The organism is Asanoa ferruginea (genome assembly GCF_003387075.1).
In the GTDB taxonomy this organism is placed as follows: domain Bacteria; phylum Actinomycetota; class Actinomycetes; order Mycobacteriales; family Micromonosporaceae; genus Asanoa; species Asanoa ferruginea.
This window is the reverse complement of record NZ_QUMQ01000001.1, coordinates 283,027-396,571: the sequence shown is the minus strand read 5'-3', so window position 1 is coordinate 396,571 and position 113,545 is coordinate 283,027. Positions and strand designations below refer to the sequence as shown.

Here is a 113,545-nt window from a genome sequence, read left to right as displayed (position 1 = left end):
AGGTGGCCTGGCCGAGCCGCGCGCCGGCGCGCTGGAGCACACCGTCGAGCGCGACACTGAATCTCGGCATGCCCCGGTCTTCGACGCCTTCCAGCGCCTGCCGGGCGACATCGAGGGTGGTCGGCAGGAACGTGACGGCGACGCTGTCGAGGTAGGTGCCGCTGTGGTTCCACGGCTCCTCGACGCGGAAGGTGCAGAGCTGGGTCGCCGGGTCGCCGTCGAGACCGGCCGACTCGGTCAGCTTGCCCGGGCCGAGGCCGATGGCCTCGAGTTCGGCGTCGCGCAGGAACTCGCACGGGCTGGTGATGGCGGCCGGATCCGGCGGCGGAGCGCTCGCTTGCGAGCAGCCGGCGAGCGCGAGCAGCGCGCAAGACATCGACAACCATCGCCGCATACGGCAACTGTAGCGGGCGGTTTCGGCGGGTTATCCGGTGACGTAGCCGAACGGGGGACGGTCGTCCCGCACATCGGACCAGACACCGCTGCGGTCGATGCGGCGCTGCGCCTCGCCCAGCCCGATGTCGTAGATGTCGCACAACGCCCGGGCGGACGGCACCAACTGGAGGCCACCCTCGCGCAGGCGGCGCAGCACCGCGGTTTCGGTCGCGCCGTCGTGCGCTTCGGCGGAGACGCGCTGGACCAGGTCGGCATAGCCGGTAGGGAGCGGCATGCCCCGCAGTATCCCCCGATAGGGTGTCGCGCGGTGTGCACCGGGCGGCCGAAATTGATCTCTTGCTTTTTGATCCTTCGGATGGTGTAACTGGGCTGGCACTGCCGGTAAGGTGTGCGAGTTGACATGAGCAGCGCATGGGAGGTCCGGAAGTGCCGGTCACTGGTCAGCGAGTGGTGCGGCGCGCCCTCGGCCGTCGGTTGACCAAGCTGCGCGTGGCCAACGGCAAGTCCCGCCGTGAGGTGGCCGAAGCGAAGCTGGGCATCTCCGAGCCGACGCTGCACCGCATCGAGACCGGCAAGGTCCCGGTCACGGGAGCCAACGTGCGGGCGCTGTGCTGGCTCTACGGCGCCGACCAGAGCGTCACCGACGCGCTCGCCGAGATGGCCCTGGGCACGTCACGCGAAGAGTGGTGGGACGGCAGCCCGGTCATCCCCGACTGGTTCAAGCTCTACGTCGGCCTCGAGGCCAGCGCCTCGAAGATCTGCACCTACGACGGCGAGATCATCCCCGGCGAGTTCCAGACCGAGCAATACGCGCTGGCCGTCTTCGGCGCCGAGCAGCCCACCGACGACGAGTCCGTGCACCGGCACGTGAAGCTACGGATGCAGCGGCAGCGAGCGTTGCTGGCCCGCGGCCCCAAACTGGTCACCGTGCTCGGCGAAAACGCGCTGACCCGGGTGGTCGGCGGCAAGTCGGTGCTCGACGGCCAGATCGAGCACCTGCGGCGCACGGCCAAGCGCGACAACGTCGACATCCGGGTGCTGCCGTTCGCGATCGGCGCCCACGCCGCGATGGCCGGCGCGTTCCGCATCCTCGACTTCGACGACCCCGACGACCCCGACGTGGTCTACCTCGAGTCCCACGTCGGCGCGCTCTACCTCGAAGAGGAGCACGAGGTCGCCGAATACCGCCGGGTCTTCGACCTGGTCTCCCACGCGTCGGTCCCGTTGGAGCAGTTCACCTAGGCCTGGGTCCCCGACGAGACAATCTCGCGTCCGCTCGTGCATAGTGGACGGCGTCAGATGTCGACCTTGACGACGGGGGACTGATCGTGGCTGGTGTCGCAAACGAAGGCAGTGCCAAGCCCGCGACCGCGGCACGGATCTACGACTACCACCTCGGCGGAACCCACAACTTCCCGGCCGACCGCGAAGCTGCGCAGGCGATCACCAAGATGTTCCCGTTCGTTCCGCTGCTGGCCCGGGCCAACCGCGCCTTCCTGCGGCGGGCCGTGCGGCACGTGGCCGAGCAGGGCGTCACGCAGTTCCTCGACGTCGGCTCCGGCATCCCGACCGAGGGCAACGTCCACGAGGTGGTGCACGAGATCAACCCGGACGCGCGGGTGGTCTACGTCGACATGGACCCGGTCGCCGTGTCGGAGAGCCTCGACATCCTGGCCGGCAAGCCCAACGCGACCGCGATCCGCGCCGACCTGCGCGACCCGCAGTCGATCCTCGGCCACCCACAGGTCCGGAAGATCATCGACTTCGGCCAGCCGGTCGCGCTGCTGACGGTGGCGGTGCTGCACTTCGTCGCCGACGACGAGCTCGCGACGAAGGCGCTGGAGGAGCTGCTGGGTGCGCTGCCGTCGGGCAGCTACCTGGTGCTGTCACACGGTTCGGCCGAGGGCATGGCGATCGACCTCGACCAGCTCGACACCGCGCAGAGTGTCTACAAGCGCGACACCACGACGCCGTTCGTGCTGCGCTCGCGCGCGGAGGTGACCGCCTACTTCGACGGGCTCGACCTGGTCGAGCCCGGAGTGGTGTGGTTGCCGCAGTGGCGCCCGGCACCCGGCGACCCGACCGACTTCGTCGCCGACCCGGCCCAGAGCGGCGGGCTGTGCGGGGTGGCCAAGCTCCCCTGAGCTGACCGCAGACGCAAAAAAGCCGGGCCGTCGCTGTGACGGCCCGGCTTTTTGCGCGATCAGTCCTGCAGGAGCTGGTCGAACTCGCCGCGCTTGGCTCCGAAGAGGAACGAGTCCCACTCTTCGGTGGTGAACGCAACCAGGCCACCGGCGCGGTTCTTGCTGTTGCGGACCTCGATCCAACCGTCGTGGCGGCGCGCTTCCACGCAGCTGCCACCGTTGCCCGTTGATCTGCTGGACATGATCCATTCCGTGCTGTCCGGCATGGGGTTAGTCCCTTCTGGTCGTGTGACGTGGAAACTGGCGCCCGCCACGGTTTCCGGCGATCCGGACACCTGGTCGGCCAAAACCCAGAAGTTGCTCTCGGTAGTCGAAGATCGGCACGCCGTGCCTGTCTTGGGCTTCCATCGCTGCACTTGCTCCTGGTAGTGACCGATATTGGGCATACGGCTCGCGGCGTGCTTCTTTCACCATGAAACCGTGACGCACATAGCGTAACTGAAAGTCCGTCCGATGCATGTCCTCAGGATGTTAAAGATCGCCGTGAAATCTTGCACGCTGATCAGCTGCCTGCGATGCTCATGTGCACGCCCCTCCAAGCGAGCCCCCCAAGCACCGACCGCGACGGAGATGATCCACATGGCCGCGCCGCTCCTCGATCCCCACCTCCGAACGGAACCCGCCGCTTCCCCCAGCGCGGGTTACCAGCCCGGCAGTTGGGTCTGGGTGCACACATTGGGCAGTTGGCGGCCCGGGATCGTGCTGCACTCGTCGCCGCACGCCGCGACCGTGCGCTATCGGCCGGCCCAGGGGCGGGGCACCAGCGTCGACACCGTGACGAGCCACTCGCTGGCCGCGCGCAAGGACGAGGACCCGCTGCTCGACAACGCACCGCTCGGCGCGCTCCGCTAGCCCCATCTCCGTCCACATTGGAATAGATGCTCCAGCGCGCCATCTGGTTGCCATGACGGGGAAGATTTTTCGTGTCGATCCTGCTGATGGGCGTCGTCGGATCGACGGCATACGGGCTGGCCGGGCCCGCATCTGACATCGACCGGCTCGGTATCTTCGCGGTGCCGACCATCGAGTTGCACGGCCTCGCGCGGCCCACCGAGACGCGGGTGACCCACGAGCCCGACCTGACCGTCCACGAGGCGGCGAAGTTCTGCCGGCTGGCGCTGGCCGGCAATCCGACAGTCACCGAGCTGATGTGGCTGCCCGACCGGCTCTACGAGACGCGTACCCCGCTCGGCGACGGTCTGATCGCGATCCGGGCCAGCTTCCTGTCGGCCCGCCGGGTGCGCGACGCCTATCTCGGCTACGCCACCAAGCAGTTCCGGCTGCTGTCCAACCGCGCCGGCGGCTACGACCAGCGGGTCTCCAAGCACGCCCGGCACCTGATGCGCCTGTGCCACCAGGGCCTGCACGCCTACCGGACCGGCGAGATCCAGGTGGAGCTCGACGACCCGCGGGCCTTCCTCGACTTCGGTGAGCGGGTCGCGGCCGGCGACCTCGACGTCGCCCGGGCGATGCTGGCCGCACACGAGGACGCCTTCGCCGCCGCGGCACCGGCGGTCCCGGACCAGCCCGACGTCGCGACAGTCGAGAACTGGCTGCTCGGCGTACGCGAAGAGTTCTATGTGTCGCCGGGTGTGACCAGTCCGGTCTCGTAGGCCAGCACGACGGCCTGCGCCCGGTCGCGCAGCGAGAGTTTCGCGAAGATCCGGGCGACGTGCGTCTTCACCGTCGCCTCGCTGAGGGTCAGCGACCGGGCCAGCTCGGTGTTGGACAGGCCGCGGCCGAGCAGCGTCAAAACCTCCAGCTCGCGCGGGGTCAGGGCATCGAGATCACGGTGTACGGCCGGCTTCTCGCGATCGTCGGCCGCGAAGCGCTGCACGAGCCGGCGGGTGATCGACGGTGCCAGCAGCGCGTCGCCCGTGTCGACCAGCCGAACAGCGGCGGCCAGGTGGTCGGCGGTCACGTCCTTGAGCAGGAAGCCGCTGGCACCGAGCGCCAGGGCGGCGTACACGTAACGGTCGAGGTCGAAGGTTGTCAGCATCAGCACCCGGCAGCGCGGATCGTTCTCCAGGATCAGCCGGGTCGCTTCGAGGCCGTTCATCGCCGGCATCCGGATGTCCATCAGCACGACGTCGGGTCGCAGCCGGCGCGCGACCGTCACCGCCTCCGCGCCGTCGGTGGCCTCGCCGACCACCTCGACGCCGCGCGCGGTCAGGATCATCCGGAAGCCGGTGCGGATCAGTTCCTGATCGTCGACGATCAGCACCCGGGGGCCCGCCGTCACGGTGCCTCCAATGGGATCCGCGCCCGCACCCGGTAGCCGCCGCCGAGCCGCCGCCTTGCGTCGAGGTCGCCCCCGTAGACCGCGACCCGTTGCCGCAACCCCAGCAACCCCCGGCCGGCGCCGTCGCCGCGGGTGGCTCTTGGGGCGTCGCCGGTCAGCACGCTCGGGCCGCTGGTCAGCACCTCGACCCGCAGCGCGCGCTCGGCGTAGCGAACCGTCACCTCCGCCTTCCCGCCGGCGCCGTGCTTGAGCGCGTTGGTCAGCGCCTCCTGCACGATCCGGTAGGCGGTCACGTCCACCCCGGACGGCAGCGGCCGCGGCTCGCCGGAGATCCGCACCTCGACCGGCAGGCCGGCGAACGCGATCCGGTCGATCAGCGGGCTGAGCCGGCTCAGGCTCGGCTGCGGCGCCAGCTCCTCCTCGGTGCCGTCCGCCGCCGGGGCCAGCAGGCCGAGCAGGTGCCGCAACTCGGTCATCGTGGTGCGGCCGGCGCCCTCCACCGCCGTCAGCGCCGCCGTCGCCTCGTCGGGCATCGTGGGGAGCACCTCGCGGGCCGCCGCGGCCTGCACGATCATCAGGCTCACGTTGTGGCTGACGATGTCGTGCAGTTCCCGGGCGATGCGGGCGCGCTCGGCGTCGACGGCGGTGCGGGCGGCGCTCTCCCGTTCGCGTTCGAGCAGCCAGCCGTGTTGCTGGGTGGCCCGCTGGTGCCGCCGGCGGGCCCGCGCGTAGGCCACGCCGAACACGGCCGCGCACGCGAAGCCCAACGCGCCCACCAGCCAGCCCACCGCATCACCTTCGCATCCCGGTGCCGTCGGCGCGTCATCCCCGGGGTCCAGCCGGCTACATCGCGCGGATGACGGCGGCACCTGGTTGCATCCCGCGACCGATTCGGCGGCGGCGCCGGCAGCGCTAACTTGCTGCCATGACCCTGGTTGTGAGACTGGAGAACGTCCGCAAGGAGTACGGCGACACCACCGCGCTGAACGACGTATCGCTGGAAATCCACACCGGTGAGGCGGTGGCCGTGATGGGCCCGTCGGGCTGCGGCAAGTCGACGATGCTCAACATGATCGCCGGCCTCGACCGGCCGACCTCCGGGACCGTGCTCGTGCACGACCAGGACCTCGGCCGGCTCAACGAGACCAAGCTGGCGCTGTTCCGCCGGCACAAGATCGGCATGATCTTCCAGTTCTTCAACCTCCTCGACGACCTGCCGGCGCTCGACAACGTGGCCCTCGCCGCCCAACTCACCGGTGCGCGGGTCGGCTCGGCCCGGGCCCGGGCGCTGGAACTGCTCGACGAGTTGGGGATCGCCGACCGGCGCAACGCCTACCCCGCGAGCCTGAGCGGCGGCGAACGGCAGCGGGTCGCGGTGGCGCGGGCGCTGATGAACCGCCCGGCGCTGCTGCTCGCCGACGAACCGACCGGCGCCCTCGACAGCCGCGCCGGCGAGCAGGTGATGGACCTGCTGCTGGATCTGAACCAGATCGGCCAGACGCTGCTCATCGTCACCCACGACGAGCGGCTCGCGACCCGCTGCGCCAGCCGGGTCGTCGAACTCGCCGACGGCCGCATCACCGGCGAGCGCGCCCCGGAACGCGCATGAGCGAGCGAAGCGAGCGTGGTCAGCTCAGTTGCGTGCGGTCGTGCTCCGCCGACCGAAGGGAGGCGGCGGCATGACTGCGGTGTGGCGGGCGGCTAGGGCGGCTGTTCGGCGGCGGCGGATGCAGACGTTTGTCATCGGGTTGGTCGTGTTGCTGTCCACCACGACCGTGGTGGTCGCGCTGGCCCTGTTGCAGGCGTCGTCGGCGCCGTTCGATCGCAGTTTCGCGCACCAGCAGGGCCCGCACGCGGTCGCCGTCTTCGACCGCGCCCTGGTCACCGACGAGGTGCTGTCGGCCCAGCGCACCGGGGTGGCGGCGGCGGCCGGGCCGTTCGGGGTGGTCACGCTCGAGTCCGACGGTGCGGGCCGGTTCGGCCCGGCCGGACCGCTGACCGTCGTCGGCCGGGCCGACCCGGGCGGTCCGGTCGACCGGCTCAACCTGTGGCAGGGTCGCTGGCCCACCGCGGCCGGCGAGATCGTCCTCAACCTGCCGCCGATGGGCCGCGACGGACCGGGCTTCCTGCCGGGCGGCAACGAGGTGAACCTCGGCGGCAGACCGTTCACGGTCGTGGGCCGGGCCTACAGCCTCAGCCAGACCGCCGACGCCTGGGTCACGCCGGAGCAGCTGACGGCGCTGCGCCCAACCGAGGTGCAGATGCTCTACCGGTTCAGCGGGGACGTGTCGACGAAGGCCGCCGTCGAGGCCGACCTGGCCGCCACCACCGCCGGCCTGCCGACCGGCGCGCTGGTCGCCCAGCGGCCCTACACCGCCGTCAAGGAAGAGGTCTCCGCCGACGTCGGCGTCTACGTGCCGTTCCTGGCCACGTTCGGGGTGCTCGGCCTGATCGTCGCGATCGTCATCGTCGGCAACGTGGTCAGCGGCGCGGTCGTCTCCGGCTTCCGGCACATCGGCATCCTCAAGGCCCTCGGCTTCACGCCCCGCCAGGTGGTCGCCGTCTACCTCGCGATGGTGTCGGTACCCGCCATCGTCGGCAGCGTCCTCGGCACCGCCGCCGGCGCGTTGGCCGCCCAACCGCTGCTGACCTCCGGCTTCGAGGGGCTGGGCCTCGACGTCGGCATCGGCGTCGGGCCGTGGATCTGGGCCGCCGGGCTGGTCGGGGTGCCGGCGATCGTCGCGCTGGCCGCCTTCGTACCCGCCGTCCGGGCACACAGCCTGTCGGCCGCGGCGGCGATCAGCGCCGGCAGTGCACCGCGGATCGGTCGGGCCACCCGGATCCAGCACCGGCTCGCCGGGGTCCGCCTGGCGCGGTCGGTGACGCTCGGGCTCGGCCTGCCGTTCGCCCGACCGGGCCGCACGGCGTTCACGGTCGCCGCCGTGCTGCTCGGCGTGACCACGGTGACGTTCGCGACCGGTCTCGCCGCCTCACTCGGCCGGATCTCGACGATCGAGGACCGGGCTTCGGGCCAGGTCGGGGTGCACCCGTCCGACGGCCAGGGCCGGATCATCCCGGACGGCCAGGGCCCACCGGTCGCGGCGCCGTCCCGGACCACACGCACCGACGCGCAGGTCGAAGAGCTCCTGCGCGGGACGCCTTCCGCGGCGCGGGTGGCCGCGATCCTCAAGCTTCAGGTCTCCGCCGTCGGCCAGACCCAGCCGCTGATGGTCAACTTCATGCGCGGGGACTACTCGACGATGGGGTACGCGGACGAGCTCACCGCCGGCCGCTGGATGGCCGCGCCTTCCGAAACGGTGGTGCCGTCGGAGGTGATGCGCCTGCGGGCGTTGCCCATCGGGTCCAAGATCACGCTGCGCCTCGGCGACTCCGCCGACCGCACGCTGACCGTGGTCGGCGAGACGATGGACGGTCCCGAGGGGCCGCCGGGCATCATCGCCGACTGGTCGGTGTTCACCGCGCTCGCACCCTCCCGGGTCGTCGCGCCCGACGAGGTCTACTACCAGGTGCAGCTCACACCCGGTGCCGACGTCGACGGCTACGCGGCGGCGGTGCGGGCGGCCGATCCGGCGCTGGACGCGTACAACAATGCCCAGGCCTCTGATTTCGCCGTGACCGTGATCGGCTTCTCGTCGGTGCTCTCGCTGCTGCTGTCCACCGTCGCGGCGCTCGGCGTCTTCAACACGGTCGTGCTCAACGTCCGGGAACGCCGGCGCGACCTGGGGATGCTCAAGTCGATCGGGATGACGCCCCGGCAGGTGGTCGCGATGGTGCTCACCTCGATGGCGCTGGTCGGCGTGGTCGGCGGCGTGCTCGGCATCCCGCTGGGCGTGCTGGCGCACCACTACATCGTGCCGGCGGCCGCGGATGCCGCGCGGGTGGCCATCCCGTTGTCCGTCATGAAGGTGTGGCAGGCGCCGACGCTCGCGCTGATGGCGTTGGCCGGCGTGGTGATCGCGCTGCTCGGCGCACTGGTTCCGGCCCGCGGCGCGGCGCGGCTGACGATCGCGGAGGTGCTGCACAACGAGTGAGAAATTAATAGTGTTGCCTTCGGTACGCGACGCGCCTTACCTTTGATCCAGAGCGATTCACCCGAGAAGGAGATCCCGACATGTTGTGGCAGCCCAGTTTCGAACCGACGCGGCACCTGTCGCGCGGCGTCGAGGGTATGCCCGATGCCGGGCGATACGCCTCGGGCAAGCCGATCAACGCGGGCCGACGGGCAACGTAGCGCAGCATTTTTCGCAGCGCTCACGCCGCCCGCCCCGAAAGGGACCGGGCGGCGTTTCTTTTAGCCACTGGGGTGTGGCGCAACTGGTAGCGCACCGGATTCCAAACCCGGTTGTTGCAGGTTCGAGTCCTGTCACCCCTGCTTGTCCTGTCGGCCTTTCCGGCCGACTCGGGATCGTGATTTGAGAACTCCACAGTGGATGGCATTGTTTGTCCCGGCCGCCTTTGGCGGGCGGGGCTTCGGGAACGACCGGCTCGGTGACCGGACCTGTTTTGGGTACAGGACGCGCGGGGTTCGACTCCCTGGTTCCCGACTTTTTCATGGGCCGTCGGAGCAGTTGGAAAGCTCGTCGCGTTCTCAGCGCGAAGATCAGGGGTTCGAGTCCCCTACGGCCTACGCGGTAGTAGCTCATCAGGTAGAGCGGCACACCTCCAATGTGCAGGCGCGCGGTTCGAGTCCGCGCTACCGCTCGCATGCGGATGTGGCGCAGTTGGTAGCGCGGCACCGTGCCAAGGTGCAGGTCACCGGTTCGAACCCGGTCATCCGCTCAAACAAGGAAAGGAGGATCCGGTGGACGTCCTGGTCATCAACGCCGATCTTGGCCCGCTCCACCGGGTCAGTGTCCGGCACGCGGTTCGCATGCTCGTCCGGCAGGTCGCGGAGATTCACGAGGCCCGGCCCGACAGAGTGATCGGCGTCTACCCGATCCCGACGGTCGTGCGGCTCGTGCGCTACGTGGTCACGAAATGGCGCTACAGCGCGGTTCCCGGTTGGTCGCGCCAGGGTGTCCTGGTCCGCGACGGCCGGGGTTGCGGTTACTGCGGCGGCCACGCGACCACGGTCGACCACGTCCTGCCCCGCTCCCGCGGCGGCCGGAACACCTGGACCAACACCATCGCGGCCTGCGAAGGCTGCAACCAGCGCAAGGGCGACCGCACCCCGGCCGAGGCCGGGATGAAACTGCGGTTCGAGCCGACCACCCCGTCGTGGGTGACGCTCACCCGGCGCTGACCGCGTGGCCGGCGGGTTCTCTCTCGCCCGCCGGCCACGCCGTTCCCGGATCGTCCAATGGAAGGACAGCTGGTTCTGGCCCAGCAGATCGAGGTTCGAGTCCTTGTCCGGGAGCAGCGCCTAACGCGTCACCGTCACACCCCGTTGCGACGATGAACGAATGGCACAGATCAGATATGTAACGGGTGACGCGACCCGGCCATTGGGCGCCGGTCCGAAGATCATTGCCCACGTCTGCAACGACACGGGCGGTTGGGGTCGCGGCTTCGTCGTCGCACTGTCCAGACGGTGGCCGGAGCCCGAGCGGGCCTACCGAGCCTGGCATCGTGACGGAGCGGCCCTGCTCGGTGAGGCACAGCTCGTCGCGGTCGAGCCCGGGCTCTGGGTCGCCAACATGGTTGGTCAACACGGCCTCCGCCGTGCCGGCAACCGACCGCCGATCCGCTACGACGCGTTGCGCCGCTGCCTGGCCAGCGTGGCCGAGGAGGCCGCCGCGCTCGTCGCCTCGGTCCACATGCCGCGGATCGGCGCCGGACTCGCCGGCGGTCGGTGGGAAGAGATCGAACCGATCATCGTCGACGAGGTCGTCGCCAAGGGCATCCAGGTGACGGTCTACGACCTCGAATAGGTCAGTCGCCGCCATAGCTCAGCTGGCAGAGCGTCCGCCTCGTAAGCGGAAGGTCCCCGGTTCGAATCCGGGTGGTGGCTCGGGGTGAGTGCAGGTGCACAGCGTTGCCTTGCAAGCTTCGCGTGCGCGGTTCGATACCGCGTCACTCCACGCAGGCCCGCGTAGCCCAACTGGCAGAGGCGCGGGCAACACCCAAGATGACGTCGCCCAGTCTGGTCCAGGGCGCTTCCCTGTCACGGAAGAGGTCGCGGGTTCGAATCCCGTCGTCATCGCGCGCGGAAGGATGGCCGAGAGGTCTAAGGCGCTGTCTTGCTAAGGCAGACCGGCAAGCCCGGCGCGGGTTCGAATCCCGCTCCTTCCGCCACGTCGTCGTGGCCAAGCCCGGTAAAGGCGCCTCGCCGATAACGAGGAGACCGCTGGTTCAAATCCAGCCGACGACACGCATGCCCTCGTAGCTCATCTGGAAAGAGCGCTGGTCTACGAAGCCAGAGGCGGCAGGTTCGAGTCCTGCCGAGGGCACGATCATGGAGGAGCCAGCCGACAGATGGCGCCGGCCACCGTTTCGAAAACGGTTGAGGGTTAGACCTGTGGCGGTTCGACCCCGCCCTCCTCCGCAATGTCCCGTTAGCTCAGCCTGGTTAGAGCGGCAGCCTCTTAAGCTGCGCGTCGGCGGTTCGAATCCGTCACGGGACACATTGATCAGCCACTCATGGCGCGGTGGACGAATTGGGAGAGTCGCCCGGCTTTCACCCGGGACAGATTGCGGGTTCGAGTCCCGTCCGCGCTGCTCATTTCGGTGTCGGGTAATTGGTAGCCCAGCGGCCTGTTAAGCCGCCTGTCCTGGTTCGAGTCCAGGCACCGAAGCGGTGGAATGCCCGGGTAGCTCAGCAGGGAGAGCACCGCTTTCACACGGCGGGGGTCGGCGGTTCGAGCCCGTCCCCGGGCACGGTGTCCGTAGCTCAACGGCAGAGCGCCGGATTGTGGATCCGGCGATGGCGGTTCGATTCCGCTCGGTCACCCCAGGGGAGCGCGCCACCGATGGTGAGGTGGGGCTGGCTGTAACCCAGTTGCTTTCGGGCTCAGGGGGTTCGAGTCCCTCCGCTCCCACCACGCCCGTGTAGCTCAGCGGAAAGAGCGCCTGTTTCCGGAACAGGAGGGCCCGCGTTCGAATCGCGGCACGGGCACTTATGCCATCCATTGTGGAACAGCGCAGGCGGGCGTTGGCTGCCCAGTCGTGATTCATATCCACGGCCTGCCCGGTTCGACACCGGGGCCTGCGACGGTGGTAGGGCTGGCCCCCGTACACGTTGGCCTGCGCACTGGATCGTGGTCCACCGGGTTTGGCACCTAGCGTTTTGATCATGCAGATGTGGAAGAACGCGCTGGTCGCGGCCGCCGTGGTGGCCGGTTCGGTGGTGGTGGGCGCTGGCCCGGCCCGTGCCGAGCCGACGCCGGATTTCGCCGCCGTGGCCGACGAGGTGATCGGGCGCCAACTGAGCGAATACGGCATCCCCGGCGCGGCGGTCGTCGTGGTGCGGAACGGGAAACAGATCTTCGGCAAGGGGTACGGAGTTGCCGACACCGCCACCAAATCGCCCGTTTCCGTTGACGACACTGGGTTCTTCATGGCCTCGGTCGCCAAGCTGTTCACCGCCGAAGTGGTGCGGCAGCAGGTCGCGCTCGGGCGGCTCGACCTGCACGCCGACGTCAACCGTTACCTGACCGGCTTCCGGATCGCCGACACCTACCCGGGCCACCCGGTCACGCTGCACGATCTGCTCACGCACAGTTCGGGCTTCGCCGACACGCCGCTCGGTGTGGCGGTCGACGACCCCAGCCGGGTCGAGCCGCTCGGTGCCTGGCTTGCCGCGCACCAGCCGCCGCGGGTGCGGGCGCCGGGAACGCTTGTCTCCTACGACAACTACGGGATGGCGTTGGCCGGGTATCTCGTCGAGGTGGCGTCGGGGGAGCCGTTCGCGGACTACGTACAACAGCAGATTGTGGATCCGCTCGGTATGACCGGCACCAGTTTCGCGCAGCCGCGCCCGGCCACGGCGGTGGGGAAGCTCGCCACCGGCTATCGCAGTGACGGTGTCGCGGCGCGCGGGCAGTGTGGCGCGATGTCGCCGACCGGTGCCGGCCCGACGACCACGGCCGCGGACATGGGGCGCTTTATGGTGGCGCAACTCAAGCCCGGAAACCCCAACATCCAACCGCAGTTCACCCCCGAACCACGACTGCCGGGAATGGGGTACGCGTATGAAGAGCACGAGCGGGCCGGCCATCGGTGGGTGAGCAAGGACGGCGACGTGCCCGGGTTCCACGACAACCTGGCGCTGCTGCCCGACGAAGGGCTCGGGATCTATGTCGTCTACAACGGCGACGGCCACGACGGATCGGCGGCGTTCGCCGGGCGTGAGTTGGTCGACCGGATGGTCGAGCTGCGCTATCCGGTTGCGGCGGCCCCTGCCATGGCGGCCGGTGGGCAGGATCTGGGTGCCTTCGCGGGGACCTATCGGACGACCCGCTTCAGCCACACGGACTTCACGAAGTTCGCGACGCTGACCACGGCGGTGACGGTGACCGGTGACGGCGACGGGCTCACCACGACCGGGTTGTCGCCGGATCCGGCTCATGCCACCCAGCACTGGACGCCGGTCGCGGTCGGGGTGTTCACCGACGGGCGGGAGCGGATCGCGTTCCGGGACGACGGCGTCTTGTTCAGCACGATCAACCCAGCTGCGGCGTACGAGCGGCTGCCCTGGTATGAATCGCCAACCCTGCAGATGGCCGCCGCGGGCGTGGCGCTGCTGGTCCTGCTGCTCGCATTGCTCTGGTGGCCGATCGCGGCGCTGGTCCGTCGGCGGCGCCGGCCGGGCCTGGCCCGTGCGGCGACGGTTGTCGGCTGGGTCAGCGCGGGGCTTGTCGTCGCGTTCGCGGGGCTGCTGGCTTTGTTTCTCAGCGACAGTGCGGCCCTCGATCAACACGTCTTCCTCGACGATTCGGGTCTCGTGAAGGCCGCGCTGGTCCTGCTGACCGTTGCCGCCGGTGGGGCAGTCGTGATGCTGGCCGGCACCGTGCTCGGGTGGGCGCGGGGCTGGTGGGATCGGGCGGGTCGGCTCGGTTACACCGTCGCCACGGCGGCCGTGCTGGTCGTGGTCGCGGTGGGCGCGAGCTACAACTTGGTCGGCTGAGCATGGCATGCACCGTCACCCGAATGGGGTCGTTGGCGCGCGTCCATCCGGGTGTCGGTGCATCGGCCAAGCTGGTATACCGGACGGCGCAGGGGTCGTAGCCCAATTGGCATGAGGCAAACGGCTTAGGACCGTTCCAGTGCGGGTTCGAGTCCCGTCGACCCCACAAATCCCTGCCCAGATCCGGTCCGCTGCGCGGCCAGGGTCTGGGTGGGGATTTGTCATTCCGATTCCGGGGGCGACCCCCGGAGACCCCACGGTGCGGTGGTTGCGGTTCGCGGTATGCGAGGTCGGACCCGACGTGGCCGTTGGGTCCGACCTCGCCGGCTCGGCGTCGTGGTGCCGTCTCAGGTCCTGAGGGCGGCGCGCCGGAACTAGTGGAGCAGACGCCACGACGCTGCCACTGCGATCCGGCCCGGATCGGTGGGTCGGAGGTCGGTCGCGGGTGCGCAGGTTCGAACCCCGCCATCGAGAGAGACCTGCGCGTGGATCGCGTTTTCCCAGCTCAATGGGTGCGTCTCGACACGCGCGGGGGCGCGTTTCGGCCCGTCGGGGTGGGGCTCGAACCTGCGCACGAGCTTTGCCCGCTCTACGACCGGGCTCGCCAACGGTCACGACCGGTAGCCTCGGCCCTTGTGAGTTGGCTGCCGAAGGACTTCGTCCATCCCGTCTACGTGCCCGTGCCCAACACCGCCCTTCACCTGAGGCCGATCCGGGAGGCTGACACCGCACTCGACTACCCCGCCGTGATGGGCTCCCAGAAGCGCTTGTGGGAGATCTTCGGGCCGGCCTGGGCTTGGCCCAAGGAGACGATGACCTATGACGAGGACCGCATCGACCTACTCCGGCACGAGAACGAGATAGCCGCCCACCAGTCGTTCAACTACGCGCTGTTGAACAAGGAGGAGACGGCGATCCTCGGCTGTGTCTACATCGACCCGCCCGAGCGCACCGGCTCTGACGGCGAAGTCTCCTGGTGGGTGGTGGACGAGCTGGTCGGCAGCGAGATGGAGCGCGCGCTCGACGCACTGGTGCCGCAATGGATCGCCGCCGACTGGCCGTTCCAGCAGCCTCGTTATCTGGGCCGCACCATCACCTGGCAGGAATGGCTCACGCTGCCGCGCGCGTCGTGACAAGCCCGCGGCCGCGCCCAGAGCCCTTAGACAGGCTCGCGTGCGGCCCGAGCGCACTCGGCGCCGACGAGGTCCGAACAGCACCGGCCCTGCCGTGACAGGCAAGCGGATCGCGGCAGATGAGTGCGGCCGGGCGTTGGCTGGAGAGTCAGCGTTGTCGGCAGACGACCGACGGTGAAACCCTCGAAAACGTCACCGGGTACCGGGGCACCTCCGTGCACGCCCGCGCCGGTGCGACGCCGTCATCCGGGCTGCATGTCCGCAGGATTTTCCAGGGTCAGGACCGTCATATCCAGCAGACGCTGGTAGTAGGACGACTCGTAGCCGTCCAGGGCTGGAATCGCGCGGTTGAGCTTCTGCTCGCAATCCGCGAGTACGTCCCCACCGCCAGTCGTCGATGCGGCCCCCGTTCCCCAGCAACGTGCTGACACAACCCGAGACTTTGGAATCGAGGCTCACCATCTCGACGCCATTTGGCTCGACGACGTACAGCCGGCGCGGAAAGGCGGCCTGCTGGTGTTCCTCGTAGAGTGCCCCCACGGCACGCAAGAGGTCGTCCGGCAAGGATTGACCCTCCGATCATCGACCCCGATGAGCGTCCAACCTAGTGCACGCTCATCGGCAGAAGCGGATGCCGTCGTCTGACGGCACCGACCCGCCAAAGGCTGCCGGCCATGATCGACACCTCACCCCGCCCATGTGCGCAGGTGCCGCAACCACTTGCCCAGCCGACGAACCCCTCCGCCGCAGTCATTCCCCCACGTACACGTCCGCGACCAGGAACAACCGTCCGGACGGTGCGCAGTTGTGGCCTGTATCCTTGAGCTGCTGGATGCGGCTGATGAACGACGACAAGGGCTGATCGCGCCCGCGGCGCGCTCGGTTCAGGTGGTGCCGATTGGTTTCGAACACAGCACGTCCGGAAGCGGCAGGTATCCCAGCCTCTGCCAGAACCGCAGCGCCTCCACGTTGTCTGGCATGACCAGCAGGTTCACTCTCGGACAACCCAGGGCCGCGAACCGGGTTTCCAGTTCAGCGACCAAGCGACTGGCGATACCGCCTCGACGATGCGCTGGGTCGACAGCCAGCCGCAGGATCCATCCTCGCCGACCGTCGAAGGTGCCCAGTACCACTCCGGCCACGATGTCATCGCGTTCGGCGACCAGGAACAGCTGGGGATCACGCGTCAGCTTGGCCGCGAGCTCCGCACGTGGCAGCACGTCGCGGCCTGCGGACCGCCACACCTCGGTGACCCCGTCGTAGTCTGCCCAGCCGAACTGTCGTATCTGAATCACGGCGTTCATCCTTGCCGCACCGGGCACGGAAGCGGTCTGCCAGTGACGTGGTTCGCATGCGTTCCGATGTGGCGGCATCCGAACCGCGGACACCGCCGCTCACGGTCCATGTTGATCCAGGACTGGCGCCTGGTGCGCCGGCTCTCGAAGGTTCTATAGCTGTTCGGTGGCCTCGGCACGGAGCCGCACGATCGTCTGCGGGCTGAGCCAGTGTCCCAGCGTTTCCAGCGCTGCCAGCACCTGTGCCAGGTCTGCTGGGTCGTGCTCGCCGAGCGCTGCCGCGACCGCATCCGTGATGCCGGCGGCGGCGACCGTCCGGCGCCGCGGTGTCACGTCGGGATCGCGGCGCAGCAGCTGGCGGCGGCGGTCGGCCGGGTCGGGTTCGGCCAGCACCGAGCCCACCTCGCGTAGCCGGGCGATCGCGCCGGAGACCGCGCTCTGTGGCAGGCCGGTGCGCTGCGCGACCTCGGTGACCGTGGTGCCCGGGTTTTCGTAGACGTCGTTCATCACGATGACCACCGTCCGTTCGCCGCCCGAGTGCCGGCCGCTGGCCGGTGTGGGCAGGGCCTGCTCGCCGATCTTCATCAGGGTGCGGCCGAGCAGGATCAGTTCGACGGGGTTCATGTCACCGAGATTACATCATTCTTGATGCATCAGAAATGATGCTTTAGGCTTCGGATCATGGATCACTACCTGCACGTCGACGGTGCCCGGCTCTACTACCAGGTCACCGGGTCCGGACCGGTCCTGCTGATCTCCCAGAGCGGCGAAGGAGACGCGGACCGCACCGTCGACCTCGTCGGCAACCTTGCCGACCGGTTCACCGTCGTTACCTACGACCGGCGGGGGCTGTCGCGCAGCGGGCCGGCCGGGGCTGCCTCCATCCGGCGGCACGCCGAGGACGCGGCCGCCATTCTCAACGAGGTCACGGACGCGCCGGCTCACCTGCTCGGGCTCAGCCTCGGCGCGGTCATCGGGTTGCACATCATGAGCGTCCAACCCGGACTGATCGCTCGGCTGATCGCACACGAACCGATCGCGTTGCCGTTTCTGACCACCGCCGACGCGGACGCGGCCCGCAGTTCATTGCTCGGTGTGCGCCGGGTGCATCAGCAGGCCGGCTGGCGTGCGGCCGCCGCGGAGGTGGCGACGGTGCTCGGCATCGACCCCACCCGCCAGGAGACCGAGCCGGGCATCACGCGCTTTCCGTTCACCGACCAGCGCGCGGCCAATTTCGAGTATTTCCTGGCCAACGATCTCGACGCCGCGCTCAATGACACGCTGCGGCTCGCCGACATCCCCCGCGACGGGCGAATCGTCCCCGCCGTCGGCACGACCAGCCCGACCGACGGGTTCGACTATCTGGCGGGGCTGGCGCTGGCCGATCACCTCGGTGTGCCGGTGCAGCGGTTTCCGGGTGGGCACAACGGCAATCTCACCCATCCGCGGGCGTTTGCTCATCGCGTACGCGAGCTGCTGTGTTGATTTTGCCTCAGAGCAGGCTGGTCAGGGCGTTCTCGTATTTCGGGCGGTCGTCGGGCGGCGTGTTCGCGGGGGCGTAGTCGAGGACGACGACGCCGGTGCGGTGGGTGTCGGGGGCGGTCGCGTACTCCTGGGCGGTTGTTTCGTCGGGGAAGACGTACACCGTGACGGCTTTGGTTGTCATGATCTCGGAACAGTGCGTGACGCCCGTCGCGCAGTAGCCGGAGTTGTCGCGGGGGTCCGGAACCGGCAGGCCGGCGGCCGCGAAGGTGTCGACCACCTCTTTGGCGCTGGGTGCGCCGTCGGCGCGGGCACGAATTTCCACGGCCGCGGTGGACGTGCTCGGCGCCGGCTGGGGCGCGGTGGCGGCGGGCGCGGCGGGCTCGGCGGAGCAGCCGGCGGCAGCCAAGACGAAGGCGAATGCGGCGATGGCGGGGAGGAAGCGTCGACTCACCGCGGCGATTCTTCCTGGTCAAGCCGCATCTGCCGGGTTGGCGCGCCCGGCGTGACGGTTCGTGGTGGTGCGCTCGGCAGGATTCGAACCTGCGACCATGGGCTTAGAAGACCCCTGCTCTATCCACTGAGCTACGAGCGCCTGGCGGGTGTCGCGCCGGTCGCCGCCGAAATTGACGGACAGCCAGGGCGTGACGATCTCGCCTGCACATATTAGGTTTCCACGCGTGCAGGTGACGAGCACCCGCTTTCTTCCGCTGCTGGTGTCGACCGCCGACCGGACGGTCGACGAAAGCCACGTGCTCGACGAGTTCACGGAGGGTATCTCCGTGGCCTACTCGTTCGGTCCTCCGTTCGGGGAAAGATTGGTCAGCTGGTCGGATCTTGACCAGTTCGCGCTCAACCGCCGGACGCTGCGTCGCCTCGCCATCGACCACCTCTACGACAACCTGCGCCGAGCCAAGATCCACGGGCAGCCGCCGGCGGTGCTGCTGTCCTTCGAAGGGCTCGAATCCAGCGTGTTGCTGGCCGAGGAGTTCTGGGAAGAGCTCGGGCCGCGTATCCCGGGTGAGCTTGTCGTGGGCGTGCCGGCTCGGGATGTCGTGATCATCACGGGGACCGAGTCGCGGCCTGGGCTGGAGAAGGCCCGGCGGGCGGTGGAGCGGGTTTTCATGGCCGGCGACAAGCATCCGCTTAGTCGGGATCTGCTCGTCTGGCGGCAAGGGGAGTGGCGGCCGCTGCTTGGTGGTGGGCGGCAGCCTCCTGGGCCGCGGCCGCCTGAGCCTGGGCGACGTCTTCCGGCGCCTGGGTCTGGGGCGGGGCCGGGCTGGTCGGGTGGGCCTGGGCCTGGTCGGGATGCCGACTCCGGGGCTGGTTGGACGGGTCGGCCGGGGGCTGGGCGAGAGCCTGGTCCCGGGCCGGAGTGGTCGGGTGGGCCGGATGCGGGGCGGGAGTCTGGTTCCGGGCGGGGCTGGTCCGGTGGGTCCGGGCCTGGCCGGGAACCTGATCCGCGGCCGGAGTGGTCGGGCCGGTCGCGGCCTGGGCAGGATGCTGATTCCGGGCCGGAGTGGTCGGGTCGGCCGCGGCCCAGGCGGGAGCCTGAATCCGGGCCGGGCTGGTCGGGTCGGCGGGCGCCGATCCGGGATCCTGAAACGCCGCCGGGCCGGTCGGGTCGACGGGGTGCTGGCCGGGATGCCGATTCCGGGCCGGAGTGGTCTGGTAGGCCGCGGCCTGGCCGGGGACCTGATCCGCGGCCAGGCTGGTCGGATGGGCCAGAGCCCGGCCGGGATCCTGATTCCGAGCCGGACTGGCCGGGTCGACCGGGGCCCAGCCGGGAAGCCGATCCGCGGCAGGGCTGGTCGGGCCGGCCGCGGCCTAGCCGGGAACCTGATCCGGAGTCGCCCCAGTGGCAGCCGCCACGTCAGCGTCGGGAGCCGGAGAGCTATCCCGATCCGGACTATCCGCCTGAGCGGCGCCAACCGCCGGACCCCCGTCAGTGGGAGTCACGTAGGCGTCGATCCAGCGCCCCACCTCGGTGAACAGGCGCTCTCGGGGCTGCGGGCCGGAGAGCGTGAGGTCGTGGATGCCGCCGTCGATGCGGACCAGAGTGACGTGCTGGCCGAGCCGGGGCGCGTAGCGGACGATGTGCTCGACGTCGAGCACCGCGTCGGCCACGTTGATGCTTTCGTTCCATTTGGCGCCGCGGAACGTGCGCGTCGAGCAGGCGACCAGCACCGGCGCCGGGATGTCGAGGCCGGCCCAGAGTTGGCGGTGGGCGGTGCGGATCGCGCCGACCCAGCCGGCGAAGATCGGGAACGCCTCGATCGGCTTCCAGGCCAGGTTGTAGTCCCACTCGCCGCGGTAGTTGATGTGCAGGCTCTGCCCGTAGAGGCTTTCGAGGCCGCGGGGGACCGCCCGGCGGGGGTTGCGGCGGCCGAGGCGGGCGACGCCGGCGAGCACCGGGCGGCGCATCAGCCAGGGCATGTTGAAGTCGAAGAACGGACTGTTCAAGAACAGACCATCGATCATTTTTCGGTCACGTCGGGCGTGTGCCCATAGCGACGCCACCAGGCCGCCGGTCGAGTGGCCGTTGACGAGCAGGGTCTCGGCACCGATCAGCTCGGCGGCGATGTCGAGCTCGGTGAAGTATTCGGTCAGGTCGGTGGTGAAGTTGGGCGTCTGGTGCGGCAGCAGGCTGCGGCCGTAGCGGCGCAGGTCGATCGCGTGGAAATCCCAGCCGCGCTCGACGTAGAAGTCGGCCAGGTGGGTCTGGAAGAAGTAGTCGACGAAGCCGTGCACGTAGAGCACGGCGCGCCCGGTCGGGCGCTCGGCCCGGCGACTGACCAGCGTCGCGATCAGCGGACCCTCGTCGTCATGCCCGAGGTCGATGACCCGGCGCTCGTAGGGCTGGCCGAGGACGTCTATCTCCACGTCGTTCACGTTCCAGACGCTACCGCTCGGGTACGACATCCGGCCTTGATCGTTCGGTTTTCCACAGGTGCCCAGTTATCCACAGCCATCTGTCCGTCCGTGGCCTCCGCGCGCTCGGCTCGGGAGGCTGTTCCCCGAGTCGACTCGCGCCCCAATGACCGATCCATCTGTGGAGATGATCATGTTCGATACCCAGGTAACTCTGGTCGGCAACGTGCTGACCGCGCCCGAGTGGCGCCGCACCGCCAACACCAACACGCTCGTGGCCAGCTTCCGGGTCGCCTCGACGGCACGGCGCTTCGACCGCGACAACAACCGCTGGGTCGACGGCAACAGCCTGCGGGTTCGGGTGACCTGCTGGCGCCGGCTCGCGGAGGGCGTCGCCTCGTCGGTGATGACCGGCGACCCGGTCGTGGTCGTCGGCCGGCTCTACACGCGCGACTGGGAAGATGGCGAGGGCAACAGCCGCACGTCGTACGAGGTGGAAGCGGTCGCCGTCGGCCACGACCTGTCCCGGGGCAAGGCGCGCTTCGCCCGCGTCCGCGCCGGCGGAGCGACGAGCGAGATCGACGACGAAGAGGCCGGCCTGCAGGCCCGGGGAGAGCCGACCGAAGAGGTCGCCGAGGGCGACGTGCCAGCCCGCTACGGCGACAGCGATCACCTGTTCGACGACGATGCCTCGCTCGAGGGTCTGTCCGGCGTCGAGCCCGCAGCGGTGCCGGAGGTGGAGCCGGAGCCGGTGCCCGTCTGACCCGCCGCCGGTTGCTCCAGCAGGGCGGCCAACACCGTCCCGAGGTAGGCCTCGAGCGCCGGGCCCTGCGGCACCGCCTCGGGGATCCGCACCACGAGCTGGATGTGGCCGAGGTAGGTGGCATAGGCGAACAGGGCCCGGCGGTCAGCCTCGGCTTGATTGAAGCCGAGCGCGGTGAGCTGCGCGGCGATGTAGGCGGTCCGCCGGGCCACGGCCCGGCGCATCGCCGGCGCGACCGCGGGGTGGTCGGCGGCGGCGTGCAGGTGCACCTCGACCGGCGCCCGCGCCGAGGCGGTCACCGCGACGAACAGCGCGCGCAGCCGGGCCGCCGGGTCGGGTTCCGCGTCGACGGTGCGCAGGATCGCGTCGGTGTAGGTCTCGTCCCAGCTGCTCAGCGCGGCCTCGAGCAATGCGTCGCGGTTGGCGAAGTGCCAGTAGAAGCTGCCCTTCGTGGTGCCGAGCCGGGCGGCGAGCGGCTCGACGGCGACGCCGGCCAGGCCCTGCTCGCCGATCGCCGTCAGCGCGGCGGCGGTCCAGTCGTCCGGTCCGAGACGGGGTTTACGCACGGCCATACGCTACCGTATGGTCGCTCCATACGGCACCGTATGGAGAGGGGATCGCGATGGACCATGACGTGATCGTCGTCGGCACCCGGGCCGCGGGCGCCGCGACCGCGATGCTGCTGGCCCGGGCCGGGCTGCGGGTGCTGGCCGTCGACCGGGCGCGCTTCCCGAGCGACACGCTGTCCACCCACCAGGTGCAGGTGCCGGGCATCGCGCGGCTGCGGCGCTGGGGGCTGCTCGACCGCATCGCCGCGGTGACGCCAGCGGTCCCGACCGTGCGGGTCGACGCCGGGCGGGCGGTGCTGCACGGCCGCTACCCGGCGGTCGACGGCGTCGACGCGCTCTACGGGCCCCGGCGCACGCTGCTCGACGCGGCCCTGGTCGATGCCGCCCGGGCGGCGGGCGCCGAGGTCCGCGAAGGCGTCGCGGTCGAGGAACTGACCCGCGACGCCGAAGGCCGGATAACCGGCATCCGCGGCAGAGAACGCGGGGAGGGGAGGGGGAGGGGCCCCTCTGCCGCACCAGCCACCGAGACGGCCCGGCTGGTGATCGGCGCCGACGGCAAGCGGTCCACCGTTGCCGCCGCGGTCGGGGCCAAGGCCTACCACGTGCGGCCGGCCTCGACATTCGCCTGCTACACCTACTGGTCTGGGGTCGACCTGCCGGTCGGTTCGATCTACGTCCGGCCCGGGCTCACCGTCCCCGCGTTTCCGACCAACGACGGGCTCGTCATGGTGGCGCTGTTCGCGCCGCTGGCGGAGTTCGACCGGTTCCGGGCCGACCCGGCTGCCGGCTACCTCGCCGCGCTCGATCGGTGCGGCGACCTTGGCGAGCGGGTGCGGTCCGGGACGCGGGCCGAGCCGTTCCGGCTGGCGCCGGACGTTCCCAACGGCTTCCGGGCGGCGCACGGTCCAGGTTGGGCACTCGTCGGTGACGCCGGCGTCGTGATGGACCCGGTCGCTGGCCAGGGCATCAGCAACGCCTTCCGCGACGCCGAACTGCTCGCCGCCGCGATCGTGCGCGGCCTCGGATCCGACAGCCACGCGGCCAGCAGCCCACCCATCGGCGGCCACGCGGCCGGCGACCCTGTGCTGGCCGCCCTCGCGGGCGCCCGCCATCCGTCCGTCGGCTACCCGTCCGACCTCGGGTCTGAGGCTCGGGGATCGGACAGCATCGCGGCCGCCGACTCCGAATCGCGCGCCCTCCGGTCCGGCGGTGCCACGAACAGGAGCCTTGACGACGCGCTCGCGGGCTACCAGCAAGAACGCGACGCGGCCGCCTACCCGATCTATGCGATGACCCGGTCCCTCGCCACGCTGCGGGTCTGGCTCGCCCAGCGCCTACTGCTCGCCGCGATCGCCGACCGGCCGGCCGAGACCACCCGTTTCCTCGGCGTGCTGGCCGGCGCGGTCCGTTACGACGACTACCTCCGTCCCGCCAACGTGCTCGGTCTCGTCGGCGGCGGCCTCACCCGCAGGCTGCGGCGCTCGGTGGCTGCCGGAGACGCGGGCGGGTGACGCCAGGGTGTGTTGCCGCATCCGGTGTCCGCTTTGGGGTGCACCGCAGCGTCTAGGCTGCCGGAATGGAAATGACCGGTACGCGCCCCGAGGTCGTTGTGGTGGGGCTCGGCACGATGGGCGCGGCCGCCGCCTACCACCTGGCTAGCCGCGGCGTTCGGGTGCTGGGCATCGACCGGTTCACGCCGCCGCACGGGCGCGGTGAGCACGGTGGCGGTTCCAGGATCATCCGTCAGGCGTACGCCGAAGGTCGTGCCTATGTGCCCCTCGTGCAGCGTGCCTATGAGCTCTGGCGGCAGCTCGGTGAGATGGCCGGCGTCGACCTGATGACGCAGACCGGTGGACTGATGCTCGGCAGTCCCGATTCGGCTCAGGTGTCGGGGGCGCTCGCCTCCGCGCGGGCACATTTCCTTGACCACGAGGTGCTCGACGCCGGGCAGATCCGTAAGCGGTTTCCGGCCTTCACGCCGCACGACGACGAGGTCGGCATCTACGAGCGGGCCGCCGGTGTTGTCCGGCCCGAGGCCACCATCAGCGCCCACCTGCGGCTGGCCGAGCGCGCCGGTGCGGAGTTGCGCTACGGCGCCACCGTCGCCGACTGGGACGCGACCGCCGATGGGGTGACCGTGCGGGTCGATGGGCGCACGATCAGCGCCGACAAGTTGATTGTCTGCCCTGGGCCGTGGGCCGCTGACCTGCTGAAGATGCCGGGTAGCCCGGTGCGGCTGGAGAGCCGCCTGCAGCACTACTGGCAGCCGACCGACGAGTTCGCCATCGGGCGGTGCCCGGTGTGGATCTGGGAGCCGGCCGACGACCAGGTCGCCTACGGGATCCCGGCGTTCGCGCCGCCGGCCGACCTGCAGGGCACCCGCCCGGGTATCGGCGCCGTGGTCAAGGCCGCCTTCCACACCGGCGAGCGGCCGGCCGACGCCGAGCTCGGCGCGCCCTCCGCGACGCCCGACGACCTGACCACGATGGTGGCCTGGCTCGGCGAGCGGCTGCCGGCGCTGGCGGGTGCCCGCTATCTCGACAGCAAGCCCTGCCTCTACACGATGACGCCCGACGAGCACTTCATTCTCGGGCTGCACCCCGAGGTGCCGACGGTGTCGATCGCCGCGGGGTTCTCCGGGCACGGCTTCAAGTTCGCGCCGGTGGTCGGCGAGATCCTGGCCGACCTGGCGCAGACCGGCTACACCCTGCACACCATCGACCAGTTCGCACCGGACCGCTTCACCGCCAAGGCACAGGGCTGAAGCAACGCAGCCGGCAACCGCATCGGGACCCCGGCTAGGGTGATCATGTGGGATGGCTGGCGATGGACATGCGGGTGGCCGACGCCGCCGGGTTGCTGGCCGGCTACGGCTTGGACGCGCTGCTCGGTGACCCGCGACGGTTCCACCCGGTCGCCGGGTTCGGCACGCTCGCCCAGCGCCTCGAAAACCAGCTCTACCGCGATGACCGGCGCGCGGGGGCCGCGTACACCCTGATCGCGGTTGGCATCCCCGCCGCGCTCGGCATCGCAGCCAACAGGGCCACGAAGGATCGCCCCGCAGCGCACTTCCTGCTGACCGCCGCCGCGACCTGGACCGTGCTCGGCGGACGCACGCTGCGCGGCGAAGGGCGGCGGATGGCCGGCTACCTGAAGGCCGGTGACGTGCCGGCCGCGCGCAACCGGCTCGGCTACCTCTGCGGGCGCGACCCCGCCCAACTCGACGAGGCCGAACTCGCCCGGGCCACCGTCGAGTCCGTCGCGGAGAACACCTCCGACGCGGTCGTCGCGCCGCTCTGGTGGGGTGCGGTCGCCGGCGTGCCGGGGCTGCTCGCCTACCGCGCCGCCAACACCCTCGACGCGATGGTCGGGCACCGCTCGGACCGTTACGCCCGGTTCGGCACCGCCGCCGCCCGCCTCGACGATCTGCTCAACCTCGCGCCGGCCCGGCTGACCGCACTGCTGACCGTCGCGGCGGCGCCCCGGGTGCGCGGGCGGCGGGCCGAGACGATGCGGGTGTGGCGGCGCGACCGCAACGACCACCCGAGCCCCAATGCGGGCCAGTGCGAGTCGGCGATGGCCGGCGCGCTCGGGGTCCGGCTCGGTGGCCGCAATGTCTACTTCGGACGCACCGAGAGCCGGCCCTTCCTCGGCGACGGCCCGCGGCCCGATGCGCGACACATCAACCGCGCCGCCAAGCTGTCCGGAACCGTCGGCGTCGCGGCCGTGGCCCTCGCCGCAGCGGGCGCTTTGCTGCGACCCAGGCGCCGGCCATGAGCGGCGGGCTGCTCGTCGCCGGCACCACCTCCGACGCCGGCAAAAGCGTTGTCACCGCCGGGATCTGCCGCTGGCTGCGCCGGCAGGGCGTGCGGGTCGCGCCGTTCAAAGCGCAGAACATGTCCAACAACTCGGCCGTGGTGGTCGGCCCGGACGGGCGCGGCGGCGAGATCGGCCGTGCGCAGGCGATGCAGGCCGCCGCCTGCGGGATCCCGGCCGAGGTGCGCTTCAACCCGGTGCTGCTCAAGCCGGGCAGCGACCATTCCAGCCAGGTCGTGGTGCTCGGCGAGGCGGTCGACCGGGTCGACGCCGGCAATTTCCGGGCGCTCAAGTCGCGGCTGGCCGGGACCGTGTTCGAGACCTTCGACCAACTGCGCAGCGAGTACGACGTGGTCGTCTGCGAGGGCGCCGGCAGCCCGGCGGAGATCAACCTGCGGGACACCGACTTCGTCAACCTCGGGCTGGCCCGGCACGGACGGCTACCGACCGTGATCGTCGGCGACATCGACCGGGGCGGGGTGTTCGCCGCCTTCTTCGGCACCGTCGCCCTGCTCGACAAGGCCGACCAGGACCTCGTCGCCGGCTTCGTGGTCAACAAGTTCCGCGGCGACCGGGGACTGCTGCAGCCGGGCCTCGACATGCTGGAGCGGGTCACCGGGCGGCCGACGTACGGCGTACTCCCGTGGCATCTCGATCTTTGGTTGGACGCCGAGGATTCGCTCGCCTACGGCAGCGTGCTCGGCCGGCCGGCGGCGCCGCACGGCAGTGAGTGGCTCGACGTGGCGGTGGTGCGGCTGCCGCGGATCTCCAACGCGACCGACGCCGAGGCACTCGCGACCGAGCCCGGCGTGCGGGTGCGGCTCACCGTCGAGCCCGCCGACGTCGCCGCGGCCGATGTCGTCGTGCTGCCGGGCAGCAAGTCCACCGTGGACGATCTGAAGTGGTTGCGGGAGACGGGTCTGGCCGACGTGGTCGCCCGTCGCGCCGCGCAGGGCCGGCCGGTGCTCGGGATCTGCGGCGGCTACCAGATGCTGGCGCGCGCGATCCACGACGACGTCGAGAGCGGCCGGGGCACCGTCGACGGGCTCGGGTTGCTGCCGATCGAGGTCACCTTCGACGCGCGCAAGACCGTCACGCTCGCGTCGGGCACGGCCGAGGGCGGCATTCCGGTCAACGGCTACGAGATTCATCACGGGTACGTCTCCGCCGGTGCGCCCGCCACTCCACTGCTGACCTATGTGGACGGTCGACCGGAGGGTGCCCGCGACGGGGCGGTCTTCGGCACGCACTGGCACGGCGCGTTCGAGTCCGACGCGTTCCGCCGCTGGTTCCTCACCGAAAGCGCGCGGCTCGCGGGACGGTCCGGATTCACACCCGCATCGGGTACGCAGTTTGCCTCCGTCCGCGAACGCACCCTCGACCTGTTGGGCGACCTGGTCGAGGAGCACCTCGACACCGACGCGTTGTGGCGGTTGGTCTCCGACGGCGCACCGGCGGGCCTGCCGTTCGTGCCGCCCGGCGCGCCGTGACCGCGGAGACCTTCGACGGGCTGGCCCGGCGGATCCTGCGGCGCCGGCCGCGGCTCGGCAACACCCGGCTGGTCGCGGTCGACGGGCCCAGCGGCTCGGGTAAGACCAGGTTCGCCAACCGGCTCGCCGCCGCCGTGACCACCGTCGGTGGCGTGCCGGCGCCGGTCGTGCACACCGACGACTTCCTCGACGGGTGGGACGACCAGTTCACCTTCTGGGGCCGGCTCGACGAGTTGGTGTTGTGGCCGTTGCGGTCGGGGGAGCCGGGGCGGCACCTGCACTACGACTGGGAGCGGGCCGGGTTCGCCGGGCCGTGGGTCGAGGTGCCGGCGGCGCCGGTGGTGATCCTGGAAGGGTTCAGCGCGGCCCGGGCGGTGATCCGGCCGGAGCTGACGTTTTCCATCTTCGTGACCGCCTCGCCGCGGCTGCGGCTGAGCCGGGCGTTGCGTCGCGACGGCGTCGGGGTGCGGCCGCACCTGCTGCGCTGGCGGCGGGCGGAGAACCGGCACTTCGCCGTGGACCATACGGCGGAGCGCGCCGACCTCGTCGTACACGGTGTCTGGTCGCGTGATCCTGTGGTTCTCGACCGCCGCTGACCAGCGCTCCCGGGCCGCTCGTTGGGGTCGGGTGGTCCGACCGGTCAGTGGTTATCCACAGGCATAGACGCACGCCGTGCCGTGGTGCACGCTGAGCGATGACACACGGCGACGATCCGGGGGGCCACCATGAGCGCTGACGATCAGGGCGCGGCGGTTCCCGCACGCAGACGGGTGGCGCTCACCGGCATCAGTTCGCGCGCGTGGGAGCACCCCGCCGACCGCGGCGCGCTGACCGCGTTGCGCGAGCTACGTGGCTTCGACGACGTGGTCAAGGCGTTCTTCGGCATGTGGAACGAGCGCGGTTTCCGGCTGACCTACCTGGCCTCGTCGATCCGGGTCGACCACCGGCAATACCCGCGCGTCTACGGGCTCTACGCCGAGGCCGCGCAGTCGCTCGACCTGCCCGAGCTGCCCGACCTGTTCGTGCGCTACTCGCCGACGCTGGGTGGCCGGGCGATCGGCATCGACCGGCCGTTCATCGTGCTCGACTCGGGTTCGGTGCCACAGCTCGACGACGACGAGCTGCGCACGCTGCTCGGCCACGAGATCGGCCACCTGCGCAGCGGCCACGCGGTCTACAAGACGATCCTCATGATCCTGACCCGCTGGGCGGCCAACCTGAGCTGGCTGCCGGTCGGCGCGATCGCGCTGCGGGCGATCATCGCGGCGATGCTGGAGTGGTGGCGCAAGGCCGAGCTGTCCGCCGACCGCGCCGGCCTGCTCGCCAACCAGGACCAGGCCGCGGCGCTGCGACTGCTGATGAAGCTCGCCGGCGGCGGCGACCTCAGCCAGATCGACACGGCGGCGTTCCTCGAGCAGGCGGCCGACTACGAGGGCGGCGGCGACCTGCGGGACAGCTTCCACAAGGTGCGGATGACGGCCTGGAGCAGCCACCCGGTCCCGGTCGCGCGCGCCGCCGACCTGCGCCACTGGGTCGACTCGGGCGACTACGCCCGGATCCTCGGCGGCGATTACCCGCGCCGCGACGGCGACGGCGAGACCCGGGTCAGCGAGGAGATCAAGGCGGCCGCCGAGTCCTACCGCGAGGCGTTCGGCCGCTCCCAGGACCCGCTGGTCGGGCTGCTCCGCAAGCTCGGCGACGGCGCCAGTGACGTGGGCGAGTGGGCCGGTGGCGGCGCGGCCCGGGCCCGGTCCTGGGTCAACAGCGCCAGCGAGGCCGCCGGCCGCGCGGCCCGCGGCCGCAACGAGCGCCACGACGAGCCCACGCCCTAGGGCGTGTCTGGTGGATCAAGGCGGCACTCCGCCTTGACCCACGAGCCCACGCCCTAGTCAGCCGCGGTGGCGGGCGGCTTACGATCACGGAATGACGGCTGCCATCCTCTCCGAGTCCGAGCTGCGCGCTGCGATCGAGCGCGAGATGCCCGGCGTCCGTGCCGACCTCGAACGTCTGATCCGCATCCCGGGCATCGCGTTCGACGGCTTCGACTTCAGTCACGTCGAGCGCTCCGCCGAGGCGGTGGCCGAGTTGCTGCGCGGCTGCGGGCTCGAGGTCGACATCGTGCGCAACGGTGGGCAGCCCGCTGTGATCGGGCATCGCCCCGCGCCCGAGGGAGCGCCGACCGTGCTGTTGTACGCGCACCACGACGTACAACCGGTGGGTGATCTGTCGCTCTGGAAGTCCGAGCCGTTCGAGCCCGTCGTCCGCGATGGCCGGCTCTACGCGCGCGGCGCGGCCGACGACAAGGCCGGCGTGATGGCGCACGTGGCGGCGCTGCGGGCCTTCGGCGACGCGCTGCCCGTCGGGGTCGTCGTGTTCGTCGAGGGCGAGGAGGAGTTCGGCTCCGAGTCGCTCGAGGGGATGCTGCTGGAGCACCAGGAGCGGCTGCGCTCCGACGTGATCGTGATCGCCGACTCGGGCAACTGGGACGTCGGCGTGCCGTCGGTCACCACCTCGCTGCGCGGGCTGGTCAACTGCTTCGTCGAGGTGCGGGTGCTCGAATCGGCCGTGCACAGCGGCATGTTCGGCGGTGCGGTGCCCGACGCGCTGACCGTGCTCTCGCGGCTGATCGCCACATTCCACGACGCGGCCGGCGACGTCGCCATCGAGGGCCTGGCCCGGCGCGCCGACGCGGCCGTCGACTACCCGGAGGACCGGCTGCGCGAGGAGGCCGGGATGCTCGACGGCGTCTCGTTCATCGGCACCGGCCGGCTCACCGACCGGATCTGGAACCAGCCGACCGTCTCCATCCTCGGCATCGACGCCCCGCCCACCGCCGGCGCGCCCAACGCGCTGATCCCGTCGGGGAAGGCCAAGGTCAGCGTGCGGCTGGCGCCGGGAGACGACCCCAAGCGGGCGTACGAGGCGATCGTCGCGCACGTCGAGAAGCACACCCCGTGGGGCGCGCGGGTGTCGGTGGTCCTCGAGTCCGACGGGCTGCCCTGCGAGATCGACACGAGCGGCCCGATGTTCGCGGCCGGCCGGTCGGCCATCCGGGCGGCGTGGGACGGCGTCGAGCCGGTCGACATGGGTGTCGGCGGGTCGATCCCGTTCATCGCGACGTTCCAGGAGCTGTTCCCCGGCGCGGCGATCCTGGTCACCGGCGTCGAGGACCCCAACTCGAAGGCGCACGGACCCAACGAGAGCCTGCACCTGGCCGAGTTTCAGCGGGCCTGCCTCGCCGAGGCGCTGCTGTTCGCGAACGTCGCGGCGGCGGCCGGCTCGGTTGGGTGACTCTTCGATCTCCGGGTGATTTTTGTCGGTGGCGTGCCCTACGCTATCGAACATGAGTACGAACGAGGCCATCACGCGGCTCGGAGCCGCGGTCAGTGCACTGGGAGACCTCGACGTCTCCGCGTGGTCGGAGGAGGCCCTCCGTGAGCAGCTCGGTGATCTGTCCGTGAACCTGTGCGCCCTCGACGCCCTGCTCTCCAAGGTCGCCGACGGCGTTCGCGCCCGCGGCATGCGGATCGAGGAGCCGATCGCCGCATGACCAACCGGGTCGGCGCGGCGGGCCGCGCCGCGCCGACCCGAATTTGTCGGACCCGGCCGCTAGCTTCATTGCCATGGATTGGAAGATCGAGCTCGTAGCCATCCCGGTGACCGACGTCGACCGCGCCAAGGCGTTCTATGTCGACCAGTGCGGCTTCAACGCCGACCATGACCACCAGGTCAATTCCGACCTGCGCTTCGTGCAGCTCACCCCGCCCGGCTCGGCCTGCTCCATCGTGCTGGGCACCGGCATCACGGAGATGACACCCGGCTCCCAGAAGGGCCTCCAGGTGGTCGTCGCCGACGCGGCCCGGGCGCGGGAAGAGCTGGTGAGCAAGGGCGTCGAGGCGAGCCCGGTCGACGAGCAGCCGTGGGGTCTGTTCGTCTACTTCGCCGACCCCGACGGCAACACCTGGGCCCTCCAGCAGATCCCACCGCGCGACTGATGCTGTTCGCCGATCTCGCCGCGACGTCGGCCGCGGTGGCCGCCACCTCGAAGCGGCTCGCCAAGGTCGATCTGCTCGCGGCCGCGCTGCGGGGTCTCGACCCGTCCGAGGTCGAGGCCGGTTCCGCCTACCTGGCCGGTGAGCTGCGGCAGCGGCAGACCGGGGTCGGCTACGCCGGCCTGCGTGACCTGCCGCCGCCCGCTTCGGCCGCGACGCTCACGGTCGGTGCGGTCGACGCCGCCATCGCGGAGATCGCCGGGGTCAGCGGGAGCGGCTCGCAGGCGCGGCGCAAGGGGCTGCTCGGCGCGCTCTTCGCCGCCGCCACCGTCGACGAGCAGCGGATGCTGCGCGGGCTGTTCAGCGGCGAGCTGCGCCAGGGCGCCCAGGCGGGGCTGCTGGCCGACGCGATCGCCCGGGCCGCCGACGTGCCCGGCCCGGCCGTGCGGCGGGCGTTGCTGCTGGTCGGCGACTTCAAGACCGTGGCGGTGGCCGCGCTCGAGGGCGGGGTCGGTGCGCTGGCCGAGTTCGCGCTCCAGGTCGGGCGGCCGCTCGCGCCGATGCTGGCGTCCAGCGCGCCGAGCGTCGACGAGGCGCTGGTGGCCACCGGCGTGCCGGCGGCGGTCGACGTCAAGCTCGACGGGATCCGGGTGCAGGTGCACCGCAGCGGCGACGACGTGGCCGTGTTCACCCGCAGCCTCGACGAGATCACCGGGCGGCTGCCCGAGGTGGTCGCGGCGGTGCGCGCGTTGCCGGCCCGCGACATCGTGCTCGACGGGGAGGCGATCGGGCTCGACGCGGAGGGGCGGCCGCGGCCGTTCCAGGAGACGGCGAGCCGGGCGGCGACCCGCGGGGCCCGCCGCGGCGCCGCCCGCGGCGCCGCTTCGGATGGGGTGACCTTGACGCCCTATTTCTTCGACGTGCTGCACATCGACGGTGCCGACCTGCTCGACGCGCCGGGGGTCGAGCGGTGGGCCGCCCTCGAAGCGGCACTGCCGTCGGAGCTGCGGGTGCCGCGGGCCATGGTCGAGGGCCCCGAGCAGGCGGCCGACTTCTACGCGCGGGCCCTCGACGCCGGCCACGAGGGCGTGGTGGTGAAGGCGGCGACGGCGGCCTACGACGCCGGGCGGCGGGGCGCGGCCTGGGTCAAGGTCAAGCCGCGGCACACGCTCGACCTGGTCGTGCTGGCGGTCGAGTGGGGGAGCGGCCGGCGCACCGGCTGGCTGTCCAACCTCCACCTCGGCGCCCGCGATCCCGAGACCGGCGGGTTCGTCATGCTCGGCAAGACGTTCAAGGGCCTGACCGACGAGCTGCTGCGCTGGCAGACCGAGCGCTTCCAGGAGCTGGCGGTCGACAAGGGCGACTGGGTCGTCCACGTGCGGCCGGAGCAGGTCGTCGAGATCGCGTTCGACGGGGTGCAGACCAGCCCGCGCTACCCGGGCGGCATGGCGCTGCGGTTCGCCCGGGTGATCCGCTACCGCGACGACAAGACCGCCGCCGAGGCCGACACCATCGACACCGTGCGCGCCATCCACGCGGGCCGGCCGATCACGCCCTGATCGTCGTCAGTGCAGGTCGGCGGCGACGAACGACCAGACCTCCAGGTCGACCCGCCCGCTGTGCACGTGCCCGGCGTTGCGCAGCAGGCCCTCATAGGTGAAGCCGGCCTTCTCCGCCACCCGCCGCGACGCGGTGTTGCCGGGGGCGACCCGCAGCTCGATCCGTGCGAACCCGTGCTCGAGGATCAGCGCGATCGCGAGCGCGTCGACCGCTTCGGGCGCGACACCGAAACCGCGGGCCTCACCGGCGATCGCGTAGGAGATTTCAGTGACCTTGGCACCCCAGTCGGTGCGCTTGGTCCACAGGCAGCCGACCAGCCGGTCATCCTCCCGCCGGATGATGCCGTAGTGATCACCCGCCCCATGGTCGCGCCGCTCCTGGGCCATCTCGGTGCACCACGCGAGCCCGTCGATCTGCCCGAAGTCACGCGGAAAGGGCAGCCACCGCTGCGTCTGCTTGTCGGCGAAGATCTCCGCCACCGGCTTGGCGTCGTCTTCACCGAGCTGGCGTACGTGCACCCGCGGCGTCGACACCCGCAGAAGCGGAAACTGGCGCAGCGGTAGATGGCCCCTCACGTGATCCCCCCGTCGTCATCGTCGTCGTCGCGCTTCCGCCCGGCGGCGGGTTTCTCTAGCGCCCGCGCCGGGAGCTCCGCCGTGCCACCGGTCAACGCCCCACCGGCCTCGGCCCGCCCGGCGAACCTCTCGCCACCCTGACCCGGGGCGGGCTGCCCCGCAGGCCAGGCCGGGTTGACCCCGCCGCTCGGGGCGGGATGATCCGCCCGGTCGCCGCGGCCCACCGGGAAGCCGAACTCACCCGGGCGTGCCGGCTCGGCCGGCGGTTGCCGCTGGTCGGGCGGGCGATAAGCCTCGCCGGGCGGTGGCTGGGTGCCCATCGGCACCACGTAGACAAATCCGTCGCCGAGGGGCTCTCCCGCCCGCGCGCCCGGCATGGCGGCGAACCCGAACCCATCGGTCACATACTGGTCATCGTCGTCGTAGTAGCTGCCCGACCCAGCGGCAGGCGCGAACCCCTGCGCGTCGGCGGCGTAGCCGACGCCGTCTTGGCGGCCGGGGTGGGCGAACGGCGGCGTGAAGCCGCGTCCGTCTGTCGCGCGGCCGGCGGTGTCCTGGCGGCCAGGCGGGGTGACCGGCGGAGTGTGGCCGCGTCCGTCTGTCGCGCGGCCGGCGCCGTCGTGGGGGCCGGGCGGGGTGACCGGGGGAGTGTGGCCGCGTCCGTCTGTCGCGCGGCCGGCGGTGTCCTGGCGGCCGGGCGGGGCGATCGGCGGCGGGAAGCCGCGTCCATCGGTCCCGCGGCCGGCGGCGTCCCGGTTGCCGGGCGCGGTGGCCGGAGGAGCGAATCCGCGTCCGGTCGCCGGGCCGGCGCCGTCACGCGAACCGCCTGGGCCGCCTTGGGCTGCCGACTCGCGCCCGGCGGTGGTTTGGCCGGCGCCGTCGTGGTGGCCGGGTGGGGTGACCGGAGGCGCGAAGCCGCGGCCGTCGGCCGGGTAGCCCGCGCTTTCGTCCGCACGACCTTTTCTCGCGGGTGGCCCGAATCTGCGTCCGGCGGTGCCTTGGCCAGCGTCGTCGTGGTGGCCGGGCGCGGTGACCGGAGGCGCGAATGCGCGTCCGGTGGTCGACTGGCCGTTGCCGTCACGCGGGCCGCCCGGGCCGCCGCGGGCTGCGGACTCGCGCTCATCGCGCGGGCGATCAACGCCCCCGCGGCCGGCCGGCCCGCCGGGTGGCGCCACCTCCGGGGGTCCGGGCGGCACTTCGTCGGGCAACGGCGGCACGACCCGCAACCGGGGCGGCCCCGCCGGTGGGAATCCTTGCCCCCCGTCGGTGCCGGGCTCAGCGGGCTGTGGCACACCGCTTCCGGGCACGGCCCGCAACCGCGGCGCCGCCGGCGGCGGTTCGCCGACGTCGCCGTCGGCCGGGACCGGCACGGACCGCAGTTGCGGCGGCCCGGGCACGGCAAACCCGCGCCCATCAGTCGGACCGTCGGTTTCCGCAGCGAACCCGTCAGCGGGCCGAGCACCGGTGCCGTAGTCGAGCGCACCGCCACCCGAAGCAGGCATCGACTGCCCGTCACCGCCAGACCCTGGCACCGGGCGCCCGTCACTGCCGGACCCCGGCACCGGGCGCCCGTCACCGCCCGACCCCGGCATCGAGCGCCCGTCGGCGCCAGACGCCGGCATCGGGCGCCCGTCACCGCCGGACCCCCGCACCGGGCGCCCGTCGGCGCCAGATCCCGGCATCGGGCGCCCGTCGGCGCCGGACCCAGGCATCGGGCGCCCGTCGGCGCCGGACCCAGGCATCGCGCGCCCGTCGGCGCCAGACCCAGGCACCGGGCGCCCGTCGGCGCCAGACCCCGGCGCTCCCGACCATGCGCTGTTCTCTGAAGCCCCAGCGGCCGAACGCGCGTCGCGACCGGCAGCCGGCGCCGCCTCCGGCCGCCCATCCCGGGCGGGAGCCCGCGATCCGAACCACCCGCCATCGTCCGAGGCCGCACTCTCAGCCCGTGCCCCGTCGCCGGAGGTGGGCGCGCCGGGCCCCGACGCCGGGCGAGGACCACCCGGCACCGTCGGCACACCGACGACGGGAACGGGTTCGGTCGCGCCGGGCCACGTACCCTCGCCGGAATCTGTCGCTCCTGACCATGCGCCACCGCCGGAAGCCGGGGCCGCCGGGCGCCCCGGTGCGAGCACCGGCACCGTTCCGGTGGCCCGCGCCCAGGACCCGCCGCCGCCGCCCGGCCCGGGTGCCTCGCCCGGTCGGGCCGCCAGGATCAGCCGGCGGGCGATCTCGGGGAAGCCGGCCCAGTGCAGGGAGAGCTGTGACGCGTGCACCCGGCGCCAGACGAAACCCTCCGGCGTGCCGCCGTTCCACGTCCATGCGGGTGTCTGGCCGGCCCGTGGGCTGACCACCCCGCGGTGCTGCTTGTAGCCGACCACCCTCGTGCCCACCTCGGCCACGGCGGTGGTGGCCCGCGCGGTCGCGTCGCGGTAGCCGACGATCATCTGGTCGCCGGTGGTGCCGGTCGCGTCGAGGACGCCGCACATCGGCCGGCCGTCGAACGACTGGGCCAGCCAGAGCAGGCCGGCGCCCTCGGCGATCACCGGGCGGCCGGAGCGGGCCAGGTCGGCGATGTCGGCGCACAGGCGGCGGTTGGCGGACAGGTCCTCGGCGTAGGCCTCCGGCAGCGCGCCGCCGACGACCAGCGCGTCGGTGCTCTCCGGGAGCAGCTCGTCGCGGAGCGGGTCGAAGGTGACGACCGTCGCGCCGGCGGCTTCGAGCAGTTCGCGGGTTTCCGCGTAGGAGAACGAGAGACCGGGACCGCCGGCCAGGGCGACGATCGGGCGGCGGCCGAGGTGCACGGCGGCCGTGTCGTCGGGGTGCAGCGCCAGCTCGCTCGCCGGCGACCACGGGGTGACCGGCAGTTGCGGCGCCGAGTTGGCCAGCGCGAGCAGGCCGTCGAGGTCGACGGCGCCGGCGATCGACTCGCCGAGGCGGCGGATGCCGCGCAGCGCCTCGACCTCGCGGTGCACGACCGGGACGACGCCCTCCTGGCGGGGTGGCAGCGCTGACGGCAGGTCGCGGCGGCGCAGGGCACCGTAGACCGGCACGCCGATGTCGTCGAGGGCCTCGCGGAGCAGTTGCTCGTGGCGGTCGGAGGCGACCCGGTTGAGGATCACACCACCGAGCCAGGTCAATTCGTCGTACGCCCGGAAGCCGTGCACCAGCGCCGCCACCGACTGGCCCATCGCGCCCACGTCGACGACCATGACCACCGGCGCGCGCAGGGCGGCGGCGACGCCGGCGGTGGAGTCGGTCTCGACCCGGCCGGCGAGGCTGTCGAACAGGCCCATCGTGCCCTCGACGACGGCAATATCGTGACCTTCGGCGCCATGTGCGAACAGCGGCGCCACCCGGTGGGCGCCGACCAGGCGGGGGTCGAGGTTGCGGCCGTGCGAGCCGGCGGCGGCGCCCAGGTAGGCGGCGTCGGTGTGGTCGGGGCCGACTTTGAAGCCGACGGCGGAGAGGCCGCGGCCGGCGAACGCGGCGAGCAGGCCAACCGCCAGCGCGGTCTTGCCATGACCCGACGAGGGCGCGCTGACCACCACCCGGGGCACGGCGGACATCGGCGACTCCTCGGCGGAAAATGGTGAGCCGTCCGACGATACCTAATAGGCACGACAACATCAGGCTGACGACACATTGACGAACAGGTTCACGGCGGCGACCGCCAGAATTCCCGTCGTACCCCCGCAGTAGCCTCTTGTCGTGTACCGGTTCCTGCTGACCCCCCGCTGGCTGGGCTACCTCGCGCTCGCGCTGGTGGCGGCCGCGGTGATGGTGCTGCTCGGCAACTGGCAGCACGGCCGCTATGAGCTGCGCAAAGACGTCAACCACCGGATCGACCTGGCCGACACCGCCGCGCCGGTGCCGCTCGACACCGTCGTGCTGCCGGGCGGCAGCAAGGGCGTGCCGGGGCCGGGCCCGCAGCGCTCGTCCGAGTGGACCCGGGTGACCATGACGGGCCGCTACGACCCGTCAAACGTGGTCCTGGTCCGTGGGCGCACCGTCGACGACAAGGTCGGCTTCGAGATCGTCACCCCGCTGCTGCTCTCTGACGGCTCGGCCGTGCTGGTCGACCTGGGCTGGGTGCCGGCGCCGGCGGGTGGCGGTGCCTATGCGCAGCCGGCCATCCCACCGATCCCGACCGGCCAGGCCACCGTCACTGGCGCGGTCAAGCTCTCCGAGAGCGGCGGCAAGCCGGTCGACCGCGCCGACGGCAAGCTGGAGAGTCGCCGGGTCGCCGTCGAGCGCATCGCGCCCGAGCTGCCCTACCCGGTGCGCGGCGCGTTCGTGCAGCTCGACACCCAGGTGCCGGCCGCCGACAAGGGCTTCGCCGCGGTGCCGCCGAATTATGAGAACGACTGGCTCAACCTCGGCTACACGGTCCAGTGGTGGCTGTTCGGGCTGATGACGCTGTTCGCCTTCGTCTGGGTGGCCCGGCGCGAGGCCCGCGGCCCTGAGGAATCCGACAGCACGCCCGAGCCGCAACTCGCCGGCAGCGCTTGACGCGGCGCCGAGTGGTCGTGGTCACCGGGCAGTAAGGTGCCGGGAGGAGTCGCGGCGACTGGGGGTGCGTGATGGGCACAGAGCCGACTCTGCCGCTTCCGTCGGCGAGCGAACCGGGCCAGTTCCCGCCGGCGATCGACCCGTGGTCGACGCCCGATCTCGGCCCTGACCCGACCGCCGACCCGAGCCCGCTCTACCCGCCGCAGCCGACCACCAGCCCGCCCACCAGCGGCCCGCCCACCAGCGGCGCGGCGCTCGCCCAGCCGAGCCCGGCCGGGCCGAGCCCGGCTGGCCCGTTCCCGCCGGCCGCCGACGGGCCGATCGTGGCGCAGATCGGCGACATCCGGGTGACCTCGGCCATGGTCCACACGCCGGCCGGCAGCTTCCCGCTGGCCGGCTCGACCTGGCACGTCAACGACTTCTGGCAGACCGAGCAGAAGACACCGACCTGGGCGATCATCACGGCGATCCTCGGCTTCTGCGTGCTGCCGATCGCCAGCCTGCTCTTCCTGCTGGTCAAGGAGACCATCCACCGTGGAACGGTGCAGGTCACGGTGACCAGCGGCCGGCATCAATACGTCGCGCGTACCCCCGTGGTCGATCAACTCCAGGTGCAGCACCTGCACCAGCAGGTCAACTACGTGCGGGCGCTCGCCGCTTTGTGAGGCATGCCACAGCACCCGAGTGGGTAACGCGCCCGGCATGACCTCCGACACGAGCACGCCGACCCGGCCGGCCGACGAGGGTCTCCGCCGGGTCATCTCACGGCCGATGCTGACGTTCTTCATCCTCGGCGACATCCTCGGCGCGGGCATCTACTCACTGACCGGCGAAGTGGGCGCCGACGTCGGCGGCGCGATCTGGGCGTCGTTCCTGGCCGCGTTCGCGCTGGCGTTCCTGACCGCCTTCGCCTACATGGAACTGGTCACCAAATACCCGCAGGCCGCCGGCGGCGCGCTCTACTGCGACCGGGCGTTCGGGCTCAAGTTCCTGAGCTTCCTGGTCACCTTCGCGATCATGGCGTCCGGCGTCACCTCGGCGACGTTCGCGGCCAGCCGCGTCGGCGGCGCCTACTTCACCGGCCTGTTCGGTGTCGAAGACCCACCGATGGTCCTGATCGGAATCGTCGCCATCCTTCTAGTGGCCGCGGTCAACTTCTGGGGCGTCGCCGAGTCGGTCCGCATCAACGTCGTGATCACCTGCATCGAGCTGACCGGCCTCCTGTTCATCATCGGCGTCGGCATCGTCGTGCTGGGCAGCGGCGACGGCGACCCGGGCCAGGCGTTCACGTTCTCCGGCAGCGGCTTCGGCGTAGTCACCGGCCTCCTCTCCGGCGCCGCCACCGCGTTCTACGCGTTCCTGGGCTTCGAGGACTCGGTCAACCTGGCCGAGGAGACAGCCGAACCGAGCCGCGCCTTCCCACCGGCGATGATCACCGGCCTCGTCCTGGCCGGCGTGGTCTACCTGCTGGTCGCCTTCACGGCGGCGATGACGGTCCCCCTGGACGTACTCACCAAATCCACCGGCCCGCTCCTCGAGGTGGTCAAACTAGGCGCCCCCGACCTGCCGGTAGCCAGAATCTTCTCGGCCGTCTCCATCATCGCGGTCTCGAACACCATGCTGATCAACATGCTGATGGCCAGCCGCCTGCTCTACGGCATGGCCCAACGCGACGTCCTACCCGGCGTCTTCAGCCGCCTGAGCCCGCGCCGCACGCCATGGGTGGCGATCGCCTTCACGACGGCGATCTCGATCGGTTTGCTCTTCTTCGTCGGCGACCTGGGCGACCTCTCCGACACCACGGTCCTCCTCCTGACCGCGGTCTTCCTCCTGGTCAACATCTCGGCTCTGGTCCTCCGCCGCGACCCGGTCGACCACCCCCACTTCCGCGCACCTACGGCAGCCCTCGTGCTGGGCGCGGTGATCTCGCTGATCTTCCTGCTCCCGATCGTCCGCGAGGCGTCGATCTACGTCCTGGCCCTGTGGCTCCTGTTGGGCGGCGTGCTGCTGTGGGCGATCAACTGGGCGTTCCTCCGCAGGTCGGCAACGCAATAAGCGGACAAATCTATGGCTCGGGTTCGCGGTGGGCACGACCGTTGCTCCCGCCAGGGATCGCTGCGCTTCGCTCCGCTTGCCAGCTCCGCACCCGGTCACCGTCCACCCCAACCCGAGGCCGTTTCCGAGGCCCGAGGCCAGGTCTCGGGGCCTTGGGGCCTTGGGCCTTGGGCTTCGGGCCTTGGGCCTGGGCCCTGGGCTTCGGGCCTTGGGCCTGGGCCTTGGGCTTCGGGCCTTGGGCCTTGGGCCTTGGGCCTTGGGCCTTGGGCCTTGGGCCTTGGGCCTTGGGCCTTGGGCTTCGGGCCTTGGGCCTTGGGCTTCGGGCCTTGGGCTTCGGGCTTCGGGCCCCTGGGCCGCGGGCCTTGGGCCTTGGGCTTCGGGCCTTGGGCTTCGGGCCTTGGGCTTCGGGCTTCGGGCCTTGGGCGTTGGGCTTCGGGCGTTGGGCTTCGGGCCTTGGGCTTCGGGCTTCGGGCCTTGGGCGTTGGGCTTCGGGCGTTGGGCTTCGGGCCTTGGGCGTTGGGCTTCGGGCGTTGGGCTTCGGGCCTTGGGCCGCGGGCCTTGGGCCTTGGGCTTCGGGCTTCGGGCCTTGGGCCTTGGGCCTTGGGCCTTGCGCTTCGGGCATGGGGTTCGGGCCCCGGGCCGAGGAGACTCCCACCGAGCAGCTTGTTCGCCGGCTCCCCGGGCGGCTTCCGCCGAGATCTAGGTAAATGGATGTAGCTATAGCGACAAGCGTTTACCTAGATTCACCGCTGGACGGCAGGCGCACGGCGTGTCGCGCGGTGCTTGCGGCGTGTCGCGATGCGAGGGCGATGGGCGCGTGGGCGGAGACCGCCCGGAGCGGTGGCGATCCCGGTCGTGGTCGGCGTGCCTGCGGGCCGCCGGAGTCCAGGCCGAAGCGACCCCGGAACCCGAGATCAGCAGCCGGAATGTCGGCACAGGACACTTCCGCCGGGCACCGCGGCGCTTCGCTCTGCTGCCACGCCCGCACCCGGTCGCTCCGGACCCAGCACCAGGCAGCGGCCTGGTCGCGAGCCCGGCGATTGCCGGGATGGGCCATTGGCGCGTGTCCACTGCGACCGTGCCCGCGCGGCAACGCCGTGTTCCGAATGCTGGGGTCTGCGGAGATCGTTGATCTCGAGGGGCGGCGGGTGTTGGGCACGGGCCGTCCCGGCCGGTATGTCTTTGCTTGCGGTGGTGGTTGGGTGGGTGGGCGGCGTAAAACGGCTGAATCAGCCTCGAAGGGGCAGGCGGCGATTATGGTGGGCTCATGATCGACTCGTGGGATCCAGCCGGCCGTGGAGTGCTGCGGCTGCCCTCGGGCCGGATGGTTCGGGGGCGGGGGCTGTTGCGGGCCTATCCGATGGGGCCGCCGCCGACCTTTGGGGTCTATCTGCTCGGCAAGCCGGCCTCGCTGGTGGCCTGGGAGAGCCGCTGGGTCCGGTGGCCTGATCTCTGGCTGCCCAGCGATCCGATCGATGCGGGTGCCGCGCTGCAAGAGGCCTGGGAACGGGCCGCGACCGAGCGCGTCGAACTGGCCTGCCGCGGCGGCCGCGGCCGCACCGGGACGGCGCTGGCCTGCCTCGCGATCATCGACGGTGTTCCCGCCGCGGAGGCGGTGACCTACGTCCGCCAGCACTACGACCGCCGCGCGGTCGAGACCCCCTGGCAGAAACGGTTTGTTGCCCGCTTCGCCCCCGGGACCCCCGACCTCAACTGACGCCAGGGCTGCGGTCTCGGCCGGAAACCTGGGCCGCGGGCGCCGACCAACCACACACCCGAACCGCCCTTCGCGGTCAGGGGAGGAAGTCGGGGACAACCGCCGACAAGGTTTCGGTGAAGGCGTCGCTCGTGGTGCGGTCGCGGACCGCGACCCGGAGGAAGTCGGGACCCAGGCCGGGGAACGTATCGCCGCGCCGGACGGCGTAGCCGCGGTCGCGCAGCGCTAGGCGGATCTTGTCCGCGTTGGGCATCTTCAGCAGGACGAACGAACTCTCCGGCGCGGCCGCGACGGAAACCGAGGGGATCTCCGCCAGCCGGGACAGCAGGTGGGCGCGATCCGCAGCGAGGGAATGGGCGATCGCGTGTTCCGCCGCCACCGCCTCGGGGCTCGCGCACGCCACCGCCGCCGCCAGCGCCGGCGTCGAGACCGGCCAGAGCGGCTGCACCTCCGACAGGCGGCGGATCACGTCGGGCGCGGCGAGCGCGTACCCGATGCGCAGGCCTGCCAAAGCCCAGGTCTTCGTCAGGCTGCGCAGCACGATCAGGCCGGGGATATCCGCGAGCCGGGACAGCGACGACGGCTCAGCCGAGCCGGTCGGGCCCAGCGTCGTGTCCGCGAACGCCTCGTCGACCACCAGGATCCGGCCCGGCCGGGCCAGCGCGGACAGCGCCGATACCGGGTGCAGGACCGAGGTCGGGTTGGTCGGGTTGCCGACGAAGACCAGGTCAGCCGCCGCCGGGACCAACGACGGGTCCAACGCATAGGGCGGCGGGAGGCAGACCCGGTGGACCCGATGACCGGCGGCCAGCAGCGCGGCCTCCGGCTCGGTGAACTGCGGATGCACCACCACGGGCAGCGCGGCCGCGCGATAGGCCTGTGCGATCAGCACGAACGCCTGCGCCGCGCCCGCGGTCAACAGGATCGACGACGGATCGCGGCCGTGCCGCGCCGCAAGCGCCGCGCGGGCCGGCGCGGGGTCCGGGTAGGACGCCAGATCGGCCAGTGACGCCGCGACCGGGTCGAGGAGCCAGGGCGGGAGGGGCGCCTGGCGTACGTTCACCGCCAGGTCGATCAGCCCCGGCCCGACCTCCGCGTCACCGTGATGTCCCAACTCGACCACGCGGTCGACCGTACCCGGTAGGTTGATCTTGGGTTCAGGAACATGAGACGTAGACGTTGTTCACTTTCAACTACGGACATATACGCTTATGTCCTAGTTTTGTGTGGTGATTAAGCGCACCCTCTCCGCGACCAGTCGGTTCGCTCCGCTGCTGCGGGCCGGGCTCATCGCCGGCGTCGTCGTGGCGGCGGTGGCCTATCCCATCGTTGCGGTCGGCGGGATCGGCGCCAAGAAGGGTGCCGAAGCCTTCAACGACATGCCGCGCCAGCTCAACGTCAAACCCCCCGCGCAGACGAGCTACGTGTACGCGTCGGACGGCAAGACGCTGCTCACGATGTTCTACGAGGAGCATCGTAAGTATGTCCCGATCTCGGACATGTCGCCCTACATCCAGCAGGCCATCGTGGCCTCCGAGGATCAGCGCTTCTACGAGCACAACGGGGTCGACCCCAAGGGCATCGCGCGCGCGTTCGTCGCCAACCACGAGGGCGGCGGCGTCCAGCAGGGTGCGTCGACGCTGACGATGCAGTACGTCCGGATGGCACAGCGCGACGGCGCCGAGACGCCGGAAGAGGTGCAGGAGGCGACCGAGCAGACCAGCACCCGCAAGCTCCGCGAGATGCGGCTCGCGCTGGCCGTCGAGAAGCAGTACACGAAGCAGGAGATCCTCGAGCGCTACCTGAACTCGGCCTACTTCGGACACCGGGCCTACGGGATCTACGCCGCTTCCGAGGTGTTCTTCTCCAAGTCGCCCAAGGACCTCACGCTGGTCGAGGCGGCCACGCTCGCCGGTCTGGTCAAGGCGCCCACCGAGTACGACCCGGCGACGCAGGACAAGCTCGCGGCCACCGCCCGGCGCAACTATGTACTCGACAACATGCAGAAGATGGGATATCTGAGCCCACAGGACAACGCGGCCTCCAAGGCGCTGCCGATCCAGCTCAAGCTCAGCACCCCGGCCAACGACTGTGTTTCGGTGCCGAAGAATCTCAACAGCTGGGGCTTCTTCTGCGACTACTTGAAGACCTGGTGGGCCGAGCAGCCCGCGTTCGGTGACAACGCCTCGCAGCGCGAAGACAACCTGCGCCGCGGCGGCTACAAGATCGTCACCTCGCTCGACCCCAACATCCAGAACATCGCCGAGACCAACGTCATGGCGAAGGAGAAGTCGACCAGCAAGTTCGCGCACGGCCTGGTGGTGATCCAGCCGGGCACCGGCCTGGTCAAGGCGATGGCGGTCAACCGCGTCTACTCGCTCGACCAGAGCAAGAACGGCACGCACTCCGACCCGGCCAAGGCCGCGAAGATCAAGGGCAACTACCCGAACACGGTGGTGCCGCTGCTCGGTGGCGGTGACATGCCGGGCTACCAGGCCGGTTCGACGTTCAAGATGTTCACGATGCTGGCCGCGCTGGACGCCGGGATGCCGCTGTCGACCGCGTTCGACTCGCCGCAGCGACTGGTCTCGCAGTACCTGGGCGAAGGGCCCGGCTCGTGCGGCGGCCGCTGGTGCCCGTCGAACGCCTCCGGCGCGATGACCGGCCGGCACATGATGTGGTCGGGCTTCGGCAAGTCGGTCAACACGTACTTCGTCCAACTCGAGCAGAAGGTCGGCGCCGACAAGGCGGTCCGGATGGCCGAGCGGCTCGGCCTTACCTGGCGCACCGACGTCGACCAGATGATGGCCAAGCCGCCGCGGTCCAAGACCTGGGGCGCGTTCACCCTCGGCGTCTCGGACGTGACACCGCTGGAGATGGCCGGCGCCTACGCGACGGTCGCCGCCGACGGCCAGTACTGCGAGCCGCTGCCGGTCACCTCGATCCAGACCAACGACGGCAAGCAGGTGACCTGGACCAACAAGCAGGGCCAGACGGTCGACGTGGCCAAGCCGCGGTGCCGCCAGGAGGTCACCCCGGACGTGGCCCGCGCCGCAGCCGACGCGGCCCGCTGCCCGACCGGCGGCAAGGCACAGACCGGGTCCTGCCAGGAGTGGTCGACCGCACCGAGCGTGACCCCGACGGTGGGTCGCCCGGTCGGCGGCAAGACGGGTACGACGGACAGCACCCGGTCCGCCTGGTTCGTCGGCTTCACCAAGGAACTGGCGGCGGCGAGCTTCATCGCCGACCCGGACAACCCGTTCAACGCGGTGGGTGACGCCCAGTCGCAGAAACCGATCGACTCGGTGGCACAGACACTGCGGGATTCGCTGAAGGGTCAACCGGTCGTCGAGTGGACACCACCGTCACCAGCGATCGTCCGCTGACCTCGAAGGGGCCCCCTGTCCGGGGCCCCTTCGCGGCGGACGGGATCATGGGGGCATGAGCCTCCTCGCCGACACCGTCGCCGCGATCCGGCCGCTCGACGCGGCCGCGATGGCCGCCGCGCAGGCGCGCCACGCCACGCTGACCAAACCGCCGGGCTCGCTGGGGTCGCTCGAGGATTTAGGTGTACGCCTCGCCGGGCTCGCCGGCACCTGCCCGCCACCGCTGCCCCAACCGGCGACGGTCGCGGTGTTCGCCGGCGACCACGGCGTGCACGCCCAGGGCGTCACCCCGTGGCCCCAGGAGGTCACGGTGCAGATGGTCGCCAACTTCCTGGCCAGCGGCGCGGTCGTCAACGCCTTCGCCCGCCAGGCCGGCGCCGAGGTCGTGGTCGTCGACGTGGGCGTGGCCACGCCGCTGCTGGACAGCGACCCCGACGGTCTCGCCGGTGGCACCGCGGGGGCGGATGCCGGTTCGGCCGGTGAGGCCGTGTCGGCGCAGCCGGGCATGCAGCCGCGGCTAGTGCGGGCCAATGTTCGCCGTGGCACTGCGGACCTCAGCGTCCAGCCGGCGATGACCCGCGACGAGGCGGTCGCCGCGATCGAGGTTGGCATTCGGTTGGCCGGCGACCTGGTCGACGGCGGCGCCGGGTGCCTGATCACCGGCGACATGGGTATCGGCAACACCACGCCCGCGGCCGCGCTGATCGCGGCCTTCACTGGTGCCGCGGCGGCCGATGTGACCGGGCGGGGGACCGGGATCGACGACGAGACGCACGGTCACAAGGTTGCCGTTGTGCAGCGGGCGCTCGCCCTGCACCGGCCCGACCCGGCCGATCCGGTCGGGGTGCTCGCCGCGGTCGGTGGGCTGGAACACGCCGCCCTGGCCGGGTTCGTGCTCGGGGGCGCGGCGCGGCGCGTACCCGTGATTCTGGATGGGGTGATCGCCGACTCGGCCGCGCTCGCCGCGGCGGCGCTGGCGCCCGACGCGGTCGGCGCGATGGTCGCCGGCCACCGGTCCGCGGAGCCCGGCGCCTCGGTCGCGCTGCGGCACCTCGGGCTGGCGCCGTTGGTCGACCTCGGGCTGCGGCTCGGTGAGGGGACCGGCGCGGTGCTCGCCTGGCCGATCGTGGCCAGCGCGGTGCGGGTGCTGCACGACGTCGCCACCTTCGACTCCGCCGGGGTGGCCGAGAAGTGACCGAGCTCTACCCCTTGGCGCTGCGGCTCGACGGCCGGCCGGTGCTGGTTGTCGGCGGCGGTGCGGTCGCTAGCCGGCGGGTACCCGCGCTGCTCAGCGCCGGCGCCTCCGTCACCGTGGTGTCGCCCGAGCTGACGCCGACGCTGCACGGGCTGGCCGACGCCGGCCGGCTCCGGTGGGAGCGCCGGCTCTTCGAACCGTCTGACGTGGACGGTGTGTGGCTCGTGCACGTCGCGGTCGACGACCCGGCCGCCGCGCAGCGGGTGTCGGACGCCGCCGAGGCGCGTCAGGTGTTCTGTGTCCGCGCCGACGACCGGACCGCCGCGACGGCCTGGACGCCCGCGGTCACCCGGCGCGGGCCGGTCACCGTCGCGGTGCTCGGGGGCGGCGACCCACGGCGGGCCGTGGCGACCCGGGACGCGATCGCCGCGTTCCTGTCCGGCTGGACGGGTGCGGCGGCGAGTGGCACGGCCTTCGCCGCCGGCCCCGCGCACGCCGCAGCCGAGAAGGGCGGCCGGGTCGCGCTGGTCGGGGCCGGACCCGGCGACCCGGAGCTGATCACCGTGAAGGGGCGCCGGCTGCTCGCCGAGGCCGACGTGGTGGTCGCCGACCGGCTCGCGCCCGGGCTGCTGCTCGACGAGCTGCGGCCGGACGCGGAGTTGGTGGACGCGGCGAAGAACCCCTACGGGCCGGCACGCACCCAGGACGAGATCAACCAGATCCTGGTCGACCGGGCGCGGCAGGGTCTGCTGGTCGTCCGGCTCAAGGGCGGCGACCCGTTCGTCTTCGGGCGGGGCGGCGAAGAGGTGATCGCGTGCGCGGCCGCCGGCGTGCCGGTCACCGTCGTGCCGGGGGTGACCAGCGCTGTCTCCGTGCCCGCGTCGGCCGGCATCCCGGTCACCCACCGGGGGGTGGCGCACGAGTTCACCGTGGTCTCCGGGCACCTGTCGCCGGACGATCCCGAGTCGCTGGTCAACTGGCCTTCCGTGGCACAGCAGTCCGGCACGGTGGTGATCCTCATGGGGTTGCGCCATCTGCCGACCATCGCGGCGACGCTGGTCGCCAACGGGCGGCCGGGCAGCACGCCGGCGGCAGTGATCCAGGAAGGCACGACAGCGGAGGAGCGGACGGTGACCGGGACGCTGGAGACGATCGCCGCGGCCGTGGCCGAGGCGGGGTTGCGCGCCCCGGCCATCACGGTCGTCGGCGAGGTGGTCACGGCCCTGTCTTGACGGGGTGTCCCAGCGAAGCGAAGAAGTCCCGGATGTCTTCCGCCAGCAGGTCCGGCACCTCCATCGCGGGGAAGTGGCCGCCGCGGTCGAACTCCGACCAGTGCCTGATGTCGTACTGCCGCTCGGCCAAGGGTCGCACCGACTGGGTGATGTCATGTGCGAAGACGGCGACCCCGACCGGCACCGGGCACGGCTCGATCCGCCGCGGGGTCTCGCGGGTCAGCCGCGCCGAGGACGCCGCGGTGGCGGTCAGCCAGTAGAGCGAGATCTCGGTGAGGATCCGCTCGTCGCTGATCGGCGAGCGAGGGTCTGTCCACTGGGCGAAGCGTTCGGCGATCCAGGCGAGCTGGCCGACCGGCGAGTCGGTCAGCGCGTAGCCGATGGTCTGCGGCGTGGTCGCCTGGAGAGCCTGGTAGGGCGGGCGGTTCGCCATCAGCTGCCTGATCTTGTCCAGCCGGGCTTCGTCCGATTCGGACAGTTCGATGGTGGGGTCCGCGACCGGTCGGGTCGGCAGGTAGTTGATGTGCACGCCGACGACGTGCTCGGGTGCCGCCGCGCCGAGCGCCGTGGAGATGCCGGAGCCGAAGTCGCCGCCCTGCGCGCCGTAGCGCTCGTACCCTAAGCGGCTCATGAGTTCGGCCCAGGCCCGCGCGACCCGGACGATGTCCCAGCCGCGCTCGTGGGTCGGCCCGGAGAAGCCGAAGCCCGGGATGGACGGGATCACCAAGTGGAAGTCGCGCGACAGCGGCTCGATCACGTCGACGAAGTCCAGGAACGAGCTGGGCCAACCGTGGGTGAGGATCAACGGGAGCGCCGACGGGTTCGACGACCGGACGTGGACGAAGTGGATGTTCTGGCCGTCGATCTCGGTGGTGAAGTGCGGAAGCTCGTTGAGCCGTGCCTCGTGCTTCCGCCAGTCGTAGCCGGTGCGCCAGTGTTCGGCCAGCTCCTTCAGACGAGCCAGCGGGAAGCCGTAGTCCCAGCCGGCGTCGGCGAGCTCGTTGGGCCAGCGGGTGCGGGCGAGCCGGTCGGCCAGGTCGTCGAGGTCGGCCTGCGGGATGTCGATGCGGAACGGCGTGATCATGTCCTGACCTCCAGGGAGTCCGAACGTTCGGATGACTAACGTTCGCCTCCCTAACGATACCGAAATCGTTAGTCTCCCCAATGGTTCGTAACGGTTGTCACAGCAGCAAAGGGCCGCCGCGGCTACGCCGCGACGGCCCTTTCAGAAACGTGCTTACGGCTTGAGCAGCCCCGCGAGCAGCAGCGCGCACCGGATCAGCCCGAGGTGGCTGTAGGCCTGCGGGTGGTTGCCCAGCCCCCGCTCGGCCAGCGGGTCGTATTGCTCCGGCAGCAGCCCGGTCGGCCCCGACGTCGCCACCATCTGCTCGAACAGCTCCTCGGCATCCGCCCGCCGTCCGGTGCGCAGGTAGGCCTCCACCAGCCACGACGTGCAGATGTGGAAACCGCCCTCGCGACCCGGCAGGCCGTCGTCCCACCGGTAGCGGTAGACGACCGGGCCGCTGCGCAGGTCGGCCTCGACCTTCAGCACCGTCGAGAGGAAGCGCGGGTCGTCGTCGGGGAGCAGGCCGGAGAGCCCGATCCAGAGCGACGACGCGTCCATCTCCTCGTCGCCGTAGGCGACCGTGTAGGCACCGGCCTCCTCGTGCCACCCGTGTTCGAGCACGTTGTGCCCGATCCGGTCGCGCAGGCCCACCCAGTCCGGGCGGTCCTGGCCGGCGTGCTTGCGCACCACGTGCAGGGCCCGGTCGACGGTCATCCAGCACATGACCTTCGAGTAGACGTGGTGTCGCGGCTGGAGGCGGGCCTCCCACAGGCCGTGGTCGGGCTCGTGCCAGCGGCGTTCGACGGCCTGCACCATCGCCTCCAGGACCCGCCACTCCTCCTGGCGCACCGAGCCGCGGGCGTCGGCAACCGCCGCCAGCAGGTCGGCCACCGGGCCGAAGACGTCGAGTTGGAGTTGGTGGTTGGCGAGGTTGCCGACCCGGACCGGGCGGGATCCGGCATAGCCGGGCAGCGTGTCGATGACCGCCTCGGCGCCCAGCTCGTAGCCTTCGACCGTGTAGAGCGGGTGTAGCCGCTCCGGGTGGCCGCCGGTGCGCTCGACGCAGCCGTCGACCCAGCGCAGCAGGCCCTCGGCCTCGTCGAGTGAGCCCAGGTCGACCAGCGCCCGCGCGGTCATCGCCGCGTCGCGCAGCCAGCAGTAGCGGTAGTCCCAGTTGCGGACGCCGCCCAGCTCCTCGGGGAGCGAGGTGGTCGCGGCCGCCAGGATCGCGCCGGTCGGCTCGTGGCACAGGCCCTTCAGGGTCAGGGCGCTGCGGGCCACCAGCTCCCGGCTCTCCGGCGGCAGGCGCAGGCTGCGTACCCAGGCCTTCCAGGGCTCCTCGGCGGAGTCCTGGCGGTCGGCGGCCGGGGAGGGATGCGGTTGCAGGCTCTGTGTGCCGAAGCGCAGCTCCAGGAGCTGTTCCCCACCGACAGCGGTCAGGTCGACGGTGGCCCGCGCGGTGTCGTAGCCGCCGTCTTCGCTGATCTCCCAGGCCACGCCGGGGGAGTAGAGCGCGACCGGCTCGTTGGAGCCCAGCACCAGCAGGCCGTCGCCGACCGCTTGCAGCCGGACCTGGACCTGGCCGAACTCCGGACGCGGCGCGAACTCCAAGCGGACCGTCGCGCTGCCGGTCAGCCGCCGCACCAGGGCCGAGTCGCCGGAGATCACGAAGCCGTCGTCGTGATGAGCGGTTGGTGCGCGGTCGAGCCAGTCGGTCACGGTCAGGCCGGACCAGCGGGTCTCGACCGTCATCGTGCCGGGCCGGTAGCGCTGGCCCAGCGGGATGCCGCCCCGATCGGGGTGCACCGCGAAGTGGCCCGCCGGGCTGCCGCCGAGCAGGTCGGCGAAGATCGCCGACGAGTCGGGCCGCGGGTGGCACAGCCAGGTGACCTTGGCGTCGGGCGTCAGCAGCGCCACCGTCTCGCCGTTGGAGAGCAGGGAGTGCCGCTCGATGGGCACCGCGCGCTCGCCGAACAGCCAGTGCCGGCGGGTCTGGAGGAGCAGGCCCAGCACCCGGGCGGCCTCGATCGGCTCGCCGACCCGGTAGCCCGCCCTGGTCTCGCCCGGCCCGATCTTCACGCCCACGTCGGGGCCGTGCAGGTTGCCGAACGCGTTCTCGTCGGTGATGTCGTCGCCGATGAACAGCACGGCGCTCGCCGACATCGAGGTGCGGAGCTGGTCGACCGCGGTGCCCTTGTGGGTCGGCACGACGGAGAGCTCGATCACCTCTTTGCCGTGTGTGACGGTGACCTCGGGCCAGGTGCCCGGGCCGGTCGCCACGCGCTCCTTGACCTCGTCGGCCACCGGCCGCTCCGCCGCCCGGTAGTGCACGGCGACGCTGGCCGGCTTGTTCTCCAGGCGTACACCTGGCTTGCCCGCCACGATCTCGCGGAGCGCCACCTGGAGCCGGGTGCGGACCTCGACCAGCTCGGGGGTCAGCCGCTCGACGAAGCCGATGTCGAACTCCGAGCCGTGGCTGCCGACGAGGTGCACCTCGCTCGGCAGGCGCGACAGCGTGGCCAGGTCGCGCAGGGCGCGCCCGGACACGACCGCCACGGTGGTCTGCGGCAGTGCCGCGAGGGCACGGACCGCGGCCACACTTTCCGGCAGGGGTACGGCCAGCGTGGGGTCGGTCACGATCGGCGCCAGCGTGCCGTCGTAGTCGCACGCGATGAGCAGTTGCGGAACCCGCGCGATCCGGCCGATGGCCGCGCGCAGCTCCGGGTCGATCAGGCCGGCGGCCTTCTGATCGACCTCGATCACGTCGGTCACGCCGCCTCCACGTCGGGCACGCCCAGCTCCCGCAGGAACGTCCGGGCCCAGTGCCCGACGTCGTGGGTACGCAGGTATCGCTGCATGATGCGAATACGGCGTCGAGCCTCGGGATGCTCGATATGCACCGCGCGCAGCAGCGCCTCCTTGACTCCCTCTGGGTCGTGCGGGTTACACAGGAACGCTTGTCGCAGTTCCGTCGCGGCGCCGGCGAACTCGCTCAGCACCAGCGCTCCACCCGTGTCGGCACGCGCCGCCACGTATTCCTTTGCCACCAAATTCATCCCGTCTCGCAGCGGGGTCACCATCATGACGTCGGCCGCGCAATAGAGCGCGGCCAACTCGGTGCGACTGTACGACTGGTGAAGGTAGTGGACGGCGGGCACGCCGACGCGCCCGAACTCGCCGTTGATCCGGCCGACTTCGCGTTCGACCTTGACCCGCAACGTCTGGTAGTGCTCGACCCGCTCCCGGCTCGGCGTGGCGACCTGGATCATGACCGCTTCGGGCACGGTCAGCTTGCCGTCGGAGAGCAGCTCCCGGAACGCCTTGAGGCGCAGTTCGATGCCCTTGGTGTAGTCGAGCCGGTCGACGCCGAGAATGACCGTCTTCGGGTCACCCAGCTCGGCGCGGATCTGCTTGGCCCGGGCCTGCACGGCCGGGTCGGCCGCCATCCGCTCCATCTCGGCCACGTCGATCGAGATCGGGAACGCGCCCGCCTTGACCGGCCGCCCGTCGACGTCGATGACCTGGCCCTCGTAGCGCAGGCCGAGCAGGTGCCGGGCGAGCCGGACGAAGTTCTGCGCCGCGAGCCGCTGCTGGAAGCCGATCAGGTCGGCGCCGAGCAGCCCGCGCAGGATCTCGGCGCGGAACGGCATCTGCATGAACAGCTCGATCGGCGGGAACGGAATGTGCAGGAAGAAGCCGATCTTGAGATCGGGCCGCCGCTCGCGCAGCATCGCCGGCACGAGCTGGAGCTGGTAGTCCTGGATCCAGACCGTCGCGCCCTCGGCCGCCACCTCGGCCGCGGCCTCCGCGAACCGGGCGTTGACCTGGCGGTATGACTCACGCCAGCGGCGCTTGAACACCGGCGTCTCGACCGCGTCGTGGTAGAGCGGCCAGATCGTGGCATTCGACATGCCCTCGTAGTAGCGCTCGAGGTCGAGTGATGTCAGCGGCACCGGGTGGATATGGATGCCCTCGAGGTCGAACGGTTCCGGTGCCTCCTCGCTGGTGCCGCCGGCCCAACCGACCCAGGTCCCCTTGTGCTCCGCCAACACCGGGTGCAACGCGGTCACCAGCCCGCCCGGGCTACGCCGCCATTGCCGTCCCTCGTCGGTGGTGACCTCGTCAACCGGTAGCCGGTTCGCTACAACGACAAAAGAGCTACGAACCGTCACGCTCCGCACACCTCCGGTGATCACGGGTCCGCCATCGAGCCTACCTGCGTGGCCTTCGGCGCTTAGGGGCCCGGTGGCCCCGATGGACGGGATACCCGTACACCCGAGGTAATGATCCTTCCGTTCGGTTGCCGATGGATGACAGGCTCCTAGGCGTGTCGACACCGGGGCGGAAACCACGCGGACGTGCGCTGCTGTCGTTCCTGGTCGCGATGGTGCTGCTGGCGGTGATCGGCGCCACCGGCGGCTGGCTCTACGGGCAGCGGGTGGCCGACCGGCGCGCGGCCGACGGGGGAGGCGGTGGCGAGCCGACCCAGCCCGAGGTGACCAGTGAACCGCCCAGCGGCGAGCCCTGCCGGGAGGAGACCGAGGCGGCGGCGGAGAACGCCGGCTCGCCGGGCGGCCTGGTGGAGATCCTCTACATCCGCACGGAAGACAACAAGCAGGTCTGGATCTGCCGCGACACGGCAGGTTCGATCTTCTATCAGGGGTACGTCGGCCCGCTCGGCGGCGAGCTGCGGGAGGGCGAGAACGCCCTGTTCCTGACGACGGTCGCGGAGACCGCCGGCGGCTATCTGGCGACCAACGAGACCGACGACGGCACCACTATCTACTCCGTCACGCCCTATCGCCTGACCCAGTCGACCAACGGCAAAGAGTCGACGTTCCCGGTCGCGGAGCGCCGCCAGGGCTAGACCGGCCGGGGTGATGTGGGCGTTGGCGGGGGAACCTGTCAGGATTGACGACGGCGTTCTGCCGGTATCGACCATTACTCGGAGGTAGGCCGCACCGTGGCCCAATACATCTACGTCCTGGAAAAGGCGCGCAAGGCGCACGGCGACAAAGTCGTGCTCGACAACGTGACGCTCAGTTTCCTGCCGGGCGCCAAGATCGGGGTCGTCGGTCCCAACGGCGCCGGTAAGTCGAGCCTGCTCAAGATCATGGCTGGGCTCGACAAGACCAGCAACGGCGAGGCCCGGCTGATGCCCGGCTACACCGTCGGCATGCTGGCGCAGGAACCGCCGCTCAACGACGCGAAGACCGTGCTCGGCAACATCGAGGAAGCGGTCGCCGAGACCAAGAGCAAGCTGGAGCGGTTCAACAAGATCGCCGAGCAGATGGCGACCGACTACTCCGACGAGCTGATGGAGGAGATGGGCAAGCTCCAGGAGGAGCTCGACCACTCCGACGCGTGGGACATCGACTCCGCGCTCGAGTTGGCCATGGACGCGCTGCGCTGCCCGCCGCCGGACGCCGACGTGACCACCCTGTCCGGTGGTGAGCGCCGCCGGGTCGCGCTCTGCAAGCTGCTGCTCGAAGCGCCCGACCTGCTGCTGCTCGACGAGCCCACCAACCACCTCGACGCGGAGAGCGTCCAGTGGCTGGAGCAGCACCTGGCGAAATACGCCGGCACCGTCCTGGCGATCACGCACGACCGGTACTTCCTCGACAACGTGGCCGGCTGGATCCTCGAGCTCGACCGCGGCCGCGCGATCGGCTACGAGGGCAACTACTCGACCTACCTCGAGAAGAAGGCGGCCCGGCTCGCGGTCGAGGGCCGCAAGGACGCCAAGATGAAGCGGCGCCTCTCCGAGGAACTCGAGTGGGTGCGGTCCAACGCCAAGGCGCGGCAGACCAAGTCCCGGGCCCGGCTCGACCGCTACGAGGAGATGGCCACCGAAGCGGAGAAGACCCGCAAGCTCGACTTCGAGGAGATCCAGATCCCGCCGGGCCCGCGCCTGGGCAACACGGTGATCGAGTCGCACAGCCTGACCAAGGGCTTCGGCGACCGTACCCTCATCGAGAATTTGTCCTTCTCGCTCCCGCGCAACGGCATCGTCGGCATCATCGGCCCCAACGGCGTCGGCAAGACCACGCTCTTCAAGACCATCGTGGGGTACGAGGAGCCGACCAGCGGGTCGGTGAAGGTCGGCGACACGGTTTCGCTGTCCTACGTCGACCAGAACCGGTCCGGCCTCGACGGCGACAAGACGGTCTGGGAGGTCGTCTCCGACGGGCTCGACTTCCTGATGGTCGGCAAGGTCGAGATGCCGTCCCGGGCCTACGTCGCGGCGTTCGGCTTCAAGGGCCCCGACCAGCAGAAGCCGACCAAGGTGCTGTCGGGAGGCGAGCGCAACCGGCTCAACCTGGCGCTGACGCTGAAGATCGGCGGCAACGTGATCCTGCTCGACGAGCCGACCAACGACCTCGACGTCGAAACGCTCAGCTCGCTGGAGAACGCGCTGCTGGAGTTCCCCGGCTGCGCCGTGGTCATCTCCCACGACCGGATGTTCCTCGACCGGGTCGCCACGCACATCCTGGCCTGGGAGGGCGACGAGGAGAACCCGTCGAAGTGGTTCTGGTTCGAGGGCAACTTCGACGCGTACGAGAAGAACAAGATCGACCGCCTCGGCGCGGAAGCCGCCCGGCCACACCGGGTGACCTACCGCAAGCTGACCCGCGACTGACCTCGTGGACCGGTTCGTCTTCGAGTGCGTGCCGCGGTGGTCCGACATGGACGTCTACGGCCATGTCAACAACGCGCGCTTCCTCACCCTTTACGAGGAAGCGCGCGTCGCGCTGATGTTCGTCGCGGCCCGTAAGCACGGGGTGACCTCGCTGGAAGAGGGCGTGGTCATCTCCCGGCACGAGGTCGACTACCTGCGCCCGGTCGACTACGGCGAGACCGTGCGGATCGAGATGTGGGTCGAGGAGATCCGGGCGTCCCGGTTCGTGATCGCCTACGAGCTGTTCGACGAGGGCGCGCTGGCCAGCCGGGCCCGCTCGGTCTGCGTGCCGTTCGACCTGGTGGCGGGGCGGCCGCGCCGGCTGTCGCCTCAGGAGCGGGCTTTCCTCGAGCCTTACGTGCTGGCATGAGCCTCTCCGACGCCGGAGCGTTCCTGAGCCGGCTGGTCCGGCTGGACGCGGGCACGGTGGTCCGTCTGCGGCCGTTCGGTGGCCGGGTGCAGCTGTGGGCGCCGCTGCCGTGGGGTGTGCTGGTCGGCCGCACGGTCGACTTCGCGACCGCCGTCGACGCGACTGTGTCGGCGGCGGCGCTGTTCGAGGAGGTCGCCCGGGGCGGTGCCACGTTGCCGCCGCGGCGCGACGCGGACTGGCGCTGGCCCCTGCCGCCGGCGGGCGGTGGACGGGTCGTCGAGGTGGTCCCGGCCGCGGAGATCCGCCGCGTGGCGACGGCCGCGGCGGGCACGTTGCGGACCGCCACACGCGAGGGCGTCGGCGGCCGCGCGGTGGGCCAGCGGGCGCTGCGGGACGCGCTGCTCGACCATGTCCCGATCGTCGTCAGCGATGACCAGTCGTCGGTCGATGTCTCACAACGGCTGATCCAGGCAGTCATCCGGATGGGGTTCCTGGGTCGGCCGGACGTATCACCGCCCTCCAATATTGATGTACGTGTATCAGGGAGATGGATAGGCCTCTCTGCACCGTACGGCGTCGCCTGGCTACCGCCCGTTCAGCAATTCTCCCTAAAACCGACATCGACTCGTACTTTCGGACGATAGACGGCTATCCGTTCGGGTCCGGCCTGTCGTTGGGGGGATGCCCTCCGCCGACCTTCCGGGTACCGTCACCCCGGGTCCCACGCAACGTACGCGGACGGATTCGCTGGGGAGTGAGGTGCGCGAGCGATGCCTTGGTGGTCATGGCGTCCCGGCCACGCCGGAGGGGTTCAATCCGACACTCGTGCGGACGACGGCAACGTCCGATTGGGAGTGCCGCCGCAGCGCGATCCCAACGCGGTCGTTCTCGATCCGCTGGCCGCCCTAGCCGTGCCACGCGAGACCCCAGACCGCCCCGCCACCGTCGAACCGGTGTGCCTACGCCGCCTGGGCGACGCGCTGGACCTGCTCGACATCCGCTACCTGGCCGACGGCGACGGCAGCCTGCTGGCGATGTGGGAACGCCACGCGGTGCTGTTCACCCTCGAAGGCCCGGAAGACGAAATCCTGGTCATCCGCGCCCGCCCACACTCGACAGTCCCGCCCGACTGGGCCGACCGCGCCTACCGCGTCGTCAACGAGTGGAACCACACGAGGCGCTTCTGCAAGGCCTACGTGGGCGACCCGACCGAGCGCGGCCAACTCCCGATCTACGCGGAGATCCAGGTCCCCCTCGGCGCCGGCGCCCACGACGCACTGCTCGTCGAAATGCTCGACTGCGGCGCCGCCGTCTCCAGCACGTTCGTCGACTGGCTCCACGACGAAGGCGCCCTGCTCTAAGGGCAATTGCTTGCCCGGGTCCGTACATGTTTTGGCATGTGGCTACATGCCAAAACATGTAAGGCGCCCGACGTCCGGCGGCCCGACGTCCGCATCCCAGGGGGCGGGGCCGATGCCGACGGTAAGCGTCTGGACGCGGGCGCGAAACGTGTCCCATCTCGAGGCTCCGCGACCGCTGATGTCACACCGTCCACACGGGTCCTGACGCACCAGGGCGACCAAGCCCGGCCGCGGACGGCGCACGCCCCGATCTGGGGCGACGTATGTGGGAGATCGGAGATCATTTCCCCACGTGGGCCACCCCAGATCGACGCCGAGCCGGCCGTCGTGACGTCCGTCGGTCGATCCGGGGCGGCATATCAGTGGAATCGAAGATCAAATTCACAGATGTGCCGCCCCAGATCGACCGAACGCCACGACTCGCGGCCACCCACGGCACCGCCGCACGCCCTGTGTAGCGGCACGAACCGCCACCAGCCCCGGTTGGCCGACGTGCGCGGCCGACCGACGCCACCCGCCGACCCCCGCTGGCCGCCAGCGCAGCCGCAGGTGCGCCCGCGCGGCCCGCCAGCACGACTGCCATTCGTGGGGGTGCGGCCGCCTGCGTCGTGACGGCGCTCCGTGGGGGTGCGGCCCATGGCGTGACGGCACTTCGCTGGCAGTGCGACCTGCGAAGTGACGGCGCTTCGCGTGGCGCGGCCCGGGTGACGGCGCTTCGCGTGGCGCGGCCCGGGGTGTCGGCGCTTCGAGGGAGCCCGCGGGGTGACAAGTCCTTCGCGGACCTGCGACCTCGGGCGTGAGAGCGCTTCGGAGGACGCGCAGCGTGCGGCGTGACGGCGCTTCGCTGGCAGTGCGACCTGCGAAGTGACGGCGCTTCGCGTGGCGCGGCCCGGGGTGTCGGCGCTTCGAGGGAGCCCGCGGGGTGACAAGTCCTTCGCGGACCTGCGACCTCGGGCGTGAGAGCGCTTCGGAGGACGCGCAGCGTGCGGCGTGACGGCGCTTCGCTGGCAGTGCGACCTGCGAAGTGACGGCGCTTCGCGTGGCGCGGCCGGGTGACCGCGCTTCGCGGGGCGCGGCCCGGGGTGTCGGCGCTTCGAGGGAGCCCGCGGGGTGACAAGTCCTTCGCGGACCTGCGACCTCGGGCGTGAGAGCGCTTCGGAGGACGCGCAGCGTGCGGCGTGACGGCGCTTCGCGGGGCGTGAGGCCTGCGGGTGTGACAGTGCCTCATGGACCCCGCGAACGGCCCCGTGACGGCGCTTCGCGGGGCGTGCGTTCTGCGGGATGACAGTGCTTCACGGACCCTGCGACCTCGGGCGTGACGGCGGTTCGGGACCGCGTGACCTGCGGCGTGACGGCGCTTTAGGACCGTGTGACCTGCGGCGTCACAGCGCTCGGGACCCTGCGACCTGCGGAGTGACGACGCTTCGCGCGGGGTGCGCCGCGTGGCGTGACGGCGCTTCGCGGGGCGCGCGCTCCGCGGGGTGACAGCGTTTCGCGGACCCAGCGACGTTGAGCGTAACGGCGCTCGGAGGCCGCGCAGCCTGGGGCGTCACGGCGCTTCATCGGCCGCGCAGCCTGGGGCGTCACGGCGCTTCATCGGCCGCGCGACCTGCGGGGTGACCGCGCTGTGCGGTCCCAGCGACCCGCAGTGCGAGGGCGCCCCGTGGACGCCACGGAACTGCTGCCCGACGGGCCGGGGTGGGTGCCGGTCTCAAGACTTTGCTCTGCACCCCTGTGGGAAGCGCTTCCCGATCAGGGCGCTTCCTACAAGGGTGCAGAGCAAAGCGGGAAAAGAAGCCCGGCCAACCGCGGACGTGGCAGCTAAGCGGAGCGAGCGGTCCCCGGCGGGAGCGGCGGTCCGGACCACCGCGGGCCCGGGACCGCGCTCCGATGGGGTTGATCTACAGGGGGAACATGCCGATCCGGCCGTGGTACTCCTTGCCGAGTTTGTCGGTGTCGGAGCCTACGTAGAGCCCGTAGGGGGTGGCCACGATGGAGCGGGCGCCTACGCCGCGGGCGCGGGTGGGGTTCCAGGGCAGGGCCTTGCCTGTTTTCGGGTTGATGGCGCCGATGCCGGGGCGGTCGACGGCGCCGGGGCCCTTGCTCTTGTCGCCGCGGGGGTTGTCGAGCCACTGCTGGTGGCCGCCGACGTAGACCGCGCTGCCCGTTACCGAGACCGAGAACAACGTGTTGCCGCCCGTGTGGTTGACCCAGGTCGCGCGGTGCAGGCCGGCCCCGGCCGATTCGAAGCGGGCCGCCGTGTCGCACATCCGAGCAGGGCCGGGGAGGGCGCCTGTCGTGACGGTGACGAAGTAGGCGCCGTCCGGGGAGAAGTCGACGCCGCGCAGATACGTGTCCAGCGAGCGGTCGCAGGCGCCCGCGAACGCATCGGTGGTCCAGGTGGAGAGCACGGCCCGCGGGCCCGACACGTCGAACATGGCGAGCTGGTTGCGAACCTGGCCGAACGCGTGGGTCAGGGCGCCGACCGCGACCAGGCGGCGGCCGTCGGGTGACAGGGCCATGTCCTCGACCCGGACCCGGGCCAGGCTGGGCGCTGTCAGGCGGGTGTCGAAGCCCGTGTCGACCGCGCCGGTCAGGCCGTCCAGGCGGGCCAGGCCGGCCCGGTTGACGCCGTTGATCGCGGAGAACGGGCCGCCCGCGTAAAGGCGTTGACCATTGACCGCCAGGGTACGCACGTCGCCCCAGTTGATTTCGGCCTTGAACGCTGTGGCCCTTGCACCGCTGGCTACCGACAGGCGGGTCAGGCCGCGGGAGGCTACGCCGTTGACCGTGCGGAACGCGCCGCCTACGTAGACGCTGTTGTTCGGGCCGGCCGCCAACGCGTAGACGGCGCCGTCCAGCGCTGGGGCGAAGTTGGTGCGGATCACGCCCGTCTTCGCGTCGAACGCGAACAGATAGGGGCGGCGGATCGGGCGGAGGCCGTTTTCGTTGGCGACCGAGCTGAACGTGCCGCCGACCACCACCGTGGGGCCGACCACGGCGATCGCGCGGACGGTGCCGTCGAGTGCGTGCGGCGTGAAGTCGACGGGGTCCGCCGACACGATGGTCGGCTGGGCGACGTCAGCCTGCGCCGGCATCGCGCCGGCTACGGCGGCGAGTGCTAGCACGGCGGCGGCGATGAGTCGGCGACGCATCTGGGCGGGGCTCCTCGGGCGTGCGGCCCCCGCGATCCCTGTCCGCGGCGGCGGTCGTGCGGATCAACGACCGAGAAGTGCCCCGCGAAACGTTTATGTCGGGTTTGTCGCGTCCATCGTGTTGACCATGAAGTAGGCGGCGCGCTCCAGATACTCCCAGAGCGTGCGCTCCTGGTCTTCCGGGAGATCCAGCGAGTCGACCGCGTCGCGCATGTGGCGCAGCCAGGCGTCGCGCTCGTCGGGGCCGACCCGGAACGGGGCGTGCCGCATGCGCAGCCGGGGGTGGCCGCGCTCGGCGGAGTAGGTGTTGGGGCCGCCCCAATATTGCATCAGGAACAACGTCAGTCGCTCGGTCGCCGGCCCCAGGTCTTCCTCCGGGTAGAGCGGCCGCAGCAGCGTGTCGTCGGCCACGCCCTCGTAGAAGCGGGCCACCAGCTTGCGGAAGGTCGGCTCACCCCCGACGAGCTCGTAGAACGTCGGCTGGCCGTCTCGGGGTGCAGTCACGCTTCCATCCTGCCAGGCGGGATCGCGAGATCCATTCACGTGGGGCTGTGCCGTGCGGCACGAGAAAGGCCCGGCACCCCGATCAGGGTGCCGGGCCTCGAAGAAGATCAGGAGCGGCCGGCGCGGGTGGCGATCTGGTCGAGCCCGCTGATGATGCCGCCGGCCAGGTCGCCGCCGCCGAAGGCGGCCACCATCGAGAGCGCGGCCAGCTTGGCGTCGCGGTCGGGGACGCGGCGCCGGGCGTCGCCGCCGGTCACCACTTCCAGGACGCGCTGGTTGGGGCTCACCGCGATCAGCACCGCCGACGCCGCGTTGGGGAGCTGGAGGTGCATCCGCTCGGCGTGCCCGCGGACCGGCTCCTCCAACTCTCCGACGTAGACGGAGAAGGTGAGCCCGGTCGCCTTGTCGGCGGTGCGCAGCGCCTCGTCGAGGCGGAGCAGTTGGCGGGTGCCGAAGGGGCCCTCGAGCACCTCGGGCTGGCCGTAGCGGTGCTCCTCGATCGCGGCCTCGCGCGCTTCCACGGCGGTCTCGTCGCTCTCCGCGGGCACGACCGCGTCACCGGTCGTCAGCCGAGTTTCACCAGCGGTCACTTGCGCCTCCAACCTTGCCGGCCGAAGCCGCCACCGGCACCGGCTCGATCGCGCCGACCGGCCCGCCGTAGGGGGTGGCCGCCGTGGTCAGCGCCCGGGTCTCGCCGGCCTCGATCATGTGCGAGTCGGCCTCTTCGGGTGCGTGTGAGAGCAGCTCCGGTGAGGACAGGAACCAGACCGGCCGGAAGTCGTAGGGCCGCCCGGGCCGGTAACGCTTCGGACGGGGACCCCCGCCCGCGGCCGCCAGCCCAGCGATCACCAGTACGGAGGCCGCCGGAATGACGACGAAATAGAGCACCGTCTGTGTAACTGACAACGCCAACGCCCCTTCAAGCCCAGCCGGCTCAGACGCCGTTCACGGTAGCGGAGGGCGCGTCCGTCCAGATCGCCGGGTGGCGATCAACACGCCCGGCGAGCCGCTCCAGCTGTGCCGCCGCGGCCAGCAGCCGCGCGTCGTCGCCGTAACGCCCGCTCAACAGGACACCGACCGGTAGACCGTCGGTGGTCGCGCTGGTCGGCACGCTCACCGAGGGCTGTCCGGTCACATTGAAGATCGCACAGTACGGCGAGAAGCGCCGCTGGCGGTCGAAGTCGTCGGCGGGTTCGCTCGCCGACGTGAACCAGCCGATCTCGGCCTGTGGCACGGCCAACACCGGGCTGAGCAACAGGTCGTAACCGGCCAGCGGGGCCAGACCCTGCCGGACCCGGGTCTGCAACTCCGCGAGGGCGCCCATCAACTGGCCGGCACTGACCGTGTCACCCCGGGCGCGCAGATAACGCGTCAACGGCAACAGGGACGATTCCTTCTCCGGGGGTACGGGTGCCAGCGACAACACGTACCAGAGCGTCTCGAAGAGCGGCCACATGTCCGGCGTCAGTGGCGCCGCCACGTCTTCGACCTGGTGGCCCGCGCCGGTGAGCGCGCTCGCGGCCGCGTCGACGGCCGCCACGCAGGCCGGGTCGACGGGCGTGTCGACCAGCATCGGCGTGGTGAACCGGCCGATCCGCAGCCGGCCGGGCGCGGCGGTGCGCGCGGCGCCCAGGTAGCCGCCGCCCGGTGCCGGCGGCGCCAGGTAGGGCTCGCCGACCGTGGGCACCGCCATCGCGTCGAGGAACGCGGCCGCGTCGAGAACGGTGCGGGCGATCGCGCCGTGTGTGGGCAGGCCGAACCCGGCGAAGCCGAGCGGGCCGCCGGAGACCACGCCGCGGCTCGGCTTGTAGCCGACCAGGCCGCAGATCGCGGCGGGGATCCGCACCGAGCCGCCGCCGTCGGAGCCCTGCGCGACCGCCACCAGCCCGGCGGCGACCGCGGCCGCCGCGCCGCCGCTGGAGCCGCCGGCCGTGTTGCCCAGCGCCCACGGGTTGCGGGCCGGCGGTGCGACCAGGCTCTCGGCGTGGCAGGAGGTGCCCAGCTCCGAGGTGGTGGTCTTGCCGAGCGACACGGTGCCGGCCGCGCGCAGGTAGGTCACCACGTCGGCGTCGACCGGCGGCACGAAGTCGGCGAACGCGGCGGAGCCGAACGTCGTGCGTACCCCGGCGGTCATGGTCAGGTCTTTGATCGCGGTCGGCACGCCGTGCAGCGGGCCGCGCGCGTCCGGCGGTGCCGCGTCGAGGTCGGCCGCCTCCGCGCGGGCCTGGTCGGCGGTGACGGTGACGAAGGCGCCCACGGTGTCGCCGAACGCCGCGATCCGGGTGAGGTAGTGCGCGACCAGCTCGGCGCTGCTCAGCTCGCCGCGGGCGATCGCCGCACCCTGTTCGAGCGCGGTGAGGTCGTGGAGGTCCGCCATGCCTCCATCCTGCCCGGCTACGGTGTCGGCGTGTCAGTTGATCGCCGCACCCAGGCCCAGCGTCTCGACGCCGCCGACCCGCTCGCCGCCTTCCGTGACGAGTTCGTCATCGGCGAGCCCGACCTGGTCTACCTCGACGGCAACTCGCTCGGCCGGCTGCCGCGGGTCACCCGCGACCGGCTGCGGGCCGCCGTCGACGAGGAGTGGGGCGTCGACCTGGTGCGCGGCTGGGACCGCTGGATCGCTCTGGCCCGCGAGGCCGGCGAGGTGCTGGCCACCGGCGTGCTGGGCGCCGACCCGGGCGAGGTGCTGCTCGCCGACTCGACCAGCGTCAACCTCTACAAGCTCGCGGTGGCCGCCTGCGACGCAAGGCCCGGCCGGCGGGTGATCGTCACCGACGACGACAACTTCCCGACCGACCGCTACGTGCTGGAGGGCGTCGCCGCCGCACGCGACCTGACGCTGCGGGTGATCCGGTCCGACCTGGACACCGGGGTGTCGATCGCCGCGGTGCGGGAAGCCCTCGACGACGACGTCGCGCTGGTGTCGCTGTCGCATGTGGCCTACCGCTCGGGCGCGATCGCCGACGTCGACGCGATCACCCGCGCGGTGCACGATGCCGGCGCGCTGATGCTGTGGGACCTGTGCCACTCGGCGGGCGCCGTCCCGGTGCCGTTGCGCTCCGCCGGGGTCGACCTGGCCGTCGGGTGCACCTACAAGCACCTCAACGCCGGCCCCGGCGCACCGGCGTTCCTCTACGTGCGGTCGGATCTCCAGGCTGAACTGCGGCAGCCGATCTGGGGCTGGTTCGGGCAGCGCGACCAGTTCGCGATGGGCCCGGCCTACGACCCGGCGCCCTCGATGGACCGCTTCCTGGTCGGCACCCCGCCGGTCCTGGGCGGTTACGCGGCGCTGTGCGGCGCGACCCTCAGCGCGTCGGCGGGCATTGACCGGATCTTCGCGAAGAGTACGGCGCTGGGCGACTTCGCGATCGAGCTGTTCGACGAGTGGCTGGCGCCGCACGGCTTCGCGCTGGCCTCGCCGCGCTCCGGCCGGGGCGCCCACGTGACGCTGCACCACCACGGCGCCTGGCAGATCAGCCAGGCGCTGCGCGAGGCGTCGGTGATCCCCGACTACCGCACCCCGGATCGGCTGCGGCTGGGCCTGGCGCCGCTCTACACCCGGTTCGCCGACGTGTACGAGGGCCTGGACCGGCTCCGCACGATCATGGAGGCGGAGTCCTGGCGGCGGTTTTCCGCGAATCGCTCTCGGGTTACCTGACCGATTTCGGGTCTTTGCGCCCTTAGGCGGGGTTATGGTCTCCCCATCGAAGGGGGGCTTTCGTGTCTGTCGTTTCTTTTGCCGCGCTTAGCCGGATCGTGGTGGTTGGGGCTGCCGCGGCGGCCGGGACCGTGCTCATCGCCGGAGCGCCGGCCCGGGCCAGCGGCGCCTGGATCGAGCTGAGCCCGAGCACCGTCCAGGCGGGCGAAGGGGTCGCGATCAAAGCGAGCTGCGATGACAACCTCAAGCAGGACGAGGCCAAGCCCGGCGGCGGCTCCGCGCCCGACCAGGCTTCGGGTGGCGCTCCCGATCAGACGCAGGGTGGCAAGCCCGACGACCAGGCCGGCCACAAGCCGCCCGAGGCGAAGGTGACCTCGAAGGCGTTCGGCGAGGTGCCGCTGATCTCGCAGTGGGGTTTCCTGGTCGGCGACGCGATCGTGCCGAGCGACACCCGCGAGGGCGACTACGACGTCAAGCTGAGCTGCGCCAACGGCAAGAACGCGAGCACGAAGCTGCACGTGATCGGCAACGTCCGGCCGACGCACGGCCCGCACACCGGCGGCGGCGGTCTCGCCGGCGACAGTGGCTCGGGCATGGTGACGCTGGCCGGTGGGCTGGCGGCCGTCGGGGCCAGCGCCGGGCTCGCCGTGGCGCTGCGCCGGCGCCGGCGGCTGGTCTAGCCCGCCATGTCGGATGAGCCGGAGCAGATCCCGATCATCCGGGACCTGCTCCGCCTGCCGGGAGCGAGCGCACCCCCACCGGTCGCGCCCGCTCCCGCAGTGCCGCCCGCTCCCGCAGTGCCGCCCGGTCCCGCTGTGCCGCCTGTTCCAGCGCCCGGCCCCACCGCCGGGAGTGCCGACCCGGGTCCGAAGGCAGCCGCCTCGGCCCGGGTCGTCGGGCTGTCCGAGCGCGTCGACAAGAAGCGGCGGCGGCTCGGCGTACCCGGAGTGCTGGCTCTGCTCCTGCTCGGGGTTTTCCTGTCCGGGCTCGGGCTGGGCCAGGCGACCGGCGGGTTCTCGCTGCCGAGCTTCTCGTGGTTCGGGCCGGACGCGAAACCGCCGCCGCGGGAGTTCCCCGTGCTGGAGGCGAGCCGGCCGACCCGGATCGCGATTCCCGACATCGGCGTGAACGCGCCCGTGCACGACGTCGGGCTGGCCGACGACGGCACGATCGCGGTGCCGCCGGTCAACGAGCCCAACGAGACCGGTTGGTATGAGTCGGGACCGACGCCGGGGGAGTTCGGGCCGGCGGTGCTCGTCGGGCACGTCGACACCAAGACCGGCCCGGCCGTGTTCGCGAAGCTTTCCGCCCTGGACCCCGGCGACCGGGTCGAGGTGACCCGGCGGGACCGGTCGGTGGCCGTGTTCGAGGTCAACTCGGTGGAGCGGTTCGACAAGACGAGCGTGCCGGCCGACCGGGTCTACGGCGACTTCAGCCGGCCCGGGCTGCGGCTGATCACCTGTGGCGGGCGCTGGGTCGGTGGTGCGACCGGTTACGAGGACAACATCGTGGTGTTCGCGTCGCTGGTCTCAGCCCACGACGCCGCGTAGCCCTTTCGGCTTTCAGGCCGCGGCGACCTCGGGCGAGGGCAGGTCGAGCCAGCTCGCCCAGCGCGGGTCGGGCGCGCGGTGGCCGAGCACCCGCCAGGCCGTTCCTTTGGGTGCCGCCGGCTTGGTGAGCAGCCGCCAGCCGAGCTCGGCCGGGGTCTTGTCGCCTTTGCTGTGGTTGCACTTGGCGCAGGCGGCCACGACGTTTTCCCAGGCGTGCCGGCCACCGCGGCTGCGCGGAAACACGTGGTCGATGGTCTCGGCCGGCCCTTTGCAGTAGGCGCAGCGCCACCCGTCGCGGGCGAATATCGCGCGCCGGGACAGCCCGACGGTGGCCCGGAAGGGGACCCGGACGTAGCGGGTCAGCCGGACCACGGAAGGCACCGGAAGCTCGTGGCGGACGCTGTGCAGAAATCCCTCACCATCGGCGACACAGACAGCCTTGGCGGAAAGGACGAGGATCGCGGCTCTTCGCACTGACACGACGCAGAGGGGCTCGTAGGTGGCGTTCAGGACTAATACCCCGGAGCCCACAGTCGGTCGTATGTCAGGCATCCCGCTCACCCTCTCGGTCGTTCTGTCGGCCCGCTCCACAGGTCTGCGTGTGTGAGGTCGTGGTGGCATGGACCCACGACCGGCGCTGGCGGTCTGCCTTCGCCCGTGCAGCAATAGTCCCTGATGGGGGACCCGATTGCACGTACTAATCGGGGGTCGGGAAGTGAAGGTTCGGTTTCGTGTGGTGAGATGGTCGGTTCCGTCCGGTTGCGGCCGTGGTTGGGCCGCCGGATCAACCGAACGGCCCATGCGGTACGAACACACGTGTGACTGCCATCGACACGATCATGAACCTCGCCGAGGCATCTCCCGCCCCCACTGCGAGCTGTGCCGCTACTGATCCGCTTTGTGGCTGGGTGCTCGATGTGACCGGTTCGTCCTGGGCTGCCGTGGGCAGCTATTACTTCCTGGTCAAACCCCTGCGGATCATCGCGATCCTGCTGCTGGCCGTCGTCGCCCGGTATCTGCTGCACAAGCTGATCAGCCGGCTGGTCCGGACCGGCTCAGAGGGCTCCGTGCCGACGATTCTCAAGCCGCTGCGCAACCGCAAGCCCAGCGCGGCCTCGGTCGACCCGGCCGTCGTGGTGCCCGAACGGCGCCGCCAGCGGGCCGAGGCGATCGGCTCCGTGCTGCGCAGCCTGGTCACCGCGTTCGTCTTCTCGATCGCACTGCTGATGGTGCTCGAAGAGCTCAGCTTCAACCTGGCGCCGCTGCTGGCCAGCGCCGGCATCCTCGGCCTGGCGGTCGGCTTCGGCGCGCAGAGCCTGGTCAAGGACCTGCTGGGCGGCCTGTTCATGCTGCTCGAAGATCAATACGGGGTCGGCGACAACGTCGACCTGGGCGAGGCGACCGGCGTCGTCGAGTCGGTCGGGCTGCGGATCACCACCGTGCGGGACGCCCGCGGCGTGCTCTGGTACATCCGCAACGGCGAGATCATCCGGGTCGGCAACAAGAGCCAGGGCTGGGCAATGCTCATGATCGATATGCCGATCGGTTTCGCCGACGCCGAAGCCGCGGTAGACGTGCTGCGTACGGCCGCGGCCGCCGTCTATGCCGATCCGGAACTGACCGACAACTTCGTCGAGCCGCCGGAGGTGCTCGGCGTCGAGTCGGTGACGGTCGACGGGACCGTCATCCGGACGGTCGCGAAGACCACATCAGACGGCCAGTACGTGGTCGGCCGCGAACTGCGCCGCCGGCTCACCGAGGCCCTGGCCAGCGCCGGCGTCACCGCGCAGCTTGCTGCCGCCCGGGTGTTCCCCCGACCGGCCACTCCGGAGGGTGAATCTTCCGGGGTGTCCTGACCCATCCCGCACATCGAAGAGCGTGCCGGCCGGGGTCGCGCGCCACTCGAACGGTCGGGTATCGTCCGATCGTTCAGTCGGACAAGCGACGCCCTACCCGTTCGCCCTAGCCAGTTGTCAGACGATCGGGCAGAATCCGTCGCAAGCTCACTTCACTTCCGACGTCTGACAACGTTGCTCGGTCGCACCGCCACAAGTGGGCTGGCCGAGGGCGATGGAGGCTTACCCAGTGTCCGATGAGACACGACCGTCCAATCGGCCGGCGACCTTCCGCGAGGTTTTCGGCCAGCGCGAATACCGCGCGGTCTTGGCGGCGAGTGCGCTCTCGTGGCTGGGTGACTACATCTCCAAGGCCGCCGTCACGGTCATCGTTTATCAGGAATCCAGGTCGGTGGCCCTGTCGGCCGCCGCGTTCGCGATCAGCTACCTGCCCTGGCTCGTCGGCGGGCCCCTGCTGGCGACGCTGGCCGAGCGCTACCCCTACCGCAACGTCATGGTCGTCTGCGACCTCGTGCGGATGGCGCTGATCGCGCTCATCGTCATTCCCGGCGTGCCGGTGCCGGTCATGCTGGTCATCCTGTTCGTGGCCACGCTGGCCAACCCACCGAGCCAGGCCGCGCGCTCGGCCCTGATGCCGCTGATCCTGCCCGGCGACAGGCTGGTGGTGGGGCTCAGCCTCAACAACAGCACCGGCCAGGCGGCCCAGGTCGCCGGCTACGCGATCGGCGCCGGCATCGCGGCGTTCAACCCGCGCGCCGCGATCGTGCTCGACGCCACCACGTTCCTGGCCTCGGCGCTGCTGATCGGGTTCGGCACGAGGCACCGGCCACCCGCGATGCGCTCCGCCGACCGCTCCAACCTGCTCCGCGAGACCGGCCAGGGCTTCCGCCTGGTCTTCGGCAACCGGGTGTTGCGCGGCGTGGCACTGCTGGTCTTCTCCGCGATGCTGTTCTCGATCGTCCCCGAGGGCCTGGCCGCCGCCTGGGCACAGGAAAAAGCAGAAGGAACAACAGCGGGGGCCTACCAGGCCCTGATCATGGCGGCCAACCCGGTCGGTTTCATCGTCGGCGGCCTGGCCATGGCCCGCCTGGTCCCGCCACACCTGCGCCGGGTGCTGGTCCGCCCGTTCGCGGTCTTCGCCCCGCTGGTCCTGGTCCCGGCCCTGCTCAACCCGTCACCGTTGTGGGTGGCGGTGCTGGCGGCGTCCTCCGGTTTCGCGGTGGCCGGCCTGATGCCGGTGGCCAACGGCCTGTTCGTGCAGGCCCTGCCACACGGCTACCGCGCCCGCGCCTTCGGCGTGATGGCCACGGGCGTCCAACTCATGCAGGGCGCCGCGGTCCTGGTCACAGGATTGTTGGCCGAACGCTTCGAGATCCCGCTGGTGGTGGGGGTCTGGAGCATCGGCGGGGTGTTGTTGATGCTGGTGATGGCCGGCAGTTGGCCCACGGCACACCAGTTCGACGTGGCCATCGCCGAGGCGGCCAAGTCGCACCCCGAGGCGGCCGAAGCACCACCGGCCCAACGCGGCGCCTCGGCCCACCGCCCGGCCCACGCCCAACCCTGATCTCTTCGGCCGACGCGACGCCCGGCTGCGCGCGGCCAGGATGTTCTCCGTGGACAGTGCCGGATTGAAGAAGATCTCTGATCTTCTTGTCGAGCGGAACGCGATCGATGCGGAGATCGGCCGGGTCATCGGTCGGCCGATGACCTCCGGTCATCTGGGCGAGTGGATCGCGCGCGAGATCTTTGACATCGAGCCTTCGGACTTGGCCAACGAGGCCGGCGTGGACGGGCGGTTCCGCTCCGGATCTCTCCAGGGCGGCACCGTCAACGTGAAGTGGTATCCCAAGCGCGACGGCCTGCTCGACCTCACCGATACCGCCGATCCGCGCTTCTACCTGGTGCTGGCCGGTCCGGCGGCGCCGGCGGCCAGCTCCCGTGGCACGGTGCGGCCCTGGTGCGTCGAGGCCGTCTACCTGTTCGACGCCGAGCGCCTTCTCGCGGACCTGCGGGCGGCTGGCGTGAAGATCGGCACCGCGACCAGCGTGCGGGCACACCATTGGGCCGCCGCTGAGGTCTGGCCGGCCGCCCGATGCGCCGAGCTGGCGGTCGACGAGGAGCAGATCCGGCAGCTGCGGCGCTTTGCCGCGCCGGTGGGGTGACCGGCCGCCCCGGTGCGCCGAGCTGCCGGTCGACGAGGAGCAGATCGGGCAGCTGCGGCGCTTTGCCGCGCCGGTGGGCTGACCGGCCGCCGGTGCGCCGAGCTGGCGGTCGTCGAGGAGCAGATCGGGCAGCCGTGGCGCTTGCACGGCGGCGGGCTGACCGGCGCCGCCAGGCGACCGCGGCGGTCGTCTGGGCCAGTGGTCGGGGTCGCGGCGGGTCAGGATGGCGCCATACGCAAGCGCTCAGCGCAGCCGGTTTCCCCGTGAGCCAGCCACCCGCCGGGTTGAACAACCGGCGAGCAGGGTTTCCGCGCAGTCGACGATTGTCGTGGTCGCCGGGCGTGGGGTGAAGCCCAGCAGGCGTTGGGCCTTCGCTGAGCTGAAGGTCAGGTCGCGGCCGAGCAGTGGGGTCAGCGTGCGCAGCGGCGGCACGACGCGGGCCAGCGTGCGGACCAACCCGTCCGGCACCCCGCGCGTCGGCACCTTGCGGGCCCGGTCGCCGAGGTGGGTGCGCAGCGTCGCGGCCATTTCCGCCAGCCATTGGAACTCGCCCGCGCCGATGAAGCGTTCCCCGGCCGCGGCCGGGTTGGTCATCGCGCGGATGTGTAGGTCGGCCAGGTCGCGTACGTCGACGATGCTGAAGCCGAAGCGGGGCAGCACCGGCGGGCGGCCGGCCAGCAGGCGGGCGATCACGTCGACCGAGCCGGCGTTGCCGGGGGAGCGCAGCGGGCCGAAGACGGCCGCAGGCAGGACGGTGGTCAACTCGGTGCCGCGGCCGTCCAGGGCCATGAAGTCCCACGCCGCGCGTTCCGCGAGCAGCTTCGAGCGGCGGTAGGGGTTCAGGTTCGGGTCGGCCGGGTCTGTCCACACTGTCTCGTCGCTGACGCCGTGTGGGTCGCGTGGGGTGGTGGCCGCCGTCGACGAGGTCAGCACCACCCGCTTCACGCCGGCCCGGGTGGCGGCGCCGAGCACGCGCAGGGCGCCGTCGCGGGCCGGGCCGATCAGCGCTTCGTCGCCGGCCCGGCCGTCGAGGCTCAGGGGCGAGGCGACATGCAGGACGTACGCGCACCCGTCCACCGCCGCGTCCCAGCCCTCGTCGCGGGTCAGGTCGGCGCGCACCACCTCGAGCGGGCCGTCGCCGGCCGCCGCGCGTACACCCGGCTCGTTTTTCGGATCGCGCACTGTTGTTCGCACTTCATAGCCGCGGCCCAGCAGGTCGGCGACGCACCAGCCGGCGACGAAACCGGTCCCACCCGTCACGAGTACGCGTTCCATCGTGATCAACCCCTCCATGTCTACAGTCGTAGACTAACCGCGCGGAGGCGGTATTGTCTACACTCGTAGACTTGATCGAGGGGGTTGTGTGACCGAGACACCTCGCCGCCGGGACGCGGCGGCCACCCGGGCGGCGATCCTGGCCTCGGCTCGGCGGTGCTTCGCCCGGTCGGGCTACGACGGCGTGGGAGTCCGGGAGATCGCCGAGGGCGCCGGCGTGACCGCGATGATGGTCAACCGCTACTTCGGCTCCAAGGAACGCCTCCTGGGCGAGGTGATCGCCGGGATCATGGCCGAGCCGACGATCCTGACCCGGGCCAACCTCGAATCGCCCGACTTCGCCGCCCGGATCGCCGCGTTGCTGGTCGACATCACCGGCGCCGACGCGACCCCGCTCGACGGCTTCCTGATCATGTTGCGGTCGGCGTCCAGTGACCAGGCCGCGGTGATCGCCCGCGAGCAGATAGAGGCCCACTACCACCGGCTGCTGAGCGAAGCGCTACCCGGCGACCTCGCGCCCCAGCGCGCCGCGATCGTGCTCGCCATCGTGTCCGGCATCCAGGTGATGCGCCAGGTGGTCGCCCTGTCCGCCCTGTCCGACGCGGATCCCGATCAACTCAAGGCACTCCTGGAACCCCTGTTCCGCCAGCTTCTCGCGCCGGTCTGACCTGTGGCGCGCTACCCGAAGCACCATGGGGGTGATGGCCAATGGGGGGAAATCATGAAGCACATCAATCTGGGCGACGGGCTGCGGGTCTCCGCGATCGGGCTCGGCGCCATGGGAATGTCCAGTTTCTACGGCCCGAGCAACGAGCAGGAGTCGATCGCCACGCTGCGGCACGCCATCGACATCGGGGTCACATTCATTGACACCGCCGAGGCGTACGGGCCGTTCGAGAACGAGAAGCTGATCGGCCGGGCGCTGGGCGACCGGCGCGGCGAGGTCACGTTGGCCACCAAGGCGTCGAGCGAGACCGACGACGACGGCACGGTCCACGGCCGCAACGGAAGTCCGGAATACATCCGCCGGGCCTGCGACCGCTCGCTGCGGCACCTCGGCACCGACGTGATCGACCTCTACTACCTACACCGGGTCGACCCCGCGGTGCCGATCGAGGAGAGCGTCGGCGGCATGGCCGAGCTGGTCGAGGCCGGCAAGGTGCGGCACATCGGGCTGTCCGAGGCGAGCGCCGCCACCATCCGCCGGGGTCACGCGGTGCACCCGCTGGCCGCCGTACAGTCGGAGTTCTCGCTCTTCGCCCGTGATGTTCTGCACAACGGCGAGAAGTCCACGATGGACGAGCTCGGGATCGGGTTCGTGGCGTTCTCACCGCTCGGTCGCGGTGTGCTGACCAACGGCATCCGCAACCTCGGCGACCTCGCACCCGACGATGCCCGGCGTGGCCTGCCCCGCTTCCAGCCTGAGGCGTTCTCCGCCAACCAGGTCCTGGTCGATCGGGTCGGGGCGATCGCGGCCGAGAAGGGCGCCACCGTCGCGCAGGTGGCGCTGGCGTGGCTGCTGGCGCAGGGCGTGGTGCCGATTCCGGGTACCCGTCGGCGCACCCGGCTCGACGAGAACGCCGGCGCGACCGACGTCTCGCTGACCGGTGACGACCTGCGCCGGTTGGCCGACGCGTTGCCCCACGAGGAGATCGTCGGGCACCGGGGTGTGACGGCGGCGGTGGGCACGGACCGCTAGACCTGCGCAAGATCGCCCGCTGGCTAGGCTGGCGGTCGTGCGCAATGTCGGTATCACGGCGTTCGTCTTCTGGACAGTCATGCTCGGAACGACGGTGCCAACACCGCTCTATCCGTTGTACGAGCGGTCGTTCGGCATCGTCCCGGTCGAGGTCACCGTGCTTTTCGCGGTGTACGCCGTCGGCGTCGTCGTCGGCCTGCTCACCCTCGGCCGGCTCTCCGACCAGATCGGTCGCAAGCCGGTGCTCGGCATCGCGCTGCTGCTCTCGGCCGCGGCCGCCAGCCTATTCCTGGTCTCCGACAACCTGACGATGCTGCTCGTCGCCCGCGTCATCTCGGGTTTCTCGGCCGCGCTGGCGACCGGCGCCGGCACCGCCGCGATCGGCGAGCAACTCCCGGCCAGCCGCAAGTGGCTCGGGCCGGTGCTCGCGCTGCTGGCCAACATGGGCGGCCTGGCCTCCGGCACGATGCTCGCCGGCATCCTGGCCCAGTGGGCCGGCCACCCGCTGCGGCTGAGCTGGATCGTCGACCTGGCCCTGATCGGGGTCGGCCTGGTCGGGTTGGTGACGGTGGCCGAGACGGTCCGCCGGACCCGGCCGACGTTCCGCTTCCAGCGGCTGAGCATCCCGCACGAGATCCGCGGCGAGTTCATCCGCGCGTCGGCGGCTGCCGGGGCGGGCTTCGCGGTGCTCGGTGTGCTGACGTCGGTGACCGGCATTCTGCTCGGCACCGAACTGGGGCGCGACGATCCGGCGCTGACGGGTTTCGTGGTCTTCCTCGGGTTTGTCTTCACCGCGGCCGGTCAGTTGATCGACCGGCGGTTGCCGCCGTCGGGTTCCCTGCCGGCGGCGTGCGTGTCGCTGGTCGTGGCCGCGGGGCTGATCGCTTGGGCGGTGCTCGGTGCGGCCCTGGCGCCGTTGCTGGCCGCCGCTGTGGTGGTCGGGTTGGGCACCGGGACCGCGGTCAGCGCTGGGCTGCGGGCGATCGCGACCGGTGTGCCGGCCGCGCGCCGCGGCGAGGCCTTCTCCGCGTTCTTCGCGATCCTCTACACGGTGTTGGCGGTGCCGGCGATCGGGGTCGGTGTGGTCATCGAGTACGCGAACCTGCACTGGGCCGGCGGGATCTTCAGCCTTCTCGTGGCTCTGTTGGCGTTGACCGTGCTGATCAGCCTGAGCCGGCGTCGGCCTGTTTCTGGGTGAACCCGCGGCCCTCCGCGGGGTACTCATCTACATGAGGCTTCGTGTGCCGGCGGGTGCCGGTTACCTTGATCGTCGTGGTGATGAGCACGGCGCACTGGATCGCTGCTGTCCGCGCGCGGGAGACCCGCCGGGCCGACCGGTTGTTCGCCGATCCGCTGGCCTCGGAGCTGGCCGGCGAGCAGGGCGCGGCGATGATGTCGCGGTCCGAAGCGGCCAGCGGTGGCGAGAACCGCTTCATTCCGGTGCGGGTGCGCTGGTTCGACGACGCGATCACCGCCGCGGTGGGTGCCGGGATCCGGCAGGTCGTGCTGCTCGGTGCCGGTCTGGACACGCGGCCCTATCGGCTCGATCTGCCGGGCGACGTCGATTGGTTCGAGGTTGATCGGTCGACGCTGTTCTCGCTGAAAGAGCCAGTGTTGGCCGGCGCTTCGCCGTGCTGCCGGCGGCATACCGTTGCGGCCGATCTGGCCGGCGACTGGGCCGCGCCGCTGTGCGCGGCCGGCTTTGATCCGACCCGGCGCACGCTGTGGGTGGCTGAGGGGTTGTTCTTCTATCTGGCCCCGGAGTCGGTTGTGGGGGTGCTCGGGGAGGCCGCGGCGCTTTGCGGGGTGGGGAGTCTGTTCCTCGCCGACGTCATGGGGGCGGCTGGGCTCTCCGTGCCCGCGATGCAGCCATTTCGCGATCACCTTGCCCGCAACGGTCTTCCGCCGCCGTTCGGCAGCGACGATCCGGCGGCGGTGTTCGCCGATGGTGGGTGGGCGCTTGCCGATCTCACCGCCGCTGGGGGGCCGGGAGCCAACTACGGTCGGCTGCCGGAGACCGGCAGCGGCCTGCGCCGTGGCTGGCCGCACCTGGTCACTGGCCAGCGCTGACCGGCATAGGCCTTGCGGCGTGGTTGGCCGCACCTGGTCACTGGCCAGCGCTGACCGGCATAGGCCTTGCGGCGCGGTTAGGCGGAGGCGCCGAGCGGAACGCCGAACTCGGCGTAGGGAGGGAGGCCAGGCCAGCGGGCGAAGGCAGCGTCCAGGAAGTAGCGCTCGCCTGGATCCCAGGTGTGCCCCTGCGCGCGCCGGTGGTAGACGTACCCGAACGGATGCGTCCGGTAGACCAGCCCACCGCCGGCCTTGACCCGGGTGATCAGGCCCAGGTCAACCGACCGCGGCACGGGCCGCCACCCACCCGCGTTCTCCAGGTCGCCGCGCCCGATCAGGATCGTGCCGCCGGCCACCACCTCGGCATACGCCTCGGAATTGCCGGACTTGCGGCGGATGGTCTCGTCGCGTTCCTCGAGGTGCACGAACTCGGCACCCTTGCCGACCAGCGTCGCCCCGGAGAAGTGGCGGGCCAGGACCAGGTCCCAGACGTGTTCCGGGCCGTAGGTGTCGTCGTCGTCGACCTTCGTCACCAGGCTGCCGTTGGAGCGCGCGGTCGCCAGGCCCAGCGCCGTGCCGAAGTCGACGCCCGCCGGCACCTCGACCACCGACACCGGTCGCGGGCACTTCGCCGCCCACGCCGTCAGCGACTCCGGGGCCGGGCAGCCGTGCAGCCCGACCACGATCTCCAACCCGGGGTAGCTCTGCTTCTCCAGCGCATCGAGCACCGGCGCGAGGCGTTCCGGGCGGCGGGTCATCAGGATCGCGCTGACCGTGGGCAGCTCGCCGAGCAGCGGGAACGCGCCCGCGACCAGGCGGGGCAGGACCAGCCCGGTCGCGTGGCCGCGCAACGCCGCCCGGCGCTGCCGCACGCTGTGCGCCTCCAGGGCCACCGGGTCATCGCCGACCGGCGGCGGGGAGGCCAGCACCTCGGCGAGTTCGGGGGAGAGCAGCGTCGCGACCGCCGGCGACAGGTCGCCGATCCGCAGCACCGCGCCGGTCGCCGCGATCTGCACCAGCAGCGTGGCCACCTGGCGCGGGTCGCCGGTCAGGGCGTCGGCCTCGACGGTGGCGACGCCGCGCAGCATCTCGACCGTGGAAGCGTCGAGCCCCAGGCCGTCGAGCCGGCCGGAGCGCACCTGAGCGCCGGCGGGGGAACCGAGCACCAGGCGTACCCCCGCGCTCGCGGTCTTGTCCGCCCGGGCCCTTGGGTTGATCCGGATCGCGTCGAACAGCACGGCGGCGTCGGTGGGCAGCACGATGCCGGCCGCCGCCGGGTCGGCCGGGCCGTCGCTCAGCAGCACGTCGGTCGGGCGGATCTCGTCGGGCGACGGCAGGGCGCCGACGTGCGCGGTCGGCGGCAGGAACGCGGGCAGCGCGCCCGCGGCGGCCACGTCGACGCTGGCCGGCATCGGCAACGGGCGCACGGGCACGAGGCCGGCGAGCGCGCTGCGCACCACGTCGCGCAGCGGCAGCGGCTGGTGGAGGCGGAGCGTCACGGTGGCCAGGCCGCGGCGGCGCAGCGGCAGCGAGACCCGGTGCCGGCGCAGCCGGGGGAGCGGGTCGATCGCGCCCGACCAGCCCGGGCGGATCGCCTGCCAGGGGAGCATGATCCGGACGGCGCGGACCGGGGTCGCCGACGCCGGGGTGGCCATCAGGTCACGCAAGTGGCCAGGGGTGCCCGCGAGCAACACGACGCGCTGGCGGGGCAGCCGGATCACCCGTAGGCCGATCGCCCGGGTCAGGCGTGCGAGGCGTCCCTTGGGCGGCGGGCAGTCGATCAGTGACCAGGATGACGACGACACGCGGTCAGGGTACGGCGTCTGGAACCGTCGGCTTCGTCGTGTCCCGGTGCCGCGGCAGTGCCACCTTGCGGACCGCCTGGACCTGGATGCGCCGGGCCGCGCGCAGCGCCTCGAACAGCAGGAACGCGTTGCGGGCGACCAGCCGTTGCTTGATCCCCTCGTCGCCGCGCGGGAACACGTAACCGGTCTTGGGGCGCTCGGCCCGATAGAACGCCACCAGCCGGGCGAAGAACTCGCGGCGGCGGGCCCGGGGGACCCGCGCGGCGTGGTTGAGCACCTGGAGCTGATGCCAGATCGCCCGGGCGAACAGCGGGGCGCGCAGCTCCTCGTCCTGGCGGTCGTCGATGAAGTGGAACACGAACCCCCACTGGTCGAAGACCTCGAAATGGCGGTCGCTGACCGTGCGGGTGATCGAGCCGGTCTCCCGCTGCCGGTAGCCGTAGGAGTAGCGGTCCAGCAGCGTGATCCGGCCGGCGGCGATCATCAGCGGCAGGGAGAACGCGACGTCCTCATACCAGCCGGGCCGGAAAGCGAGGCCCAGGTCGACCAGGAGCTGCCGGCGGATCACCTTGTTGCAGGCGATGTGCAGCAGCTTGATCAACGCCGGCAACTCGGCGAGGCGGAACGTGTCGGGCGCGGGGCCGGCCCCGCTGACCGAGCTGTGCTTGACCCGACCGTCTGGGAACACCCGCGCGAACCCGGTGATCAGCAGGTCGGCGTCGGTCTCGGCGAGCCGCTTGGCGACCGCGTCGAGGGTGCCGTCGGTGAGCCAGTCGTCGCTGTCGACGAACCAGACGTAGTCACCGGTGGCGGCCGCCAGCCCGGCGTTGCGGGCGGCGCCGAGGCCGCGGTTGGCGGGGAGCGTCAGCACCTTGACCCGGCTGTCCCGCGCGGCGTAGTCGGCCAGGATCGCGGCGGACCCGTCGTCGGAGGCGTCGTCGACGGCGATCAGCTCGAGGTCGGTGAACCCCTGGCCGAGAATCGAGTCGAGGCACGCGCCGAGGTAGTCCTCGACCCGATAGACCGGAACGACGACGCTCAGCAGCGGCACCGAACCTCCCTCGCACATAACGGAAACGCGAGACAGTGTACGGCGAACCGGCGAACGGAAATGCCCCTAAAAGAGCCCGGTGACCCAACTCCAGGCATCGACCACCCAGTCGATCGACCGCAGGTAGGCGAAGCCCACTCCGGCCAGGAATACGGCCATCACGAGGTGCGCGCCGCGCGCGGAGCGGCGTACCCGGCCCAGTTGCTTTTCCAGAATGACCCGACCGACCATCCGGGTGAGCGCGTAGAGCCCGAGCGCGACCAGGCCGGTGAGCACGAAAAGGGCAACCGGGGTGCCGAGGTTGCCACCGTCGGAGATCGCCCAGAGCCCCCAGCAGACGAAGGCGAAGAGCGCGCCGATCAAACTCAGCCCGGCGCCGCGACGGAACAGCCGCAGCTCCTCCCGGAACACCGGCCGCGGAATCGCGCCGGTGTGGTCACCGGGCCAGCCGGTGCCGGTGGGTATGTGCGGTTGACCTGTGGGCCCAGGCCCAGGCCCCACTTGCGCCCGGCCCCGGCGGAACGGGTTGTTGTCCTCCGGCGGCATCTCCACGGTGCGCTCGGCCCATGGTTCGCGTTGGTCGGTCATCACGCCCCCTTCTGACGCCAGGGTAGCGAGCCGACAAACCGGTCGCCCTGGCGGCGACAATCGGGTACGCAGAACGCATGACTTCCCTCGATGTGGCGGTGCGGCAGACCACGGACGACGATTTCGACCAGATCGCCGCGATGCTCGGCATCGTCTTCCACCACACGCAGGACCCGGCGGCGCTGGCCGTCGAACGCCCGTTGCACGACCCGGCGCGCGGCATGGTCGCCGTCGACGGCGACACGATCGTCGCCCACGCCGCGTCGTTCGAGCGGGAGATGAGCGTCCCGGGAGGGGCGCCCGTGCCGTGCGCACACGTCACCGGGGTCGGCGTGCTCCCCACCCACCGCCGGCAGGGCATCCTGCGCACGCTGATGGAGCGCCAGCTCCGCGAGGTGGCCGCCGCCGGTCGCGAGCCGATCGCGGCGCTGTGGGCCAGCGAGACGGCGATCTACCCGCGCTTCGGCTACGGCTTCGCCGGCCACCGGGTCCGGCTGCGCGCCGACCTGACCGGCACCGGCCTGCCCACCGGCGCACCCGGCCGCCTGCGCACCGGCACACCGGAGACGCTGCGCCCGGAGCTGGTGAAGCTCTGGGACGAGGTCCGCGCGAGCCGCCCGGGCTGGTCGAGCCGCGACGACAACTGGTGGACCTACCTGCTGGCCGATGTCCCGTCGGAGCGCGACGGCGCCACCGAGCGCCTGGCGGTGGTGCACTCCGACGAGTCCGGCACCGTCGACGGCTACGCGCTGTGGCGCACCAAGGGCGACTGGAACGACAACGGCCCCGACGGCGAGGTCCGGGTCGACGAGGTGGTCACGGCGACACCGGCGGCCTACCGCTCCCTGTGGCGGTTCCTGTTCTCGCTCGACCTCACCCGCCGGTTGACCTTCGGCTTCGCGACACCCGACGAGCCGCTGTGGCACCTGGTCCCCGAGCCCCGCCGCCTGGGCGGCGCCCTGGCCGACGGCCTGTGGGTGCGGCTGATCGACGTGGGTGCGGCGCTGCGCGCCCGCGCCTACCGCGCGCCGGTCGACGTGGTGTTCGCCCTGACCGACGCGATCCTGCCGGCCAACGCGGCCCGCTGGCGGCTGTCCGCCTCTGCAGACGGGGTCACCTGCGCGCCCACCGCGGACCCGGCCGACCTGGCCTGCGACGTGCTGGAGCTGGGCGCGGCCTATCTGGGCGGCACGTCACTGGCGTCGCTCGGCCGCGCCGGCCGGATCGAGGAGCTGCGCCCGGGCGCGTTGCTGGCGGCCGACATCGCGTTCGGCTGGCACCAGGCGCCGAGCGGATCAGAGGTCTTCTGAGGGCTGATTTCCGGGTACGGTCAGCGAATGGGTGACAACGAGCGCCGCCGGCGGCGACTGCGCCACCCGGCGTCACGGCCGGGCCCGGTGCCGGAGCCGCCGCCGTCGGACGAGGCTGTCCCGTCGGCGGTCACGGCCGAGGTGCACGACCCGGCGCCCGACGAGATGCCACCGGCCCAGCGCCGCCCGGAGCAGGCGGAGCCGCGGCCGCGCCGGGGTGGCGGCCTGCCGCCGTCGGAAGAGCGCGAGGCCGAGCGGGGCCTGCGCGGCTTGGTCGGCTCGGGCGCGTCCCAGGTCGGCACGACGGCGGCGATGCGCGCCCGAGACGCCTCGCGGCCGAGCCCGGCCGAGGAGGCCGAGGCCATGGAGCGCGTGACCGTCGTCCGCCGCAATTGGATCCCCCGCGAAGACCTCCCCCGCGGCGGCGGCCGCCCTCGCGCCTAGCCCGAGTCGGGACACCGGACGCCTGCGGCCAATTGGCGCCTACCAACCTTAGGCGCGGTCACGACATACCGATAAGTGTCGCGCCCGCTCGGACTCAATAAAGCTGTTCTCGCTCTCTTCGTCCCAGTTCAGAGCCACGATATCAGCGACCTTGCCCAGGTTCGCAACATTTTTGAAGAGCTCGTTTCTGATATCGATAGCGTCGGCGGTGTGGCCCGGCGGATAGATTAATAGAAGGTCAATATCCGAGGTGCTCACCATTTCCGCACAGGCCTGCGGAGGGCCGTCGCATCGCGATGCACTTCCAAACGCCATAACTCGGAAATCACGCGGAACCGTCTTGTCTACCAAGTGCTTCACGCTGAGAAGGAGACAAGTAGTCGAGGAAGCGCTGTCCGTCATGATAAACAGCTCCCAGGAACTCGTTGGTTTTAAAGAGTCCGACTCCACGTTCCTTCGCTAGCGCCTTCGCCTCGCCTGAGTAGTGGTTGTAATCCATAGTCGAGACTATGCATGTTGTCTCTGGAGCCTCAGCTAGAATGTCCTCGACATCCGCGACGCCAAGCATATATTGGTTCGTCAGGTAAACGCGAATATCGGACTTCGTGGCGCGTCGGACGATTAGCCTAAAGTCGTCGACCTCGTCGATGGAGGAGACGGGCTCGCGCGCATGCAGGTATCCTATTAGGTATTTGCGGTGATCGGGCCGCGGTCTTTTACTGTAGTATCCATCTTCAGGCATCTCGGTCGCCAATCGGGTTAATGTCGCCGTCGTCAACAAGAATGTCATTCATCGCCCGGGGGAAGCGAGGGGCGACCGGATTTACCACTCCGCCGAGATGTCGGTCCTCAAGACCTCGGGCGTGCAGGCGGAAGGCGGCAAGCGTTTCTAGTTCGTCGCGATGTAAGAGCGCCAGATTTGCTTCAAGGAGGCGGATTATTCGAGTGTTATTGGGGAGAATCCGAAGAAGTACCTCTCTCCGCCAAGCGGCGCTGGTATTCAAACCAAGGCCGCGCAGGGCGGCCTCGGACTCGGGACCGTACATGTCCCATATCGCGCTATTCTCGCTCAAGAGCAGACCCACGTCGCGCCGAAGTGTGCCTCTGTCGCTGTATGAGCGTAGTCCTAATACGTCCCGTATTCGATCCTCGTGCTGCTGCTTCCATTGTTGAAGCGTCTCTACTGGATACTGGTTCGGTGCACGATCGACAACCGAGTGACAATTTGGACAAAGTAGTAGCAGGTTGGCAAACGACGTTAGGTCCTCGTCTTTCGCGGCGGCGTCGCCGCGCGGTCCGTCCTCGCCGGCGGCCACAATGTGTGCGACCTCCGCCAGCTTTACCACGGTCCCATCATCGAGCTCCTGCCATAGGAATCCAACAGGGCAGTCAGGCTTGTAGCAGTATCCAGCGCCAGAAGCGATAAGACGTACGACGGTTTCCCGGCGAATACGACGCCCACGGGCACCTGCGCAGCCGCTTACGACAACCTCGGTCACGCTCCAGAGCATGCCATACGACGCGATGTTATTGACGGCAGTGGGTGCGTAGGCGCTACGCCCGACTCTGATGCAGAAGGCCGGCTCAGCTTCGTATCCCGCGCGCGCTCAACCGCGGTCCCAGAGCCCCATTGCCGGGCCGTCGTCGATTGCTGCCTGGGCCTGGATCGCGAGCTGGGATGCCGAGCCGCCACTGCGGCGTCTTGAAGGTCGACGATTCAGCGAAGAGAAGCTGCTGCCTTGCGCCCAGGCGTCTTTGCCAAGGTGCCATGCCAGAGATCATGGGGACCGGTGTCACTCGGGCAGCTTCGTCGGCCGTCAGGGGGCCCTGATCGCTGACCCTGGCCAACTGACGGGCAGAGCTAGCCGTTCTGTAGCAGCGACCGTGGACGGACGCGTATGCGCGGTGCGGTCGACCCACGGGACCGCGCGCTTCGCAGCCGGTAACGGCCCCATCGGGTCCGGAAGTCGCACACCAAGTTGGCGCAGGTGGCGTTAGATCCAGTTGCTCACGATCTGAAGACTAGAGCGAGATCGTCAAGCCGCCGTCGATGATGTGGTCGGCGCCTGTCACGTTGCCTGCCCGGTCGCTGGCCAGCATGACGACCAGGGCTGCCACCTCTTCCGGGTGAGTGAAGCGGTTGGTCACCGACTGACCGGCGGCGCCCTTCGCGACGTCTTCCGGGTTGCCGCCGGTTGCCGCCGCCACCGAGTGGGCCATGCCGTGCTCGCCCAGCCACAGGTCGGTTTCCACCGGGCCCGGGCTGACCGTGTTGACGCGGATGCCCTGCGGGCCGAACTCCTTCGACAGCGACTTCGAGAAGTTGAGCAGCGCGCCCTTCGCGGCGCTGTAGTCCATCACCAGCGGGTCCGGCAGCGTCGCGTTCACCGAGCACACCGTCACGATCGTGCCGCGGTGTTCGAGCAACTGCGGCAGGGCCGCGCGCGTCGCGCGTACCGCTGACAAGAAGTTGATCGTGATGGTCTCTAGCCAGTCGTCGTCGGTGATCGACAGGAAGCCGTTGGGGCGGGAGTGGGTCGCCCCGACGTTGTTGATCAGGATGTCGGCGCCGCCGTGCGACGCGGCCAGCTCCAGCAGGCGGCCGGGGCCGTCAGCGGACGCCAGGTCCACCGCCAGTGGGAAGACCGACGACAGCTCCGCGAGCGCGGGGGTGACGGAGCGGGAGCCCGCGACGACGGTCGCGCCCTCTTCGGCGAGTGCGCGGGTGATGGCGAGGCCGATGCCCTTGCCCGCGCCGGTGACTACTGCGGTCTTGCCAGCCAGATGAAGATCCACGCCGCACATCATCGCACCGGGAGGAACACATTTCGTCCGTTGCCCCGGACCAGCTCCGAGGGTTAATCGACGCCGTGTCTAAATCAGGATCCCGTTGGCTGCGCCGACGCGTCGGGCGGGGCTCGGTCGTTGGGAATGACGTGTCACGTCGCGTTCTCCTGCTCTCCAACGGGTTCGGCGGTGCGACGATGGCCGCCTACTGCTGGCTGCGTGACCGGGGGATCGAGACGGCGTTCCAACCGGCGACCGACGGCGCCGCGATGGTCGACGCCGCTGCGCGATACGGACCCGACCTGATCTTCGCGCCGACCTTGACCGCCAAGGTTCCGGAGGAGCTGTTCGGGCGGGTCGCGATCAACCATCCCGGGCGGATGGGCGACCGGGGCGCCTCCTCGATCGACTGGGGGCGGTTCCGGCGCGAGACGTTCGGGGGCACCACCCTGCTCCTCGCCGCCGACGGGTGGGACACCGGCGACATCGTGCACACGACCACGTTCCGCTACCCGGACGGGCCGGCGACCAAGAGTTGGATCTACGCGCATCTCAACCGCGCCGCGATGATCCGGGGGCTGGAGCACCTGGTCGGTGCGCACACGCCGCGGCCGCTCGACTACGGGCACGCCGACGTGCTCGGCACCTGGAACGACGTGCTGCGCCAGGGCGACTGCGCCGTCGACTGGGCGCTGCCCGCCGAGGAGATCGTGTGGCGGGCCGCCGCCCGCGACGGTGCGCCCGGTGTCACCGCCGAGTTGGCCGGCCGGCAGGTGCGGATCTTCGACGTGCACCCGGCCGGGCCGACCCGGTTCGACCCCGGGCGGGTGGTCGGCTGGATGCTCGACGGCGCGATCCGGGTCGCGGCCGGGCCGGCCGACGGCGACGGAACGCGGGGGAGCGTCTGGGTCGGCTTCGTCAAAGAGACCGGCTTCAAGCAGCCCGCCACCTGGTGGCTCCGCGACGCGGTCGAGCACCTGCCGGCCCAGCAGGGCAATCCCGTGTCCTACCGGCCGGTCACCACGCGGCGGCTGGGGCCGGTGGCCGTGGTGACCGCGGCGGCCTACAACGGTGCCTGGTCGACCCGGTTCTGCCGCACGGTCGCGGCGACCGTCACGGCGGCGGCGCGCCGGCCGGAGATCGAGGTGGTCGTGCTGCGCGGCGGTGGTGCGGTGCCGTTCGGCAACGGCGTCAATCTCAACCACATCTACGCCGCGCCCGACGGGGTGGAGCAGGAGGCCCGGCGCAACATCCGGGCCATCAACGACGTAGCGACGGCGATGTTCCAGGCCCGCCGCGACGGCGTCTCCGTGATCGCGCTGCTCGACGGCGACGCGGGCGCCGGCGGCGCGTTCCTGTCGCTGTGTGCCGACGTCGTGGTCGCGGTGCCGGGGCGCACGTTCAACTACCACTACACGGGCATGGGCGGGCTGAGCGGGTCGGAGTTCCACACCCTCACGCTGCCGCCGCGGCTGGCCGACGAGGCGCGCCGTGCCGCGCTGCTGCACGAGTGCCTGCCCTTCAGCGCGGAGCAGGCGCAACGACAGGGGCTGGTCGACTACCTGGCTCCCGAAGGGCTTGCGGCAAGCGACCTGACCGACTGGATCCACGAGTTCGCGGTCAACTACCGGCACCCGGCCAAGCAGCTCGACCACCAGCGATGGCGGCCGTTGCCGACCGAGGCGGAGCTCGCCGCCACGCAGCAGCGCGAGCTCCGCCGGATCGATCAAGACTTCGCCAGCCCGGCGTTCCAGTCGGCGCTGTCGAACTTCGTGCTCAAGCGCCCCGGAAAACCACCCGTGGCCGCGACCGAGTTCAAAGGAACCTACTAGCCCGCCGCGATGTCCCGCAGGCGGGCGCGGAGCGCGCGGGCGGTGCTGTCGCGGCCCTCGGCCACCAGGCGCTGCAACGCCGCCGGGTGACCGGGCTCGGCCAGCCATGCGTCGGCGGCCGCGACCACCTCGTCGGTGATCGTGTAGGTCGGGTAGGCCATCACCACGAACTCCTGGGCCGGCTCGCTGTCGCGCAGACCCCACACCGAGACAACCGATTCGAAGAACTTCGCGGCGTAGGGCGCGATCAGGTCGACCTGGGCCGGGTGCTGGAAGCCGCTCAGCAGCGCGCGGTTGCGCCAGTTGGGCAGCTCGGCCGACCCGGTCAGGTGGCGCCAGACGTTGGCCTTGTTCTCCGCCGTCGGGATCAGCGCCTGCATCTCGGCCGCCTCGCGCTCGCCGCTCGACGTGCGGTCGTTGGCCAGCTCGGCGTCGATCTCGGCGGACGACGCGGCGCCGTTGGCGACCAGGGCGCCGAGCAGCGACCAGCGGAACTCGGTGTCGATCGGCAGGCCGGCCGGGATGTTGTCGCCCGAGAGCCAACCGCGCAGCACGGCCAGGTGCTCGTCGGAGCGGGCCGCCGACGCGAACGCCCGGGCCCAGGCGAGCTGGAAGCCGCTGCCCGCCGGAGCCGCGAGCATCGCGGTGCGGGCCGTGTCGGCGACCTGGGCCCAGCCGGTCGGTGCCCACTCCGGGTCGGAGTAGAACGACAGGGCGCCGCCGGCCTGCCGCAGCGTCGCAGTGACCAGGTTGATGTCGGACTCGGCCGGCAGGCCGGTCAGCACCAGCGCCACGTAGTCGCGGGCCGCGAGCTCGGCGTCGCGGAGCATGTCCCAGGCCGCGGCCCAGCACAGCGCGCGGGCCAGCGACGAGTCGAAGCCGTCGATGTGCTGCACGACGGTGGCCATCGAGCGCTCGTCGAGGCGCAGCTTGGCGTAGGTCAGGTCGTCGTCGTTGAGCAGCAGCACGTCGGGCGCGCGTACGCCGGTCAGTTGTGGCACCGGGGTCTGCTCGCCGGTCACGTCGATCTCGATCCGCTCCCGGCGGACCAGCCGGCCCTCGGCGCTGAGGTCGTAGAGGCCGACCCCGATCCGGTGGGTACGCAGCGTGGGGTAGTCGGCCGGCGCCTCCTGGAGCACCACGACCGACTCGTAGGAGCCGTCAGCGCCGATGACCACCTGCGGCCGCAGCGTGTTGACCTGCGCGGTCTCCAGCCACTGGGCGGCGAACTTGCGCAGCTCGCGGCCGGACGCCGACTCGAGCTCGCTGAGCAGGTCGTCGAAGGTCGCGTTGCCCCAGGCGTGCTTCGCGAAGTAGGCCCGCAGCCCCGCGAGGAACGGGTCGAGGCCGACGTAGGCGACCAACTGCTTGATGACCGACGCGCCCTTGGCGTAGGTGATGCCGTCGAAGTTGACCTCGACCGCTTCCAGGTCGGGCATCTCGCAGTAGACCGGGTGGGTGGAGCTGAGCTGGTCCTGCCGGTAGCCCCAGTTCTTGCGGATCGACAGGAACGTCGTCCAGGCGTCGGTGAAGCGCGTCGCGTGGGTGTTGCACCAGTGGCTCGCCCACTCGGCGAACGACTCGTTGAGCCACAGGTCGTTCCACCAGCGCATGGTCACCAGGTCGCCGAACCACATGTGGGCCAGCTCGTGCAGGATCGTGTTGGCGCGCTGCTCGTATTCGAAGTCGGTGACCTGCGAGCGGTAGACGTAGGCCGACTCGGCGTGGGTGACGCAGCCGAAGTTCTCCATCGCGCCGGCGTTGAAGTCGGGCACCCAGAGCTGGTCGTATTTCGGCAATGGGTAACGGACGCCGAAGTTGGCGTGGTAGAAGTCGAAGCCCTGCGTGGTGATCAGGTTGAGCTCGTCGGCGTCGAAGTATTGCGCCATGCTGGCCCGGCAGTAATAGCCGAGGTCGATGCCGTCGTGCTCGAACCGCACCTCGTGGTAGGGGCCGGCGCACAGCGCGGTGATGTAGGTCGACATCCGCTCCGACACTGCGAAGTGGACGGTCTTGACGTCGTCGGCGAGCGCGTCGACCCGGTCGACCGGCATGTTGGACACGACGTTCCAATGCGCCGGGACCGTCGCGTGCCAGGTGTAGACCGACTTGAGGTCGGGCTGATCGAACGACGCGTACACCCGCTGCGCGTCGGCGGTTTCGAACTGGCTGTAGAGATAGGTCTCGCCGTCGACCGGGTCGACGCTGCGGTGCAGGCCCTGGCCCGACGTCGAATAGTTGAAGTCGGCGTCGACGACGAGTTCGTTGGCGGCGGCCAGGCCGGTGATCGTCAGGCCCTTGTCGGCGGCCCAGCCGCTGGTGTCGACCGCGTCGCCGTTGAGGGTCGCGGAGCGCACCGACGCGGCGGCCAACTCGATGAACGTGGTGGCGCCGGGCTCGCGGCAGTCGAACACGATCGTCGTGACCGAGCGGAACGTGCGCGCGTCGCCCTGACCGGCCGAGGCCAGATCCAGGCTGATGTCGTAGGACGTGACGTCGAGCAGTCGCGCCCGCTCGGCCGCCTCCGCCTGGGTCAGGTTGCGCACACCAGCCACAGTCAGTTCTCCGTTTCACGCGCTTGGTTAGCCGGCGCTCGTTCCGCTGGGCTTGTGGCCCGCGTCACCGGCAGTTCAGTCGAGTCTTCCATGCCCGCCAGAGCGAACCACGGTAACCCACGTCACGCGCGGTATCAGGTGCGGAAAGGGTCGGACGAGGGTGAATATCAGGGTACGTACCCCCCACCGCCGGAAGGCTTACGCCGTGTCCGATCGTCAAGAAGTCGACATGTATTTCGACCCCGCCTGCCCCTGGGCCTGGATCACCTCCCGCTGGCTGCTGGAAGTGGAAAAGGTCCGCCCGCTCGACGTCACCTTCCGGGTGATGAGCCTGGCCGTGCTCAACGACGGTCGGGACCTCGACGAGAACTACGTCAACTTCCTGCGCACGGCGTGGGGGCCGGTGCGGATCTGCATCGCCGCCGAGCAGAAATACGGCACCGGCGTGCTCCGTGACCTCTACACCGCATTCGGCACCCGCATCCACCTCCAGAAGCAGGAGCGCGGACCCGAGTTGTACGCCGCCGCGCTGACCGATGCCGGCCTGGACCCCGCGCTGGCCGCCGCCGCCGACAGCACCGACTTCGACGACGCGCTGCGGGCCAGCCACGAGGCCGGCATGAAGCCGGTCGGCATGGACGTCGGCACCCCGGTGATCCACGCACCCGGCCCCGACGGCGGTCGCGTCGCGATCTTCGGCCCGGTCGTCACGCCGGCACCCAAGGGTGAAGCCGCCGGCAAGCTCTGGGACGGCGTTCTCCTGGTCACCAGCACTCCGGGCTTCTTCGAGCTCAAGCGGACCCGCGATGTGGGTCCGATTTTCGACTGATCGGACCCTTTCCGGCTAGCCGACCGATTCGTTGCGTAGGGTGTCCGACGGCACCCTCGCATCGAAGGATCTCCCGATGTCCGATGAGATAGCCGGCGCTGCCTACTGGTCAGTCGACGAAGGCCGCTGGGAGACCCTCGTCCCGGCCCTGCCCGACTACTGCGCCGACCTGCTCGCCCCGCCGATCCTGGTCGGCGCGGCCCCCTGCGGCACCGACGCGATCGCCGCCCTCCCGAGCCTGGCGAGGCCGAGTGAATCGGGTCCGACAGCCCTTGATCGGCTCGACATGCTGGTGCCGTTTCCGCGCGAAACGCCGGTCGCGGCCACAGCCTGAGACACCGCCCGGGTGTCGGTCGTCACGCCGGCACCCATCGGTAGCGTTTCGGACATGACGATCGTGCACCCGATCGCCCGGGCCTGGATCACCACCGGCGGCACCGGCGCGCAAAACTACGACGAGTTCGCCGACGACAACGAGATCACCGCGATCATCGCCGACAACCCGCGCAGCGCGCTCGCGATCGAGATGCCGCACCGCGCGCCGTCCGCCTCCGGAGCGTCGTTCCTGGACTCGCTGGGCGCCGCCGCCCAGCGCCTCGCCGACGCGAAAGACGACGGCAGCTACACACCGGCCGACGGCGTGGTCGTGCTCTACCGAATCACGGCTCCCGGCGAGGAGCCGGCCTACGGCATGTTCGCGACGGTCGACACCGACCAGATCTCGACCAGTGCCGACGAGCCCGGCCTGGTGATCCGCAACGAAGACGTGTTCATCGAGAAGGTGCGCGAGCGGGTCGCCCTCGCCGAGGCGGTCGGGCACCTGCTGTCGCCCGTACTCCTGCTGCAGACTGGTCGTGGCGCGGAGTTGCAGGCCGCCCTCGCGGCGGCGTGCGACGCGGCCGGCGCGCCCGCGGCGACCGACCTCGACCAGGCGGGCCGCACCCACGCGATCTGGCCGCTCGGCCCCGGCGCGACCCAGGACAACCTGCTCGCTCTGGCCAGCGGGGGCGACCTGGTCGTGGCCGACGGCAACCACCGCAGCCTGGCCGCCCAACTCGGCAAGCTGCCGCGCTTCCTCGCCGTGATCACCACCCCGGCGTCGGTCGCGATCCAGCCCTACAACCGGCTGGTCTCGGAGCTGACCGTCACCCCCGCGTCTTTGCTCGACGCGCTGCGTTCGGCGGGCGCTTCGGTCACCCCGGTCTCAGATCTCAACCCCACATCCGTCATCGTGTACGCCGCCGCCGCCTACGCCGTCGAGTTGCCGCACGACCCCAATGCCGGCCCGGTCGACAACCTCGACCACGCGCTGGTCGAGCGGGTCATCCTGCGCGACGCGCTGGGCCTCGAGCCGGGCGACAAGCGGATCACCTATGTGGGTGGTGACTACCCCGCGTCGTGGCTGGTCGGCGAGGTCAACGCCGGCCGCGCCGAGCTGGCGATCCTGATCGCCCCGGTCACCGTCGACGACTTCGTCGCGGTCAACCTCGCGCGGGCCAAGATGCCACGAAAGAGCACCTGGTTCACCCCGAAGGCGCGAGGTGGCCTGGTGCTCGCGGAGCTGGGCACGCACTGAGAGACTGCTGACCATGCGCGTCTACCTCGGCTCCGACCACGCCGGCTTCGAGCTCAAGTCCCACCTGGTCACCTACCTCGCGACAAAGGGCTACGACGTGGTCGACGTGGGTGCGCACACCTACGACGAGGGCGACGACTACCCGGCGTTCTGCCTCCACACGGGCGCCCGGGTGGTCGACGACGAGGGCAGCCTCGGCATCGTGATCGGCGGCTCGGGCAACGGCGAACAGATCGCGGCAAACAAGATCAAGGGTGTACGCGCGGCGCTGATCTGGAACCTTTCCACCGCGCAACTGTCCCGAGAGCACAACGACGCCAACGTCGCTGGTGTCGGCGCCCGGCAGCACACCCTCGACGAGGCGACGGCGTTGGTCGAGGCGTTCCTGTCGACGCCGTTCTCGGGCGCCGACCGGCACGCGCGGCGGATCGCCGAGGTCGCGGGGTATGAGACTTCCCAGGACCTGCCGGCCCTGCCCTCCTGACCGGGGCAGCGGATCGCGTCGTCGGCGAGGAGGATCCGGCCATGGATCCTGCCTCGGGTAGCCGACGCCTCGGAGCCGGCGCCGTGGCCGTCGTGGTGCTGGTCGCGCTCACCGTGCTCTGGCGGCTCGGCTACATCGGCCCTGACGAGACGTCACCGATCGTCTCGCCGGCGCCCGCGTCGACCGCCGCCGTCGGCGGGCCGCGGATCGTCGTGGGCTATGGGATGCCGATCGGCTACGGCGACGGCCACTCCCACGTGATCAACCCGGTCACCGGTGACTACCGCGCGGTGGAGGGCAACCTGCACACGGTGTCGCCCGACTTGCACTGGGCGGTGCTGTCGGTCGAGCGGGTCGGCGAACTACCGCAGGCGTTCGACTTCTGGCTGTTCGACACGGTGTCGGGCCGCAAGACGCTGCACCTGGGCCAGTTGCCGTTCAGCCACGTGCGCTGGTCCGCCGACGGCCGGTGGTTGTCCTTCGCCCGGGTGAAACTGGTGAACAAACAGGACTCGTGCGTCGACGAGGTGCGGTTCGTGGAGGTCGAGACGAGCCGCGAGCACAAGGTCCCGGTCCCGTGTGACTACGGCCGCGTGGTTCCGCTGGGTTGGACTGGCGTTGGGTTGGCCTTCTCGACGACGGTGGTGCAGCCGACGGGCGAACTCGTGCCCGTTTCCCCTGTTGTTTACGGCCCCGAGTTGCTCGGGGCGAGTTCGCCCGCCCGCTTGCGCGAACTGGCCGGCGATGGCGGGCAGGTGTTCCCGGCGCCGGCGGCCGCGCTGCCTTCGACGGCAGCCGTCAACGCCATCCCGATGCCGTCGTGATCAACTTGCAGCTCGGATGATGGCTGCCACCGCGTCGGCCACTGCCTCGGGTGGTCCGGTCGCGTCGACGACGTGGGTCGCGCGGGCGCGCTGCGGGACGACCAGCCTGCGGTGCGCCGGCAGCAAGGTGCGGGTGAGGTAGGGCTCGCGGTTCTCCGCGGCCGGCGGCCGGCCCAGTCGCCGCCGGATCAGCTCTTCCTCCGGCAGGTCGAGGTAGACGCGGACGTCGAAGCTCCGGGCGACGGCCGCGTCGTGCAACGCGAGGTGCCCGACTAGCAGCACGGTCTTTCGTGGCACGACCCGCCGTTCCCGGAAGCCGGCGGCGCGGCTCTCCCGCGACCGGGCGTCGACGACGGTCGGCCGGCCCGCTTTCAGGTCGGCCAGGTGGGCTCGCAGGTCGTCCCAACGCCACAGCGCCGGGTCGTCCCAGTCGACGACGGTCCGGCCGGCGGCGGCGAGTGCCGCCCGCCCGATCACCAGGTCGTCGAGCGACAGCACGGACAGGTCAGCACCGAGGCGGGCCGACAGCGAGCCGGCGAGCGTCGTCTTGCCGCTTCCGGTCCCACCGGTCACCGCGACGAACAGGCTCACGCCCGGACGCTATCGGGCGTGGGGTCGATACGCTGACCGTGGCGTGTGGGCGCCGCCCGCGCGGCCGTTGGAGGTTGGCGTGTCGGTCACCCAGGTCGTCAACGTCGAGAGTGGATACGGCTACGGCCTCATCGGCGCGGACATGCACGTGTTCCAGGACCGTGGCCCGGTCTACGTGCTCACCCGGCGGCTGCCGGCGGTCCCGAAGGAGCCGAGCTGGCTGCCCGATCAGCCCAGCCGGCTGCTCAACGCCCGCCACCGGATCGTGCCGTTCACCGGGCGGGAGAGCGAGCTGGCCCGGCTGACCGGTTGGCGCTCGGGTACGGGACTGTCCGCCCTGCTGCTGCACGGGCCGGGTGGTGCGGGCAAGACCCGGCTGGCCGCCGAGTTCGCGGACGCGAGCGCCGCCGTCGGGTGGAAGGTGGTGGACGCCCGGCACGGGCCGGGGTCGGTGAGCCCACCGCCGGGCAGCCAGGACCTGACCCTCGACGGTGTCGCCGGCCTGCTCATGGTCGTCGACTACGCCGACCGGTGGCCGCTGACCCACCTGGCCTGGCTGCTCAGCAACGCCGTGCTGCACCGGGCGGTGCCGACGCGGCTGCTCCTGCTGGCGCGTTCGCCCTACGCCGCCCGCGCGATCCGATCGGCGATCGAGGAGCTCGACGGCTCGATGGACGTCATGGCGCTCGGGCCGCTGCCGGGCGACCGGAAGCGGATGTTCCTGGCGGCCCGCGACGCGTTCGCCTTCCGCTACGGCGTCGTCCCGGAGACCGTCGCCGTGCCGGCGCGTCTCGACGAACCAGCGTTCGCCCTCACGCTGACCGTGCACATGGCCGCGCTGGTCGCGGTCGACGCCCTCCACCGGGGCGGCGAGGTGGCTGACGACCCGGCCGGGCTGTCGGCACACTTGCTCGACCGCGAAGACGGGCACTGGCAGCGCCTTTACGAATCCAGAGTAGACGGTCTGGAGTTCGAGACCACCTCGGCGGAGATGACCCGGCTGGTGTTCACCGCGGCGCTCACCGGTGCGATGCCCTACGACCGTGGTGTCGAGATCCTGCGCACGCTCGACCTCCCCGGCCACCCTGACCGCTTGTTGGCCGACCACGCCCGTTGCTACCCGCCGACCGATGCCCTCACCGCGTTGGAACCGCTGTATCCGGACCGGCTGGCCGAAGACTTCCTGGCGCTGACGCTGCCCGGCCACCCGGCCCACGGTCACCATTCCCGGCCCTGGGCGCCGTCGACCATGGCGACCCTGGTGCGGGGCGGCGCGGCGACCTACGCCGGTCGGGCGCTGACGTTCCTGGCCGCGGCGGCCGCGCCGGGGCGATGGCCGCACGTCGCCGCGCACCTCGCCGCGGTGCTGCGCGACGCGCCCGAGCTCGCACTGAGCGGTGGCAGCGGCACCCTGACCGTGCTGGCCGAGGTCGAGGATCTCGATCCGGCCGTGCTGGCGGCCCTCGACCCGCTGCTGCCCGCCCGTGGCCAGGCCGACCTCGACCTCGGCATCGCGGCGATCACCCGCCGGCGCACCGATCAGGCGGCCGCGTCGGGCCTGACCGGTGAGCCGCTCGCCCGCCAGTTCGTGACACTCGCCCGTCGCTACCTCAACGCCGGCCTGCTCGAGCCGGCCCTCGACGCCGCGCTGCGGGTCGCGCCGCTGGCCGGCGAAGGCGGTGCGGTGGCGGCCGCCGGCGCCTACGAGCAGAGCCGGGCCCTCAGCGGGCTCGGCCGCCGGGTCGAAGCCGAGGCGGCCGTCGCCCGGGCCGTCGACATCTACCGCGACCTGGTCGACCAGGGCGACGACGCCTACCTGCCGCGGCTGGCCGACGCGCTGCACCTGCTCGGCCGGGAGTCCACGAGACCGGAGCCGAGCCGGATGGCCCAGGCCCTCGCCCAGACCGAGGAGGCCGTGGCGATCTATCGGCGGCTCACCGACGCCGAGCGTCCCGAGCTGGCGGCCGCGCTCAACAGCCTCACCATCCGGCTGCTGGAGCTCGGCCGGGCAGCCGAGGGCTCGGCCGCCGCCCTGGAGGCGGTCACGATCCGGCGGGAGCTGGCCGAGCGCGATCCCGGCACGTTCCTGCCTGACCTGGCCACCTCCCTCAACAACCTGGGCAACGCGCTGGCGTCGACCGGCCGGCACCACGAGGCGCTGGCGGTCAGCCGGGATGCGGTGGCCATCCGTCGCCGGCTGGCGGAGACCAACCCCTACGCGTACGAGCAGGCCCTCGCCCTGGCTCTGAACAACGTCGGCACGCGCTTGGCGGCGCTGGGTCACGCCGGCGAGGCGGTCGCGGTGCTCCGCGAGGCCGAGGCCAAACTGCGCGGGCTGGTCGAGTCGAACCCGGCGGCCAACCGCCAGTTCCTCGGCCTGGTCCTGGTCAACCTGGCCGGCTCGCTCCCGCCGACCCAACCGCAGGAGGTTGTCGCGGTGACCGCCGAGGCCGTCGAGATCTTCCGCGGGCTGGCCACCGAGCGACCCGACAGCTACCTCGGCGGCCTGAGCAAAGCACTCAACAACTACAGCGTCGCGTTGTCGTCGGCGGGCCAGAACCGAGCGGCGCTCACGGTCATCGAGGAGGCGGTGGCGGTGCGGCGGAGGCTGACCCGCACCGACCCTTCCTGGCGGCCCGAGCTCGCGGATTCGATCGAGAATCTCGCCACCACGTTGCGGAACCTCGGCCGCGACCGCCCGGCGACCGCCGCGGAGGGGGAGGCGGCCGTGATCCGCGCGCAGCTGACCGGTGCCGGGGACCCGGTGGCGAAGGCGCGGGCCACCGTCGCCGCGGTGCGGGCCGGCGGCAGCCGGGCGGATCAGGCCGCGGCCCTGGCGCGGCTCGGGAGCATCCTGGCGCAGACCGCACCGCTGGACGCCGGTGATCCGCTGCACGACGCGACGCGCATCTACCGGACGCTGGCCGCCGCCGAGCCCGACGCCTACCAGCCGCAGTTCGCCGCCGTCCTACAGGCCGAAGCGATGACCTACCTGGCGGTGGGACGGGCCGACCCGGCCGCCGAGGTCGCCGACGAACTGGTGACCCTGCTGCGGCCGCTGGCCGACCGCGCGCCGGCCTTCCACCAACCCGCTCTCGCGCGGGCCCTGACGCTGCTGGCCACGGCGGAGGGCCAGCTCCGCGAATACGCCGACGGCGAGCAGAGCGCGCAGGCCGCCGTCGCGCACTATGACCAGCTCGTCCGGCAGGCACCCCACGTCTTCAAGATGGAGCGGAAGGCGGCCCGCATGCTGGAGGGCCAGCTCCGGATCGCACCGCGCGTGGAGGCCAAGCTGCGCAAGCGAGCCATCCGCTACGGGTTCGGGCCATCCATCATGGACCGGTTGGGGCTGACGTCCGGCCCGGTCCTGTTCATCGGCCTGATCCTGCTGGGTCTTGTGGGGATCGTGGTCGCCGTCGTGGTGTTCGTCGTCACCCTGCCGTGGACCATCGTCTCGCTGGTCCGGCGGGTGATCCGCCGGGCCCGAAACACCTAGCGCCGCTTACGTCGAAGGTCCTTGACCAGCCCCCGGGCCCGGGCAAGGTCTGCCTCGAAGACGCCCGGCGACACCCGTGCCAGCGCCTCGAAGATCTCGACCGACTCGGTTCCGGCGCGGTGCGCGTCCTTCGCCCGGCCCGCCGCGAAGAGGGCGATGCAGAGGTTGGTCAGCGCGGTGGCCAGCCCGCCGGCGAAGCGGCCCGGGCTGGTGCCCGTGAGCCGCCGGTAGCTGCTGACCGCTTCCTCGGCGGTCGCCAACCCTTCGGCGAGCCGGTTGAGGGCGAGCAGATCGGCGACCAGGTTGGTCAGCGAGGCGGCCAGCTCCGGTTCGAAAGCCATGGGGTTCTCGGCGGCCAGCACCCGCCGGATCGCGACCGCCTCCTGAGTGGCGGCCAGTGCTTCGGTCTGCCGCCCGACGAACGCGAGGACGAGGCCGAGGTTCGCCAACGACGCCGACAGCCCCGGCGCGGCGACCGCCGGATAGCTCGTGGACTGCTGCCGGTAGAGCGCCACGGCCTCGGTCGCCGCGGCGAGCGCCTCCTCCAGCCGCCCAGCGCCGGCGAGCATGGCGCTGAAGTTGGCCAGCGCGGCCGCGAGTTCAGGGGCGTCGACGCCCCGGGTCACCACCCGCCGGCGCACCTCGATCGCCTCCGCCGTCACCGCCAGCGCCTCCTCGCGACGCCCGAGCCCCCAGCGCAGGGTGCCGTCGTTGGTCAACGAGGTCGCCAGGTCGGCGTCGAAGGCACCCGGATGGTCCGCGACGAGTCCCCGGCGGATCTCGACGGACTCGCTGGACGCGTCGAGGCCCTCGCGGAGCAACCCGGCCGCGTAGAGCCGCTTGCCCAGCGCGTCCAGCGACGTGGCCAGGCCCGGCCGATGGGCGGCGGGGTTTTCGGCCGCCAGCTGCCGGCGCGTCTCGACGGCTTCGTCGGTGGCGTCAAGGGCTTCCTCGAGCCTTCCGACGTCGGCCAGGTGCTTCCCGAGGTTGGACAGGGCCAGCGCCAGGTTGGCGACGAGGCCGGCGTTGCCACGCGCGAGTTCGCGGTAGAGCTCGACCGCCTCGCTGGTCGCCTCGCACGCCCTGGCGCGTTCCCCAAGCTCGGACAGGGCGTTGCCGAGGTTGGTCAACGAGGTGGCCAGATCGACCTCGAACGCCGTTTTGTTGGCCCTGGCCAGCCCTCGACCCATGGCGACCGCTTCCTCGGCGGCGGCCACCGCCTCCGCGTGCCGCCCGACCTTCGTCAGCAGGACGCTGTGATTCGACAGGACCCGGGCGAGGTCCGGCCCGAAGGCGGCCGGATTCGCCGCGACCATGTCCCGGTGCGCGGCGACCGCCTCCTCGGCCAGGCCCAACGCGCCGTCGAACCGGCCGACCTCGATCAGTCGTACCCGCAGGTTGTCCAACGCTCCGGCGAGATGGTCGGCGTTGTCGGGGAGATCGGTGCGCCGACGCATCGCGACGGCCTCCTCGGCCGCCTCGACCGCCTCTTCCCGCGCCCCCGCCGCGGCCAGCGCGATGCTGAGGTTGTGCAGGCCCCTGGCCAGTGCCTGCCCGAAGGTGCCCGGGTCGCGCGCGGCGAGCCGGCGATGGAGCTCGACCGCCTCGGTGGTCGCACCGAGCCCGTCGGCCCACTGCCCGAGCGTCGACAGCGCCCCGCCCAGCGTCGCCAACGAGTCCGCGAGATCGGGTTCAAAGGCCGCGCGGTCGCCGGCGACGAGATGTCGAGCCAGCGCGACCGCTTGCTGGGCCGCCTCCAACGCTTCCCGGTCCCGACCGGCATTCGACAGCAGGATGCTGAGCTCCCACTGGACGCCCACCCTTCGCGCCGGATCCGGATCGCCGGCGAGTCGGTGGGCCGCGAGTGCGGCGGCGACGGCGGCGATGCCCACGTCCAGGTCGACGTCGCGGGTGTCGGGCAGCTCGGCCTCGATGGCCTCCAGCAGCGGCACCGGGATGCTGGGCAACTCGGCAAGGCCCGCCAGCGCGGCACCGCCGGCGGCGACGGCATGGCCGGGATTGGCGAGCAGCAGCGGGTAGAGATGCCGTTCGCCCACGCTGGGCCAGCGGCCGGCCGCGGCGGCCAGGAAGGTGATCGCCCGGCTCAGATAGGGCACGTCGCCGGTGACGATCTCGGGGAGCGCGGAGGACGCCCACGGGTCGGCGGGATGGCCATCGAGCGCGTGGCCGGGCAGGCTCAGGGCAAGGAAGTCTTCCGCGAGCCGGTCAGGGTAGAGGGGCTCGAGCACGCCGCCTTCGCTCGCGTCGGCGGGCGGATAGCAGACCGCGTGGTCGCCGAGGACGCGGTCCGGGTGGGTTTCCAGATCGACCCGGCGGAGGACCGCGCTGCCGTCGCGGTGCGGCAGCGATCCGGTCAGCGCCGCCACGAAAACCGCCCGACCCATCACCCGCGGCGGGGTCTGGAAGTCGGTGCCGCTGGTGTGCAGCTTCTCCCAGTGCTCACGCTCCCGATCCAGGAGATAAGCGGAAAGACCCAGAACGCTGTCGGGGTACGGCCGCCGGTGCACCATCGCGTCGACGGAGACCAGCGCGGCGAGGTGAATGGCCAGGGTCAGCCCGTATTCGGGCTTGTCGAGCAGGCCGGCGGGCAGCGATCCGGCGTCCTGTGCGGTCCCGTAGCGGGCGGCGAAGGAGGTCCACGCGGCCGCGTACATCCGTTCGCGCTCACCCCGGTCGTCGGCGAGCGGCCGCAGTGCCTGTTCGCTGGTGCCGGCCTGAAGCCGGTCGAGCGCGGCCCGCACCGAGAGCCAGGGGACGACGCTGCGGGCCACCAGCAGCAGCCGGGTCGGCACGGCATGCTGCACGAGCGCGTTGCTGAACAGCCAGGTCAGGTCGGAGCGGGGCCATCGGTCCGCGTAGTCGACGACCAGGAGCACTCCCGCGGCGTCGCCGAGCCGCAGGTCCTCCTGGCTCGCGGCCGGCAGGATCGTGCCGACACCGGGCACCGCGTCGACGACCTTCCAACCGGCCGCGGCCGACCGCCGGGCGAACTCGTCGGCCAGCCGCGTCTTGCCCTGCCCGCCCGGTGCGTGCAGCCACCGGGCCGCCAACCGTGGCCCGCTCTCCCGCCAATCCGTCAGCGCGGCCAACTCGGCGTCGCGACCGGTGAAGCCGACCACCGCGTGGTGGGCGTTGAGCAGCCGGCTCGGCTGCGCGAGCAGCCACTCGGGTGGCACGGCGGCAGCCGGCCGGCGCGCGCGAAGCAGATAGGTCGGACCGCGGTCGGCGAACACGTTGAGGTCGGCGCCGATCACCGCGTAGGCGAAGCCACCGTCGGCACGGACGTCCTGCCGGACGCTGGTGGGCTGCCACGCCGCGCCCGCCGGGTTCATCCTCGCGGGTCCTCGTCGGACAGTTCGTGGTAAACGATGTTGCCACCCTGCACGGCGAACAGCCGCGCGTTGTCGCGCGCGACGTTGGTCTGCACCCACTGCTGTTGCTGCGCCGGCAGGGCCGCCTCGACCTGGCGCACGAGTTCACGAAGATCGGCTTCCAGCTCGGGATTGTCCTCGAGGAGCTGGGTGAACTGAAGCTGCCACAGTGGAGCCAGCGCCTGCCGGGCCCGCTCGGGCTCTGCCGACCGCTCCACCAGCGCGACGTTGGTGTCCAGCTGCGCCTCGACCGCAGCCCGGCTCTCCGGCCCCGCCTTACCGAACAGCCGCCCGATGCCGTCGCGAGCCACTTTCCACGCGTCCGTGGCGATCGCCCCCGCGAGCACCGTGCCACCACTGGTCGCCAACGCGGCGAGCGCTTCGGACAGCATCCAGGCCCCCTCGATCTCGTGGTGTGGCCAGTATCGCCGGATCCGACCCGTACGCCCGCGCCTGTGTCGCCCACCCGATGGCGCGGGTCACACGAAGGCGATGTCACGCGGACGGGCTGGCCGGCATCTCGTGTTCGACGCCAGCCACACGAGTGAGGACGAGGACATGGAACCCCGATTCAACCTGTTCGACAGCCCAACCGCCGCGAAGGCGGCCAAGCGCTTCTTCAGCGCCGCGAAGGTCCTGGAGCAGTCGACCCTGCCGAAGACCGTCCAGGAGCTGGTGTCGCTACGCGCGAGCCAGATCAACGGCTGCGGCTGGTGCGTCGACGTACACACCAAAGAGGCCGCCGCGGCCGGCGAGACCGCGGTCCGGATCAACCTGGTCGCCGCCTGGCGACACAGCAGCGTCTTCACGGAGGCGGAACGGGCGGCGCTCGCGTTCGCGGAGGAGGGCACCCGCCTGGCCGACGCCGACGAGGGCGTCTCGGACGAGACCTGGGAGTCGATCCGCAAGCACTACGACGACGACGAGGTCGGCACGCTGGTCTTCCTGGTCGCAATGATCAACGCCGCCACCCGAATGGGCGTGATCGTCCACCAGCAGGGCGGCACCTACGAGCCCGGCATGTTCGCCGCGCTCGACTAACCGATTGCCGGCTGCTCCCGGACCTAGTCAGGGTCCGGGAGCGCCGCGGACCTACGGGCGCAGCGCGTTTTGCTGGGGGTCGAAACAGATCAGTCCGTGGTCGGCGGCAAGCTGAGCGGCCCACGCGGACACGTCGTCAGCCATGCTCCAGCGCATCGGGAAGTAGACGATCGGACCCGTGGCCTCGTCCAGGAGCGGAGCCGAGGACCACGGGCAGACGTCGTCGTTGTCGTCGTCCATGTCCGGGTAGCGGGCCAGAAGCGCCGAGACGTAGGAATGGATCCGCGCACTGGGTGGATGGGTCTCATCCGAGTCGATGTAGGTCTTGTAGAGGGCCTCGAACGCCTCGGACGCGGCGACGTCGTCAGCCGGTCGCTCGCCCTCCCAAACTGCCAGGTCATAGGTCACGGTGAGGCATTCTGCCCGCTCAGCGGCGCACCTGATAACGCAGGTGAAGCACCCGGTTGCCCTGGATCGCCACGTCAGGGTCCTCCAACAGGTGCTGCGCGTCGACCGACCCGAAGTAGCGCTTGCCGGACCCGAACACGACGGGCACGACGTCCATGCGCACCTCGTCGACCAGGCCCGCGGCAAGCACCTGGCCACCGACGTTGCCAGCGGCGACCTCGACCATGCGGTCACCCGCAAGCTCCCGCGCCTTGGCCACGGCCGCCTCGACGCCGTCGACGAAGTGAAACGGCGCCTCGCGGTCCCACCCCTCGGGCGCCGGCCGGTGCGTCACAACGACGACGTGGTCGATCCCGCCCGGAGGCTTCCCGTCCCAGCCGTCAGTCAGGTCGAAGACGTGGCGGCCGACGATCGTCACACCGATCTGGTCCCAGTAGGGCCGGGTGTAGTCGTAGGACACCTGCGACACCTTCACCATGCCGCTCTCGTCCAACGCGACGTCACCGCCGGTCAACCAGTCGAACAGCGGTCCAGGCTGGTCATTGTCGTCCGCGACGAAGCCGTCCACCGACACCGAGCTGTACATGACTACCTTGCCCACCGGGCTCTCCTCTGTTCTGGGATGCCCCAAATTAGCGTGCCGTGGGCTGTCACTCTTGTAAGAAATCAATCAGCTGGCAGCGGCCAGCCGTCCAGCACGTGGCCGGGATGCTCGCGCAGGAACCGCTGCCGAACTTCGACGTAGCGGGTCGGCGTAAGCCCGGTGAACGCCCGGAACTCATGGCCGAAGTGGGCCTGGTCGAAGTAGCCCGCCCGACCGGCGACGTCGCCCCAGTCGATCGGTCCGGCGGGGTCGATCGCGAGCACGGTGGCGGTGAAGCGGTAGGAGCGGGCCAGCCGCTTCGGCGTGACGCCAATGAGCTCCTTGAACCGCCGTTCCAGATGAGTGCTGCTGACACCGGCGGCCACCCTGAGGTCTCCGATCGCCACGGTCCCGCTGCTCGCCGCGATGACGCTGCTGGTGTGGCGGACCAGCCCCAGGCCGGCGGTCCCGCACAGCCGTCGCATCAGCTCGTCTTCGAGCAGCGTCAGCATCTCTTGCGGTGTGTCCGCGGTGGCCAGCCGGTCTTGAAGCTCAGCAACGGCGGGCCGGCCCCAAACTTGCTCTATCGTCACCGGCCGGTCGCACAGCTCGGCCACGGGCATTGGCAGGAACGGCGCGAGCCCCCACGGCTTCACGTGCACACCGACGGACCGAGTCGGGACTGGGTAGGCGAACTCAAACGCGCGGGTGGGCGTGGAGATCACGCAGCCGTCGACGTATTCGGCCGACTCGATGTCGGCGCCAGCGCGGATGCGGAACGGCTCGCCGAGGTTGACGATGAGCAAAGCCGACGGATTCGGCGGCAACATCAACCGGGCGTACGGCGGTGCACCCTCCAGGTAATAAAGGTCGTCGATCAGCCCGTCCAGCGGCGACCGCGGCACTCTGGACACGTACTCCACGCCGACAGCATCGCCGCGACCGTGTTCGCGATCAACCCGGCCACCATCGAGCGGGTGCCGATCAAGGACGAGCGCCCGGCGGCGGACTCTGCCGTCGGAGCCCTGAAAAGGGACGACCGCAACCGCCGGAACGTGGCGTGGGCGAGAGGGATCGAACCCGCATCGTCGTCAGTTTGGAAGACGTCGACCGACCGGGTCACCGACCATGAAACCGCAGCTCGGAGGCTTCGTGATGTCTGAAGGAGACACCTAACGACGGGTGGGTCGGCGGGTCGTCGCGCCAGGCGGCAGCGGTGCGCTATGGTTGCGCGCTCGGAAGGGGGCCAAGTGGCTAAGGACGATCGTCGTACGCGCACCTTCGATCGGAAAGGCAACCCTCAGGGCGAGTTCAGGGAGGGGCAGCAGAAGGCACCTGGCGCCAAGAACGCGGCCGCGCAGCCAAGGCCGACGAAGTCTCCGGCGACGCCTCCGCCGAGCGGAAAGACGAAGTAGGAACCGCGGTTGGTTCCCTCGTCGCTCCTCGGCCTAGCGCTCTTCGTCCTGCTCCTTGCGCCTGGCCTGGGATTCGTGCTGCGCCAGGAGCGCATCCGACCGGTAAGAACGTACTCGGCGTTCCGCGAGACCGTGCTAGTTGTAGCTGTAAGCATCCTGTGCCTAGCCACCGCCAGCCTCATCTTCGCGTTTGCTCGGTGGCTCTGGCCAGAGCACACGCTCAACTTTGGAGGGCTGGTCCAGCAACCGGCGCGATTTGCGCGCATCCACCACATCGAGGTGACGTGGTGGTCGCTTGCCTACCTCAGTCTGGCGGTCGGAATTGGGCTGATCGCCGCCGATCCTAGGATTGTTCGGCTGACCGAGCGCCTAGCCGTTAGACGACCGCTGAGGTGGCTAACAGCGCATACAGACACCGATGTGAAGCGAGCCTCCGCCTGGTACATCGTGATGAACCTTTACGCCGATGACCCAGGTCCAATCGAGGTCGGCGCCCAGATGGAAGACGGGAGCTATCTCCGAGGTCGGCTCTCTCATTTCAATGTAGCCGCAGCGGAGACAGCAGACCGTGAGCTGATGCTCGAAAGTCCGCTCGAACTCACCACCGCTGACGGCGAAAAGGTCCCGCTCGAGTGGCAATACACGGTCGTGTCGGCCCGTCGAGTCGTTCGGCTTGACGTGTCACACCTAGCACCGGACCGCCCAAGCGAGGTGCGCGTTCCAGACCAGGCCAGCGTCGGCGCGGACGATCAGCCCGCCGCTTAGTTTAGCCAGCGCGTGGCGGGCCGGGGCCTAGAGCGCGATGCCTGGCGAAGTCACGCCCCGACCGGCGCCTTGATTTCTGGGAGGCCATTTCGGCAGTCTGGCGCGACCGAGCAGCTCACGCCCCGCGGGCAAGAGTAATCCGCGGTCACAGCCTAATCACTGAGGATCCTGTAGACCGGCAGGTAGATCTCTCCCGTTTGCGCGGCGTGCCTACGCTTGCGGAGGAGCAAGTCACCAAGGTCAATCCGACCTTCTAAGACGGCCATGAGGTCCCCGCCGTCCATGAGAATCATCAGTGACCGCTTGGCCGAAAAGCGGCTGATGGCTCTGGCTGTATAGCCATTCATCGCAACGAAAAGGCCGAGAGTGTTCTCTAAGCGATCCTCAATCTTATCCTTGAAGAAAGAGAGGTCAGGCACGTCAGTGGGTTCGGCCTCCCACTTGGCCTCAAGAAGGTAGTCGGTATTGTCGAACGTGAACGACCCGTCGAGCTGTTCTCCATCGATCTTAAAGGATGCCCGCGGGTCTAAGTCAAAAAGTGCAAAGAGTTCCCTAAGAAGCTTTTCCAATTTGTAACCGCGTGCCTGAGGCGCGCTCGGCTGGATCACGTCCAACATAAGGATGTGCAATTCGGCTAGCTTTTCTCTGACACCCTGCGTTCGGAGCGCCGTCTCGTACGCAATTCGCCGCCGCTCCTCGGCCGCCTTCTCTTCTGCCAATTGGTCAGCATGGGGTGTGATCCACCGGCGTAGCGCCTCGACCGCATGGCGCGCGTCCTCGGCTTTCTTCTTGCCGTCATCAAGCTTCTCTAGATGCCGGAAGTCGGTCACCTCAGCCACTTGAGTCATTAGGCTGAGAATTTGACCTTGATAGCGCTCCTCGTTGCGTGCCAGGACGTCAACGATGTGGCTTGCGATGTTCCGCTTTGGACCGTCCCAAGTGGCAACCGCCAAAATCTCTGGGGTCCCGGACAAGGCACTCTGTAGGAAGCTTACTAAGTCCGAGCGATACCAGTAAATCAACGAAAGGGAGTCCTTGAGTGCTGGGAACGCTCCGGGGCTGATCTTCTTCATTGATCACCAACCGAGGTTGAGGGCCTGGCAAACAGCGTATCGCCTTAACGGCATGATCAGAAACTCCGCATACGGGCCGGGCATCATCGGCCACCACTGCGCACCCGTTTAGGGACTCCGGATCAGTGCGCCCAGGGGTGAGGTATTCCGTCATAGGTCTTTCATTGATTCAGGCAATTGAACTAATTTGTACAACCATGGCGAATCTCCGCGATGGCCGGTCGCCGATAGAAACGTTTCCTCGGCCTGTTGAATGATATCCATTTCGTCAGCCTCTTCGGCGAAAGGGTCCTCATTGGCGAAAATGACGTCGATCCACCGTTGATCGTTTTTCGACCACATTGTCAGCATCCCCGGATGCCATAGGATCCAAAGAGTGTCGAGGCCAACCGACGGTGCAACGAGTGGAAGCCGATGTCCGATGAATGGCATCTCGTCGTAGGCCTCAACCGCAACTGCATCAAACATGTGGATTACAAGAAAGACATTCCTTGAAATTTGTGGTCCAGTCTTTCGCTCCAAAGCATCGATGGCTCTATCGATTTGGGGCGACGCGTCTAGAAGAATATCCAGCGCACTTCGGATCGTCACGGCATGCAAATCTCCGGGCCTGATTCGGCTCTCGACCTCGCGGAAAACGCCAGCGTAGGACTTAACTTCGACGGCGGCACGACCGGCGGCGCCAAAACACCAATCGTGTGATGTCAGTGCCTCCCGGTCGAAGAGAAGGTCGACCTGGCCGACGGTGTCAATGGATGTTGGCGGTCCGCATACGGCCGTGAGCATGAGTGCGGCAAGGTGTTCGCCTGCGCGGATCTTGAGATTGCTGACCTCTGATCCGACGGATATGAGTTCATCAACCGCATGCAACAACGTTTCGGGATCACGGACCATGATTTGGTGCCCGATCGCGTTCAGCTCCACCGACGATTTAGGAAGCCAGATCACGGCCCCACCATAGCGGGTGGAGGCTCGGAAGCGCAGCGTGCACGGACCTCTGGATTGGCCTTGCCCGAGCGAGCGACAAACCGCTCGACGACCTGGATAGTATTCTGCGCATGCCGCCATACGCTTGGCCCCTTGATCTAGAAGAGTCTGCCCGCGCCCTAGGGGCCAAGACGCAGATTGCCGGCACGTATGCCATCTGGGCAATCTGGTCGGTCGACGGGCTGGCCTATCTTGACGACCTCGATGACGATGTCTTCCGCGGCGCGACAAGGAGCATCGGCGCACACCACGTGGATACCGTTGACATCACACACGCTCGATGGGCGGTTGGGACTGCGATGACCGCTGTTGACCTAGCCGCCGCGTCTATCGGAGCACTCCATCTTCCGCACCGTCCAGACCGTGCGTACGACGTCGGGGAACTTGGCAGACCCAAGAATCAATCACAGCTCTGCTCTGGGTGCGCCGCATGGTTGTCAGACGTAGTAGATGATCCAGATTTTGCAACGCTGACAGCATTGCGCCATCCGTTCACGCACCGATCGTTGCCGCGTCATATCCACGTGCACGTCGGCGCGTCGCCGGCAGCCGGCAGAAAGATTCGGCCATGGACTAGACCGACAATGGTGTTAACCGCGGCGAGTGCCGGCTAGGCGAGCCGGGCAGGATCAGGAACCCACATCGTTTATGCAGTCTCGATCGCGACTCGACCCCGCGGCCAGCAGGGACGACGACTTCCACGTCCACGACCTGCGCCATTCCTGCAACACCGTCGCCCCACCAGCGGGCGACCGCCCGGATACCGACTAACCGCAACCACTGGAACGTGGGGTGTCCGGGGTCGCCCCCGGAGCGGGCGACGGGAATCGAACCCGCACCGTCAGTTTGGAAGACGTCAACCGGCCAGGCCGCTGAGCGCGAACGTGCAGCTCAGCGACGTGGTCGTCATGCCCGCAGGTGACCCTTGACGACCCCTTGTGGCACGCTCTACTGGCACGTGGATGGCACGGCGATCTTGGTTCTTCCCCACACCTTCGGCTCGCGGCGGGATCTCCTCTGTCGGGCAGGTTCAACCCTGCGCGGGGTTCTCCGGTCGGGTCAAGGCTCGCCGAAGGCGACCGCGAAGCGGCTTGGCCTTGGCGGCGTCGGAGGTTCCCGTGTAGCCGTCCCGGGTGCACGACCGAGGAGATCCCCACAAGATGCTGATCTCCGAGGAGGACCGGGGTCCGGGGCAGCGCCCCGCGGTTACGAAGGCTTGCTCAATCGCCACTGAAGAGAAGGCGTCGGTGGTGGGGCCGCCCCGGAGCGACCTCAAGAAGCGCGGTCAAGGCAAGTAGGCCCCGAGCGACTGACGCGATCGAGTCTGGTCCACGGTGAACGAGCTCGGCCAGCTCCCGCTGGAGGGACGCTGCCTGGCGCGGGTTGAAGCAAGTGTCATCCAATGGGTCGACTCCGGCGAGGAGCGGATAGGCGGCCGGGTCGTCGTTGACGAAGTCGCACAACGCGTTGACGTCTGCGGTGCTGGACGGCAGTCGCTCGACGACCGTGCCGGTGAACTCTTCGACATGCACAGAGATTGCCACGTGACGATGATGCCGGAATGGCTGGTGAGCGGGAGACTCGCGAGCCAAGTGGCCGGCCGGCACGCCGCGCGAGCGCGGCGCCTTGATCTCATAGAGCGCTATCCGGCGAAGGAGCGGGCCACGCACCTCTGCTGTGGGATCAGGGGTCGCCCGCAAGCGGGCCTCCACCTCGGCGACCTCAACCACACCCAACAGAAGGGAAGGGCTGTCATGCCCTTGGTTCGTGCTGCCCACGTTTCCCTGGTCCCTCTGGCGTGAGAGCGTCGGCTGCGGCCGGGAGTTCCCAGCCGGCCCGGCCGCATCGCCATGCCCGGCGTGCGCGGGGGTGGTCCTGATGGGCATCGCCGCGTTCAGCCGCGCCCTAGCCGGCTCCGGCACGATCGCCGTCGGTGGCTCCGCGGCGACCGTCGTCGAGATTTGCTGCCCTCGCTGCCTCGGCTGGCGCAAGCCCCGCCGATTCGACACCCACGCCAACGCCTGCACTCAATGCAAGGCCACCCTCGCCCGGGAGGTGTGGCGCCCATGACTTGCGGCCAGCGAGATCGCCGACGCGATGGCCAAGTGGATCGAGAAGCCCGCGGGGTTACCGGGGACCGCAACCACCGGACCGTGGGGTATCCGGGGGTCGCCCCCGGAGCAAGGATGGCTCCATTTCTTATGACCGGAGGTCATAAGAAATGGAGCGGGCGACGGGAATCGAACCCGCACCGTCAGTTTGGAAGACTGAAGCTCTGCCATTGAGCTACGCCCGCGGGTGCGCCGCGGGCGCACATCCGACAGCGTACTGGCTCGCTCACGACGCCGCGCGGAGCGGGGGTGTCGCGATCTCCAGCAGCGCCGCATCGGAGGAGACCGACGTCACCGACACCTGCAGACAACCCGGCCGCGACCGGATGGACGCCGTCCCTCCCAGTAGCCGCGCACCCCGGACCAGCACCGCGGCCATTTCCTGGTCGGCCAGCCGCACCCCGAAGATGCCGCCTCGCCGCTGCCGGCCCGCGGCCAGTGACGCCGCCTGCCAGGCCCGCCGGGCGAGTGTCTCGCGCCGCGCGTTGTGTGGCGACGAAGCACCCACCGGGTCGGTCCGCAGCAGGAAGTGCCGACCCTGCCGCCACGCCGAGGTCAATCGCTGCGAAGTCTCGAAGAAAACAGCGGCCGGCACCGTCACCCGGTGCACGAAATACTGCCGCCGCCCGCCGCCGACCAGCGTCGCGCTCGTCGCGGAAACGCCCAGGTCGGTCAGGAGTTTGGCCAGCCGGGCCGCGGCCTCGGGCTGGTTGAACTCCGCCAGGGTCTGTTCCGGTGCCTCCGGCAGCACCCGGAGCGCCGCGCCGGCCCAGGCCGGCGCGGCGTCGGTGCCCGACAGAGCGGGCGTGGGTCCGGGTGCCGGCCCGGGCCCAGGTCTGAAGTCGCCCGCGAAATCCGCCCCCGTGCCGGATCTCGGTGCCGGAGAGCGGCCCACGCCGGTGCATCGGATGAGGCAGGCCGCCTCGAAGGCTGCGGGCAGTGACCGCATGGCCGCGGATTCAGTGGTTTCACGCTGCATGGCCATCGTCATCGCCTCCGGGTTCAGCGTGGCGGTCCGGCCGTTCAGGGGGTATGCGCGAGCCCCTTACTTGAGGAAAACTTGCGCTGCGTGAGGGTGATCGAGGCGCGGCGCACCGGACTGTCGGTCCTCGTGCTGCTGCTCATCGGCATCGGCGTCGCCGGCGAGGGGAATCCGCCGGTCACCCACATCCGGATCGCCACCGGCAGCCAGACCGCCGTCTATTACGCATTCGGCAAGGCACTCGGCCAGCTCGTCGACGACAACCTGCCCGACACCGACGCGCAGGTGATGGTCACGGCCGCCTCCGTGGAAAACGTGCGGCTGGTCGAGAGCAAGGGCGCGGAGATCGGTTTCACCCAGGCCGACATCCTGGTCACGGGCTCGGCGCCGCCGGACCCACGCGTACGCGCGCTGGCTCGGGTCTATGAAGATCTTCTGCATCTGGTCGTGCCGTCCGATTCGGCGATCAGCTCGCTCGAGGACCTGAAGGGCCGCCGGGTCGCGATCGGGGCGCCGGGATCCGGCACCGAGATCACTGTCAAGCGGCTGCTCGGGGTCGGCGGGCTGAGCGCGCCCGGCATGATCCAGACCGAAGGGCTGGGGCTCGACGACTCGGCGGCCGCGCTGCGCGACGGGCGGATCGACGCCTTCTTCTTCTCCGGCGGGCTGCCGGTGCAGGCGATCGAAGATCTCAACAACAGCCTGGGCATCCGGATCGTCGATCTCGGCGCGTGGGTCGAGCCGATGCGCAAGGCCCATTCAATGGTGTACGTGCAGCGCGAGGTCAACGACTCCGTCTACAACCTGCCCGCGGTCAGCACCCTCGCCGTGCCCAACTTCCTCGTGGTGCCGACCGACATGCCCGACGACGTCGCCTACAACCTGACGAAGCTGTTGATGGAGAAGCACGAGGCCCTGGCCCGCGCGCACCCGGCGGGGGAGCGGTTCGACGTCAGGTCGGCGATCGGCACCATGCCGGTCCCGCTACACCCGGGCGCCGCCCGTTATTTCCGCTCGGTGAAGCCGTAGCCGGACCCGGGCGACCAAGCCGCGGGGCTCGCGGGGCGTGAGGGTCAGCGTGCCGCCCGACGCCTCGACCAGCACGGTCGCGATCGACAGGCCGAGCCCGGCGCCGTCGACGTTCTGGGTGTTCGGGGCCCGCCAGAACCGCCGGGTCGCGAGGCGGCACTGGTCGGCGGTCATCCCGGGGCCGTCGTCGCGAACGGTGACCACCGCCCGGCCGGCCACCACCTCGACCGAGACCGTCACCTGGCCGCCGGCGCCGGCGAACTTCAGGCCGTTGTCGATCAGCGCGTCGAGTGCCTGGTCGAGTGCGGTGTCGGCGGCCTCGGCGGGCACCGGCTCGGTCGGCACCTCGGCCGTCAGTGCGACGCCGCGCTGATCGGCCAGCGGGCGCCAGGCCTCTACCCGGGCGGCGACCAGCTCGGCGGCGTCGACGGTGATCGGCGGGCGGCCGTCCCACTCGGCGCGGGCCAGGGCGAGGAGGCTGTCGAGCACCCGGCTGAGCCGGTCGGACTCCTCCAGCGCCAGGTGGTGCTCGGCCCGGGCGGCCAGCGGCAGCATGTCGCCCAGGCCCTCGACCCGGAGCCGGAGCACGGTGAGCGGGTTGCGGAGCTGGTGGCTGGCGTGCGCGACGAAGAGCCGCTGCCGTTCTAGGGCGTCGGAGACGGTGTCGGCCATCTCGTTGAAGCTGGTGGTCAGTCGGCGCAGTTCGGGCGGGCCGAGCGCGTGCGGCACCCGGGCGGTGCTGTCGCCGGCGGTGATCTCGTGGACGGCCGTGTCGAGCGAGAGGACGGGCCGCAGCACCCAGCGCGCGAGCCGCACCGCCGCCACCAGCGAACCCACCAGTGCCACCAGCCCGACCACGCCGAGCACCGACCAGGCGAAGAGCATCGAGCCGCGGGCCCGCTCGGTCGACGAGATGGTCAGCACCCCGCCGAGCACCTCGCCGCCCTCGTAGACGGGCACCGCCACCAGCAGCGAACTGCGTTGCCAGGGCCAGACGTTGGTCGGCGAACTGACCTGCCGGCCGGCGAGCGCGCCGCGGACGACCGGGTCGGTGTCGAGGCCGGGCCGGGCGCCGGCGTGGGTCACCACCCGCCGGTTCTGGTCGACGACGATCACGACGATGCCGTAGAGATCGTGGTAGCGGGTCAGCTCCGCGCGGACCGGTTCGAGCTCGCCGCCGCGCATCGCGGGTGCCACCAGCGCCGCGAACCGGGTCGCGTCGGCCAGCCGGTCGGCGAGCAGCGCCTGGGTGGTTCGCCCGCTCATCACCAGCCCCAGCGGCACCTCCAGTGCCAGGAGCACCAGACAGGCCAGCAGGAGGTACGTGGTGACGAGCCGGCGCCGCACGTCACTCGGCCTGGAGCCGGTAGCCCACCCCGCGCACGGTGCGGACCAGGTCGGGCTGGCCGAGCTTGGCCCGCAGGGAGGCGATGTGCACCTCCAGCGTGTGCCGGCCGGACCAGGTGGTCTGCCAGACGTCGAGCAGGATCCGCTCGCGGGTGACCGCGACACCGGGCTGGCGGGCCAGCGAGGCCAGGATGTCGAACTCCTTGCGGGTCAGCGCGACCGGCTTGGCGTCGACGCTGACCTCGCGGGCGGTGAAGTCGATCCGCAGCGGGCCGATCTCGCGGGTCTGCCGGGCGGCGACGCCGCGGGCGGCCCGGCGCAGCAGCGCCTCGATGCGCAGTTGCAACTCGGCCATCGAGAACGGCTTGACCACGTAGTCGTCGGCGCCGACCCGGAAGCCGTTGACCTTGTCGCGCTCGTCGGAGCGGGCGGTCACGGCGATGATCGCGAGGTTGTCGTCGCGGGTGCGCAACGCGCGGCACACGTCGATGCCGTCGCCGTCGGGCAGGCTGAGGTCGAGCAGCACCAGGTCACAGGGTGCGGCCTCGACCGCGGCCCGGGCGGTGGCGGCGTGCTCGACCTGGTAACCCCGGCGGACCAGCATCGACTTCATGACGGACGCCACCCGCAGATCGTCTTCGACGAGCAGAATGCGCATGGCCCCGCCTCCCTTCCGGCACGTATTCGCGCGCATCGTACCGTCCGCCGGTAAGGCCCCCGGTCGGTAAACGGACCTGTCGCCGTACCCGCGCAATCGGGTTTGTCTGGTTTATCCGTCACCCACCGTGCGGGAAAGGGACGCCGGGCGCGGCGGGTGCGCCGCTACCGCATAGACTTCGGTTCGCCACGGGGTGTGGCGCAGCTTGGTAGCGCACTCGCTTTGGGAGCGAGGGGCCGTGGGTTCAAATCCCGCCACCCCGACTGTGACCGCCGCGGCGGTGTCAACTGCCGCGCGCCTACACTCGATGGGCTGATCAGTCCAAGAGACATTCCGAGGAGTACGCCTGTGAAGAGCACCGTCGAGACCCTGAGCCCGACCCGGGTGCGGCTCGCCATCGAGGTGCCGTTTGTCGAGCTCGAGCCGAGCCTGCGCAAGGCGTACCGGGAAATCGCCCAGTCGGTCACGGTGCCCGGTTTCCGCAAGGGCAAGGTGCCGTCCGCGGTCATCGACCAGCGGGTCGGCCGCGGCGCCGTGCTCAACGAGGCCGTGCAGGAGGCGATCCCGGAGAACATCGTCGCCGCCGTCCGCGAGCACGAGGTGAAGACGCTCGGCCGCCCCGAGGTGGAGATCACCGAGTTCGGTGACGGCGAGCCGCTGAAGTTCACCGCGGAGATCGACGTCCGTCCGGAGCTCAACCTGCCCGACCTGTCGACCATCGAGGTCACGGTCGACGAGCTGGCGATCGGCGACAACGAGATCGACGACCAGGTCAAGGCGCTCCGCGAGCGGTTCGCCACGCTCAAGACCGTCGAGCGGGCCGCGCAGGACGGCGACTACGTCCAGATCGACATGAAGGCGACCGTCGACGGCGAAGAGGTGCCGGGCGGTTCCGCCACCAACATCTCCCACGAGGTCGGCAGCAAGCAGTTGCTGCCCGGGCTCGACGAGGTGCTGGTCGGCCTGTCGGCCGGCGCCGAGACCTCCTTCAGCACGCAGCTGGTGGGCGGTGACTTCGCCGGCCGTGACGCCGACGTGGCGGTCACCGTGCGCACCGTCAAGGAGAAGCAGCTGCCCGAGCTCGACGACGAGTTCGCCCAGCTCGCCAGCGAGTTCGACACCCTCGACGAGCTGCGCGAAGACCTCCGCAAGCGGGTCACCCAGGCCAAGCAGGTCGAGCAGATCTACGCCGCGCGCGACAAGGCGCTCCAGCAGGTCGTCGAGGCCGCTGACGTGCCGGCGCCCGAGGGCGTGGTGAAGGAGGAGGTCGAGCACCGCAAGCAGGCGATGGCCGACCAGCTCGAGCGCATCGGCGCCTCCTTCGAGGAATACCTCGCGGCCGAGGAGAAGACCGAGGAGCAGATCGACACCGAGCTGACCGACGCGGCCACCGAGGGCGTCAAGATCCAGCTCGTGCTCGACACCCTGGCCGACGCCGAAGACGTGCAGGTCTCCGACGACGAGTTCGGTCACGAGATCATGCACCGCGCCCAGCGCGCCGGGATGCAGCCGCAGCAGTACTACGACCAGCTCGTCCGGTCGGGTGCCGCCGGGGCGGTCTTCGGCGACGTGCGCCGGGGCAAGGCGCTCACCCTGGTGATGGAGCGGGTCAAGATCAGCGACTCGGCCGGCAACCAGATCAGCCTCGACGCGGTGCGCGAGGTCACCGAACACAACCACTGAGCCCCGCCCTGCGCTCTGAGCGAACACCGTCCGCTGCGGGAAGTCAGCGCCTCGGGCACCGGTTAATGTCGGGCGTAGTACGGAAACGAGCGAGAGGCTGCCATGACCGATCTGCATATCCCAGCGACGCCCATCCGGGCGCACGAGGCTCGCGGCGACAACCTCGCCGGCGGGCTCGACGACTCGGTCTACAACCGGCTGCTCAAGGAACGCATCATCTTCCTCGGCAGTGAGGTTACCGACCAGGTGGCCAACCGCATCTGCGCGCAGCTGCTGCTGCTGGCCGCGGAAGACCCGGGCCGCGACATCAACCTGTGGATCAACTCGCCCGGTGGCTCGGTCTACTCCGGCATGGCGATCTACGACACCATGCAGTTCATCGACAACGACGTCTCCACCGTCGCGATGGGCATGGCCGCGTCGATGGGTCAGCTCCTGCTCTGCGCCGGCACCAAGGGCAAGCGCTACGCCCTGCCGCACGCGCGGATCATGATGCACCAGCCGTCCGGCGGCATGGGTGGCACGGCGTCCGACATCGCGATCCAGGCGGAGCAGATGCTTTACACGAAGCGGATGTTCCAGGATCGGGTCGCGCACCACACCGGCCAGACCCAGGACCAGATCGAGGCCGACTCCGACCGTGACCGTTGGTTCACGGCCCAGGAGGCCAAGGACTACGGATTCATCGACAAGGTGATCACCGGAGCCGCACAGGTTCCGGAAGGCGCCGGGACTCTGGGCTGAGGAGGCCAACCATGACCGATCTGACTCTGCCTCCGCAGTTCGCTCCGGTGCACAACCGTTACGTGCTGCCCTCGTTCGTCGAGCGCACGTCCTACGGCATCAAGGAGTCGAACCCCTACAACAAGCTGTTCGAGGACCGGATCATCTTCCTCGGCGTCCAGGTCGACGACGCGTCGGCCAACG

At 70.6% G+C, this 113,545-nt stretch carries 103 protein-coding genes and 22 tRNA genes (2 of these 125 running past the window's edge); 82 read left to right on the top strand and 43 right to left on the bottom strand.

From position 1 onward, the window contains the following. Positions 1–394: the 5' portion of a hypothetical protein gene (locus DFJ67_RS01940; protein ID WP_147315390.1), read on the bottom strand. It extends 140 nt beyond the left edge of the window; 394 of the gene's 534 nt are visible here — the first part of the coding sequence; it begins with the start codon at positions 392–394; its stop codon lies off the left edge, out of view. A gap of 30 nt (positions 395–424) precedes the next feature. Beyond that, positions 425–670 carry a hypothetical protein gene (locus tag DFJ67_RS01935; protein WP_116066267.1) on the bottom strand — a complete coding sequence of 82 codons (246 nt, stop codon included), beginning with the start codon at positions 668–670 and terminating at the stop codon, positions 425–427. 152 nt (positions 671–822) lie between these two features. On the opposite strand from DFJ67_RS01935, the gene DFJ67_RS01930 reads away from it, so the two are divergent. Next, positions 823–1,638 carry a helix-turn-helix domain-containing protein gene (locus DFJ67_RS01930; protein ID WP_170215714.1) on the top strand — a complete coding sequence of 272 codons (816 nt, stop codon included), beginning with the start codon at positions 823–825 and terminating at the stop codon, positions 1,636–1,638. An 86-nt stretch (positions 1,639–1,724) separates the two neighbouring features. Then, the gene (locus DFJ67_RS01925; protein WP_170215713.1) at positions 1,725–2,540 is read left to right on the top strand and encodes an SAM-dependent methyltransferase; all 816 of its coding nucleotides are present in this window, start codon (positions 1,725–1,727) and stop codon (positions 2,538–2,540) included. 59 nt (positions 2,541–2,599) lie between these two features. On the opposite strand, the gene DFJ67_RS01920 is transcribed toward DFJ67_RS01925, so the two are convergent. Beyond that, complete coding sequence (locus DFJ67_RS01920; protein ID WP_308442581.1) at positions 2,600–2,782, bottom strand: DUF397 domain-containing protein; 183 nt, start codon at positions 2,780–2,782, stop codon at positions 2,600–2,602. A 397-nt stretch (positions 2,783–3,179) separates the two neighbouring features. On the opposite strand from DFJ67_RS01920, the gene DFJ67_RS01915 reads away from it, so the two are divergent. Together DFJ67_RS01915 and DFJ67_RS01910 are read left to right on the top strand one after the other, a co-directional pair. Continuing rightward, positions 3,180–3,452, top strand: a complete 273-nt coding sequence (locus DFJ67_RS01915) for a hypothetical protein (protein WP_116066263.1) — start codon at positions 3,180–3,182, stop codon at positions 3,450–3,452. A gap of 71 nt (positions 3,453–3,523) precedes the next feature. After that, positions 3,524–4,213, top strand: coding sequence for a nucleotidyltransferase domain-containing protein (locus DFJ67_RS01910; protein WP_203784232.1), 690 nt, complete (start codon positions 3,524–3,526; stop codon positions 4,211–4,213). Here DFJ67_RS01910 and DFJ67_RS01905 read toward each other — a convergent pair. Both DFJ67_RS01905 and DFJ67_RS01900 read right to left on the bottom strand, forming a co-directional pair. Further along, positions 4,177–4,842: a response regulator gene (locus DFJ67_RS01905; RefSeq protein WP_203784233.1), complete on the bottom strand. Its 666-nt coding sequence runs from the start codon at positions 4,840–4,842 to the stop codon at positions 4,177–4,179. The genes DFJ67_RS01910 and DFJ67_RS01905 overlap by 37 nt on opposite strands. After that, complete coding sequence (locus DFJ67_RS01900) at positions 4,839–5,630, bottom strand: sensor histidine kinase (protein ID WP_116066262.1); 792 nt, start codon at positions 5,628–5,630, stop codon at positions 4,839–4,841. The genes DFJ67_RS01905 and DFJ67_RS01900 overlap by 4 nt, the downstream gene beginning before the upstream one ends. A 137-nt stretch (positions 5,631–5,767) precedes the next feature. On the opposite strand from DFJ67_RS01900, the gene DFJ67_RS01895 reads away from it, so the two are divergent. The 25 genes from DFJ67_RS01895 (at position 5,768) to DFJ67_RS01780 (ending at position 15,060) form a co-directional block, all read left to right on the top strand. Then, on the top strand, positions 5,768–6,451 hold the full coding sequence (locus tag DFJ67_RS01895) for an ABC transporter ATP-binding protein (RefSeq protein ID WP_116066261.1): 684 nt from the start codon (positions 5,768–5,770) through the stop codon (positions 6,449–6,451). Positions 6,452–6,521: 70 nt separating this feature from the next. Next, positions 6,522–8,894 carry an ABC transporter permease gene (locus tag DFJ67_RS01890; protein WP_116066260.1) on the top strand — a complete coding sequence of 791 codons (2,373 nt, stop codon included), beginning with the start codon at positions 6,522–6,524 and terminating at the stop codon, positions 8,892–8,894. Positions 8,895–9,163: 269 nt separating this feature from the next. Further along, positions 9,164–9,235 (top strand) — tRNA-Trp (locus DFJ67_RS01885). A 181-nt stretch (positions 9,236–9,416) separates the two neighbouring features. Next, positions 9,417–9,490, top strand: a tRNA-Glu gene (locus DFJ67_RS01880). Position 9,491: 1 nt separating this feature from the next. Next, positions 9,492–9,564: transfer RNA gene (locus DFJ67_RS01875), tRNA-Gly, on the top strand. Positions 9,565–9,569: 5 nt separating this feature from the next. Beyond that, positions 9,570–9,642: transfer RNA gene (locus DFJ67_RS01870), tRNA-Gly, on the top strand. Positions 9,643–9,664: 22 nt separating this feature from the next. Further along, positions 9,665–10,105, top strand: a complete 441-nt coding sequence (locus tag DFJ67_RS01865; RefSeq protein ID WP_116066259.1) for an HNH endonuclease — start codon at positions 9,665–9,667, stop codon at positions 10,103–10,105. A 43-nt stretch (positions 10,106–10,148) separates the two neighbouring features. Further along, positions 10,149–10,219, top strand: a tRNA-Gln gene (locus DFJ67_RS01860). 46 nt (positions 10,220–10,265) lie between these two features. Beyond that, complete coding sequence (locus tag DFJ67_RS01855) at positions 10,266–10,733, top strand: macro domain-containing protein (protein ID WP_116066258.1); 468 nt, start codon at positions 10,266–10,268, stop codon at positions 10,731–10,733. A 7-nt stretch (positions 10,734–10,740) separates the two neighbouring features. Beyond that, positions 10,741–10,813, top strand: a tRNA-Thr gene (locus DFJ67_RS01850). Positions 10,814–10,929: 116 nt separating this feature from the next. Beyond that, positions 10,930–11,005 (top strand) — tRNA-Asp (locus DFJ67_RS01845). A gap of 5 nt (positions 11,006–11,010) precedes the next feature. Then, positions 11,011–11,097: transfer RNA gene (locus DFJ67_RS01840), tRNA-Ser, on the top strand. Position 11,098: 1 nt separating this feature from the next. Further along, positions 11,099–11,173: transfer RNA gene (locus DFJ67_RS01835), tRNA-Ile, on the top strand. A 5-nt stretch (positions 11,174–11,178) separates the two neighbouring features. Further along, positions 11,179–11,252 (top strand) — tRNA-Arg (locus DFJ67_RS01830). A gap of 7 nt (positions 11,253–11,259) precedes the next feature. Then, a tRNA-Ser gene (locus DFJ67_RS42495) sits at positions 11,260–11,347 on the top strand. Positions 11,348–11,351: 4 nt separating this feature from the next. After that, a tRNA-Lys gene (locus DFJ67_RS01825) sits at positions 11,352–11,426 on the top strand. Positions 11,427–11,444: 18 nt separating this feature from the next. Then, a tRNA-Glu gene (locus DFJ67_RS01820) sits at positions 11,445–11,520 on the top strand. 5 nt (positions 11,521–11,525) lie between these two features. Next, positions 11,526–11,597: transfer RNA gene (locus DFJ67_RS01815), tRNA-Asn, on the top strand. 9 nt (positions 11,598–11,606) lie between these two features. After that, positions 11,607–11,679 (top strand) — tRNA-Val (locus DFJ67_RS01810). A 2-nt stretch (positions 11,680–11,681) separates the two neighbouring features. Then, a tRNA-His gene (locus tag DFJ67_RS01805) sits at positions 11,682–11,755 on the top strand. 1 nt (position 11,756) lies between these two features. Beyond that, positions 11,757–11,843 (top strand) — tRNA-Tyr (locus DFJ67_RS01800). A gap of 1 nt (position 11,844) precedes the next feature. Next, positions 11,845–11,917 (top strand) — tRNA-Arg (locus DFJ67_RS01795). A gap of 177 nt (positions 11,918–12,094) precedes the next feature. Continuing rightward, on the top strand, positions 12,095–13,927 hold the full coding sequence (locus DFJ67_RS01790; protein ID WP_116066257.1) for a serine hydrolase domain-containing protein: 1,833 nt from the start codon (positions 12,095–12,097) through the stop codon (positions 13,925–13,927). A gap of 91 nt (positions 13,928–14,018) precedes the next feature. Then, positions 14,019–14,093: transfer RNA gene (locus DFJ67_RS01785), tRNA-Leu, on the top strand. A 469-nt stretch (positions 14,094–14,562) separates the two neighbouring features. Then, positions 14,563–15,060 carry a GNAT family N-acetyltransferase gene (locus DFJ67_RS01780; protein WP_116066256.1) on the top strand — a complete coding sequence of 166 codons (498 nt, stop codon included), beginning with the start codon at positions 14,563–14,565 and terminating at the stop codon, positions 15,058–15,060. Between the two features lie 884 nt (positions 15,061–15,944). Here DFJ67_RS01780 and DFJ67_RS01775 read toward each other — a convergent pair. Beyond that, positions 15,945–16,364 carry a GNAT family N-acetyltransferase gene (locus DFJ67_RS01775; protein WP_170215712.1) on the bottom strand — a complete coding sequence of 140 codons (420 nt, stop codon included), beginning with the start codon at positions 16,362–16,364 and terminating at the stop codon, positions 15,945–15,947. A 144-nt stretch (positions 16,365–16,508) separates the two neighbouring features. After that, positions 16,509–16,979 (bottom strand): MarR family transcriptional regulator, encoded by a 471-nt coding sequence (locus DFJ67_RS01770; protein WP_203784235.1) that lies wholly within the window; start codon positions 16,977–16,979, stop codon positions 16,509–16,511. A 57-nt stretch (positions 16,980–17,036) separates the two neighbouring features. Between DFJ67_RS01770 and DFJ67_RS01765 the strand changes: the two genes are divergently transcribed. After that, positions 17,037–17,840, top strand: a complete 804-nt coding sequence (locus DFJ67_RS01765; RefSeq protein WP_116066255.1) for an alpha/beta fold hydrolase — start codon at positions 17,037–17,039, stop codon at positions 17,838–17,840. 7 nt (positions 17,841–17,847) lie between these two features. On the opposite strand, the gene DFJ67_RS42190 is transcribed toward DFJ67_RS01765, so the two are convergent. From DFJ67_RS42190 to DFJ67_RS01750, 3 genes are all read right to left on the bottom strand, one after another. After that, positions 17,848–18,291: a hypothetical protein gene (locus DFJ67_RS42190; protein WP_147315389.1), complete on the bottom strand. Its 444-nt coding sequence runs from the start codon at positions 18,289–18,291 to the stop codon at positions 17,848–17,850. 65 nt (positions 18,292–18,356) lie between these two features. Continuing rightward, positions 18,357–18,432: transfer RNA gene (locus DFJ67_RS01760), tRNA-Arg, on the bottom strand. A 1,232-nt stretch (positions 18,433–19,664) separates the two neighbouring features. After that, complete coding sequence (locus DFJ67_RS01750; RefSeq protein ID WP_116075489.1) at positions 19,665–20,720, bottom strand: alpha/beta hydrolase; 1,056 nt, start codon at positions 20,718–20,720, stop codon at positions 19,665–19,667. A 181-nt stretch (positions 20,721–20,901) separates the two neighbouring features. Between DFJ67_RS01750 and ssb the strand changes: the two genes are divergently transcribed. Continuing rightward, positions 20,902–21,471, top strand: a complete 570-nt coding sequence (ssb, locus tag DFJ67_RS44645) for a single-stranded DNA-binding protein (protein ID WP_116075487.1) — start codon at positions 20,902–20,904, stop codon at positions 21,469–21,471. On the opposite strand, the gene DFJ67_RS01740 is transcribed toward ssb, so the two are convergent. Then, the gene (locus DFJ67_RS01740; RefSeq protein ID WP_239097524.1) at positions 21,378–22,037 is read right to left on the bottom strand and encodes a TetR/AcrR family transcriptional regulator; all 660 of its coding nucleotides are present in this window, start codon (positions 22,035–22,037) and stop codon (positions 21,378–21,380) included. The two genes, ssb and DFJ67_RS01740, sit on opposite strands and share 94 nt — an antisense overlap. Positions 22,038–22,093: 56 nt before the next feature. Here DFJ67_RS01740 and DFJ67_RS01735 point away from each other — a divergent pair, with 56 nt between their 5' ends. The 10 genes from DFJ67_RS01735 (at position 22,094) to DFJ67_RS01690 (ending at position 32,897) form a co-directional block, all read left to right on the top strand. After that, positions 22,094–23,551, top strand: a complete 1,458-nt coding sequence (locus DFJ67_RS01735; RefSeq protein WP_116066252.1) for an NAD(P)/FAD-dependent oxidoreductase — start codon at positions 22,094–22,096, stop codon at positions 23,549–23,551. Between the two features lie 65 nt (positions 23,552–23,616). After that, on the top strand, positions 23,617–24,804 hold the full coding sequence (gene solA, locus DFJ67_RS01730) for an N-methyl-L-tryptophan oxidase (RefSeq protein ID WP_239097525.1): 1,188 nt from the start codon (positions 23,617–23,619) through the stop codon (positions 24,802–24,804). Positions 24,805–24,872: 68 nt separating this feature from the next. Beyond that, a complete protein-coding gene (locus tag DFJ67_RS01725; RefSeq protein ID WP_116075485.1) occupies positions 24,873–25,817 on the top strand; it encodes a cobalamin biosynthesis protein in 945 nt (314 codons plus the stop codon). Beyond that, the gene (locus DFJ67_RS01720; RefSeq protein ID WP_116066250.1) at positions 25,814–27,346 is read left to right on the top strand and encodes a cobyric acid synthase; all 1,533 of its coding nucleotides are present in this window, start codon (positions 25,814–25,816) and stop codon (positions 27,344–27,346) included. The genes DFJ67_RS01725 and DFJ67_RS01720 overlap by 4 nt, the downstream gene beginning before the upstream one ends. Continuing rightward, entirely contained in the window at positions 27,343–27,942 is a 600-nt protein-coding gene (locus DFJ67_RS43165; RefSeq protein WP_203784236.1) for a uridine kinase family protein, read from the top strand. Before DFJ67_RS01720 ends, DFJ67_RS43165 begins: the two co-directional genes overlap by 4 nt. A gap of 129 nt (positions 27,943–28,071) precedes the next feature. Then, entirely contained in the window at positions 28,072–29,178 is a 1,107-nt protein-coding gene (locus DFJ67_RS01710) for a M48 family metallopeptidase (RefSeq protein WP_116066249.1), read from the top strand. A gap of 91 nt (positions 29,179–29,269) precedes the next feature. After that, positions 29,270–30,637, top strand: coding sequence for a dipeptidase (locus DFJ67_RS01705; protein ID WP_116066248.1), 1,368 nt, complete (start codon positions 29,270–29,272; stop codon positions 30,635–30,637). A gap of 52 nt (positions 30,638–30,689) precedes the next feature. Next, on the top strand, positions 30,690–30,896 hold the full coding sequence (locus DFJ67_RS01700) for a hypothetical protein (RefSeq protein ID WP_116066247.1): 207 nt from the start codon (positions 30,690–30,692) through the stop codon (positions 30,894–30,896). A 73-nt stretch (positions 30,897–30,969) separates the two neighbouring features. Then, positions 30,970–31,341: a glyoxalase superfamily protein gene (locus DFJ67_RS01695; RefSeq protein WP_116066246.1), complete on the top strand. Its 372-nt coding sequence runs from the start codon at positions 30,970–30,972 to the stop codon at positions 31,339–31,341. Continuing rightward, positions 31,341–32,897: an ATP-dependent DNA ligase gene (locus DFJ67_RS01690; protein WP_116066245.1), complete on the top strand. Its 1,557-nt coding sequence runs from the start codon at positions 31,341–31,343 to the stop codon at positions 32,895–32,897. The genes DFJ67_RS01695 and DFJ67_RS01690 overlap by 1 nt, the downstream gene beginning before the upstream one ends. A 6-nt stretch (positions 32,898–32,903) precedes the next feature. Here the strand turns inward: DFJ67_RS01690 and DFJ67_RS01685 are convergent, their stop codons facing one another. Beyond that, positions 32,904–33,431 carry a GNAT family N-acetyltransferase gene (locus tag DFJ67_RS01685; RefSeq protein WP_239097526.1) on the bottom strand — a complete coding sequence of 176 codons (528 nt, stop codon included), beginning with the start codon at positions 33,429–33,431 and terminating at the stop codon, positions 32,904–32,906. Between the two features lie 38 nt (positions 33,432–33,469). After that, positions 33,470–37,039 (bottom strand): cobyrinic acid a,c-diamide synthase CobB, encoded by a 3,570-nt coding sequence (locus DFJ67_RS44525; RefSeq protein WP_203784238.1) that lies wholly within the window; start codon positions 37,037–37,039, stop codon positions 33,470–33,472. A 142-nt stretch (positions 37,040–37,181) separates the two neighbouring features. Between DFJ67_RS44525 and DFJ67_RS01675 the strand changes: the two genes are divergently transcribed. The 4 genes from DFJ67_RS01675 to DFJ67_RS01655 all read left to right on the top strand — a co-directional run bounded on the left by DFJ67_RS01675 (position 37,182) and on the right by DFJ67_RS01655 (position 41,754). Next, on the top strand, positions 37,182–37,982 hold the full coding sequence (locus tag DFJ67_RS01675) for an SURF1 family cytochrome oxidase biogenesis protein (protein WP_116066243.1): 801 nt from the start codon (positions 37,182–37,184) through the stop codon (positions 37,980–37,982). A gap of 71 nt (positions 37,983–38,053) precedes the next feature. Next, the gene (locus tag DFJ67_RS43600) at positions 38,054–38,647 is read left to right on the top strand and encodes a hypothetical protein (protein ID WP_239097527.1); all 594 of its coding nucleotides are present in this window, start codon (positions 38,054–38,056) and stop codon (positions 38,645–38,647) included. A gap of 37 nt (positions 38,648–38,684) precedes the next feature. Next, entirely contained in the window at positions 38,685–40,037 is a 1,353-nt protein-coding gene (locus tag DFJ67_RS01665; protein WP_116066241.1) for an APC family permease, read from the top strand. 1,267 nt (positions 40,038–41,304) lie between these two features. Next, on the top strand, positions 41,305–41,754 hold the full coding sequence (locus DFJ67_RS01655; RefSeq protein ID WP_116066240.1) for a protein-tyrosine phosphatase family protein: 450 nt from the start codon (positions 41,305–41,307) through the stop codon (positions 41,752–41,754). A 76-nt stretch (positions 41,755–41,830) separates the two neighbouring features. On the opposite strand, the gene cobC is transcribed toward DFJ67_RS01655, so the two are convergent. Further along, positions 41,831–42,877, bottom strand: coding sequence for an Rv2231c family histidinol phosphate aminotransferase CobC (cobC, locus tag DFJ67_RS01650; RefSeq protein ID WP_239097631.1), 1,047 nt, complete (start codon positions 42,875–42,877; stop codon positions 41,831–41,833). Between the two features lie 106 nt (positions 42,878–42,983). Here cobC and DFJ67_RS01645 point away from each other — a divergent pair, with 106 nt between their 5' ends. From DFJ67_RS01645 to cobA, 3 genes are read left to right on the top strand one after another with little or no spacing between them, the layout of a single operon-like run. After that, positions 42,984–45,140, top strand: coding sequence for a transglycosylase domain-containing protein (locus DFJ67_RS01645; RefSeq protein WP_116075483.1), 2,157 nt, complete (start codon positions 42,984–42,986; stop codon positions 45,138–45,140). A 55-nt stretch (positions 45,141–45,195) separates the two neighbouring features. Continuing rightward, positions 45,196–46,335: a nicotinate-nucleotide--dimethylbenzimidazole phosphoribosyltransferase gene (locus DFJ67_RS01640; RefSeq protein WP_116066238.1), complete on the top strand. Its 1,140-nt coding sequence runs from the start codon at positions 45,196–45,198 to the stop codon at positions 46,333–46,335. Next, a complete protein-coding gene (gene cobA / locus DFJ67_RS01635; protein ID WP_116066237.1) occupies positions 46,332–47,567 on the top strand; it encodes a uroporphyrinogen-III C-methyltransferase in 1,236 nt (411 codons plus the stop codon). Before DFJ67_RS01640 ends, cobA begins: the two co-directional genes overlap by 4 nt. On the opposite strand, the gene DFJ67_RS01630 is transcribed toward cobA, so the two are convergent. The 3 genes from DFJ67_RS01630 to DFJ67_RS01620 all read right to left on the bottom strand — a co-directional run bounded on the left by DFJ67_RS01630 (position 47,551) and on the right by DFJ67_RS01620 (position 52,805). After that, positions 47,551–48,651: an epoxide hydrolase family protein gene (locus DFJ67_RS01630; protein WP_116066236.1), complete on the bottom strand. Its 1,101-nt coding sequence runs from the start codon at positions 48,649–48,651 to the stop codon at positions 47,551–47,553. The two genes, cobA and DFJ67_RS01630, sit on opposite strands and share 17 nt — an antisense overlap. 153 nt (positions 48,652–48,804) lie before the next feature. Further along, positions 48,805–51,405: a trehalose-phosphatase gene (otsB, locus tag DFJ67_RS01625; RefSeq protein WP_203784443.1), complete on the bottom strand. Its 2,601-nt coding sequence runs from the start codon at positions 51,403–51,405 to the stop codon at positions 48,805–48,807. After that, the gene (locus tag DFJ67_RS01620; RefSeq protein WP_116075478.1) at positions 51,402–52,805 is read right to left on the bottom strand and encodes an alpha,alpha-trehalose-phosphate synthase (UDP-forming); all 1,404 of its coding nucleotides are present in this window, start codon (positions 52,803–52,805) and stop codon (positions 51,402–51,404) included. Before DFJ67_RS01620 ends, otsB begins: the two co-directional genes overlap by 4 nt. Positions 52,806–52,960: 155 nt before the next feature. Between DFJ67_RS01620 and DFJ67_RS01615 the strand changes: the two genes are divergently transcribed. The 5 genes from DFJ67_RS01615 to DFJ67_RS01595 all read left to right on the top strand — a co-directional run bounded on the left by DFJ67_RS01615 (position 52,961) and on the right by DFJ67_RS01595 (position 57,043). After that, on the top strand, positions 52,961–53,500 hold the full coding sequence (locus DFJ67_RS01615) for a hypothetical protein (RefSeq protein ID WP_116066235.1): 540 nt from the start codon (positions 52,961–52,963) through the stop codon (positions 53,498–53,500). Positions 53,501–53,596: 96 nt separating this feature from the next. Continuing rightward, the gene (gene ettA / locus DFJ67_RS01610; RefSeq protein ID WP_116066234.1) at positions 53,597–55,273 is read left to right on the top strand and encodes an energy-dependent translational throttle protein EttA; all 1,677 of its coding nucleotides are present in this window, start codon (positions 53,597–53,599) and stop codon (positions 55,271–55,273) included. Between the two features lie 4 nt (positions 55,274–55,277). Next, on the top strand, positions 55,278–55,682 hold the full coding sequence (locus DFJ67_RS01605) for an acyl-CoA thioesterase (RefSeq protein ID WP_275407703.1): 405 nt from the start codon (positions 55,278–55,280) through the stop codon (positions 55,680–55,682). Next, a complete protein-coding gene (locus tag DFJ67_RS01600; protein WP_116066233.1) occupies positions 55,679–56,326 on the top strand; it encodes a DUF8185 domain-containing protein in 648 nt (215 codons plus the stop codon). Before DFJ67_RS01605 ends, DFJ67_RS01600 begins: the two co-directional genes overlap by 4 nt. A gap of 126 nt (positions 56,327–56,452) precedes the next feature. Further along, positions 56,453–57,043 (top strand): type III secretion system chaperone family protein, encoded by a 591-nt coding sequence (locus tag DFJ67_RS01595; protein ID WP_116066232.1) that lies wholly within the window; start codon positions 56,453–56,455, stop codon positions 57,041–57,043. Between the two features lie 1,901 nt (positions 57,044–58,944). On the opposite strand, the gene DFJ67_RS01590 is transcribed toward DFJ67_RS01595, so the two are convergent. The 5 genes from DFJ67_RS01590 to DFJ67_RS01570 all read right to left on the bottom strand — a co-directional run bounded on the left by DFJ67_RS01590 (position 58,945) and on the right by DFJ67_RS01570 (position 63,079). Further along, the gene (locus DFJ67_RS01590) at positions 58,945–60,198 is read right to left on the bottom strand and encodes a PKD domain containing protein (RefSeq protein WP_116066231.1); all 1,254 of its coding nucleotides are present in this window, start codon (positions 60,196–60,198) and stop codon (positions 58,945–58,947) included. 93 nt (positions 60,199–60,291) lie between these two features. After that, on the bottom strand, positions 60,292–60,702 hold the full coding sequence (locus tag DFJ67_RS01585) for a globin (RefSeq protein WP_203783984.1): 411 nt from the start codon (positions 60,700–60,702) through the stop codon (positions 60,292–60,294). 107 nt (positions 60,703–60,809) lie between these two features. Beyond that, the gene (locus DFJ67_RS01580; protein ID WP_116075474.1) at positions 60,810–61,223 is read right to left on the bottom strand and encodes a DUF5130 family protein; all 414 of its coding nucleotides are present in this window, start codon (positions 61,221–61,223) and stop codon (positions 60,810–60,812) included. 55 nt (positions 61,224–61,278) lie between these two features. Then, positions 61,279–61,608 (bottom strand): aa3-type cytochrome oxidase subunit CtaJ, encoded by a 330-nt coding sequence (gene ctaJ, locus DFJ67_RS01575; RefSeq protein ID WP_116075473.1) that lies wholly within the window; start codon positions 61,606–61,608, stop codon positions 61,279–61,281. A gap of 28 nt (positions 61,609–61,636) precedes the next feature. After that, positions 61,637–63,079 (bottom strand): amidase, encoded by a 1,443-nt coding sequence (locus tag DFJ67_RS01570; protein WP_116066229.1) that lies wholly within the window; start codon positions 63,077–63,079, stop codon positions 61,637–61,639. A 30-nt stretch (positions 63,080–63,109) separates the two neighbouring features. Here DFJ67_RS01570 and kynU point away from each other — a divergent pair, with 30 nt between their 5' ends. From kynU to DFJ67_RS01555, 3 genes are all read left to right on the top strand, one after another. Next, positions 63,110–64,360 carry a kynureninase gene (gene kynU / locus DFJ67_RS01565; protein ID WP_116075471.1) on the top strand — a complete coding sequence of 417 codons (1,251 nt, stop codon included), beginning with the start codon at positions 63,110–63,112 and terminating at the stop codon, positions 64,358–64,360. A 62-nt stretch (positions 64,361–64,422) separates the two neighbouring features. Next, entirely contained in the window at positions 64,423–65,040 is a 618-nt protein-coding gene (locus tag DFJ67_RS01560; protein WP_147315388.1) for a hypothetical protein, read from the top strand. A gap of 6 nt (positions 65,041–65,046) precedes the next feature. Further along, positions 65,047–65,910 carry a class F sortase gene (locus DFJ67_RS01555; protein ID WP_116066227.1) on the top strand — a complete coding sequence of 288 codons (864 nt, stop codon included), beginning with the start codon at positions 65,047–65,049 and terminating at the stop codon, positions 65,908–65,910. A gap of 12 nt (positions 65,911–65,922) precedes the next feature. Here DFJ67_RS01555 and DFJ67_RS01550 read toward each other — a convergent pair whose 3' ends face one another. Further along, entirely contained in the window at positions 65,923–66,462 is a 540-nt protein-coding gene (locus DFJ67_RS01550) for an HNH endonuclease (protein ID WP_116066226.1), read from the bottom strand. Between the two features lie 287 nt (positions 66,463–66,749). Here DFJ67_RS01550 and DFJ67_RS01545 point away from each other — a divergent pair, with 287 nt between their 5' ends. The 3 genes from DFJ67_RS01545 to DFJ67_RS01535 all read left to right on the top strand — a co-directional run bounded on the left by DFJ67_RS01545 (position 66,750) and on the right by DFJ67_RS01535 (position 69,928). Further along, entirely contained in the window at positions 66,750–67,766 is a 1,017-nt protein-coding gene (locus DFJ67_RS01545) for a mechanosensitive ion channel family protein (RefSeq protein WP_116075469.1), read from the top strand. 214 nt (positions 67,767–67,980) lie between these two features. After that, positions 67,981–69,330 (top strand): MFS transporter, encoded by a 1,350-nt coding sequence (locus tag DFJ67_RS01540; RefSeq protein WP_116066225.1) that lies wholly within the window; start codon positions 67,981–67,983, stop codon positions 69,328–69,330. Between the two features lie 49 nt (positions 69,331–69,379). Further along, on the top strand, positions 69,380–69,928 hold the full coding sequence (locus tag DFJ67_RS01535) for a hypothetical protein (protein ID WP_147315387.1): 549 nt from the start codon (positions 69,380–69,382) through the stop codon (positions 69,926–69,928). Between the two features lie 243 nt (positions 69,929–70,171). Here the strand turns inward: DFJ67_RS01535 and DFJ67_RS01530 are convergent, their stop codons facing one another. Next, the gene (locus DFJ67_RS01530) at positions 70,172–71,221 is read right to left on the bottom strand and encodes an NAD-dependent epimerase/dehydratase family protein (RefSeq protein ID WP_239097424.1); all 1,050 of its coding nucleotides are present in this window, start codon (positions 71,219–71,221) and stop codon (positions 70,172–70,174) included. A gap of 70 nt (positions 71,222–71,291) precedes the next feature. Here DFJ67_RS01530 and DFJ67_RS01525 point away from each other — a divergent pair, with 70 nt between their 5' ends. From DFJ67_RS01525 to DFJ67_RS01510, 4 genes are all read left to right on the top strand, one after another. Further along, positions 71,292–71,870: a TetR/AcrR family transcriptional regulator gene (locus tag DFJ67_RS01525; RefSeq protein ID WP_116066223.1), complete on the top strand. Its 579-nt coding sequence runs from the start codon at positions 71,292–71,294 to the stop codon at positions 71,868–71,870. A gap of 54 nt (positions 71,871–71,924) precedes the next feature. Further along, complete coding sequence (locus DFJ67_RS01520; protein WP_116066222.1) at positions 71,925–72,902, top strand: aldo/keto reductase; 978 nt, start codon at positions 71,925–71,927, stop codon at positions 72,900–72,902. Positions 72,903–72,939: 37 nt separating this feature from the next. Continuing rightward, the gene (locus tag DFJ67_RS01515; RefSeq protein ID WP_116066221.1) at positions 72,940–74,100 is read left to right on the top strand and encodes an MFS transporter; all 1,161 of its coding nucleotides are present in this window, start codon (positions 72,940–72,942) and stop codon (positions 74,098–74,100) included. 74 nt (positions 74,101–74,174) lie between these two features. Further along, positions 74,175–74,972 carry a class I SAM-dependent methyltransferase gene (locus tag DFJ67_RS01510; protein ID WP_239097428.1) on the top strand — a complete coding sequence of 266 codons (798 nt, stop codon included), beginning with the start codon at positions 74,175–74,177 and terminating at the stop codon, positions 74,970–74,972. A 77-nt stretch (positions 74,973–75,049) separates the two neighbouring features. On the opposite strand, the gene DFJ67_RS01505 is transcribed toward DFJ67_RS01510, so the two are convergent. The 3 genes from DFJ67_RS01505 to DFJ67_RS01495 all read right to left on the bottom strand — a co-directional run bounded on the left by DFJ67_RS01505 (position 75,050) and on the right by DFJ67_RS01495 (position 78,416). Beyond that, a complete protein-coding gene (locus DFJ67_RS01505) occupies positions 75,050–76,777 on the bottom strand; it encodes a glycosyltransferase (RefSeq protein WP_116066219.1) in 1,728 nt (575 codons plus the stop codon). A 4-nt stretch (positions 76,778–76,781) separates the two neighbouring features. After that, a complete protein-coding gene (locus tag DFJ67_RS01500; protein WP_170215711.1) occupies positions 76,782–77,828 on the bottom strand; it encodes a glycosyltransferase family 2 protein in 1,047 nt (348 codons plus the stop codon). 66 nt (positions 77,829–77,894) lie between these two features. Then, positions 77,895–78,416: a hypothetical protein gene (locus DFJ67_RS01495; RefSeq protein ID WP_116066217.1), complete on the bottom strand. Its 522-nt coding sequence runs from the start codon at positions 78,414–78,416 to the stop codon at positions 77,895–77,897. A 77-nt stretch (positions 78,417–78,493) separates the two neighbouring features. On the opposite strand from DFJ67_RS01495, the gene DFJ67_RS01490 reads away from it, so the two are divergent. Both DFJ67_RS01490 and DFJ67_RS01485 read left to right on the top strand, forming a co-directional pair. Beyond that, positions 78,494–79,726: a GNAT family N-acetyltransferase gene (locus DFJ67_RS01490; protein WP_116066216.1), complete on the top strand. Its 1,233-nt coding sequence runs from the start codon at positions 78,494–78,496 to the stop codon at positions 79,724–79,726. Positions 79,727–79,753: 27 nt separating this feature from the next. Beyond that, positions 79,754–80,170, top strand: a complete 417-nt coding sequence (locus DFJ67_RS01485) for a hypothetical protein (protein ID WP_116066215.1) — start codon at positions 79,754–79,756, stop codon at positions 80,168–80,170. A gap of 48 nt (positions 80,171–80,218) precedes the next feature. Here DFJ67_RS01485 and DFJ67_RS01480 read toward each other — a convergent pair whose 3' ends face one another. The 3 genes from DFJ67_RS01480 to DFJ67_RS01475 all read right to left on the bottom strand — a co-directional run bounded on the left by DFJ67_RS01480 (position 80,219) and on the right by DFJ67_RS01475 (position 82,975). Beyond that, complete coding sequence (locus DFJ67_RS01480; protein WP_147315385.1) at positions 80,219–80,530, bottom strand: hypothetical protein; 312 nt, start codon at positions 80,528–80,530, stop codon at positions 80,219–80,221. 374 nt (positions 80,531–80,904) lie between these two features. Continuing rightward, the gene (locus DFJ67_RS42185; RefSeq protein ID WP_147315384.1) at positions 80,905–81,669 is read right to left on the bottom strand and encodes an HNH endonuclease; all 765 of its coding nucleotides are present in this window, start codon (positions 81,667–81,669) and stop codon (positions 80,905–80,907) included. A gap of 523 nt (positions 81,670–82,192) precedes the next feature. After that, positions 82,193–82,975, bottom strand: coding sequence for an SDR family NAD(P)-dependent oxidoreductase (locus tag DFJ67_RS01475; protein WP_244940424.1), 783 nt, complete (start codon positions 82,973–82,975; stop codon positions 82,193–82,195). A gap of 131 nt (positions 82,976–83,106) precedes the next feature. Between DFJ67_RS01475 and DFJ67_RS01470 the strand changes: the two genes are divergently transcribed. Then, complete coding sequence (locus tag DFJ67_RS01470) at positions 83,107–84,789, top strand: enoyl-CoA hydratase-related protein (protein ID WP_116066212.1); 1,683 nt, start codon at positions 83,107–83,109, stop codon at positions 84,787–84,789. On the opposite strand, the gene pepN is transcribed toward DFJ67_RS01470, so the two are convergent. Further along, positions 84,786–87,335, bottom strand: coding sequence for an aminopeptidase N (gene pepN, locus DFJ67_RS01465; RefSeq protein WP_116066211.1), 2,550 nt, complete (start codon positions 87,333–87,335; stop codon positions 84,786–84,788). The genes DFJ67_RS01470 and pepN overlap by 4 nt on opposite strands. A gap of 238 nt (positions 87,336–87,573) precedes the next feature. Between pepN and DFJ67_RS01460 the strand changes: the two genes are divergently transcribed. From DFJ67_RS01460 to DFJ67_RS01440, 5 genes are all read left to right on the top strand, one after another. After that, positions 87,574–88,173, top strand: coding sequence for a DsbA family protein (locus tag DFJ67_RS01460; protein WP_409362961.1), 600 nt, complete (start codon positions 87,574–87,576; stop codon positions 88,171–88,173). Between the two features lie 76 nt (positions 88,174–88,249). Then, positions 88,250–88,507: a hypothetical protein gene (locus DFJ67_RS01455; protein WP_147315383.1), complete on the top strand. Its 258-nt coding sequence runs from the start codon at positions 88,250–88,252 to the stop codon at positions 88,505–88,507. A gap of 54 nt (positions 88,508–88,561) precedes the next feature. Next, a complete protein-coding gene (locus DFJ67_RS01450; RefSeq protein WP_116066208.1) occupies positions 88,562–89,749 on the top strand; it encodes a DUF1015 family protein in 1,188 nt (395 codons plus the stop codon). A 13-nt stretch (positions 89,750–89,762) separates the two neighbouring features. Then, on the top strand, positions 89,763–90,233 hold the full coding sequence (locus DFJ67_RS01445; RefSeq protein ID WP_116066207.1) for a ribose-5-phosphate isomerase: 471 nt from the start codon (positions 89,763–89,765) through the stop codon (positions 90,231–90,233). 41 nt (positions 90,234–90,274) lie between these two features. Next, positions 90,275–91,057: a hypothetical protein gene (locus tag DFJ67_RS01440; protein ID WP_147315382.1), complete on the top strand. Its 783-nt coding sequence runs from the start codon at positions 90,275–90,277 to the stop codon at positions 91,055–91,057. Here DFJ67_RS01440 and DFJ67_RS01435 read toward each other — a convergent pair whose 3' ends face one another. Then, on the bottom strand, positions 91,058–91,648 hold the full coding sequence (locus DFJ67_RS01435) for a uridine kinase family protein (protein ID WP_116066205.1): 591 nt from the start codon (positions 91,646–91,648) through the stop codon (positions 91,058–91,060). Positions 91,649–91,727: 79 nt separating this feature from the next. Here DFJ67_RS01435 and DFJ67_RS01430 point away from each other — a divergent pair, with 79 nt between their 5' ends. Then, a complete protein-coding gene (locus tag DFJ67_RS01430) occupies positions 91,728–95,144 on the top strand; it encodes a tetratricopeptide repeat protein (RefSeq protein WP_116066204.1) in 3,417 nt (1,138 codons plus the stop codon). Here the strand turns inward: DFJ67_RS01430 and DFJ67_RS01425 are convergent. Further along, positions 95,141–98,497, bottom strand: coding sequence for a tetratricopeptide repeat protein (locus DFJ67_RS01425; RefSeq protein ID WP_116066203.1), 3,357 nt, complete (start codon positions 98,495–98,497; stop codon positions 95,141–95,143). The genes DFJ67_RS01430 and DFJ67_RS01425 overlap by 4 nt on opposite strands. Next, complete coding sequence (locus DFJ67_RS01420) at positions 98,494–98,928, bottom strand: hypothetical protein (protein ID WP_116066202.1); 435 nt, start codon at positions 98,926–98,928, stop codon at positions 98,494–98,496. The genes DFJ67_RS01425 and DFJ67_RS01420 overlap by 4 nt, the downstream gene beginning before the upstream one ends. Positions 98,929–99,094: 166 nt before the next feature. Between DFJ67_RS01420 and DFJ67_RS01415 the strand changes: the two genes are divergently transcribed. Further along, entirely contained in the window at positions 99,095–99,577 is a 483-nt protein-coding gene (locus DFJ67_RS01415) for a carboxymuconolactone decarboxylase family protein (protein WP_116075463.1), read from the top strand. A 51-nt stretch (positions 99,578–99,628) separates the two neighbouring features. On the opposite strand, the gene DFJ67_RS43595 is transcribed toward DFJ67_RS01415, so the two are convergent. The 3 genes from DFJ67_RS43595 to DFJ67_RS01400 form a co-directional block, all read right to left on the bottom strand. Beyond that, on the bottom strand, positions 99,629–99,985 hold the full coding sequence (locus tag DFJ67_RS43595) for a hypothetical protein (protein ID WP_116066201.1): 357 nt from the start codon (positions 99,983–99,985) through the stop codon (positions 99,629–99,631). A 19-nt stretch (positions 99,986–100,004) separates the two neighbouring features. Further along, a complete protein-coding gene (locus tag DFJ67_RS01405; protein WP_116066200.1) occupies positions 100,005–100,586 on the bottom strand; it encodes a dihydrofolate reductase family protein in 582 nt (193 codons plus the stop codon). A 65-nt stretch (positions 100,587–100,651) separates the two neighbouring features. Beyond that, the gene (locus DFJ67_RS01400; protein WP_239097425.1) at positions 100,652–101,491 is read right to left on the bottom strand and encodes an AraC family transcriptional regulator; all 840 of its coding nucleotides are present in this window, start codon (positions 101,489–101,491) and stop codon (positions 100,652–100,654) included. Between the two features lie 21 nt (positions 101,492–101,512). Between DFJ67_RS01400 and DFJ67_RS42180 the strand changes: the two genes are divergently transcribed. After that, on the top strand, positions 101,513–101,731 hold the full coding sequence (locus DFJ67_RS42180; protein WP_147315381.1) for a hypothetical protein: 219 nt from the start codon (positions 101,513–101,515) through the stop codon (positions 101,729–101,731). A 261-nt stretch (positions 101,732–101,992) separates the two neighbouring features. Further along, complete coding sequence (locus DFJ67_RS01390) at positions 101,993–102,748, top strand: DUF6338 family protein (protein ID WP_116066197.1); 756 nt, start codon at positions 101,993–101,995, stop codon at positions 102,746–102,748. A gap of 152 nt (positions 102,749–102,900) precedes the next feature. Here the strand turns inward: DFJ67_RS01390 and DFJ67_RS01385 are convergent, their stop codons facing one another. Both DFJ67_RS01385 and DFJ67_RS42175 read right to left on the bottom strand, forming a co-directional pair. Next, a complete protein-coding gene (locus DFJ67_RS01385) occupies positions 102,901–103,821 on the bottom strand; it encodes a hypothetical protein (RefSeq protein ID WP_147315379.1) in 921 nt (306 codons plus the stop codon). A 150-nt stretch (positions 103,822–103,971) separates the two neighbouring features. Continuing rightward, on the bottom strand, positions 103,972–104,769 hold the full coding sequence (locus DFJ67_RS42175) for a hypothetical protein (RefSeq protein WP_147315378.1): 798 nt from the start codon (positions 104,767–104,769) through the stop codon (positions 103,972–103,974). Positions 104,770–106,142: 1,373 nt separating this feature from the next. Between DFJ67_RS42175 and DFJ67_RS01380 the strand changes: the two genes are divergently transcribed. Continuing rightward, positions 106,143–106,610: a hypothetical protein gene (locus tag DFJ67_RS01380; RefSeq protein ID WP_116066195.1), complete on the top strand. Its 468-nt coding sequence runs from the start codon at positions 106,143–106,145 to the stop codon at positions 106,608–106,610. A 76-nt stretch (positions 106,611–106,686) separates the two neighbouring features. Beyond that, positions 106,687–106,878, top strand: a complete 192-nt coding sequence (locus DFJ67_RS01375) for a hypothetical protein (protein ID WP_116066194.1) — start codon at positions 106,687–106,689, stop codon at positions 106,876–106,878. Between the two features lie 152 nt (positions 106,879–107,030). Here DFJ67_RS01375 and DFJ67_RS01370 read toward each other — a convergent pair. Both DFJ67_RS01370 and DFJ67_RS01365 read right to left on the bottom strand, forming a co-directional pair. After that, positions 107,031–107,104: transfer RNA gene (locus tag DFJ67_RS01370), tRNA-Gly, on the bottom strand. Positions 107,105–107,145: 41 nt separating this feature from the next. Next, a complete protein-coding gene (locus DFJ67_RS01365; protein ID WP_147315377.1) occupies positions 107,146–107,814 on the bottom strand; it encodes a hypothetical protein in 669 nt (222 codons plus the stop codon). 174 nt (positions 107,815–107,988) lie between these two features. Here DFJ67_RS01365 and DFJ67_RS01360 point away from each other — a divergent pair, with 174 nt between their 5' ends. Beyond that, on the top strand, positions 107,989–108,930 hold the full coding sequence (locus tag DFJ67_RS01360) for a TAXI family TRAP transporter solute-binding subunit (RefSeq protein WP_239097426.1): 942 nt from the start codon (positions 107,989–107,991) through the stop codon (positions 108,928–108,930). On the opposite strand, the gene DFJ67_RS01355 is transcribed toward DFJ67_RS01360, so the two are convergent. Beyond that, positions 108,886–110,277 carry a sensor histidine kinase gene (locus DFJ67_RS01355; protein ID WP_116066192.1) on the bottom strand — a complete coding sequence of 464 codons (1,392 nt, stop codon included), beginning with the start codon at positions 110,275–110,277 and terminating at the stop codon, positions 108,886–108,888. The genes DFJ67_RS01360 and DFJ67_RS01355 overlap by 45 nt on opposite strands. A 1-nt stretch (position 110,278) precedes the next feature. Beyond that, on the bottom strand, positions 110,279–110,935 hold the full coding sequence (locus DFJ67_RS01350; protein WP_116066191.1) for a response regulator transcription factor: 657 nt from the start codon (positions 110,933–110,935) through the stop codon (positions 110,279–110,281). A gap of 189 nt (positions 110,936–111,124) precedes the next feature. On the opposite strand from DFJ67_RS01350, the gene DFJ67_RS01345 reads away from it, so the two are divergent. The 4 genes from DFJ67_RS01345 to DFJ67_RS01330 form a co-directional block, all read left to right on the top strand. Then, a tRNA-Pro gene (locus DFJ67_RS01345) sits at positions 111,125–111,198 on the top strand. A gap of 85 nt (positions 111,199–111,283) precedes the next feature. Further along, complete coding sequence (tig, locus tag DFJ67_RS01340) at positions 111,284–112,618, top strand: trigger factor (RefSeq protein WP_170215710.1); 1,335 nt, start codon at positions 111,284–111,286, stop codon at positions 112,616–112,618. A gap of 102 nt (positions 112,619–112,720) precedes the next feature. Next, positions 112,721–113,362, top strand: a complete 642-nt coding sequence (locus tag DFJ67_RS01335) for an ATP-dependent Clp protease proteolytic subunit (protein WP_116066189.1) — start codon at positions 112,721–112,723, stop codon at positions 113,360–113,362. 11 nt (positions 113,363–113,373) lie between these two features. Continuing rightward, positions 113,374–113,545, top strand: partial view of an ATP-dependent Clp protease proteolytic subunit gene (locus tag DFJ67_RS01330; RefSeq protein WP_116066188.1) — the 5' portion only. 491 nt of this gene lie beyond the right edge of the window; the window shows 172 of its 663 coding nt (coding positions 1–172); it begins with the start codon at positions 113,374–113,376; the stop codon falls past the right edge of the window.

Bases quoted from the DNA above. Each gene is read 5' to 3' on its own strand.
- DFJ67_RS01790 (WP_116066257.1), top strand. From the start codon at position 12,095: ATGCAGATGTGGAAGAACGCGCTGGTCGCGGCCGCCGTGGTGGCCGGT.
- DFJ67_RS01490 (WP_116066216.1), top strand. From the start codon at position 78,494: ATGACTTCCCTCGATGTGGCGGTGCGGCAGACCACGGACGACGATTTC.
- DFJ67_RS01735 (WP_116066252.1), top strand. From the start codon at position 22,094: ATGGACCATGACGTGATCGTCGTCGGCACCCGGGCCGCGGGCGCCGCG.
- DFJ67_RS01420 (WP_116066202.1), bottom strand. From the start codon at position 98,928: ATGCTGTCCGAAGCGCTCGCCGCGTTGGCGACCAGTGGTGGCACGGTG.
- DFJ67_RS01385 (WP_147315379.1), bottom strand. From the start codon at position 103,821: ATGAAGAAGATCAGCCCCGGAGCGTTCCCAGCACTCAAGGACTCCCTT.
- DFJ67_RS01690 (WP_116066245.1), top strand. From the start codon at position 31,341: ATGCTGTTCGCCGATCTCGCCGCGACGTCGGCCGCGGTGGCCGCCACC.
- DFJ67_RS01440 (WP_147315382.1), top strand. From the start codon at position 90,275: ATGGATCCTGCCTCGGGTAGCCGACGCCTCGGAGCCGGCGCCGTGGCC.
- DFJ67_RS01335 (WP_116066189.1), top strand. From the start codon at position 112,721: ATGACCGATCTGCATATCCCAGCGACGCCCATCCGGGCGCACGAGGCT.
- DFJ67_RS01485 (WP_116066215.1), top strand. From the start codon at position 79,754: ATGGGTGACAACGAGCGCCGCCGGCGGCGACTGCGCCACCCGGCGTCA.
- DFJ67_RS01520 (WP_116066222.1), top strand. From the start codon at position 71,925: ATGAAGCACATCAATCTGGGCGACGGGCTGCGGGTCTCCGCGATCGGG.
- DFJ67_RS01455 (WP_147315383.1), top strand. From the start codon at position 88,250: ATGTCCGATGAGATAGCCGGCGCTGCCTACTGGTCAGTCGACGAAGGC.
- DFJ67_RS01855 (WP_116066258.1), top strand. From the start codon at position 10,266: ATGGCACAGATCAGATATGTAACGGGTGACGCGACCCGGCCATTGGGC.
- DFJ67_RS01640 (WP_116066238.1), top strand. From the start codon at position 45,196: ATGAGCCTCCTCGCCGACACCGTCGCCGCGATCCGGCCGCTCGACGCG.
- DFJ67_RS01915 (WP_116066263.1), top strand. From the start codon at position 3,180: ATGGCCGCGCCGCTCCTCGATCCCCACCTCCGAACGGAACCCGCCGCT.
- DFJ67_RS01350 (WP_116066191.1), bottom strand. From the start codon at position 110,935: ATGCGCATTCTGCTCGTCGAAGACGATCTGCGGGTGGCGTCCGTCATG.
- DFJ67_RS01920 (WP_308442581.1), bottom strand. From the start codon at position 2,782: ATGTCCAGCAGATCAACGGGCAACGGTGGCAGCTGCGTGGAAGCGCGC.
- DFJ67_RS01495 (WP_116066217.1), bottom strand. From the start codon at position 78,416: ATGACCGACCAACGCGAACCATGGGCCGAGCGCACCGTGGAGATGCCG.
- DFJ67_RS01770 (WP_203784235.1), bottom strand. From the start codon at position 16,979: ATGAACCCCGTCGAACTGATCCTGCTCGGCCGCACCCTGATGAAGATC.
- DFJ67_RS01600 (WP_116066233.1), top strand. From the start codon at position 55,679: ATGAGCCTCTCCGACGCCGGAGCGTTCCTGAGCCGGCTGGTCCGGCTG.
- DFJ67_RS01545 (WP_116075469.1), top strand. From the start codon at position 66,750: ATGAACCTCGCCGAGGCATCTCCCGCCCCCACTGCGAGCTGTGCCGCT.
- DFJ67_RS01475 (WP_244940424.1), bottom strand. From the start codon at position 82,975: ATGTGCGGCGTGGATCTTCATCTGGCTGGCAAGACCGCAGTAGTCACC.
- DFJ67_RS01710 (WP_116066249.1), top strand. From the start codon at position 28,072: ATGAGCGCTGACGATCAGGGCGCGGCGGTTCCCGCACGCAGACGGGTG.
- DFJ67_RS01765 (WP_116066255.1), top strand. From the start codon at position 17,037: ATGGATCACTACCTGCACGTCGACGGTGCCCGGCTCTACTACCAGGTC.
- DFJ67_RS01540 (WP_116066225.1), top strand. From the start codon at position 67,981: ATGGAGGCTTACCCAGTGTCCGATGAGACACGACCGTCCAATCGGCCG.
- DFJ67_RS01450 (WP_116066208.1), top strand. From the start codon at position 88,562: ATGACGATCGTGCACCCGATCGCCCGGGCCTGGATCACCACCGGCGGC.
- DFJ67_RS01775 (WP_170215712.1), bottom strand. From the start codon at position 16,364: ATGAACGCCGTGATTCAGATACGACAGTTCGGCTGGGCAGACTACGAC.
- DFJ67_RS01895 (WP_116066261.1), top strand. From the start codon at position 5,768: ATGACCCTGGTTGTGAGACTGGAGAACGTCCGCAAGGAGTACGGCGAC.
- DFJ67_RS43600 (WP_239097527.1), top strand. From the start codon at position 38,054: ATGGGCACAGAGCCGACTCTGCCGCTTCCGTCGGCGAGCGAACCGGGC.
- DFJ67_RS01705 (WP_116066248.1), top strand. From the start codon at position 29,270: ATGACGGCTGCCATCCTCTCCGAGTCCGAGCTGCGCGCTGCGATCGAG.
- DFJ67_RS01415 (WP_116075463.1), top strand. From the start codon at position 99,095: ATGGAACCCCGATTCAACCTGTTCGACAGCCCAACCGCCGCGAAGGCG.
- DFJ67_RS01590 (WP_116066231.1), bottom strand. From the start codon at position 60,198: ATGCGTCGCCGACTCATCGCCGCCGCCGTGCTAGCACTCGCCGCCGTA.
- DFJ67_RS01725 (WP_116075485.1), top strand. From the start codon at position 24,873: ATGCGGGTGGCCGACGCCGCCGGGTTGCTGGCCGGCTACGGCTTGGAC.
- DFJ67_RS01935 (WP_116066267.1), bottom strand. From the start codon at position 670: ATGCCGCTCCCTACCGGCTATGCCGACCTGGTCCAGCGCGTCTCCGCC.
- DFJ67_RS01695 (WP_116066246.1), top strand. From the start codon at position 30,970: ATGGATTGGAAGATCGAGCTCGTAGCCATCCCGGTGACCGACGTCGAC.
- DFJ67_RS01460 (WP_409362961.1), top strand. From the start codon at position 87,574: ATGTATTTCGACCCCGCCTGCCCCTGGGCCTGGATCACCTCCCGCTGG.
- DFJ67_RS01655 (WP_116066240.1), top strand. From the start codon at position 41,305: ATGATCGACTCGTGGGATCCAGCCGGCCGTGGAGTGCTGCGGCTGCCC.
- DFJ67_RS01445 (WP_116066207.1), top strand. From the start codon at position 89,763: ATGCGCGTCTACCTCGGCTCCGACCACGCCGGCTTCGAGCTCAAGTCC.
- DFJ67_RS01630 (WP_116066236.1), bottom strand. From the start codon at position 48,651: ATGATCACGCCGTTCCGCATCGACATCCCGCAGGCCGACCTCGACGAC.
- DFJ67_RS01555 (WP_116066227.1), top strand. From the start codon at position 65,047: ATGTCGGATGAGCCGGAGCAGATCCCGATCATCCGGGACCTGCTCCGC.
- DFJ67_RS01375 (WP_116066194.1), top strand. From the start codon at position 106,687: ATGGGCATCGCCGCGTTCAGCCGCGCCCTAGCCGGCTCCGGCACGATC.
- DFJ67_RS01570 (WP_116066229.1), bottom strand. From the start codon at position 63,079: ATGGCGGACCTCCACGACCTCACCGCGCTCGAACAGGGTGCGGCGATC.
- DFJ67_RS01720 (WP_116066250.1), top strand. From the start codon at position 25,814: ATGAGCGGCGGGCTGCTCGTCGCCGGCACCACCTCCGACGCCGGCAAA.
- DFJ67_RS01550 (WP_116066226.1), bottom strand. From the start codon at position 66,462: ATGCCTGACATACGACCGACTGTGGGCTCCGGGGTATTAGTCCTGAAC.
- DFJ67_RS01595 (WP_116066232.1), top strand. From the start codon at position 56,453: ATGCCTTGGTGGTCATGGCGTCCCGGCCACGCCGGAGGGGTTCAATCC.
- DFJ67_RS01530 (WP_239097424.1), bottom strand. From the start codon at position 71,221: ATGGAGGGGTTGATCACGATGGAACGCGTACTCGTGACGGGTGGGACC.
- solA (WP_239097525.1), top strand. From the start codon at position 23,617: ATGGAAATGACCGGTACGCGCCCCGAGGTCGTTGTGGTGGGGCTCGGC.
- DFJ67_RS01665 (WP_116066241.1), top strand. From the start codon at position 38,685: ATGACCTCCGACACGAGCACGCCGACCCGGCCGGCCGACGAGGGTCTC.
- ssb (WP_116075487.1), top strand. From the start codon at position 20,902: ATGTTCGATACCCAGGTAACTCTGGTCGGCAACGTGCTGACCGCGCCC.
- DFJ67_RS01890 (WP_116066260.1), top strand. From the start codon at position 6,522: ATGACTGCGGTGTGGCGGGCGGCTAGGGCGGCTGTTCGGCGGCGGCGG.
- DFJ67_RS01700 (WP_116066247.1), top strand. From the start codon at position 30,690: ATGAGTACGAACGAGGCCATCACGCGGCTCGGAGCCGCGGTCAGTGCA.
- DFJ67_RS44525 (WP_203784238.1), bottom strand. From the start codon at position 37,039: ATGTCCGCCGTGCCCCGGGTGGTGGTCAGCGCGCCCTCGTCGGGTCAT.
- DFJ67_RS01425 (WP_116066203.1), bottom strand. From the start codon at position 98,497: ATGAACCCGGCGGGCGCGGCGTGGCAGCCCACCAGCGTCCGGCAGGAC.